Source organism: Sphaerisporangium cinnabarinum, from assembly GCF_055567015.1.
Map to the genome: position 1 here is coordinate 285,361 of NZ_JBVHRG010000001.1, position 112,002 is coordinate 397,362.

Annotated in this window: 106 protein-coding genes (2 of these 106 cut by a window edge); 51 read left to right on the forward strand and 55 right to left on the reverse strand. The window is 75.1% G+C overall.

Translation table 11 applies throughout. The annotated features are described in order from the left end of the window. Positions 1–986, reverse strand: the 5' portion of a protein-coding gene (locus ACZ4MO_RS01245) for an MFS transporter (protein WP_175008734.1). It extends 550 nt beyond the left edge of the window; only the first 986 of its 1,536 coding nucleotides appear in the window; the start codon lies at positions 984–986; its stop codon lies off the left edge, out of view. Continuing rightward, a complete protein-coding gene (locus ACZ4MO_RS01250) occupies positions 983–2,014 on the reverse strand; it encodes an alcohol dehydrogenase catalytic domain-containing protein (RefSeq protein ID WP_175008733.1) in 1,032 nt (343 codons plus the stop codon). The genes ACZ4MO_RS01245 and ACZ4MO_RS01250 overlap by 4 nt, the downstream gene beginning before the upstream one ends. Positions 2,015–2,273: 259 nt before the next feature. On the opposite strand from ACZ4MO_RS01250, the gene soxR reads away from it, so the two are divergent. Next, positions 2,274–2,744, forward strand: a complete 471-nt coding sequence (gene soxR / locus ACZ4MO_RS01255) for a redox-sensitive transcriptional activator SoxR (RefSeq protein ID WP_074804932.1) — start codon at positions 2,274–2,276, stop codon at positions 2,742–2,744. Positions 2,745–2,820: 76 nt separating this feature from the next. On the opposite strand, the gene ACZ4MO_RS01260 is transcribed toward soxR, so the two are convergent. The 7 genes from ACZ4MO_RS01260 to ACZ4MO_RS01290 all read right to left on the reverse strand — a co-directional run bounded on the left by ACZ4MO_RS01260 (position 2,821) and on the right by ACZ4MO_RS01290 (position 9,322). Further along, positions 2,821–3,543, reverse strand: a complete 723-nt coding sequence (locus ACZ4MO_RS01260) for a GNAT family N-acetyltransferase (protein WP_175008732.1) — start codon at positions 3,541–3,543, stop codon at positions 2,821–2,823. A 136-nt stretch (positions 3,544–3,679) separates the two neighbouring features. Next, entirely contained in the window at positions 3,680–4,735 is a 1,056-nt protein-coding gene (locus tag ACZ4MO_RS01265; protein ID WP_175008731.1) for a hypothetical protein, read from the reverse strand. Further along, positions 4,732–5,817, reverse strand: a complete 1,086-nt coding sequence (locus tag ACZ4MO_RS01270; RefSeq protein ID WP_114553465.1) for a vWA domain-containing protein — start codon at positions 5,815–5,817, stop codon at positions 4,732–4,734. Before ACZ4MO_RS01270 ends, ACZ4MO_RS01265 begins: the two co-directional genes overlap by 4 nt. Positions 5,818–5,824: 7 nt before the next feature. After that, a complete protein-coding gene (locus ACZ4MO_RS01275) occupies positions 5,825–6,919 on the reverse strand; it encodes a VWA domain-containing protein (RefSeq protein ID WP_175008730.1) in 1,095 nt (364 codons plus the stop codon). Further along, positions 6,913–7,416: a hypothetical protein gene (locus tag ACZ4MO_RS01280; protein WP_074804953.1), complete on the reverse strand. Its 504-nt coding sequence runs from the start codon at positions 7,414–7,416 to the stop codon at positions 6,913–6,915. Before ACZ4MO_RS01280 ends, ACZ4MO_RS01275 begins: the two co-directional genes overlap by 7 nt. Next, positions 7,403–8,290: a DUF58 domain-containing protein gene (locus tag ACZ4MO_RS01285; protein WP_175008729.1), complete on the reverse strand. Its 888-nt coding sequence runs from the start codon at positions 8,288–8,290 to the stop codon at positions 7,403–7,405. The genes ACZ4MO_RS01280 and ACZ4MO_RS01285 overlap by 14 nt, the downstream gene beginning before the upstream one ends. 33 nt (positions 8,291–8,323) lie before the next feature. Next, positions 8,324–9,322 carry an AAA family ATPase gene (locus ACZ4MO_RS01290; protein WP_074804959.1) on the reverse strand — a complete coding sequence of 333 codons (999 nt, stop codon included), beginning with the start codon at positions 9,320–9,322 and terminating at the stop codon, positions 8,324–8,326. Positions 9,323–9,526: 204 nt separating this feature from the next. On the opposite strand from ACZ4MO_RS01290, the gene ACZ4MO_RS01295 reads away from it, so the two are divergent. After that, positions 9,527–10,051, forward strand: a complete 525-nt coding sequence (locus ACZ4MO_RS01295; protein WP_114553469.1) for a TIGR03618 family F420-dependent PPOX class oxidoreductase — start codon at positions 9,527–9,529, stop codon at positions 10,049–10,051. A 41-nt stretch (positions 10,052–10,092) separates the two neighbouring features. Then, a complete protein-coding gene (locus ACZ4MO_RS01300) occupies positions 10,093–12,201 on the forward strand; it encodes a cytochrome c oxidase assembly protein (protein ID WP_175008728.1) in 2,109 nt (702 codons plus the stop codon). Between the two features lie 38 nt (positions 12,202–12,239). On the opposite strand, the gene ACZ4MO_RS01305 is transcribed toward ACZ4MO_RS01300, so the two are convergent. Beyond that, positions 12,240–13,253 (reverse strand): type IV toxin-antitoxin system AbiEi family antitoxin domain-containing protein, encoded by a 1,014-nt coding sequence (locus tag ACZ4MO_RS01305; protein WP_175008727.1) that lies wholly within the window; start codon positions 13,251–13,253, stop codon positions 12,240–12,242. Positions 13,254–13,549: 296 nt separating this feature from the next. Between ACZ4MO_RS01305 and ACZ4MO_RS01310 the strand changes: the two genes are divergently transcribed. Beyond that, a complete protein-coding gene (locus ACZ4MO_RS01310; RefSeq protein ID WP_255437157.1) occupies positions 13,550–15,919 on the forward strand; it encodes a S9 family peptidase in 2,370 nt (789 codons plus the stop codon). A gap of 83 nt (positions 15,920–16,002) precedes the next feature. On the opposite strand, the gene ACZ4MO_RS01315 is transcribed toward ACZ4MO_RS01310, so the two are convergent. Both ACZ4MO_RS01315 and ACZ4MO_RS01320 read right to left on the reverse strand, forming a co-directional pair. Continuing rightward, positions 16,003–16,209, reverse strand: coding sequence for a hypothetical protein (locus ACZ4MO_RS01315; protein WP_074804975.1), 207 nt, complete (start codon positions 16,207–16,209; stop codon positions 16,003–16,005). Between the two features lie 130 nt (positions 16,210–16,339). Continuing rightward, positions 16,340–17,077 (reverse strand): alpha/beta fold hydrolase, encoded by a 738-nt coding sequence (locus tag ACZ4MO_RS01320; RefSeq protein WP_175008726.1) that lies wholly within the window; start codon positions 17,075–17,077, stop codon positions 16,340–16,342. A 50-nt stretch (positions 17,078–17,127) separates the two neighbouring features. On the opposite strand from ACZ4MO_RS01320, the gene ACZ4MO_RS01325 reads away from it, so the two are divergent. After that, the gene (locus ACZ4MO_RS01325; protein ID WP_175008725.1) at positions 17,128–17,949 is read left to right on the forward strand and encodes a WYL domain-containing protein; all 822 of its coding nucleotides are present in this window, start codon (positions 17,128–17,130) and stop codon (positions 17,947–17,949) included. Positions 17,950–17,958: 9 nt separating this feature from the next. Here the strand turns inward: ACZ4MO_RS01325 and ACZ4MO_RS01330 are convergent, their stop codons facing one another. After that, positions 17,959–18,324, reverse strand: a complete 366-nt coding sequence (locus ACZ4MO_RS01330) for a VOC family protein (protein WP_074804981.1) — start codon at positions 18,322–18,324, stop codon at positions 17,959–17,961. Between the two features lie 43 nt (positions 18,325–18,367). Next, positions 18,368–19,069: a TetR family transcriptional regulator gene (locus ACZ4MO_RS01335; RefSeq protein WP_114553725.1), complete on the reverse strand. Its 702-nt coding sequence runs from the start codon at positions 19,067–19,069 to the stop codon at positions 18,368–18,370. 129 nt (positions 19,070–19,198) lie between these two features. On the opposite strand from ACZ4MO_RS01335, the gene ACZ4MO_RS01340 reads away from it, so the two are divergent. The 4 genes from ACZ4MO_RS01340 (at position 19,199) to ACZ4MO_RS01355 (ending at position 26,242) form a co-directional block, all read left to right on the forward strand. Continuing rightward, positions 19,199–22,258 carry an MMPL family transporter gene (locus ACZ4MO_RS01340; protein WP_175008724.1) on the forward strand — a complete coding sequence of 1,020 codons (3,060 nt, stop codon included), beginning with the start codon at positions 19,199–19,201 and terminating at the stop codon, positions 22,256–22,258. Next, positions 22,255–24,684, forward strand: coding sequence for a YhgE/Pip family protein (locus tag ACZ4MO_RS01345; protein WP_175008723.1), 2,430 nt, complete (start codon positions 22,255–22,257; stop codon positions 24,682–24,684). Before ACZ4MO_RS01340 ends, ACZ4MO_RS01345 begins: the two co-directional genes overlap by 4 nt. A gap of 104 nt (positions 24,685–24,788) precedes the next feature. Then, positions 24,789–25,859, forward strand: coding sequence for a chymotrypsin family serine protease (locus ACZ4MO_RS01350; protein ID WP_175008722.1), 1,071 nt, complete (start codon positions 24,789–24,791; stop codon positions 25,857–25,859). Positions 25,860–25,981: 122 nt separating this feature from the next. Further along, on the forward strand, positions 25,982–26,242 hold the full coding sequence (locus tag ACZ4MO_RS01355; RefSeq protein WP_228485195.1) for a hypothetical protein: 261 nt from the start codon (positions 25,982–25,984) through the stop codon (positions 26,240–26,242). Positions 26,243–26,288: 46 nt separating this feature from the next. Here the strand turns inward: ACZ4MO_RS01355 and ACZ4MO_RS01360 are convergent, their stop codons facing one another. From ACZ4MO_RS01360 to ACZ4MO_RS01370, 3 genes are read right to left on the reverse strand one after another with little or no spacing between them, the layout of a single operon-like run. After that, complete coding sequence (locus ACZ4MO_RS01360; RefSeq protein WP_175008721.1) at positions 26,289–28,547, reverse strand: heavy metal translocating P-type ATPase; 2,259 nt, start codon at positions 28,545–28,547, stop codon at positions 26,289–26,291. Between the two features lie 46 nt (positions 28,548–28,593). Then, positions 28,594–29,565, reverse strand: a complete 972-nt coding sequence (locus ACZ4MO_RS01365; protein WP_499278578.1) for a DUF8832 domain-containing protein — start codon at positions 29,563–29,565, stop codon at positions 28,594–28,596. Beyond that, positions 29,562–29,780: a cation transporter gene (locus ACZ4MO_RS01370; RefSeq protein WP_114552938.1), complete on the reverse strand. Its 219-nt coding sequence runs from the start codon at positions 29,778–29,780 to the stop codon at positions 29,562–29,564. The genes ACZ4MO_RS01365 and ACZ4MO_RS01370 overlap by 4 nt, the downstream gene beginning before the upstream one ends. Before the next feature lie 106 nt (positions 29,781–29,886). On the opposite strand from ACZ4MO_RS01370, the gene ACZ4MO_RS01375 reads away from it, so the two are divergent. Next, a complete protein-coding gene (locus tag ACZ4MO_RS01375; RefSeq protein ID WP_255437155.1) occupies positions 29,887–31,911 on the forward strand; it encodes an NHL domain-containing thioredoxin family protein in 2,025 nt (674 codons plus the stop codon). Here ACZ4MO_RS01375 and ACZ4MO_RS01380 read toward each other — a convergent pair. Beyond that, on the reverse strand, positions 31,889–32,311 hold the full coding sequence (locus tag ACZ4MO_RS01380) for a winged helix-turn-helix transcriptional regulator (RefSeq protein WP_114552940.1): 423 nt from the start codon (positions 32,309–32,311) through the stop codon (positions 31,889–31,891). The genes ACZ4MO_RS01375 and ACZ4MO_RS01380 overlap by 23 nt on opposite strands. A 73-nt stretch (positions 32,312–32,384) precedes the next feature. On the opposite strand from ACZ4MO_RS01380, the gene ACZ4MO_RS01385 reads away from it, so the two are divergent. Then, positions 32,385–32,780: a Rid family hydrolase gene (locus ACZ4MO_RS01385; protein WP_175008718.1), complete on the forward strand. Its 396-nt coding sequence runs from the start codon at positions 32,385–32,387 to the stop codon at positions 32,778–32,780. A 64-nt stretch (positions 32,781–32,844) separates the two neighbouring features. Here the strand turns inward: ACZ4MO_RS01385 and ACZ4MO_RS01390 are convergent, their stop codons facing one another. From ACZ4MO_RS01390 to ACZ4MO_RS01405, 4 genes are all read right to left on the reverse strand, one after another. Continuing rightward, positions 32,845–33,309 carry a PTS sugar transporter subunit IIA gene (locus ACZ4MO_RS01390; RefSeq protein ID WP_074805013.1) on the reverse strand — a complete coding sequence of 155 codons (465 nt, stop codon included), beginning with the start codon at positions 33,307–33,309 and terminating at the stop codon, positions 32,845–32,847. Next, positions 33,309–33,539 (reverse strand): PTS sugar transporter subunit IIB, encoded by a 231-nt coding sequence (locus ACZ4MO_RS01395; protein WP_034650918.1) that lies wholly within the window; start codon positions 33,537–33,539, stop codon positions 33,309–33,311. The genes ACZ4MO_RS01390 and ACZ4MO_RS01395 overlap by 1 nt, the downstream gene beginning before the upstream one ends. A gap of 126 nt (positions 33,540–33,665) precedes the next feature. Beyond that, positions 33,666–33,911, reverse strand: coding sequence for a PTS sugar transporter subunit IIB (locus tag ACZ4MO_RS01400; RefSeq protein WP_021482555.1), 246 nt, complete (start codon positions 33,909–33,911; stop codon positions 33,666–33,668). After that, positions 33,908–34,762, reverse strand: coding sequence for a UTRA domain-containing protein (locus ACZ4MO_RS01405; protein ID WP_114552943.1), 855 nt, complete (start codon positions 34,760–34,762; stop codon positions 33,908–33,910). The genes ACZ4MO_RS01400 and ACZ4MO_RS01405 overlap by 4 nt, the downstream gene beginning before the upstream one ends. Before the next feature lie 360 nt (positions 34,763–35,122). On the opposite strand from ACZ4MO_RS01405, the gene ACZ4MO_RS01410 reads away from it, so the two are divergent. Both ACZ4MO_RS01410 and ptsP read left to right on the forward strand, forming a co-directional pair. Beyond that, a complete protein-coding gene (locus ACZ4MO_RS01410) occupies positions 35,123–36,523 on the forward strand; it encodes a PTS transporter subunit EIIC (protein WP_144681554.1) in 1,401 nt (466 codons plus the stop codon). Continuing rightward, a complete protein-coding gene (gene ptsP / locus ACZ4MO_RS01415) occupies positions 36,520–38,253 on the forward strand; it encodes a phosphoenolpyruvate--protein phosphotransferase (RefSeq protein WP_255437154.1) in 1,734 nt (577 codons plus the stop codon). Before ACZ4MO_RS01410 ends, ptsP begins: the two co-directional genes overlap by 4 nt. A gap of 44 nt (positions 38,254–38,297) precedes the next feature. Here the strand turns inward: ptsP and ACZ4MO_RS01420 are convergent, their stop codons facing one another. Continuing rightward, positions 38,298–38,567 (reverse strand): HPr family phosphocarrier protein, encoded by a 270-nt coding sequence (locus ACZ4MO_RS01420; protein ID WP_114553893.1) that lies wholly within the window; start codon positions 38,565–38,567, stop codon positions 38,298–38,300. A 154-nt stretch (positions 38,568–38,721) separates the two neighbouring features. Between ACZ4MO_RS01420 and ACZ4MO_RS01425 the strand changes: the two genes are divergently transcribed. Further along, positions 38,722–39,675 (forward strand): TIM barrel protein, encoded by a 954-nt coding sequence (locus tag ACZ4MO_RS01425; protein ID WP_114553895.1) that lies wholly within the window; start codon positions 38,722–38,724, stop codon positions 39,673–39,675. 8 nt (positions 39,676–39,683) lie between these two features. Here the strand turns inward: ACZ4MO_RS01425 and ACZ4MO_RS01430 are convergent, their stop codons facing one another. Both ACZ4MO_RS01430 and ACZ4MO_RS01435 read right to left on the reverse strand, forming a co-directional pair. Further along, the gene (locus ACZ4MO_RS01430) at positions 39,684–41,048 is read right to left on the reverse strand and encodes a hypothetical protein (protein WP_175008717.1); all 1,365 of its coding nucleotides are present in this window, start codon (positions 41,046–41,048) and stop codon (positions 39,684–39,686) included. After that, positions 41,045–41,617, reverse strand: coding sequence for a SigE family RNA polymerase sigma factor (locus tag ACZ4MO_RS01435; RefSeq protein ID WP_175008716.1), 573 nt, complete (start codon positions 41,615–41,617; stop codon positions 41,045–41,047). The genes ACZ4MO_RS01430 and ACZ4MO_RS01435 overlap by 4 nt, the downstream gene beginning before the upstream one ends. 200 nt (positions 41,618–41,817) lie before the next feature. Here ACZ4MO_RS01435 and ACZ4MO_RS01440 point away from each other — a divergent pair, with 200 nt between their 5' ends. The 3 genes from ACZ4MO_RS01440 to ACZ4MO_RS01450 are packed head-to-tail and all read left to right on the forward strand — an operon-like array spanning position 41,818 to position 44,717. After that, positions 41,818–43,146, forward strand: a complete 1,329-nt coding sequence (locus ACZ4MO_RS01440; protein WP_255437153.1) for an MFS transporter — start codon at positions 41,818–41,820, stop codon at positions 43,144–43,146. 42 nt (positions 43,147–43,188) lie between these two features. Beyond that, positions 43,189–43,857, forward strand: a complete 669-nt coding sequence (locus ACZ4MO_RS01445) for a pentapeptide repeat-containing protein (RefSeq protein WP_175008715.1) — start codon at positions 43,189–43,191, stop codon at positions 43,855–43,857. Then, positions 43,854–44,717 (forward strand): PfkB family carbohydrate kinase, encoded by an 864-nt coding sequence (locus tag ACZ4MO_RS01450; protein WP_175008714.1) that lies wholly within the window; start codon positions 43,854–43,856, stop codon positions 44,715–44,717. Before ACZ4MO_RS01445 ends, ACZ4MO_RS01450 begins: the two co-directional genes overlap by 4 nt. A gap of 63 nt (positions 44,718–44,780) precedes the next feature. Here the strand turns inward: ACZ4MO_RS01450 and ACZ4MO_RS01455 are convergent, their stop codons facing one another. Together ACZ4MO_RS01455 and ACZ4MO_RS01460 are read right to left on the reverse strand one after the other, a co-directional pair. Continuing rightward, positions 44,781–45,527, reverse strand: a complete 747-nt coding sequence (locus tag ACZ4MO_RS01455; RefSeq protein WP_175008713.1) for a response regulator — start codon at positions 45,525–45,527, stop codon at positions 44,781–44,783. Continuing rightward, entirely contained in the window at positions 45,524–46,900 is a 1,377-nt protein-coding gene (locus ACZ4MO_RS01460; RefSeq protein WP_175008712.1) for a histidine kinase, read from the reverse strand. Before ACZ4MO_RS01460 ends, ACZ4MO_RS01455 begins: the two co-directional genes overlap by 4 nt. Positions 46,901–47,071: 171 nt before the next feature. On the opposite strand from ACZ4MO_RS01460, the gene ACZ4MO_RS01465 reads away from it, so the two are divergent. Then, positions 47,072–47,974: a GAP family protein gene (locus ACZ4MO_RS01465; protein ID WP_175008711.1), complete on the forward strand. Its 903-nt coding sequence runs from the start codon at positions 47,072–47,074 to the stop codon at positions 47,972–47,974. 98 nt (positions 47,975–48,072) lie between these two features. Here ACZ4MO_RS01465 and ACZ4MO_RS01470 read toward each other — a convergent pair whose 3' ends face one another. The 7 genes from ACZ4MO_RS01470 to ACZ4MO_RS01500 all read right to left on the reverse strand — a co-directional run bounded on the left by ACZ4MO_RS01470 (position 48,073) and on the right by ACZ4MO_RS01500 (position 57,023). Further along, positions 48,073–49,542 carry a flotillin family protein gene (locus ACZ4MO_RS01470; protein WP_021482496.1) on the reverse strand — a complete coding sequence of 490 codons (1,470 nt, stop codon included), beginning with the start codon at positions 49,540–49,542 and terminating at the stop codon, positions 48,073–48,075. Between the two features lie 167 nt (positions 49,543–49,709). Continuing rightward, positions 49,710–50,180: an NfeD C-terminal domain-containing protein gene (locus ACZ4MO_RS01475; RefSeq protein ID WP_021482495.1), complete on the reverse strand. Its 471-nt coding sequence runs from the start codon at positions 50,178–50,180 to the stop codon at positions 49,710–49,712. A 145-nt stretch (positions 50,181–50,325) separates the two neighbouring features. Further along, a complete protein-coding gene (locus ACZ4MO_RS01480; RefSeq protein ID WP_175008710.1) occupies positions 50,326–51,345 on the reverse strand; it encodes a phosphotransferase in 1,020 nt (339 codons plus the stop codon). 62 nt (positions 51,346–51,407) lie between these two features. Beyond that, entirely contained in the window at positions 51,408–53,033 is a 1,626-nt protein-coding gene (locus tag ACZ4MO_RS01485) for a RecQ family ATP-dependent DNA helicase (RefSeq protein ID WP_175008709.1), read from the reverse strand. Further along, positions 53,030–54,838: a pyruvate dehydrogenase gene (locus tag ACZ4MO_RS01490; protein ID WP_175008708.1), complete on the reverse strand. Its 1,809-nt coding sequence runs from the start codon at positions 54,836–54,838 to the stop codon at positions 53,030–53,032. The genes ACZ4MO_RS01485 and ACZ4MO_RS01490 overlap by 4 nt, the downstream gene beginning before the upstream one ends. A 136-nt stretch (positions 54,839–54,974) precedes the next feature. Beyond that, complete coding sequence (locus tag ACZ4MO_RS01495) at positions 54,975–55,967, reverse strand: NAD(P)/FAD-dependent oxidoreductase (protein WP_255437152.1); 993 nt, start codon at positions 55,965–55,967, stop codon at positions 54,975–54,977. Positions 55,968–56,051: 84 nt separating this feature from the next. Further along, the gene (locus tag ACZ4MO_RS01500) at positions 56,052–57,023 is read right to left on the reverse strand and encodes a methyltransferase (protein WP_175007433.1); all 972 of its coding nucleotides are present in this window, start codon (positions 57,021–57,023) and stop codon (positions 56,052–56,054) included. A gap of 47 nt (positions 57,024–57,070) precedes the next feature. Here ACZ4MO_RS01500 and ACZ4MO_RS01505 point away from each other — a divergent pair, with 47 nt between their 5' ends. The 3 genes from ACZ4MO_RS01505 (at position 57,071) to ACZ4MO_RS01515 (ending at position 58,439) form a co-directional block, all read left to right on the forward strand. Beyond that, positions 57,071–57,646: a helix-turn-helix domain-containing protein gene (locus ACZ4MO_RS01505; protein WP_043652975.1), complete on the forward strand. Its 576-nt coding sequence runs from the start codon at positions 57,071–57,073 to the stop codon at positions 57,644–57,646. A gap of 152 nt (positions 57,647–57,798) precedes the next feature. Continuing rightward, positions 57,799–58,125 (forward strand): hypothetical protein, encoded by a 327-nt coding sequence (locus tag ACZ4MO_RS01510; RefSeq protein WP_354050137.1) that lies wholly within the window; start codon positions 57,799–57,801, stop codon positions 58,123–58,125. Next, positions 58,122–58,439, forward strand: a complete 318-nt coding sequence (locus tag ACZ4MO_RS01515) for a type II toxin-antitoxin system PemK/MazF family toxin (RefSeq protein WP_114553117.1) — start codon at positions 58,122–58,124, stop codon at positions 58,437–58,439. The genes ACZ4MO_RS01510 and ACZ4MO_RS01515 overlap by 4 nt, the downstream gene beginning before the upstream one ends. A 64-nt stretch (positions 58,440–58,503) precedes the next feature. Here ACZ4MO_RS01515 and ACZ4MO_RS01520 read toward each other — a convergent pair whose 3' ends face one another. Continuing rightward, the gene (locus ACZ4MO_RS01520) at positions 58,504–59,844 is read right to left on the reverse strand and encodes an MFS transporter (protein ID WP_499278579.1); all 1,341 of its coding nucleotides are present in this window, start codon (positions 59,842–59,844) and stop codon (positions 58,504–58,506) included. 127 nt (positions 59,845–59,971) lie between these two features. Between ACZ4MO_RS01520 and ACZ4MO_RS01525 the strand changes: the two genes are divergently transcribed. Continuing rightward, positions 59,972–60,277 (forward strand): GNAT family N-acetyltransferase, encoded by a 306-nt coding sequence (locus tag ACZ4MO_RS01525; protein ID WP_074805061.1) that lies wholly within the window; start codon positions 59,972–59,974, stop codon positions 60,275–60,277. A 55-nt stretch (positions 60,278–60,332) separates the two neighbouring features. Here the strand turns inward: ACZ4MO_RS01525 and ACZ4MO_RS01530 are convergent, their stop codons facing one another. Beyond that, positions 60,333–61,064, reverse strand: a complete 732-nt coding sequence (locus tag ACZ4MO_RS01530; RefSeq protein ID WP_114553115.1) for a hypothetical protein — start codon at positions 61,062–61,064, stop codon at positions 60,333–60,335. 223 nt (positions 61,065–61,287) lie between these two features. Between ACZ4MO_RS01530 and ACZ4MO_RS01535 the strand changes: the two genes are divergently transcribed. Together ACZ4MO_RS01535 and ACZ4MO_RS01540 are read left to right on the forward strand one after the other, a co-directional pair. Continuing rightward, complete coding sequence (locus ACZ4MO_RS01535; RefSeq protein ID WP_186810309.1) at positions 61,288–63,156, forward strand: FAD-binding protein; 1,869 nt, start codon at positions 61,288–61,290, stop codon at positions 63,154–63,156. Continuing rightward, complete coding sequence (locus ACZ4MO_RS01540; protein ID WP_175007436.1) at positions 63,153–63,905, forward strand: 2Fe-2S iron-sulfur cluster-binding protein; 753 nt, start codon at positions 63,153–63,155, stop codon at positions 63,903–63,905. Before ACZ4MO_RS01535 ends, ACZ4MO_RS01540 begins: the two co-directional genes overlap by 4 nt. Positions 63,906–64,003: 98 nt before the next feature. Here the strand turns inward: ACZ4MO_RS01540 and pgm are convergent, their stop codons facing one another. Then, complete coding sequence (pgm, locus tag ACZ4MO_RS01545; protein WP_114553113.1) at positions 64,004–65,698, reverse strand: phosphoglucomutase (alpha-D-glucose-1,6-bisphosphate-dependent); 1,695 nt, start codon at positions 65,696–65,698, stop codon at positions 64,004–64,006. A 78-nt stretch (positions 65,699–65,776) separates the two neighbouring features. Continuing rightward, complete coding sequence (locus tag ACZ4MO_RS01550) at positions 65,777–66,763, reverse strand: TetR/AcrR family transcriptional regulator C-terminal domain-containing protein (protein WP_175007437.1); 987 nt, start codon at positions 66,761–66,763, stop codon at positions 65,777–65,779. A gap of 133 nt (positions 66,764–66,896) precedes the next feature. On the opposite strand from ACZ4MO_RS01550, the gene ACZ4MO_RS01555 reads away from it, so the two are divergent. After that, entirely contained in the window at positions 66,897–67,907 is a 1,011-nt protein-coding gene (locus ACZ4MO_RS01555; RefSeq protein ID WP_255436917.1) for an ABC transporter ATP-binding protein, read from the forward strand. After that, positions 67,904–68,767, forward strand: coding sequence for an ABC transporter permease (locus ACZ4MO_RS01560; protein ID WP_021483463.1), 864 nt, complete (start codon positions 67,904–67,906; stop codon positions 68,765–68,767). The genes ACZ4MO_RS01555 and ACZ4MO_RS01560 overlap by 4 nt, the downstream gene beginning before the upstream one ends. 97 nt (positions 68,768–68,864) lie before the next feature. On the opposite strand, the gene nrdG is transcribed toward ACZ4MO_RS01560, so the two are convergent. Then, positions 68,865–69,476 carry an anaerobic ribonucleoside-triphosphate reductase activating protein gene (nrdG, locus tag ACZ4MO_RS01565; RefSeq protein WP_255436918.1) on the reverse strand — a complete coding sequence of 204 codons (612 nt, stop codon included), beginning with the start codon at positions 69,474–69,476 and terminating at the stop codon, positions 68,865–68,867. 2 nt (positions 69,477–69,478) lie between these two features. Beyond that, entirely contained in the window at positions 69,479–71,677 is a 2,199-nt protein-coding gene (gene nrdD / locus ACZ4MO_RS01570; RefSeq protein WP_175007439.1) for an anaerobic ribonucleoside-triphosphate reductase, read from the reverse strand. 256 nt (positions 71,678–71,933) lie between these two features. On the opposite strand from nrdD, the gene ACZ4MO_RS01575 reads away from it, so the two are divergent. The 10 genes from ACZ4MO_RS01575 (at position 71,934) to ACZ4MO_RS01620 (ending at position 80,619) form a co-directional block, all read left to right on the forward strand. Beyond that, complete coding sequence (locus ACZ4MO_RS01575; RefSeq protein WP_175007440.1) at positions 71,934–72,707, forward strand: YwiC-like family protein; 774 nt, start codon at positions 71,934–71,936, stop codon at positions 72,705–72,707. 100 nt (positions 72,708–72,807) lie between these two features. Beyond that, positions 72,808–73,170: a MazG nucleotide pyrophosphohydrolase domain-containing protein gene (locus ACZ4MO_RS01580; RefSeq protein WP_114552999.1), complete on the forward strand. Its 363-nt coding sequence runs from the start codon at positions 72,808–72,810 to the stop codon at positions 73,168–73,170. A gap of 34 nt (positions 73,171–73,204) precedes the next feature. Then, complete coding sequence (locus tag ACZ4MO_RS01585; RefSeq protein ID WP_175007441.1) at positions 73,205–73,735, forward strand: mycothiol transferase; 531 nt, start codon at positions 73,205–73,207, stop codon at positions 73,733–73,735. 48 nt (positions 73,736–73,783) lie between these two features. Further along, positions 73,784–74,155, forward strand: coding sequence for a hypothetical protein (locus ACZ4MO_RS01590; RefSeq protein ID WP_114553001.1), 372 nt, complete (start codon positions 73,784–73,786; stop codon positions 74,153–74,155). A gap of 203 nt (positions 74,156–74,358) precedes the next feature. Beyond that, the gene (locus ACZ4MO_RS01595) at positions 74,359–74,517 is read left to right on the forward strand and encodes a hypothetical protein (protein ID WP_009861736.1); all 159 of its coding nucleotides are present in this window, start codon (positions 74,359–74,361) and stop codon (positions 74,515–74,517) included. Beyond that, complete coding sequence (locus ACZ4MO_RS01600) at positions 74,514–75,668, forward strand: glycosyltransferase (RefSeq protein ID WP_186810310.1); 1,155 nt, start codon at positions 74,514–74,516, stop codon at positions 75,666–75,668. Before ACZ4MO_RS01595 ends, ACZ4MO_RS01600 begins: the two co-directional genes overlap by 4 nt. Positions 75,669–75,733: 65 nt before the next feature. After that, positions 75,734–76,558 carry a TipAS antibiotic-recognition domain-containing protein gene (locus ACZ4MO_RS01605; RefSeq protein ID WP_175007762.1) on the forward strand — a complete coding sequence of 275 codons (825 nt, stop codon included), beginning with the start codon at positions 75,734–75,736 and terminating at the stop codon, positions 76,556–76,558. Positions 76,559–76,946: 388 nt separating this feature from the next. Continuing rightward, on the forward strand, positions 76,947–77,858 hold the full coding sequence (locus ACZ4MO_RS01610) for a DUF2599 domain-containing protein (protein ID WP_186810311.1): 912 nt from the start codon (positions 76,947–76,949) through the stop codon (positions 77,856–77,858). A 77-nt stretch (positions 77,859–77,935) separates the two neighbouring features. Beyond that, positions 77,936–78,259 (forward strand): hypothetical protein, encoded by a 324-nt coding sequence (locus ACZ4MO_RS01615; RefSeq protein WP_175007443.1) that lies wholly within the window; start codon positions 77,936–77,938, stop codon positions 78,257–78,259. 266 nt (positions 78,260–78,525) lie between these two features. Beyond that, complete coding sequence (locus ACZ4MO_RS01620) at positions 78,526–80,619, forward strand: elongation factor G (RefSeq protein WP_175007444.1); 2,094 nt, start codon at positions 78,526–78,528, stop codon at positions 80,617–80,619. Between the two features lie 116 nt (positions 80,620–80,735). On the opposite strand, the gene ACZ4MO_RS01625 is transcribed toward ACZ4MO_RS01620, so the two are convergent. The 5 genes from ACZ4MO_RS01625 to ACZ4MO_RS01645 all read right to left on the reverse strand — a co-directional run bounded on the left by ACZ4MO_RS01625 (position 80,736) and on the right by ACZ4MO_RS01645 (position 85,746). Beyond that, complete coding sequence (locus ACZ4MO_RS01625) at positions 80,736–81,608, reverse strand: heme ABC transporter ATP-binding protein (RefSeq protein WP_175007445.1); 873 nt, start codon at positions 81,606–81,608, stop codon at positions 80,736–80,738. Continuing rightward, positions 81,605–82,771, reverse strand: coding sequence for a FecCD family ABC transporter permease (locus ACZ4MO_RS01630; RefSeq protein WP_499278580.1), 1,167 nt, complete (start codon positions 82,769–82,771; stop codon positions 81,605–81,607). The genes ACZ4MO_RS01625 and ACZ4MO_RS01630 overlap by 4 nt, the downstream gene beginning before the upstream one ends. Then, positions 82,768–84,036, reverse strand: coding sequence for an ABC transporter substrate-binding protein (locus tag ACZ4MO_RS01635; RefSeq protein WP_175007446.1), 1,269 nt, complete (start codon positions 84,034–84,036; stop codon positions 82,768–82,770). The genes ACZ4MO_RS01630 and ACZ4MO_RS01635 overlap by 4 nt, the downstream gene beginning before the upstream one ends. 283 nt (positions 84,037–84,319) lie before the next feature. Then, positions 84,320–84,988: a biliverdin-producing heme oxygenase gene (locus ACZ4MO_RS01640; RefSeq protein WP_175007447.1), complete on the reverse strand. Its 669-nt coding sequence runs from the start codon at positions 84,986–84,988 to the stop codon at positions 84,320–84,322. A 143-nt stretch (positions 84,989–85,131) separates the two neighbouring features. Beyond that, on the reverse strand, positions 85,132–85,746 hold the full coding sequence (locus ACZ4MO_RS01645; protein ID WP_209828102.1) for a TetR/AcrR family transcriptional regulator: 615 nt from the start codon (positions 85,744–85,746) through the stop codon (positions 85,132–85,134). Positions 85,747–85,835: 89 nt separating this feature from the next. Between ACZ4MO_RS01645 and ACZ4MO_RS01650 the strand changes: the two genes are divergently transcribed. From ACZ4MO_RS01650 to ACZ4MO_RS01670, 5 genes are all read left to right on the forward strand, one after another. Next, entirely contained in the window at positions 85,836–86,411 is a 576-nt protein-coding gene (locus tag ACZ4MO_RS01650) for a DinB family protein (protein WP_074805117.1), read from the forward strand. Between the two features lie 83 nt (positions 86,412–86,494). Beyond that, entirely contained in the window at positions 86,495–87,508 is a 1,014-nt protein-coding gene (locus ACZ4MO_RS01655; protein ID WP_175007449.1) for a hypothetical protein, read from the forward strand. Between the two features lie 646 nt (positions 87,509–88,154). Then, complete coding sequence (locus tag ACZ4MO_RS01660; RefSeq protein ID WP_175007450.1) at positions 88,155–89,246, forward strand: pirin family protein; 1,092 nt, start codon at positions 88,155–88,157, stop codon at positions 89,244–89,246. A 23-nt stretch (positions 89,247–89,269) separates the two neighbouring features. Further along, complete coding sequence (locus ACZ4MO_RS01665; RefSeq protein ID WP_043656736.1) at positions 89,270–90,094, forward strand: DUF5926 family protein; 825 nt, start codon at positions 89,270–89,272, stop codon at positions 90,092–90,094. 206 nt (positions 90,095–90,300) lie between these two features. Continuing rightward, the gene (locus ACZ4MO_RS01670; protein ID WP_082774333.1) at positions 90,301–91,182 is read left to right on the forward strand and encodes a glycosyltransferase family 2 protein; all 882 of its coding nucleotides are present in this window, start codon (positions 90,301–90,303) and stop codon (positions 91,180–91,182) included. A gap of 70 nt (positions 91,183–91,252) precedes the next feature. On the opposite strand, the gene ACZ4MO_RS01675 is transcribed toward ACZ4MO_RS01670, so the two are convergent. The 7 genes from ACZ4MO_RS01675 to ACZ4MO_RS01705 are packed head-to-tail and all read right to left on the reverse strand — an operon-like array spanning position 91,253 to position 96,412. Continuing rightward, positions 91,253–91,819, reverse strand: a complete 567-nt coding sequence (locus ACZ4MO_RS01675; protein WP_175007451.1) for a GNAT family N-acetyltransferase — start codon at positions 91,817–91,819, stop codon at positions 91,253–91,255. Next, positions 91,816–92,157 carry a transcriptional regulator gene (locus tag ACZ4MO_RS01680; RefSeq protein ID WP_175007452.1) on the reverse strand — a complete coding sequence of 114 codons (342 nt, stop codon included), beginning with the start codon at positions 92,155–92,157 and terminating at the stop codon, positions 91,816–91,818. Before ACZ4MO_RS01680 ends, ACZ4MO_RS01675 begins: the two co-directional genes overlap by 4 nt. Further along, complete coding sequence (locus ACZ4MO_RS01685) at positions 92,154–92,579, reverse strand: hypothetical protein (protein ID WP_175007453.1); 426 nt, start codon at positions 92,577–92,579, stop codon at positions 92,154–92,156. Before ACZ4MO_RS01685 ends, ACZ4MO_RS01680 begins: the two co-directional genes overlap by 4 nt. Positions 92,580–92,597: 18 nt before the next feature. Further along, positions 92,598–94,040, reverse strand: a complete 1,443-nt coding sequence (locus ACZ4MO_RS01690) for a sugar porter family MFS transporter (RefSeq protein ID WP_175007454.1) — start codon at positions 94,038–94,040, stop codon at positions 92,598–92,600. Positions 94,041–94,080: 40 nt separating this feature from the next. Then, entirely contained in the window at positions 94,081–94,503 is a 423-nt protein-coding gene (locus ACZ4MO_RS01695; RefSeq protein WP_108049177.1) for a sensory rhodopsin transducer, read from the reverse strand. Further along, positions 94,500–95,273: an SDR family oxidoreductase gene (locus ACZ4MO_RS01700; protein WP_175007455.1), complete on the reverse strand. Its 774-nt coding sequence runs from the start codon at positions 95,271–95,273 to the stop codon at positions 94,500–94,502. Before ACZ4MO_RS01700 ends, ACZ4MO_RS01695 begins: the two co-directional genes overlap by 4 nt. After that, positions 95,270–96,412 carry an enolase C-terminal domain-like protein gene (locus ACZ4MO_RS01705; RefSeq protein WP_175007456.1) on the reverse strand — a complete coding sequence of 381 codons (1,143 nt, stop codon included), beginning with the start codon at positions 96,410–96,412 and terminating at the stop codon, positions 95,270–95,272. The genes ACZ4MO_RS01700 and ACZ4MO_RS01705 overlap by 4 nt, the downstream gene beginning before the upstream one ends. A 115-nt stretch (positions 96,413–96,527) precedes the next feature. Here ACZ4MO_RS01705 and ACZ4MO_RS01710 point away from each other — a divergent pair, with 115 nt between their 5' ends. From ACZ4MO_RS01710 to ACZ4MO_RS01720, 3 genes are all read left to right on the forward strand, one after another. Beyond that, a complete protein-coding gene (locus ACZ4MO_RS01710) occupies positions 96,528–97,169 on the forward strand; it encodes an FCD domain-containing protein (RefSeq protein WP_175007457.1) in 642 nt (213 codons plus the stop codon). Positions 97,170–97,288: 119 nt separating this feature from the next. Beyond that, positions 97,289–98,254, forward strand: coding sequence for a choloylglycine hydrolase (gene bsh, locus ACZ4MO_RS01715; protein ID WP_175007458.1), 966 nt, complete (start codon positions 97,289–97,291; stop codon positions 98,252–98,254). Positions 98,255–98,320: 66 nt separating this feature from the next. Beyond that, positions 98,321–99,076 (forward strand): methyltransferase, encoded by a 756-nt coding sequence (locus ACZ4MO_RS01720; protein WP_175007459.1) that lies wholly within the window; start codon positions 98,321–98,323, stop codon positions 99,074–99,076. 6 nt (positions 99,077–99,082) lie between these two features. Here the strand turns inward: ACZ4MO_RS01720 and ACZ4MO_RS01725 are convergent, their stop codons facing one another. Next, complete coding sequence (locus ACZ4MO_RS01725; protein ID WP_175007460.1) at positions 99,083–103,768, reverse strand: hypothetical protein; 4,686 nt, start codon at positions 103,766–103,768, stop codon at positions 99,083–99,085. Between the two features lie 171 nt (positions 103,769–103,939). On the opposite strand from ACZ4MO_RS01725, the gene ACZ4MO_RS01730 reads away from it, so the two are divergent. Beyond that, positions 103,940–104,464, forward strand: coding sequence for an FBP domain-containing protein (locus tag ACZ4MO_RS01730; protein WP_186810312.1), 525 nt, complete (start codon positions 103,940–103,942; stop codon positions 104,462–104,464). Further along, positions 104,464–105,030, forward strand: a complete 567-nt coding sequence (locus ACZ4MO_RS01735) for a TetR family transcriptional regulator (protein ID WP_222592326.1) — start codon at positions 104,464–104,466, stop codon at positions 105,028–105,030. Before ACZ4MO_RS01730 ends, ACZ4MO_RS01735 begins: the two co-directional genes overlap by 1 nt. 28 nt (positions 105,031–105,058) lie before the next feature. Here ACZ4MO_RS01735 and ACZ4MO_RS01740 read toward each other — a convergent pair whose 3' ends face one another. Further along, complete coding sequence (locus ACZ4MO_RS01740) at positions 105,059–106,192, reverse strand: diacylglycerol kinase family protein (RefSeq protein WP_175007462.1); 1,134 nt, start codon at positions 106,190–106,192, stop codon at positions 105,059–105,061. 137 nt (positions 106,193–106,329) lie between these two features. Between ACZ4MO_RS01740 and serS the strand changes: the two genes are divergently transcribed. The 3 genes from serS (at position 106,330) to ACZ4MO_RS01755 (ending at position 108,989) form a co-directional block, all read left to right on the forward strand. Then, entirely contained in the window at positions 106,330–107,613 is a 1,284-nt protein-coding gene (serS, locus tag ACZ4MO_RS01745) for a serine--tRNA ligase (protein ID WP_175007463.1), read from the forward strand. Then, entirely contained in the window at positions 107,610–108,440 is an 831-nt protein-coding gene (locus tag ACZ4MO_RS01750; RefSeq protein WP_255436924.1) for an HAD family hydrolase, read from the forward strand. Before serS ends, ACZ4MO_RS01750 begins: the two co-directional genes overlap by 4 nt. Positions 108,441–108,533: 93 nt before the next feature. Next, positions 108,534–108,989 (forward strand): GNAT family N-acetyltransferase, encoded by a 456-nt coding sequence (locus ACZ4MO_RS01755; protein WP_175007464.1) that lies wholly within the window; start codon positions 108,534–108,536, stop codon positions 108,987–108,989. Positions 108,990–109,067: 78 nt separating this feature from the next. Here the strand turns inward: ACZ4MO_RS01755 and map are convergent, their stop codons facing one another. Further along, positions 109,068–109,859 carry a type I methionyl aminopeptidase gene (gene map / locus ACZ4MO_RS01760; protein WP_175007465.1) on the reverse strand — a complete coding sequence of 264 codons (792 nt, stop codon included), beginning with the start codon at positions 109,857–109,859 and terminating at the stop codon, positions 109,068–109,070. Between the two features lie 171 nt (positions 109,860–110,030). Here map and ACZ4MO_RS01765 point away from each other — a divergent pair, with 171 nt between their 5' ends. Further along, positions 110,031–111,059, forward strand: coding sequence for a LacI family DNA-binding transcriptional regulator (locus ACZ4MO_RS01765; RefSeq protein WP_255436925.1), 1,029 nt, complete (start codon positions 110,031–110,033; stop codon positions 111,057–111,059). A 271-nt stretch (positions 111,060–111,330) separates the two neighbouring features. Further along, positions 111,331–112,002, forward strand: partial view of an ABC transporter substrate-binding protein gene (locus ACZ4MO_RS01770; RefSeq protein WP_085386685.1) — the start only. The gene runs 735 nt beyond the window's last position; the window shows 672 of its 1,407 coding nt (coding positions 1–672); its start codon is at positions 111,331–111,333; its stop codon lies beyond the right edge, outside the window.

Genomic DNA, 112,002 nt, shown 5'->3' on the forward strand with positions numbered 1-112,002 from the left:
CCGCGGATCGCGATGACGCTCGGCAGGCCGCGGGCCGCGCGGGTCGTGCCGCGGGGGAGCAGGCGCGGGACGGCGAGCGCGACGGCGGCGAGCGAGGCGACGAGCAGGGCCGCGAGCCCGACACCGCGCAGCTGGCCCGCGTAGTTGAGCGCCCCGATCCCGACGGCGGCGACGACCGCCCAGGTGAGCGACGCCTGGCGCGCGGTCCGGTCGAGCGGCGGCTCGGCGTCGTCGGGCCGGTCCGTGGGCGCCGAGGCGGGCTCGGGGGCCGAGCCGCGGGCGGCGCGCATGCCCGGGCGCATGAGGAACAGCGCGGGCACCGCGAGGACCGGGACGGCGAGGAACACCCAGCGCCACCCGACGTGCTCGACCACGAGCCCGGCGATGGCGGGCCCGACGATCGACGGGATCACCCAGGCCGCCGCGAACGCGGCGAAGACCTTCGGACGCCGGTCGGTGGGGAAGACGCGCGCGACGAGCACGTACAGCGCGACGATGTACAGGCCGGTCCCGACGCCCTGGAGCACGCGGCCCGCGACGAGCACGAGCATGTCCTGCGCCAGCCCGGCGACGAGCAGCCCGGCGAGGAAGAGCCCGATGCCGGTCCACAGCGGGGTGGTCGGCCCCGCGCGGTCGCTCCAGCGGCCGGACGCCACCATGCCGACGACGCTCGACGCGAGCGACGCGGCGAACGCGAGCGTGTACAGGGTGAGGCCGTCGAGCTCGACGGCGACCGTCGGCATGGCGGTCGCGACGGCGAGCGCCTCGAACGCACCGAGGAACACGAACGCGACCATGCCGAACAGCACCGTGCGCTGCGTCCCGGGCGAGAGCGCGCCCGCCTCGGCGGGGTCGGCCGCGGGCGCGCCGACGTCTGCCGTGCCGACGTCTCCCGTGCCGGCCTCGAACGTGCCGGCCTCGTCCGCGCCGGGCGCGGGGGAGCCGTACGCCGGTGCGTCGGCGTCGGTGCGGGGGTCCGCCGTCATACGAGAACGACCTTTCCGGTGGTGGCGCGCGCTTCGAGCTCGCGGTGGGCGCGCGCGGCCTCCGCGAGGGGGATCTGGTGCGTGACGACCCGCCACGTCCCGTCCGCCGCGAGCGCGAGCGCGCGCTCCTGCAGCGTGGACAGGTCTCCCCAGGGTCGGGCCCGGGGTCCCACGGCCCACCGTACGTCCGGCGTGCCGCCCGCGGCCCCCGATTTCTCGTCCGGGTGGTCGACGTCACCGGCCCGGTTCGGTGCCCCCGATGCCCAGCCGTAGAGGACGAGGCGACCGGTCGGTGCGACGAGGCTCGCGGCGTCGGTGCCCGCGTCGCCGCCGACGCCGTCGAGGAGCACGGTCGCGCCCTCCGGGGCGTGCTGCCCGACGGCGGCCCGCGCCTCGTCGAGCCAGGCGTCCGCCCGGTAGTCGACGGCGGCGAGTCGATCCTCCTGCGCCTCCCCGGCGAGCGACCGGACGAGCGCGACCTTCTCCGGCCCGCCGGCGAGCGCGACGACGCGCGCCCCCGCCGCGAGCGCGCTCTGGACGAGCAGCGTGCCGAGCCCGCCGGCCGCGGCCGTGACGACGACGGTGTCCGTCGCGGTCAGCTCCGCCAGGTCGAGGATGCCGACGGCGGTCCGCCCGGTGCCGATCATGGCGAGCGCGTCAGGCGCGGTGACGTGGTCGGGGATGCGGTGCAGCGCCTCGACGGGCACGACGGCGAGGCGCGCGTACCCGCCGCCGTCGCGCGTGGCGCCGAGGTGGGCCGCGACCCGTCGCCCGCGCCACGCGGCGTCGACGCCCGGCCCGACGACGTCCACCACCCCCGCGACCTCGCGCCCGGGGATCGTCGGGAGGGCGGGGAGCGGAAGGGGGCCGCCCGTGGCCTCGCCCCGGCGCAGGGTCGTGTCGAGCAGGTGGACGCCGTGCGCGCGCACGGCGACCCGCACCTGGCCGGGGCCGGGGACCGGGTCGGGGACCTGGTCCAGCACGAGGCTCTCGGGTGGTCCGAACGCGTGCAGGCGGATGGCGTCCACGGGTGCTCCTTCAGGGTCGGGGTCGTGCTGGGCGGTCGTGCTGGCCGGTCGTGCTGGGCGGTCGTGCCGGGCGACGCGGTCGGTCTCCGGGCGAACGGCTTCGCTGGTGCGGTCGCGCGGCGTCGCGGTCACGCGGCCCGAAGGTCGCGCCCTGCTAGTCTCGAACCTCAACATTTGTTCAGGTCAAGCGCCCGTGCCGACGGACGGACTGCCGTGTCCGCCGCGTCGCGGCGAGACCCGTCCGCGTGGAGGAACCGCCGTGCCCGACGCCGCCCCGTCCCCGAGCGACGAGCTCACCGTCGGCCAGCTCGCGGCGCGCAGCGGCGTCGCCGTGTCCGCGCTGCACTTCTACGAGCGCGAGGGGCTCATCACGAGCCGCCGGACGCCCGGCAACCAGCGGCGCTTCACGCGCGAGACGCTGCGGCGGGTCGCGTTCGTGCGCGCGTCGCAGCGCGTGGGCATCCCGCTCGCCCGGATCCGCGCCGCGCTCGCGACGCTCCCCGGGGACCGCACGCCGACGGCGAAGGACTGGCACCGGCTCTCGGCCGGGTGGCACGCCGACCTCGACGCGCGCATCGAGCAGCTCACGCGCCTGCGCGACCACCTCACGGATTGCATCGGCTGCGGGTGCCTGTCGCTGCGCCGATGCGTCCTCGTCAACCCGCACGACGCGCTCGCCGACGAGGGACCTGGCCCCCGCACGCTGCTCGTCGAGGGGATCGAGGACTAGCCAGGGGGCGCCGAGCGTCCGGCCCGCTGCCGGGCCGCGTGGCAGGACCGTGGCGCGGGGCCCGCCGACGAGGCCGTCAGTCCGGTGCGCGCAGCGACCCGAACGTCGGGCGGTGGCGCAGGGCGAACCCGAGCCGCTCGTAGACCCCGATCGCGCCGACGTTCTGCGCCGCGGCGTGGAGGAACGCGCGGTCGCCCCGCTCCTGCACGTGGAACGCGACGTCGCGCACGAGGCGTGAGGCGAGGCCGCGCCCGCGGTGGTCGGGGTCGGTCGTCACGGCGCTGATCTCGGTCCACCCGGCGGGCCAGAGGCGCTCGCCCGCCATGGCGACGAGGCGGCCGTCGCCGTCGCGGAACCCGACGTACCGGCCGAGCAGGTGGGTCCGTGCCTCGAAAGGACCTGGTCGGCTGCGCTCGACGAGCGCGAGCATCTCCGGGACGTCGTCCGCGCCGAGCACGACGGCCTCCGGGTCGGGCCGGGTGACGAGGCGCTCGGTCTCGACGAGCTGCACGCCCTCGACGCGGGCCTCGACCGTCCAGCCGTGCGGCGGCTCGACCCCGACCGGCGGCGCCGAGAAGTGCCCGCCCGGGCCGACGAGCGCGGCGATCGCGTCCCACACGCCCGGGTCGGTCCACGAGCGCACGCCCGTGATCGGCGAGACGTCGGCCGGGTAGCGCCGCGCCAGGTCGTCGCCCTCGGCGAGGTGCGCGTGCGCTCCGGTGAGCGCGCTCCACGACGGGTTGTCCAGGGCCGAGTCGTCGACGCCGGTAGTGCCGAGCCCCGTGCTCGTCGCGGTCATGCTGCTCCTCCTCGCCCCGTCGCCCGGGTGCCGTGCCGTCGTCGCGACCGCCCGGCCGTGCGTCTCCTCCCGGACGAACGCGCGGGGGCGCGCGCCTCTTCCCGGTGCGCTCACCCCTGCCTGGCACAGCCGGGGATCACCAGTTCTTGGTGCCGCCCCCGCTGCTGTCACCCGGGTCGGTGCCGGTGCCCGGCTCGTCCCCGTAGAGGTCGCGGTACTCCTGCTCCAGGCGCTCCTGCTCGTCGCGCGCCTCGGAGCCCTGCTGCTCGAGCTGCTCCTGGCGCTGCTGCTCCTCGCGCTCGGCCTGGCTCTGCTGGTCCTCGCCCTCGGAGCCCTCAGAGCCGTCGCCGCCCGAGGCGTCCGACTGCTCGTCGCCCTCGGACCCCTCGCCCTCGCCCTCCTGCGTGTCGCCGCCGCCCTGGTTCTCGGGCTGCGAGTCCTGCGCCTGCTGCTGCTTGTCCTGGAGGCGCTGCCGGGCGGCAGCGTCCTGCTCCTGCTGCTCAGGCGTCTGCTCGGACTCGCCGCAGTCGGGCCAGCCGCGGATCTGCTCGGCCGTCGCGTACTCCTGCTCGGCGTACTCGTACCAGTCCTGGACGTCCTGCCGGAGCTCGTCCGGGTCGGGCTCGGTGCCGTCGCCGTACGGGTCGAGCACGTCCTCGTCGTACGAGCGGCCGGCGTCGCGCGCGGCGATCGCCTCCTCGACGAGGGTGAGCTCCGCCGCCTTGCGGTCGGCGTAGGCCATGTCGCCGTCGCCCTGGATCTCGTACGTCAGCGACAGGTTGGTCTGGATCATGCACCGCTCCTCGGGAGACTCGTTCTCCGCGAGGTCGTAGGCGCGGTCGAGGGACCGGATCGCGTCGTACAGCGACCACGAGTCCTCGGTGCGCGCGAGCGCCGTCCCGTGGTTGTAGTGCGCCTTCCAGGGCTCGACGAGGTTGAGCGTCCGCTGGAGGCCGTACGCGCTCGCCGCGCCCTCGGTGTCGCCGGCGTCGTAGCGGTCCTTCGCGAGCGACGCGACCGGGGCGCGCAGGGCGAGCGTGACCCCCAGCACGAGGAGCACGAGCACGACGGGCAGCGTCCCGAGCAGCCACCACCGGCGCCGCCGCAGCCGTGCCGCGCGCAGCGCGGCCGCGCCCGTGGGCCGGGGCGCGCGGGCGCCGGGCGGGGGTGCCGGGGGAGGGGTCCAGGTCATCGACGCACCTCCGCGCGGTCGGGCGCCGTGGGGCGGACGAGCGAGCGGCTCGCCGAGCGCGACCAGAACCACGCCTCGACCCCGAGCAGCGCCACGAGCGCGAGGGCGAACGGCCAGACGACCGGCCGGTACGCCGTGACGTCACGACGGCCGTCCGCCGCGACCTGCTGCGGGTCCACGCCCGCGACGAGCGACGCCGTCTCCGACGGTTCCTGCCGGTGCACGTACGGCACGCCGAGCTGGTCGGCGAGCGCGGTGAGCGTCGCCTCGTCCAGCACGGACAGCGCCTCGACGGGCTCGCCGCCGTCGCTCGGCTTCGACCAGTCGACGAGGTACTCCGCGTCCTCGGGGTCCACGTCCGGGTCGTACTCCTTCATGCGGCCTCCCTCGGCCGTCCCGTAGCCGAGCACCGCGCCCCCGTCGACGAGCGGCGCGAGGTCGGCGAACGACCGGGGCTCGCCCTCCGCCGTCTGCTCGCCGTCGGTGAGGAAGAAGACGAGCCGCACGTTGGCCGGGTGCTGCTCCGCGGAGCCCTCCAGCGCCGACCGCAGCTCGTCGAGCGGCCGGTCCGTGAGGGACCCCTGCGAGTACCGCGTGATCTCGCGGTGGAACGTGTCGGCCCAGGACGTGATCGCGCGCGCGTCCGTCGTCAGCGGGAGCTGGCGCGACGCCTGCGAGTCGAACGAGATGATCGAGTACCGCGCCCCGGGGATCGCCTCGGTGAGGCTCGTGATGTCGTGCCGCACGCCGTCGAGGCGCTCCTGGCCGCCCTCGGGCCCGTAGTCCTCGGCCGCCATCGACCCCGTGCGGTCGACGACGAAGAACATGTCGACGTTCGCGACCGACGTGTCGCGGTCCGTCGACGCGACCGACGGCGCGATCCCGATGATCCCGAGCAGCACGACCGCGCCCGCCCGGCGCACCCAGGCCGCTCGCGGGGCGCCGGGGCGGGGGGCGCCGTCGGGCCCCGGGCGCCCGGCCGTGACCGCCTGCCACCCGGCGAGGCCGAGCAGCGGCAGCACGAGCAGCGCCAGCGCCCACAGGGGCACGAGCGGCTGGAACGTGAGTCCGGCGAGGTTCATCGGTGCGTCACTCCTTCACCCGCCACGCGACGACGAGCAGCAGCGCGACGCCGAGGACCGCGACGAGGAACCAGCCCGCGGGGCGGTCCGTGACGACCACCTCGGGGGACGCGTCGAGCTCGACGGCCTGCTGCGCGACGACGTCGTCGACCATGCCCTGCACCGCGGCCGGGTCGTCCGCGAGGAAGTACAGGCCGCCACCGGACTCGACGGTCTCGCGGTACTCGGTCTCCTCGGGCGTGCCCTCGTAGCGCTGGGAGCCGCCGAAGATGCCGTGCAGCGTGATGTCGCGCGACGCGACGAGGTCCGCCGCCTGCGGGAGCGTGTAGATCGGCTCGCCGGAGACGTAGTTGTCCGTCGCGAGGATGATCGAGCGTGAGCGCTCGGTGTCCTCCGCGTCGAACTGGAGCGCGCAGCTCGCGAGCCCGTCGCCGATGAGGCTCGCGCCCGAGAGGTTCGCCGTCGTGCCCGCCGTGAACTGCGCGTACTCGAGGATCTCGGCGTCGTCGGTGCCGCCCGTGTAGTCGAACGTCGCCGGGTCCTGGTCGAGCGCGGCGATCCCGCCCTGGAGCTCCTCCTGGACGAGCGTGTAGTCGTCCGTCAGCGGGAAGACCGTGCGCGACGACGAGTTGAAGATGGACAGCGCGATCCGCTCGCCCTCGAAGTTGTCCACGAGCTCCTGGAAGACCTTGAGCACCGCGCCGTCGTACTCGATCATCGAGCCCGACACGTCGAGGCACAGCACGATGTCCCGCGTGCCGAGGCGGTCGACGACGACGTCCGTCTCCACCGGGCGGGCGGCGACCGCTCCTGCGCCGACGACCGCCACGAGCAGCCCCGCCGCGGTGAGGCCCTGCAGCACGCGGTAGCGGCGCACCCACGCGGCGAACGCCGGGACGCGTGCGAGGTAGTCGGAGTTCGCGACCCAGAGCACGGCGTCGTCCGCGTCGCGCGACCGGCGGCGCCGCGCGAGCCACCACGCGACCGCCGCCGCCGCGAGCACCGCGACGACGAGCACGACCCACAGCCACGGCCACAGGATCGACGGACCCTGCGGCCCGGGGACGACGGCGGTGCTCGCCGCGACGGAGCGATTCACCATCCGCGCACCACCGCCCGGGCGCGGTCGATCGAGTCCTCGCCGTCCGTCGAGCGCGCCGCCGGGTCGTTGTCGTGGTCCGCGAACGACGGCCGGTAGTAGCGCGCGATGAGCTGCGTGAGCCGCCCGGCCTCGGCGAGCTGCTGGATCTCCGAGAGCGTCATGGACGACGCGTCCTGGCCGAGCCGGCCGGTCGCGAAGCCGCGCATCTCCGCCGAGAGGGCGAGGTGCAGGGTGCGCTCGTCGAGCTCGCCCGCGCGGAACCGCTCGGCGACGGCGTCGAGACGCCGCTCGTACTCCGCGCGCAGCGACGCGTACGGGTCGTGCGGCCCCGTGGGGAGCAGCGGGGCGGGCCGTGGGGCGTTCTTCTCCTCCGCGCTCGCGCGCGTCAGCCAGATCACGAGGAACACGACCGCGGCGGCCGCGAGGACCAGGACGATCCCCAGGACCGTCCACCACCCCGAGTAGCCGACGGGGTCGACGAGCTCATCGACGGGCACGCTTCTGCCTCCCCAGGAGCTCGACGAACCGCTGCAGCACGTCGTCGGACCCCTCGACGAGCACGCCCTCGACCTGCAGGGTGCGCAGCCTGTCGGCCACCTCGGCACGCCGCGCGGCCAGCGCCTCGGCGGCGGGCGCCGCGAGCGCGGCCCGGCCCCGCAGGAACGGCGGCAGGCGCAGCGTGCCGTCGACGTCGGCCACCTCCCCGACCCCGGCGCCCACCGGCGAGAGGTCCGCGACCTGCACGACCATCACCTCGTGGCGCACGCGCAGCGAGCGCAGGAGCTGCTCGTGCTCGGCGGCGGGGCGGGCCTCGTCGGTGACGACGACCACGAGCGAGCGGCGCCGGAACGCCGTCTGCGCGCGGTCGAGCGGTCGGGACAGGTCGCTCCCGGGGGCGTCCGGGCGCCACAGCCCTTCCACGGTGCGCAGCAGCACCTCGAGGTCGCGCGTGCTCGCGCGGGGCGGGAGCTGGACGAGGCGCTCGGCGTCACCCGCGACGAGCGCGACGCGGTCGCCCCGGTCGCGTGCGAGGTACGCGACGAGCGCGCAGCAGAAGCTGGCGATCTCCGCCTTCGTCTCGCCGCTCGGGGCCGTCGCGCCCATCGTGCGACCCGTGTCCACGACGAGCACGAGGTTGAGGTTCGACTCGCGCACGAACCGACGGATGATCGGCAGCCCGGCGCGGGCGGACGACTTCCAGTCGATGTCGCCGACGTCCTCGCCCGGCGCGTACAGGTGCAGGTCGTCGAAGTCCTGCCCGTGCCCCTTGAACACCGAGCGGTGCCGGCCCTCGAGCAGGCCGGACGCCCGGCGCGCGACCGGCAGGTCGAGCCGGGCCCGGACCTGGGCGAGACGGGAGACGTCGGGCACGTGGTGCTCTCTCGGGACGGTGGGGCGGGCCGGTCAGGGCGTGGGGACGGCGTCGAACACCGCGTCCACGAGCTGCTCCGGCGGCACGTTGTTGGCGAGCGCGTCGAACGTGCGCACGAGGCGGTGGCGCAGCACCGAGTACCGCACCGCCTTGATGTCGTCCGGGATCACGTACGCCCGGCCCGCGAGGATCGCGAGCGCCTGGCCCACGCGCATGAGCGCGATGCCGCCGCGCGGCGACGCGCCCACGCGCACGTGGCGGTCCAGGCCCGGCACCGGGCGCGGGCCCGAGAACCGCGTCGTGTTGATGAGGTCGACGACGTAGCGCTTGATCGAGTCGTCCACGTACACGTCGTCGACGAGGCCGCGCAGGAAGCGCACGTCGTCGAGCGAGATCGGCTGCGCCGTGAGGGGGCGCGTCATCTGCCCGGTCGCGATGCGCTGGAGGATCTCGAGCTCCTGCGGCGGCGTCGGGTACGTGAGCACCTCCTTCATGAGGAAGCGGTCCATCTGCGCCTCGGGGAGCACGTACGTGCCCTCCTCCTCGATGGGGTTCTGCGTCGCGAGCACCATGAACGGGTCCGGGAGCGCGTAGTTCTCGCCGCCGATCGACGTCTGCTTCTCCTGCATCGCCTCGAGCATCGCCGACTGCGTCTTGGCCGACGAGCGGTTGATCTCGTCGAGCAGGACGACGTTCGCGTGCACCGGGCCGAGCTGGGTCGTGAACTGGCCGGTCGCGTAGTTGAAGATCTGGGTACCGACGATGTCGTTCGGCATGAGGTCCGGCGTGCACTGGATGCGGTGGAACGAGCCGTCGACCGCCGCGGCGAGCGTCTGCGCCGCGGTCGTCTTGGCGAGGCCCGGGACCGACTCGAGCAGGATGTGCCCGCCCGCGAGCAGCGAGCTCACGAGCGCGGTGCGCAGGGCCTCCTGCCCCACGACGCGCTGGTCGAAGACCTGCCCGACGCGCTTGAGCAGGTGGCTCGCGCGGTCGAGGTCCTGCGTCGAGATGCTGCCGTGCCCTGCGGCCATCGGTCGTCCTCCGGGTGGTGCGGGTGGTGTGGTCCCGTGCGCGGCCGGAGGGCGGACGGAGCCTCGCGAGCCCCCGGCGAACCCGGCCCAGTATGCCAGCGCGGACCCCGCCGGACCGGGCGTCGTCCACAGGTTCGGGTGGGGAGAGGTCCCCACCCGCGGTGCGCCGGGAATGCCCCGGAGGGCCACGACGGTTGGCCCGGCATGAGCACCGACGCCCTCGACGCCTCCCGTGACATCGACCGCGACGTCCCCGACCGCGACGTCCCCGACCGCGCGCCCCGCGCCGCGCTCGGCGAGCCCGCGCTCCTCGACCTCGTCGCCGCGCGCCACCAGGGCGTCCTCGCGACCGTGAAGAAGGACGGCCGACCCCAGCTCTCCAACGTGCTCTACGCCTGGGACCCGGAGGAGGGCGTCGCGCGCGTCTCCGTCACCGCCGACCGCGCGAAGACCCGCAACGCCGCGCGCGACCCGCGCGTCTCGCTCCACGTGAGCGCCGAGGACTTCGCGGGCTACGCCGTCGTCGAGGGCGACGCCGGCCTGAGCGCCGTCGCGCTCGACCCCCACGACGCCGCCGCCGACGAGCTCGTCGCGACCTACCGCGCGGCGACCGGGGGCGAGCACCCGGACTGGGAGGAGTTCCGGCGCGCCATGGTCGCGGACCGTCGCCAGGTGCTGCGCGTGCGCGCCACGAAGGTCTACGGGATGGCCCGTCTGCCCCGGCCCTGAGCCGTGACCGGAGGGGCTCGCGCGGTCGATACCCTGGAGGGGTGACCACCACTGCCCTGCGCCGCGCGCCCTCGGACGCCCGACCCGCGAACCCGTGGTGGCTCGTCGTCGCCGGGCCGTTCGCCGTCGTCGTGGCGGTCGTCGCCGTGCTCGCCGCCGGCGCGTTCTCGGCCGCCTTCACCGTCCCCGCCGGCTTCCCGGACCCGGGCGCGCTCGCGCGCCTCGGCACCCCCGTCGTCACGGTGCTCACCGAGCTCGCCGTCGCGCTCGCGCTCGGCTCGCTCGTCCTCGCGGCGTGCGTGCTGCCTGCCGGGACGCCCGTGCGCAAGGCGCTCGGCGTGGCGGGGGCGGCGTCGGCCACGTGGGCGGTGCTCACCGTCCTGCAGGTCGTGCTGCGGTACTCCTCCATCTCGAGCACGCCGATCACGAACCCGACGTTCGGCGACCAGCTCGGCCTCTTCGTCTCGCAGGTCAGCCTCGGCCGGAACTACCTCGCGATCGTCGTCGTCGCCGCCCTCACGTCCGCCGTCGCGCTCGCCGTGCGCAGCGCGACCGGGGCGATGTGGACCGCGGCCCTCGCGCTGGTCGCCCTCGGGATGCAGGCCAACACCGGCCACGCGGCCGGCGCGGTGAGCCACGAGCTCGCCGTCTCCTCGATGTTCCTCCACCTGGCAGGCGCCGCGCTGTGGGTCGGCGGGCTCGGGACGCTCGCCGTCGTGCGCGTGCGCGGCGGGCTGGGTCGCGCGGACTTCGCGTCGTCCGTCGCGCGGTACTCCGCGATCGCGCTGTGGTGCTACGTCGCCGTCGCCGTCTCGGGCGTCGCGAACGCGAGCATCCGGGTCGACTCCCTCGCCGGGCTGACCACCGACTACGGCATCCTCCTGCTCACCAAGCTCGCGCTCCTGCTCGTCCTCGGCGCGGTCGGCTTCGCGCACCGCGAGCTCGTCGTGCGCCGCCTCGCGGGCCCGACGGCGGCCGCCCGCCCGGCCGGGGACCGCGCCTCGGCGAGCGGCGCCGGGACGGGCGGGGCGTCGTCGTCCACGAGCGCACGGGGCGCGGCCGCGGAGGGCACGCGCTGGCTGTTCTGGCGGCTCGTCGCGGTCGAGCTCGCGATCATGGGCGCCGTGTCCGGCGTCGCGGTCGCGCTCGGGTCCACCGCCCCGCCGGTGCCGCAGGAGGAGCCGCTCGACACCTCCGCCGCGTACCAGGTGACGGGGCACGCGCTCCCGCCCGAGCCGACGCTCGCGCGCTGGTTCACCGAGTGGCGCTGGGACCTGCTGCCCGCGTTCGCGTGCGTCGCGGCGATCGTCGTGTACCTGCGCTGGGCGCGCCGCCTCGCGCGGCGCGGCGACTCGTGGTCGGTGGGCCGCACCGTGTCCTGGTGCCTGGGGATCCTCATCCTGTTCTGGGTCACGTCCGGCGGCCCGGCGATGTACGGCCACGTGCTGTTCAGCGCGCACATGGTCCAGCACATGATCCTCGCGATGGTCGTGCCGATCTTCCTCGTGCTCGCCGCCCCCGTGACGCTCCTGGTGCGCGCGGTGCCGCCGCGCAAGGACGGGTCGCGGGGACCGCGCGAGTGGGTGCTCGCCCTCGTCACGTCGCGGGTGGGCCAGTTCTTCGCGAACCCGATCGTCGCGGCGGTGAACTTCGCCGGCTCGATGATCGTCTTCTACTACACGCCCGCGTTCGAGTACGCGCTCACGACCTACGTCGGTCACCTCGTCATGCTGGTGCACTTCACGCTCGCGGGGTACCTGTTCGCGAACGCGCTCGTCGGGATCGACCCCGGTCCGCACCGCCCGCCGTACCCGCAGCGCCTGCTCCTGCTGTTCGCGACCATGGCGTTCCACGCGTTCTTCGGCGTCGCGCTCACCTCGGGCGAGGAGCTGCTGGTCCCCGAGTGGTTCGGCCTCCTCGGCCGCGAGTGGGGCCCGAGCGCCATCGTCGACCAGCAGCGCGGCGGCGCGGTCGCGTGGGGCATCGGCGAGCTGCCGACGCTCGTCCTCGCGATCGTCGTCGCCGTCATGTGGACGCGCTCCGACGAGCGCGAGGCCAAGCGCCGCGACCGCCAGGCCGACCGCGACGGCGACGCCGAGCTCCAGGAGTACAACGACATGCTCGCCCAGATGTCGAAGCGGAACGACTGACCGTCGCCCCCGTTCCGCCGAACACGGGGTTGTTGTCGTCATCGGCCCGATAACGACAGCAGGCTCGTGCTCGACGGCGTGGAGCCTCGTGCTCGACCGAGATGGTGACGCAGGGTGGTCGTCATGCGGCCGGGGCGGCTCGTCCCCGGGACCGTGAGGTCACGACCCGTGAAACGCAGCAGCTCCACCCCGCCGTGGGTCACGAGGGCGTTCTGCCGCGCGCGGTCCCTCAAGAGCGCCTCGGGCGTGCTGTGGACGTCCCTGCCGTCCATCTCCGCGATCAGCCACCGCCCTCGCGGCAGCCGCCAGCCCAGATCTCCGCGGCCGACGAACCGGCCGTCGTCGACGACGTCGACCTGGAGGTCGTCCGGCCCGAGCCCTGCGTCGACGCACTCCAGGCGTGCGAAGGTCTCGAGCGGTGACTCGGCGCGGGCGTCGGACTCGGCCCACCAGGCGTGGGTGCGCGCCACGCCGCGCCGACCGCGCGCGAGGTCATGGGCGCGCGCCAGGCCGTCGGCGTCGAGCAGGCCGAGGTGCCTCGCGCTGTCCATCGTCGCGACCGCCCGCCGCCGCCCCGTCTCGGGAACCGCCTGGGCGAGAGCCCACGCCGGGCTCGCGACGGAGCGCCCCTCGATCCGCACCACGGTCATCCCGTCGTCGAACTGGCGCAGGCGGATCCCGTCCCGGGACAGCGCGCCGCGCGCGCCGGGCAACGTCACCTGCGGGACGACGTCGGGGCCGACCCCCTGGACGCCGAGCAGGACGAGCGCGCACGGCCCGACGGCGATCGCCTCCGGCCCGTAGGCGAGGAGAGCGAGCCAGGCGGCGCGTCGTCGACGGCGGTCGTGGGCCCGAGGGTCCGACGACGGCAGCGTCCCGGGTGCCGGCTCGAGCACGCCGCGCGTCGGGCGTCGCCACCGCCCGTGGTCGACGAGCCGTGACCGGCGGTTCGCATTCACCCCGCACGCGTCGCACTGCGCGGCGGACACCAGGCCGGCCTGGCGCTCGGCGAGGTCGAGGAGCTCGGACGGGACGGTGGTCAGCGTGCGCATCCGGGTATCCGACCAGGAGGGGGGTGCGCCGTGCACCGACGAGCCCGACGTCTGTGGACGGAGGGCGCGGCGCACTGGGCTGTGGACCCGGAACCTGCCCGGGCGGCCGTTCCGTCAGTCGCCGCCGCGTCGGCCAGCAACCCGGTCGCTGACCGACGCGCTCGTCCGCGCGCCGAGTCCGCGCCCGGTGCCGAGAACGATCTTGCCCCGGCACGACGACGACGTTCCTCCCGCTTTCGGCCGGATACCGCCAGTAACGTCGTGTTCGGCGGGAGGGGGCGTGATAGGACGTGTGGGTGAGCAATCTCGCTGGCACGCCCGGTATCCCTGACCCGACCACGAACCCGTTCCACGACCTCGACCGATATCTCGCGATCCCGCGCGTCGGGGGCCTCGCGCTCTCGCCCGACGGGACGCGACTCGTCACGACCGTCCAGACGCTCGACCCGCAGCGCACCGGGTACCGGGCGGCGCTGTGGGAGGTCGACCCGGCGGGCCAGGTGCCCGCGCGTCGGCTGACGCGCAGCACGAAGGGCGAGTCGAGCGCGACGTTCACCGGCGCGGGCGACGTGCTGTTCACGTCGGCCCGGCCCGACCCGGACGGCGGGTCCGACGACGACCCGACGTCGGCGCTGTGGCTGCTGCCGGCGTCGGGCGGGGAGGCGCGCGTGGTCGCCACGGCGCCCGCGGGCGTGAGCGGGCCGCTCGCGGCGACGGACGCGCCGGTCGTGTCGGTCGCGGCGTCGGTGCTGCCGAGCGCGCGCGACCTCGCGCACGACGCCGAGCTCCGGTCGGCGCGCAAGGACGCGAAGGTCGCGGCGATCCTGCACAGCGCCTACCCGGTGCGGCAGTGGGACCACGACCGCGGACCCGACGAGGTGCACCGGTTCGTCGGCGACCTCACGACGCTCGTCGACGCGCCCGCACAGCCGCTCCCGGCCCCGACCACCCCGACCGACGCGCCGGCGGGTTCGGGCAGCCCCGCACCCCTCGCTGCTGCGTCGCACGCCGCAGGCGCGCAGGACACCGCCGGGGAGCACGCCGCCGCCGAGCACGACGCGCGGCTGCTCGACCTGCGTGACGTGAGCCGCGGCGCAGGGCACGCCGGGACGCCGGGGCGCGCGCTGCACGAGCACTCGGCGGACCTGTCCGCCGACGGCACGACGCTCGTCACGACGTGGCAGGTCCCGGGCCCCGGCCCGCAGGTGCGCAGCACGCTCGTCGCGATCGACACGGCGACGGGCGCGCGCCGCACGCTCGTCGACGAGCCGCGTGCGGAGGCGCACTCGCCCAGGATCTCGCCCGACGGCGCGTGGGTCGCGTTCGTGCGCGAGACGATCTCGACGCCGCACCAGGCACCCGAGGAGAGCCTCGCCGTCGTGCCGTTGCACGCGCCGGACGGGCCCGCCGGGACCACGGAGGGCCACGACGACTCGGCGACGACGCGCGCCGAGAACCACGCGACGCCGCGCACGCTCGTGCCGCACTGGGACCGCTGGCCGACGTCGCTGCGCTGGCTGCCCGACGGCTCGGGCCTGCTCGTCACCGCGGACGACGACGGGCGCGGCCCGGTGTTCCTCGTCCCCTTCGACCCCGCGGGCAACGGCGTCGCCGAGCACGGCACGGCCGAGCGCGTGACGAGCGACGACGCGACGTTCACGGACGTGCAGGTCGCGCCCGACGGCAGGACGCTCTACGCGCTGCGGACGAGCTACCTGGAGCCGGCGCACCCGGTGCGCGTCGACCTCGGGGCGTTCCTCGACTCCGGCACGGCGGGCGGCCGTGCGCCGGTGCCCGCGACGCCGCTGCGCGGCCCGGTCGCGACGCCCGACCTGCCGGGCACGCTCGTCGACGTCGAGACGGCGGCGGCGGACGACGTGCGCGTGCGGGGCTGGCTCGCGCTGCCGCACGGTGCGTCCGCGGAGGATCCGGCGCCGTTGCTGCTGTGGATCCACGGCGGCCCGCTCGGCTCGTGGAACGCGTGGAGCTGGCGCTGGAACCCGTGGCTGATGGTCGCGCAGGGCTACGCGGTGCTGCTGCCGGACCCGGCGCTGTCGACCGGGTACGGGCAGGACTTCGTGCAGCGCGGCTGGGGCGCGTGGGGCAAGGCCCCGTACACGGACCTGCTCGCGATCACGGACGCCGTGGAGGCGCGCCCGGAGGTCGACGCGACCCGGGCGGCCGCGATGGGCGGGTCCTTCGGCGGGTACATGGCGAACTGGGTCGCGGGGCACACGGACCGCTTCCGCGCGATCGTCACGCACGCGAGCCTGTGGGCGCTCGACCAGTTCGGCCCGACGACGGACCACGCGTACTACTGGGCGCGCGAGATGACGGACGAGATGGCGCTGGAGAACAGCCCGCACCGCTTCGTCCAGGAGATCGTGACGCCGATGCTCGTCATCCACGGCGACAAGGACTACCGCGTGCCGATCGGCGAGGGCCTGCGGCTCTGGTACGAGCTGCTCGCGTCGTCCGGGCTGCCCGCGGGCCCGGACGGGGACACGGTGCACCGCTTCCTCTTCTACCCGGACGAGAACCACTGGATCCTCCAGCCCCAGCACGCGAAGGTCTGGTACCAGGTGGTCCTGGCCTTCCTCGCGGAGCACGTGCTGGGGGCCGCCCCGGGCGAGGGCGACGCCGCGCTGCCGACGACGCTCGGCTGACCGGGCCGCCGCCCGCGGGCGGCGGCCCGCAGGGCTCGTCCGTCGACCGCCGTCCGACGGTCGCAGCCGTCCGACGGCCGCCGTCAGGCGACGGTCGACGGGAGCCCTGCGGCCGCCGCGCGCCAGCGCCGCACGAGACGCCGGTCGGCGGCGCCGCGCGCGGCCGTCCACAAGCAGTGCTGGGTCGTCTCGCGGTGCTCGAGGAGCGCGTCGCGGTCGTTCTCGAGCGCCCAGAGCAGGGCGGTGCGCACCTCGGTGCGCGAGGGGGCGGAGGGCAGGGTGTCGTGCATGGTCCGTCTCGTCGTCCGTCGTTCTGCGGCGGCCGGTCGGCCGTCCACACGAGGAGACGGCAGAAGTCTCCGTCTGTGACGCGACTTCGGAGACTTTTTTCCGGAACGTGCACGATGTCTCACCCGGGGGTCAGGAGACGGCGTCGACGATCACGCCCGCGAGGTCCCGGGGACGAGAGAACATCGGCCAGTGACCGGTCGGGAGGTCGACGTACGTGACATCCCCGACCTCGCCCAGCTCGGTGTGCAGGGGCGGCCCCGGGTGCGCCATCTCGGCGAGGACGGCGGACGGGACGGACGAGCAGACGGCGGTCGCCGGCACCTCCAGGCGGCGGGGGTCGGACACGTGCACGACCCCCCGCGCGACGGGCCCCGGGGTGGGCACCGCCCGCTCGCGGAACCGCGCGAGCGCGGCCTCGTCCAGCCCGTCGACGCTCGACCCGGCCTCCCCGAGCCCCTCCCACGTCGGGAGCGGGACCTCCGCGACGTCGGCCGGGAGGTCCGGCGACAGCGCCGCGCCGTCCACGAGCGGGCCCGTGTCGACGTAGACGACGCGCTCGATGCGCGCGGGGTCCCGGTCGAGGGCCTCCTGCACGACCGGCCCGCCGCCGCTGTGCCCGACGAGCACGACGCGGCCGTCGAGCCCGTCGACGAGGCGGGTGACCGCGGCGACATGGTCCGCGCGCGTGACGTGCGCGCGGTCCGCGGCGGTCGCGCCGGGCTCCAGGCCCGGCAGGGTCACCGGGTGGGGGACGAGGCCGGCGGCCTCGAGGTGGGGGACGACGTCGTCCCAGGCCCAGGCGCCCAGCCAGAAACCGGGGACGAGGACGACGTGGAGGGGCTGCTCGGACGTTCCGTGGGTGCTCATGCAGCCACCCTCGCAGGGTGTCGGTGACACCTGTCTGTCACCATTCTGGGGTGAACAGGACGGAGCGCCTCTACGCGCTCGCGGAAGAGCTGCGCCGCGCGGGCCGGACCGGCACGACGGGCCCGCGCCTCGCCGCGGCGCTCGAGGTGAGCGAGCGGACGATCAAGCGCGACGTCGCCGCGCTCCAGCAGGCCGGGCTGACGATCTGGGCGCAGGCGGGGCCCGGGGGCGGGTACGTGCTGGACCCGAGCGCGTCCCTCCCGCCGGTGAACTTCACGCCCGGCCAGGCCGTCGCCGTGGCCGTCGCGCTCGCGACGCTCCCGCCCGGCAGCCCGTTCGCGGTGGACGCCCTGGCCGCCCGCGGCAAGATGTGGGACGCGCTCGGCGCGGGCGACCGCGCGCGGGCCGAGGCGCTCGCCGCGCGCGTGTGGGTCCGCCACGCCGCGCCGGACCCGGACCTGCCCGACGCCGTCCCGCCCGCGAGCCCGCCCGACGGCGCACCCCCAGGAGAGCCGCACGACGGCACGGCGGCGCCGGGCCGGGGCCACGTCGTCGGGCGGGCGCGGACGCACCTCGGGGTGCTGCGCGCGGTCGAGCAGTCGATCGCGGGCTCGCGCGTGCTGGCGATCCGGTACCGGGACGGCCGCGGCGCGACGTCGACACGTCGGGTGGAGCCCGTGCTCCTCGCCCACACGGGCGGCCGCTGGTACCTCGTCGCGTGGTGCCGCACGCGCGAGGCGGTCCGGTGGTTCCGGCTCTCGCGCGTCGAGCGGGCGGACCTCACGGCGGAGGCGTACGACCCGCGTCCCGTCGCGGACGTGGGGGAGCCGCCCCCGGGCTCTGCCGCGGTGTACCGCCCGGAGCCCGTGTGACGCGGAGGGTCAGTCGCCGCGCAGGACGCAGAACTCGTTGCCCTCGACGTCCGCCAGGACGACGAACGTCTCGTGCTCGCCCTGCCCGACGTCGACGCGGCGCGCGCCGAGCCCTTCGAGCCGCGCGACGTCGGCGGCCTGGGTCGACGACGAGAAGTCGAGGTGCAGGCGGTTCTTCACCGTCTTGCCCTCGGGGACGCGCTGGAAGACGAGGCTCGGCGGCCCGAGGATCGTCTCGCCGTCGCGCGGGAAGAGCACGGCCTCGCCGTGCGGCCCGGTCTCGCGCCCCGTCCACCCGAGCGCGGCCTGCCAGAAGTCCGCCACGACGGCGGGGTCGGCGCAGTCGACCACGGCGCCGCTGAAGGTGAGTGTCATGGCCCCAGTGTGACGCGCGCCACCCACAGCGCGAGGGCGGGCCTCAGGCCGGAGCGGGCACCGGCTCGACGAGCCGGCCCACGAGCGCCGGGAGCCAGTCGGCGGTCTGCGCTCGCTGCACGGCGTCGTCGCCCGCGGGGCTGAGGAACGCGTCGCGCGCCGCGCACGTGTACGCGCTGATGAGCACGCGCGTCGCGGCCGCCGGGTCGATCGCGAACCGCATGCCGACCTCCGTGAGGACGCGCGTGAGGATGTCCGCGAGCTCGGTGCGGAACGACTCCTCCTGGTCGGCGAACCGCGCGGCGACCTGCGGGTCGCGCAGCGCGAGCAGCTCGAGCTCCGCGCTCATGAGGCACCAGCGACGCTCGTCGCGCGGGTCGGCCATGACGGCCGCGACGATCGCCGCGATGGTGTCCGGCGCGATGACGCCGTCCCGGACCGGGTCGTCGGGCAGGTGCTCGACGGCGGCCTCGAGGCTCCGCATGCGCGTCCGGATCTCGCGCTCCGTGAGGGCGAGGAAGAGCGACTCCTTCGACTCGAAGTTCGAGTAGAACGCGCCGCGGGTGAAGCCCGCGGCCTCGCACACCGCCTCGATCGAGGTGCCGTTGATGCCGTGCTCGGCGAAGAGGCCGTAGGCGGCGTCGAGCAGGCGCTCGCGCGTGCGCTCGCGGCGCCGCGAGAGCGGCGCGTCGCTCTCCGCGCGGTCGACTCGGGTCGGGTCGAGGTCCGTCGTCACGCCGGACATGCTCCCACTGTCGGACGGTGCCGCCCGAACCGGGCGGCCTTGCGATGCACGAGTGTATCCGATACGTTCACGCATCGGATACAGCGGCGTATCCTCGAATCCGTCTGCACTCTCCCCGGGAGGCCGCTCGTGTCCTCAGCGCTGTACTCGCTCGGCCGTTGGGCGGTCGGGGCGCGCCGGCTCGTCCTCGTGGCCTGGATCGGCGTCCTCGTGCTGGCCGGAGGCCTCGCCGGGCTCGTCGGCCAGGGCCTCGACGACGAGGTGACCATCCCCGGCACCGAGTCGCAGGCCGCGCTCGACCGTCTCGCCGCCACGTTCCCGCAGGTCAGCGGCGCGTCGGCGCAGGTCGTGGTCGTCGCGCCCGACGGCTCGACCGTCGAGGACGACGCCGTCCGCGGCCCCGTGGAGGACGCCGTCACCGCGCTCGGCGACGTCGACGGCGTCGCCGCCGTCACCTCCCCCTACGACGACACCATGCCCGCGTCGGTCAGCGACGACGACGTCGCGACCCTCATGACCGTCCAGCTCGACGAGGGCCAGAGCGAGGTCACCGACGCCACGAAGGACGCGCTCGGCGACGTCGTCGACGACCTCGCCGCGGCCCTGCCCGACGGCGCGCAGGCCGCGCTCGGCGGCCAGCTCTTCAGCACCGAGTTCCCGACGCTCACCGTCACCGAGGCGCTCGGCCTCCTCGTCGCGCTCGTCGTGCTCGTGCTCACGTTCGGCTCGTTCGTCGCCGCCGGGCTGCCGCTCCTCAACGCCGTCGTCGGGGTCGGCGTGACCATGGGCCTGCTGTTCGCCGCGACCGCCGTCGCCCAGATCAACTCCACGACCCCGATGCTCGCCGTCATGCTCGGCCTCGCCGTCGGCATCGACTACGCGCTGTTCATCGTGTCCCGGCAGCGCGACGAGCTCGCGACCGGCCTCAGCGTCGAGGAGGCCACGGCGCGGGCCGTCGCGACCGCCGGCTCGGCCGTCATCTTCGCGGGCCTCACCGTCATGATCGCGCTCGTCGGCCTCGGCGTCGCCGGCATCCCGTTCCTCACCGTCATGGGCGTCGCCGCCGCCGTCGGCGTCGGGCTCGCCGTCCTCGTCTCGATCACGCTGCTGCCCGCGATGCTGGGGTTCGCGGGCGAGCGGCTCCGCCCCAAGGCGCCGCGCCGTCGCGGGCGTGGGCGACGGCGTGCGGCCGCGGGAGCGGACGGCGGAAGGTCGACCGGGGCGACCGGGGCGACCGGGGCGACCGGGGCGACCGGGGCGACCGGGGCGACCGGGTCGCGCGGGCGACGGACCGGACGAGCGGTGGGTGCGGTCTCGGATGCGACAGGGCGTCGAGCCGCACTCGTGAACCCCCGCCCGGACGACCCGGGTGACGGCGCGACAGCCCCGAGCACCGAGGGCGCCCCCGCCGCGGACCCGACCCGGGACCACTCCGACCCGACCACGACCGAGCACCGCAACCGCTTCTTCGCGGGCTGGGTGCGGGCCGTCACGCGGATCCCGCTGCTGACCATCGGCCTCGTCGTCGCGGCGATCGTGCTGCTCACGCTGCCGGCGCGAGACCTGCAGCTCGCGCTGCCCGACGCGGGGACGCTGCCTGAGGACAACCAGGCGCGCGTCACGTACGACCTCGTGTCGGAGCACTTCGGCCCGGGCTTCAACGGGCCGCTCATCGTCACGGGCACGATCGTCACGTCGACGGACCCCGTAGGGCTCATGAACGACCTCGGCGACGAGATCGCGGGCCTCCCGGGCGTGGCGGACGTGCCGCTCGCGACGCCGAACCTCACCGCGGACACGGGCATCGTGCAGGTCGTGCCGACCGGCGCGCCGGACTCGGAGGAGACGAAGGACCTCGTCACGGAGATCCGCGCGCAGCACGACCACTTCCTCGACGAGTACGGCGTCGACCTCGCGGTCACGGGCTTCACGGCGGTGGGGATCGACGTCTCGGCGAAGCTCGGGGCGGCGCTGCTGCCGTTCGCGTTCGTCGTCGTGGGCCTGTCGCTCGTGCTGCTGACGATGGTGTTCCGGTCGGTCGCGGTGCCGATCAAGGCGACGCTCGGCTACCTGTTCTCGGTCGGCGCGGCGTTCGGCGTCGTGACGCTCGTGTTCGAGCACGGGTTCCTCGCGGACGCGCTGCACGTGACGCGCCTCGGGCCCGTCATCTCGTTCATGCCGATCGTGCTCATGGGCGTGCTGTTCGGTCTCGCGATGGACTACGAGGTGTTCCTCGTGGCGCGCATCCGCGAGGACTACGTCCACTCGGGCCAGGCGCGGCGGTCGATCTTCACGGGGTTCCAGGCGTCCGCGAAGGTCGTCACCGCGGCCGCGGTCATCATGTTCGCCGTGTTCGTGGCCTTCGTGCCGGAGGGCGACATGAGCCTCAAACCCATCGCGCTCGGTCTCGCGGTCGGCGTGCTCGTCGACGCGTTCGTCGTGCGTATGACGCTCGTCCCGGCCGTGCTCGCGCTGCTGGGCGACAAGGCGTGGTGGATGCCGCGCTGGCTCGACCGGGTGCTGCCGTCGTTCGACGTCGAGGGCGAGGGCCTGTCGAAGGAGCTCGCGCTCGCGGACTGGCCGGAGCCGGGCAGCACGGACGCTGTCGTCGCGCACGACCTCGTCGTCGCGGGCGCGCGCGGCCCGCTGGCCGAGCCGGTCACGGTCCGGGTGCCCGACGGCGGGTCGCTCGTCGTGCACGGGGAGTCGCCCGCGGCGGTGTCCGGGGTCGTCCTGGCGCTCGCGGGGCGCCTGCGCCCGACGAGCGGGGCCCTCAAGGTCACGGGACTGGTGCTGCCGGAGCGTGCGCTGACCGTGCGGCGCCGGGTAGCGCTCGTGGACCTCGCGGCGGACGTCGCCGCGCTCCCGGGCGACGCCCCGGCGCCCGCGGCGCACCGCGTGCCGGCCGCGGCGAGCGTCGCCGAGGTCCTGCGCGAGCGGCCCCGGCTCCTGGCCGTCGTCGGGACCGACGCCGTCACGTCGCCCGCCGAGCGGGCCGCGCTGGCCGAGGTGCTCGCCGACGCGGCGGGTCGCGGCACGGCGGTGGTGCTGGGCGCCGTGGGGCCCGCACCGACGGATCTCGCCCCGCCCGGGACGCCCGTGCTCGACCTGCACGACCCGCACCTCCCCGACCGCACCGTCCCCGCCGCGCCCGTCGTCGGCCCGCGCACCGAGGAGGTGCCCGCATGAGCGTCTTCCCGCCCGAGCCGGTCCCGACCGACCCGACCGCCGACCCGACGGCCCTCCCGGCACCGGCCGGCGGGGCGCGCCCCCGCCGCGTCGGGGCCCGGCGCGCGTGGACCGTGGCCGCCGCCGTCGCGCTGCCCCTCGCCGTCCTCGGCCTGCTCCTGTGGGCGCTGTGGAACCCGCAGGAACGCCTCGACACGGTCAAGGCCGCGGTCGTGAACCTCGACGAGCCCGTCGAGGTGGACGGCCAGACCGTCCCGCTCGGCCGGCAGCTCACCGCCGGGCTCGTCAGCGGCGGTGCCGCCTCGACCGACACCGGCGCGGTCGCCGTGCAGCCCGACCCGGGGACGACGAACTACGACTGGGTCATCACCGACGCGGACGACGCCGCGGCCGGGCTCGCCGACGGCACGTACGCGGCCGTCGTGACGATCCCGGAGAACTTCTCCGCGGCGGCCACGTCGTTCGGCGGCGACCCGTCGGCCGCGACGCAGGCCACGCTGTCCGTCGAGACGACGCCCGGCGGGCGGGTCGTCGACGAGGCGCTCGCGCGCATCGTCACCACGACGGCGACGTCCGTGCTCGGCACGACGCTCACCGAGAACTACGTGGACGGCGTCCTCACCGGCTTCACGACGCTCCACGACCAGCTCGGCGAGGCCGCGGACGGCGCGGACCAGCTCGCCGACGGCGCCGCCCAGGCGAGCGACGGGGCGGCGCAGCTCGCGTCCGGCGCGGGCGAGGTCGCCACCGGGGCGGGCGCGCTCGCGTCCGGGGTGGGGGAGCTCGGCACGGGCGCGGACGGCCTCGCCGCCGGGGTCGGGGAGCTCGGCAGCGGCGCGGACCAGCTCGCGTCGGGCGCGCAGGGCGTCGCGAGCGGCGCCCAGGGCCTCGCCGCGGGGTCGCGGCAGGTGGCCGACGGCGTCGACCAGAGCGCCGCGGGCGCGGGGCAGCTGGCCTCCGGGGCGCAGAGCCTCGCGGGCGGCGTGGGCGAGCTGTCCACCGGGGCGTCGGACCTCGCGGACGGGCTCGGCGCGCTCGACGCCTCGATCGCGGACGTGCGGCTGCCCGACGGCACGTCGACCGGCCGGTCGCTCCCGGAGACCGCGACCGCGCTCGCGACGGGATCGCGCGACGTGGCCGACGGCCTCGCCCAGGTCGTCGCCGGTCTCGAGCAGCAGCGGGTCGCCGCGGGATGCGTCGACGGGTCGACGGACCCCACGTGCCAGGCGCTCGACCAGCAGCTCGCCGCGCTGCGTCCGCTCGCCGCAGGCGCGACGGGCGTCGCCGCGGGGAACGCGGCCCTGGCGGGCTCGCCGTCGGGGCAGGGCGGCGCCCCGACCGGCCTGTATGCGCTCGCGGCGGGCGTCGACCAGCTCGCCGCAGGAGCCGACGACCTCGCCACGGGCGCGGCGCAGGCGTCGACCGGTGCCGCCGGCGTGGCCCAGGGCGCGGCGGCGCTCTCCGCCGGGCTCGGGCAGCTCGCGCCCGGGGCGGACCAGGTCGCGGGCGGCGCCGCGCAGCTCTCCGGTGGTGCGGGCCAGCTCTCGACCGGAGCCGACGGCCTCGCCGCCGGGGTCGGGACGCTCGGGACCGGCGCGAACCGGCTCGCCGACGGCGTCGGCGCGCTCGGGACCGGCGCGGACCAGCTCGCGACCGGCACCCAGGAGCTGGCGACGGGCGCGGGCGACCTCGCGGGCGGCGTCGGGCAGCTCGCGGGCGGCACGTCGGACCTCGCCGACGGCCTGGGCGAGGCGACCGGGCAGATCCCCTCCTACACCGACGCGGAGCGCGAGAACCTCGCGACCGTCGTCGCGGACCCCGTGGCAGCGCCCGGCGTCGACGACCTCGGGACCGGCTCGACCGGCCCGCTGTTCGCGGTGCTCGCGCTGTGGCTCGGCGCGCTCGCGATCTTCGTCGCGTTCCCGCCGGTCCCGGCGCGGCTCCTCGGGTCGACGCGCGGCCCCGGCCGGCTCGCGCTGGCCGCGCTCGCGCTCCCCGCGGGGATCGCCGCGGCGACCGGGCTCGTGGTCGGCGGCGTCCTCGCCGCGGTCGAGGGGGCGAGCGTGGGCGGCTGGGTCGGCCTGCTCGCGACCGGGGCGCTCGCGTCGGTCGTGTTCGTCGCGCTCAACCAGGCGCTCGCGGCGCTCCTCGGGAACGTCGGGCGCGCGATCGGTCTGCTCGTCGCGGTGCTGCTCGTCGCGACCGGCATCGTCGCGACCGTCCCGGCCGCCCTCACGAGCCTGCGCGACGCGCTGCCCGTGGGCTCGGCGCTGCGGCTGCTCACGTCGATCGTCGACCCCGGTGCGGCCGGGGGAGCGGGCGACGCCGTCGCGCTGGTCCTGTGGGGTCTCGTGTCCGTCGCGGTGACGACGCTCGTCGTCGCGCGCCGTCGGTCCGTCCGGGTGGAGCAGCTGCTCCGCGCCTGACGCGTGCGGCGTGCCGCGGTGCGCGTGTGGGCGGCTGCCGCCAGACTCTCTCGGCAGGACGCGGGCGGCGGGAGCCGTCCGTCGGGCGAGGGGAGGGTGCACCGATGGACCAGCAGAAGGCACGGGAGATCAAGTCGCAGCTCGCGGACTACGCGCGCGAGCTCGCCGAGCGGTCCGGCGCGGTGATCGAGGCGCGGGACGTGCCCGACGCCGCGGAGGCCGTGCGCGCCCCCACGCTCGCGATCGGGCTCGCCCCGCACGACGACGGCGGGTACGCGATCGCGGTCCGGTACCGCCTCGGCGTGCCCACCGCGCGCAGCATCGCGCGCAAGGTCGCCTCGGAGGCGGGCGACACGGTGGACGTGCGGCGCACGGGACGCATCCGTCCGCTCGCCGCCGCGCCGGCCGCCGGGCGTGCCCGGGACGACGGCCCGGGCGTGCGCCCGCCCGTCGTCACCGCGTACGCGACCGGCGAGACGGGCCGCGTCCGGCCGCTGCGGCCCGGGGTCTCCGTCGCGCATGTGGACGTCACCGCGGGGACGCTCGGGGCGTTCGTGCGCGTCGCGCCGCCGGCGGTCGACGGCGCCGACGAGGCGTCGGTCTACGCGCTGTCCAACTGGCACGTGCTCGTCGGCTCGCCGTCCGCGGGGGTGGGGAACGTCGTCGTGCAGCCCGGCCCGGCCGACGGCGGGCGCGCGCCCGACGACCGCGTGGGCACCCTCGCCGGGCTGGTCCCGCTGGAGGCCGGGGTCACGCAGACCGTGGACGCCGCGGTGGCCCTGCTCGACGACCCGGAGGTCGACCCCGAGTACCCGGTCGGGCGCATCACGACGACGGCGGTCGCGCTGGGCGGTGAGGTCGTGGGCAAGTCCGGCCGGACCACGGGCGTCACCGCGGGCCGGGTCACGGCGATCGAGCTCGACGACGTCGTCGTGGGGTACGGCGACGGGCTCGGCGCGCTGCGGTTCGACGACCAGATCGAGGTCGAGTCCACGGGCGACGGGCCCTTCTCGCGCGGCGGCGACTCCGGGTCGCTCGTGTACCGCGAGGACGGCGTGGCGCTGGGGCTGCTGTTCGCGGGGTCGGAGACCGGCGGCGCGAACGGCACGGGGCTCACGTACTGCAACCCGATCGGGACGGTCCTCGAGCGGCTGGGGGCGACGCTGCTCGGCTGACCCGGCGCGACTCGGCCCGGGCGGCCCGGAGGGGTCTGCTCACTCGACCCCTCGGGGGCGGGACGCTCGGCCCTGCCCCCCGGCCGTCGTCGGGCGCACAATGGGTGCGGGAGGTGGTTGCCGTGGCGACCCTCGAACGAGCCCGGGAGGCCAAGGCCGCGCTGCGCGACGAGCTCGCGGGCCTCGACGGCGTGACCGGTGTCGGCATCGCGCGCGCCGACCTGACCGGTGCGCCGGTGCGCGGCGCCGGGACGTCCGGCGTGGGCGACGACTGGCTGCTGCGCGTCAACGTGACGTCCGACGACGTCGCGGTCCCCGAGACGGTGGACGGCGTCGACGTCGAGGTGCGCGTCGTCGGCGACGTGACGGCGTCGCGCGCCTGAGCCTCCACCGCTCGACGCGTCCGGGTGCGAGGGACCGCTCCGGCGGTCAGCCCGTCGCGCGGCTGGAGAACGACCGCAGGCGCAGGCTGTTGCCCACCACGAAGACGCTCGAGAACGCCATGGCGGCACCGGCGAGCATCGGGTTGAGCAGGCCGAGGGCCGCCAGGGGGATCGCGGCGACGTTGTAGGCGAAGGCCCAGAAGAGGTTCACCTTGATCGTCCCGAGCGTCCGCCGCGCGAGGCGGATCGCGTCGGCCGCGGAGCGGAGGTCGCCGCGCACGAGCGTGATGTCGGCGGCCTCGATCGCGACGTCCGTGCCCGTCCCCATGGCGAGGCCCAGGTCTGCCTGCGCCAGGGCGGCGGCGTCGTTCACGCCGTCGCCGACCATCGCGACGACCTTGCCCTCGCCCTGGAGCCGGCTGACGACGTCGACCTTGTCGCTCGGCATGACCTCCGCGATGACCTCGTCGATGCCGACCTCGGCCGCGATCCGTCGGGCGACGGTCGCGTTGTCCCCGGTGAGGAGCACCGGGGTGAGGCCGAGGGCGCGGAGCTGGCGGATCGCCTCGGCGCTCGTGGGCTTGACCGCGTCGGCCACCACGAGGATGCCGCGAGCCTGCCCGTCCCAGCCGACGACGACGGCCGTGCCGCCCTGCTCCTCGGCGCGGGCCTTGGCGTCGGCGAGCTCGCGCGGGAGGTGCTGCGCCCACCCGGCGAGGAGCGTCTCTCTGCCGACGAGCACGGCTCGCCCGTCCACGACGCCCTGCACGCCCTTGCCCTCGACGTTGGTGAACTCCGTGGGCACGGGGAGCGGGCCCACCTCCTGCGCCGCACCGCGGGCGATCGCCCGGGCGACGGGGTGCTCGGAGGCGTCCTCCAGCGCGCCCGCGAGGCGCAGGAGCTCCGCGCGGTCCGTGCCCGTCCCGGTGACGACGTCGGCGAGCGTCATGACGCCCGTCGTCACGGTGCCGGTCTTGTCGAGCACCACGGTGTCCACGGAGCGCGTGGACTCCAGGACCTCCGGTCCCTTGATGAGCACCCCCATCTGCGCGCCGCGTCCCGTCCCGACGAGCAGCGCCGTCGGGGTGGCCAGGCCGAGCGCGCACGGGCACGCGATGATGAGGACCGCGACGGCGGCCGTGAACGCCGCCGAGGCGGGGGCGCCCGCCCCGAGCCACGCGCCCAGGGCGCCGACGGCGATCGCGATGGCGATGGGGACGAAGATCGCGGACACCCGGTCGGCGAGGCGCTGGACCTGCGCCTTGCCGGACTGCGCGTCCTCGACGAGGCGCGCCATCTGCGCGAGCTGGGTGTCGCCGCCGACGCGCGTCGCGCGCACGACGAGCCGCCCGCCGGCGTTGACGGTCGCCCCGGTGACGGCGTCGCCCTCACCGACCTCGACGGGCACGGACTCGCCCGTGAGCATCGAGGCGTCGACGGCGGAGGTGCCGGCGACGACCGTGCCGTCCGTCGCGATCTTCTCCCCGGGCCGCACGACGAACTCGTCGCCCACCGTGAGCTCGGTGATCGGGATGCGGGTCTCCGCGCCGTCGCGCAGCACGGCGACGTCCTTCGCGCCGAGCTCGAGCAGGGCCCGCAGCGCGGCGCCCGCCTGCCGCTTGGACCGCTTCTCGAAGTAACGGCCCGCGAGGATGAACGTCGTGACGCCGGCGGCGACCTCGAGGTAGATGTTCGCCGCGCCGTCGGTCCGGGCGACCGACAGCGTGAACGGGTGCGTCATGCCCGGCTGCCCGGCCGTGCCGAGGAAGAGCGCGTACAGCGACCAGAGGAACGCGGCGGTCGTCCCGACGGAGATCAGGGTGTCCATGGTGGCCGCGCCGTGGCGCAGGTTGGTCCACGCGGCGCGGTGGAACGGCCACGCGGCCCACACCACGACGGGCGCGGCGAGCACGAGGCTGGCCCACTGCCAGTACGTGAACTGCAGCGCGGGGACCATCGCCATCGCGATGACCGGGACCGACAGCACGACGGCGCCGATCAGCCGGTGCCGCAGCGCGGTGAGCTCGGGGTCGTCCGCGTCCGTGTCCGCCTCGGAGGCGGGGACCTCGGCGCGCGGGACCTGCGCCGTGTACCCGGTCTTCTCGACCTCCGCGATGAGCGTGGCCGCGTCGACGCCGTCCGGGACGGTGACCTTCGCCTTCTCCGTCGCGTAGTTCACGGTCGCGGTGACGCCCTCGAGCTTGTTGAGCTTCCTCTCGATCCGCATCGCGCACGAGGCGCAGGTCATCCCTCCGATCTCGAGCTCGACGAACGTCCCCGGCGACGGGGCGGCCGATGCCGTCATGAGGTGCTCCTTCCGGCCGGGCAGCGCGCTGCCCGGTGCAGGGTGGTCAGTGGTCGTCGTGCGGGGCGGGGTCGTCGCCCGCCGGGGCGTCGTCCGGGGCGTCGTCGGGGGTCGACGTGGCGCCGATGGCCTCGACGGTGAAGGCCGCGGTGCGCACCTGGCCCTCGACCTGGAAGTCGAGGTACAGGAGGTACCGGCCCGCGGTCGGTGCCTCGACGGCGAACGCCACGGTCGGGCCCGAGACCTCGCCCGGCGCTGCCTCGGCGCCCTCGGGGTGGGCGTGCAGGTAGGCGAGGTCGCCGTCGCGAAGGGCGACGAGGTGGCCGAACGCGCCGAGGTAAGGCTCGAGCGTCGTCACCGGCTCGCCGTCCCGCGTGACCTCGAGCGCCAGCCTCGAGACCGTACCGGCCTCGAGGCTCCCCTCGAGCGCGACGTCGTACCCGTCCACCGAGGCGGTGGTCGTGGGGGCGTCGGCCCGCACGGGCACGACCTCGCCCGCGACCTCGACGGTGCGGCTCAGGGTGAGCGGGTCGCCCCCGGTCGGGACGGCGTCGGCGTACACGCGGTAGGTGCCCGCGGAGTCCCACGTCCAGGGCACGGACCAGCGGCCGGCCTCGTCCATCTCGGGGTGGGCGTGGCGGTAGTGCGCCCCGTCGGAGCGCACGACGACGAGGTGCAGGCGCTGCTCGTGCGCGACGGCGAAGTCGGTCACCGGCTCGCCCGCGGGGTCGGTCAGGGTGAAGGCGAGCTCGCCGGGCGTGCCCGGCGTCTGCGGGGCCTCGATCTCGCCGAGCGTGTAGCCGCCCTGCTCCAGGGACGGTCCGCCGACCATGCCCGCTCCTCTCGTGGTCTCCGGCGGGGGGTCGTCGCTCGTGGCGGCGTGCTGCTCCGGCGCGTGCGCGGCGGGCTTCCCCGAGAGGGCGCCCTCGGGGACGACGGCGCCCGCCACCGCGGCCGAGGCCACGAACACGACCCCGAGCCCGGCGACGTAGAGCCCGATCCGGGCGGGCGCCCTCATCGCACCCGCTCCGCGGTGTAGCCGGCCTCGTCGATGGCGGCGAGGACCGCGGCGTCGTCGACGGGCTGCTCGGCCGTGACGACGAGCCGACCGGTGGTCGAGCTGACGTCGATCACGGTGACGCCGGGCACCTGCTCGACCTCGTCGCGCACCGACATCTCGCAATGGCCGCAGGTCATGCCGGTCACCTGGTACTCGATCTCGACGATGCTCATCGCGCTCCTCCTCGGCCAGATACCCCGGCGGGGTATCGAACGATGGCGAATATACCCACCAGGGGTATGTGGGTCAAGGGTCGGAGGTCGCGCGACAATGGGGAGCGTGACCACCGAGCGACTTCCCCGTGTCCGCGCGTCCGAGCTCGTCGGGCGCGGCTGGCTCAACACCGGGGGTCGCGACCTGACCCTCGCCGACCTGCGCGGCAAGATCGTGCTGGTCGACTTCTGGACCTTCTGCTGCGTCAACTGCCTGCACGTCCTCGACGAGCTGCGCGAGCTCGAGGAGCGGCACCGTGACGTGCTGGTCGTCGTCGGCGTGCACTCGCCGAAGTTCGAGCACGAGGCGGACCCGGCGGCGCTCGCGGCCGCGGTCGAGCGGTACGAGGTCCACCACCCCGTGCTCGACGACCCGGAGCTCGTCACGTGGTCCGCGTACGCGGCGCGCGCCTGGCCGACGCTCGTGGTCGTCGATCCCGAGGGCTACGTCGTCGCGCAGATGGCGGGGGAGGGGCACGCGTCCGCGATCGCCGCCCTCGTCGAGGAGCTCGTCGCGGAGCACGACGCGAAGGGCACGCTGCACCGGGGCGACGGCCCGTACGTGGCGCCCGCGCCGTCGTCGGGCACGCTGCGCTTCCCCGCGAAGGCGGTCGAGCTGCCCGGCGGCAACCTGCTCGTCGCGGACGCCGGGCACCACGCGCTCGCCGAGCTCCTGCCCGACGGCGAGACCCTCGTCCGGCGCATCGGGTCCGGCGAGCGCGGGCTCGCCGACGGCGGCCCCGACGACGCGCGGTTCGCCGAGCCCAACGGGCTGTGCCTCGTCCCGGTCGAGCTCCGACCGTGGCTCGGGTACGACGTCGTCGTCGCGGACACGGCCAACCACGTCCTGCGCGGGGTGCGCCTCGCGGACGGCCACGTGACGACCGTCGCGGGGACGGGCGAGCAGTTCATGGTCGGCGGGGTCGAGAACGTCGTGCTGCGGGAGGGGAGGGGTGCCGACGTCACGGGCCACGGTCCCGCCGAGGCGGGCGGTCAGTACGCGCCGCTCGACGTCCGCCTCTCGTCGCCCTGGGACGTGGCCTGGTCGCGGGACCTCGCGGCGTTCGTCGTCGCCATGGCCGGAAATCACACGCTGTGGGCGTTCGACGGCGAGCAGGGCTCGATGACGCACCTCGCCGGGACCATGAACGAGGGTCTGGAGGACGGGCCCGGTGCGTCGGCCTGGTTCGCGCAGCCGTCCGGGCTGGCCGTCGACCAGGACGGGGCCGTCTGGGTCGCCGACGCCGAGACGTCGGCGCTGCGTCGTGCGACCCGGAGGCAGGGTGGGGGTGTCGAGGTGCGGACCGCCGTCGGGCAGGGGCTGTTCGACTTCGGCCACCGCGACGGCCCGGCCGAGCAGGCGCTGATGCAGCACCCGCTCGGCGTCGCGACGCTGCCCGACGGGAGCGTCGTCGTCGCGGACACGTACGACGGGGCGCTGCGCCGGTTCGCCCCGGCTCCCGGTGACGCCGGGAGCGTCGGCGACGACACCTCCGGAACCCGCCTCGCCGGCGAGGTCACGACCCTGGCGACAGGCCTCGCGGAGCCGAGCGGCGTCGTCGTGCAGGTGGGCGAGGGGCCGGGCGGCGAGCCGCAGGTCCACCTGCTCGTCGTGGAGTCCGCGGCGCACCGCCTCACGCGCGTCGCGCTCCCTGCGTCGCTCGCGGGCGAGGTGCTCGACGGCGGCGCGCACCGCACGCAGCGTCCCGTGACCGACATCGGGGCCGGGCCGCTGTGGCTCGACGTGCCGTTCGTCCCGGCGCCGGGGCAGAAGCTCGACGACCGGTTCGGCCCGTCGACGGAGCTGCGCGTGAGCGCGACGCCGCCCGAGCTGCTGCTGTCCGGGGAGGGTGTCGGCGTCGAGCTCGGCCGCGACCTGGTCATCAACCCCGAGGTCGGCGAGGGCGTGCTGCACGTGACGGCCCGGGCGGCGTCGTGCGACGTCGTCCCGCTCGGCCCCGGCGGCGAGCCCGACCCGGACGTGTTCCCCGCGTGCCACCTCGCGCAGCAGGACTGGGGCGTGCCGGTCCGCGTGGTGGACCGTGGTGAGCCGGGCGACGTCCCGTCCCTCACGCTCCCGCTGCGCGGCTGACGGGGTCGTCCGGCGCGCCCTCGTCGAGCTCGTCGTCGAACCGGCGCTGCGCCGCCTCGACCTCGCGCCGGTGCGCGTCGACCCAGGCGAGCAGCGCGTCGACGGGCTCGCGGAGCGTCTTGCCGAGCGGGGTGATGCGGTACTCGACCGCGACGGGCCGGGTGCGGACCACGCGACGGTCGACGATGCCGTGGCGCTCGAGGCGCCGCAGCGTCGCCACGAGCGACTTCTGCGTCACGGCAGGGATCGCGCGCCGGAGCTCGTTGAACCGTGCGGGGCCGTCGCAGAGGGTCTCGAGGACGTGGACGGACCACGTGTCGAGCACCTGGTTCAGCAGGCGCCGGTGGTCGTCGCCGATCTCCAGGCGGTGCGACGCGGGTGGTGGGGCGGTATCGGGCACGACACCTCGTCTCGTTGAAGTGCGTTCGGGCGATCAAGTATCCATGGGATACCCGACCGAGAGGAAGGTCCCCATGGCCGTCCAGCACCTCACCCCCGAGGGCATGCTCCAGCCCGCCCCCTACCACCACGTCGCGGTCGCGACGGGGAGCCGCCAGGTGCACGTCGCCGGCCAGGTCGGCGGCGACCCCGACCGCGACGACCTCGCGCGCCAGGTCGCCGCGGCCCTCCGCAGCACCGCCCGAGGGCTCGCGGCCGCGGGTGCCACGTTCGACGACGTCGTGCGACTCACGTTCTTCGTCGTCGGGTGGGAGCCGACCGCGATGGCGGACTTCCTGGCCGGCATCGAGAGCGTCTCGGACGAGCTCGCGATGCCGCGGCCGCTCCCGCCCGCTTCTCTGATCGGTGTCCAGGCGCTCTTCGCGCCGGGGGTGCTCGTCGAGGTCGAGGCGACCGCCGTGCTCGACTGACACGCGGCGTCCCGCCCGGCCCCGCCCGGCCCCGCCGGGTCGCGCCGGCGGGGCGGGCCGGGCGTCAGCCCCAGGTGAGCAGCTCCTCGCCGTGGGCGGCCCACGCACCGACCTCGGCGAGCGAGGTCACGTCGTCGGGCGCCGCCTCGAGCGCGACGACCGGGCACACCGCCGACCGGCCGCCGGCGCGCACGGCCTTCGGGTCCCAGGTGACGAGCACCGTGCCGCGCTGGACGTGGTCGCCCTGCGCGACGTGCGTCGTGAAGCCCTCGCCGCCGAGCTGGACCGTGTTGATGCCGAGGTGGACGAGGACCGCGCGGCCGTCGTCGTGCTGGACGACGAACGCGTGCGGGTGCAGCTTGACGACCGTGCCCGTGATGGGCGCGACGGCCTCGCCGCCCTGCGCGTCGTCGGGCTCGACGGCGAGCCCGGGGCCGACGAGACCGGCGGAGAAGACGGGGTCGTCGACGTCGCTCACGTCCACGACGGTGCCCGTGACGGGGACGAGCACCGTGAGCGGCGCCGCCATCAGCGGAGGTCCTCGATGTCGGAGACGATGTTGTCGGCCTCGGGGCCGACGATGACCTGGATCGCGGCGCCCGACCGCACGACGGCGATCGCCCCGGCCGCGGTCAGCGTGGCGTCGTCGACGAGCGCCGGGTCCTCGACCTCGACGCGCAGGCGCGTGATGCACGCCTCCAGGTCGAGGACGTTCGCGTCGCCGCCGAGGCCTCGGAGGATCTGCTCTGCCTTGCTCACGGGTGCTCCTCGGGGTCGGGGTCCGGCCGGGGCCGGGTCGGGGGGACCGGCCGGCAGCCGTGCCGGTCGGGGTGCGCGGGTGCGCAGGGTAGGGCGGTGGCCCGGGTCGCGCCCGGGTCGGGTTCCTCACATGAGGTCGGCGAGGTCGGACGCGATGGTGTCGACCTGCGGGCCGACGACCACCTGCACGACGCGCCCGTTCACCATGACGCCGAACGCGCCGGCGCGGCGCAGGAGGGCGGCGTCGACGAGCGCGGGGTCCTTGACGAGCGACCGGAGCCGCGTCGTGCACGGGTCGATCTCCTCGATGTTCCCCACCCCGCCGAGGCCGGCGAGGATCGTCGCGGCGCGTTCCGCGTCGGACTGTGTCATCGGTCGTTCCCTTCGGTCGCCCGTGCCGGCACCGGCACGGGGGCGAGCTGGTCGGTCGGCGCGTCGTCGGTGACGGCGCCCCCGTCCGCGGGGGTGTCGTCCCCGGTGGTGCTGCGCGGCACGAGCGTCGGGCGCGCCTCGCGCAGCGGGACGAAGACGCTGTACCGGTCGCCGCGGTAGCTGGAGCGGGAGTACATGAGGGGCGAGTCGCCCGCGAACGTGCGTCGCACGGTGCGCATGACGGCTCGTGACGCGCGGAGCTCGAGGAGCTTCTGCTCCTGGACCGTCGCGTCGGACGCGGTGATCGTGTCCTCGCCCCACGTCGGCGCGAGCCCGCGCTCGCGCAGGGCGCCGTACAGGCTCTCGGGCACGCCGTCGTCGAGCAGGTCGGGGGCGAGGTCCACGGGGATCCACGCCTCCTCGACGCTCATGGGTGACCCGTCGGCGGTGCGCAGGCGCACGACGTGGTGCATCGGGTCGCCCGTCGCGCGTCCGAGCGACTCGGCGACGGACGCGGGCGCGGGGGCCGTCCCCGCCTCCAGCACCTCGGTGCCCGGCTCCATGCCGCGCCGTCGTGCCTCCTCGCCGAACGTCGTGAGCCGCATCTCGAAGTCGGCGCGCGGCGGCGCGACGAAGGTGCCGCGGCCCTGGGCCCGCTCGAGCACGCCCTCGGTGACGAGCGCGTCGACGGCCTGGCGCACGGTCATGCGCGAGACGCCGAACTTCTCGGTGAGGCTGCGCTCCGACGGCACCGCGTCGCCGACGGAGAGCTCGCTCGCCACGAGGTCGGCGAGGTAGGCGCGCACCGTGAGGTACTTGTGCTCGCTCGCCTGCGATCGTGACCTGCTCATCGTCGTGCCGCGTCCTCGTCCTCGTGCCGTCCCTGGTCCCGGTCGTCGCCGACCGCCCTGCTCCGGTGCCGCGTTCTCCACGGCTGCATTGTCGTCGTCCGGTCGTCGTGCGACCTGCGACGACGCGCCCCGCGGGGCCCGCCGTGTGTCCCGGGTCACCCTCGGGGGTTGACACATCATGAGGTCTAGACCACTCTTCCTGCAAGTGGTCCAGACAACCTGGACCGACAGCCCGGGCACGACGACCCCAGGTCTTCTCGCCGTGCCCCGGGACCGGCAACGACGCCGCTCGACGTCGCGCCACAGCCGCCGCTCGACGCACCTCGCCTGCGCCCCAGGCCTGCCCAGGAGGAGAAGGACATGACGACCGTCGCCGAACCGACGCGGACCAAGAGGGGGGTGCCCGGCTTCGCGCAGCTCCAGCGCGTCGGGCGCTCGCTCATGCTGCCCATCGCGTCGCTCCCCGCTGCCGCGCTGCTGCTGCGTCTCGGTCAGCCGGACATGCTCGGCGCCCAGGGCGCCGCCGGGACCTTCGCGTGGATGCAGCCCGTCGCGGACGTCCTCGGCGCCGCGGGGAACGCGCTGTTCAGCAACCTGCCGATCATCTTCGCCCTCGGCGTCGCGGTCGGGTACGCCAAGAAGGCCGACGGGACGACGGGCCTCGCGGCACTCATCGGCTATCTCGTCTTCAAGGGTGTCAGCGACTCGCTGTCGCCGTACGTGCTCGGCAAGGCCGCCGAGGGCGAGACCCAGGCGCTCATCAACTACGGCGTGCTCGGGGGCATCGTCATCGGTCTGACGGCCGCGCTCCTGTACCAGAAGTACTACCGGATCAAGCTGCCCCCGTACCTCGCGTTCTTCGGCGGGCGGCGGTTCGTGCCGATCGTCACGGCGGGCGTCTCGGTGCTCATCGCCGTGGTGGGCGCGCTGATCTACCCCGCGTTCGACTGGCTCATCAACGAGCAGATCGGCGGGTTCGTCACCGGCTCGACGATCCTCGGGGCGTTCGTCTTCGGCACGCTCAACCGCCTCCTCGTGCCCATCGGCCTGCACCACCTGCTCAACTCGCTGCCGTGGTTCCAGTTCGGCGAGTACACCGCCGCCGACGGCACGGTCGCGCAGGGCGACATCTTCCGGTTCCTCGCGGGAGACCCCACCGCGGGCACCTTCCTCACCGGGTTCTTCCCCATCATGATGTTCGCGCTCCCGGCCGCCGCGCTCGCGATCGTCCACACCGCCAAGCCGGCGCAGCGCAAGGTCGTCGCGGGCATCATGGGCTCGGCCGCGCTCGTCTCGTTCGTCACGGGCGTCACCGAGCCGCTCGAGTTCGCGTTCGTGTTCGTCGCCTACCCGCTGTACGTCATCCACGCGGTCCTCACCGGCACGTCGCTCGCGCTCGTCAACGCGCTCGGCATCCGCGACGGGTTCGGGTTCTCCGCGGGTGCGATCGACTACCTGCTGAACTTCCGGATCGCCGAGATGCCGCTGCTCCTCATCCCCATCGGGCTCGGGTACGCGGTGCTCTACTACGTCCTCTTCCGCTTCGTCATCACCCGCTGGAACCTGCGGACCCCGGGCCGTGAGGACGACGACGCGGAGGGCGCCGTCCAGGCGACCGGGGCCGTCGACACCACCGACGACGCCCGGCCCGAGGCCTCGGCGACCGAGGCCACGGCCGCGCGACGCGCAACCGTCGACGACACCGCTCCGGCGGGCACCCCGAGCCGGACGGGTGCGTCCGGCGGCGGGAGCACGGCGTGACGCTCGCCGACGACGCGACGCGCGCCCCCGCGCGGGACCTCGACCCGGGGCTGGCCGGCGTGCCGGTCAGCCCCGGGCGGGGGGCGGGACCGGTGGCGCGGATGCCCGGCTCCGTCGCGGAGCCGGACCCGGCGCCGCTGCCCGCCGACGCGTCGGACGCCGACGTCGACCTCGCGGTGACGCAGGTCCTCGCGGCGGTGACGACGGTCCAGGAGGACCTCACGGCCCGCGCTGCGCGGGCCGAGGGCGCCGCGGCGGAGGTCCTGGGCGTGACCGCCGCGATGGCGGCCGACCCCGCCCTGGCGCGCGACGCCGTCGGGCGGGTGCGCGAGCTGCGGGCCACCCCGGCCCGGGCCGTGTGGGACGCGGCGGGGGTCGTCGTCGGGCGGCTCGAGGCGCTGGGCGGTCTCCTCGCCGAGCGGGCGCGCGACGTGCGGGACGTGCGCGACCGGATCGTCGCGACGCTGCTCGGCCTCCCCGTGCCCGGCGTGCCCGACCCGGGCCACCCGTTCGTCCTCGTGGCCGACGACCTCGCGCCCGCGGACACGGCGCAGCTCGACCCCGGGCGCGTGCTCGCGGTCGTCACGCGCGGCGGCGGGCCGACGTCGCACACCGCGATCCTCGCGCGCGCCCTGGGCATCCCGGCCGTCGTGGCGGTCGAGGGCGCGCTCGCGCTGCGCGACGGCGAGACCGTGCTCGTCGACGGCGGCCTCGGCACGGTGGAGCGCGACCCGTCGGACCACGACGTGGCGGCGGTCGTCGCGGCCCGGGGCGCGCGCCGCGCCCGGCGGCGCCTCGACGGTCCCGGGCGGACGGCGGACGGCCGCCGCGTGGAGCTGCTCGCCAACGTCGCGGACGGCGCGGACGCGCGCGCCGCCGCGGAGGCGGGTGCGGAAGGCGTGGGGCTGTTCCGCACCGAGGTCTGCTTCCTCGGCCGGACGGTCGAGCCGACGGTCGACGAGCAGGTCGCGGCCTACCGCGAGGTGCTCGCCGCGTTCGCGGGCCGCAAGGTCGTCGTGCGCACGCTCGACGCGGGCGCCGACAAGCCGCTCCCGTTCGTCACGCCCGACGCCGAGCCGAACCCGGCGCTCGGGGTGCGCGGCCTGCGCACCGCGCGCCGCCACCCCGAGGTGCTCGACCGCCAGCTCACGGCGGTCGCGCGCGCTGCGGAGGCGGAGTCGGCGGACGTGTGGGTCATGGCGCCGATGATCGCGACGCCGGACGAGGCGGAGTCGTTCATCGCGCTGTGCGCGGACCACGGCCTCGCGACGGCGGGCGTGATGATCGAGGTGCCGGCCGCGGCCCTCGGCGCGCGCTGGGTGCTGGCCAAGGCCGCGTTCGCGAGCATCGGCACGAACGACCTCACGCAGTACACGATGGCGGCCGACCGCGAGGTCTCCGACCTCGCGCGCCTGTCCACCGCGTGGCAGCCGACGGTCCTCGCGCTCGTCGGGGCGACGGGCTCCGGGGCGGCGCTCAACGGGCGACCGCTCGGCGTGTGCGGGGAGGCCGCGGCGGACCCGGTGCTCGCCCCGGTGCTCGTCGGGCTCGGGGTGACCTCGCTGTCCATGACGCCGCGCGCGCTCCCGGACGTCGCCGCGGTGCTGGCCGCGACGACGTCGGACCAGTGCGAGGAGCTCGCGTTCCTCGCGCTCCAGCAGCCCACGCCCGACGCCGCGCGCGCGGCCGTGCGCGCCCGGCTCCCCGTGCTCGACGAGCTGGGTCTGTGACGGGCGCCGTGCCCGGCCCCGCCACCGCGGGGCCGGGCACGGCGTCAGGCGACCTCGGTCTGCTCCAGGAAGGCGACGAGCGCGTCGATCGACGCGCTCGCCTCGTGGCCGTCGGCGTCGGTCGACAGCACGACCTCGTCCCCGGCCGACACACCGAGCGTCATGACGCCGAGGATGCTCGCCGCCTCGACGGCGTCGCCGCCGGGCTTGGCGATGCGCACGGGCGCGGGCTGGGCGGCGGCGGTCTTGACGAAGAGCGCGGCCGGGCGGGCGTGCAGGCCCTCGGTGATCGCGACGACGACGGCACGGTCCATGGTGTTCCTCCGGCAGACAAGTGGTCTGGACCAGTGCATCCTAGGCGATCCGGCCGGGAAAGGGGAGGGTCGGAAGCCCTCCGCGCGCCGCGAGGTCGTCGGCGTCGACCGCCCGCTGGTGTGGGCCACAGCGGACGGGTCTAGGGTGACCGGCATGTCAGACGCGACGACGCCGCGGGAGGTCCCACCGTCACCGGGGGAGCCGCCGCGCATCCACGTCACGCTGTCCACGGCGAGCGTCTACCCGCGCAAGGCCCAGTACGCCTTCGAGGCGGCGGCCGACCTCGGGTACGACGGCGTCGAGGTCATGGTGTGGTCCGACGAGACGACGCAGGACGCCGCGGCGCTGCGCCGGCTCTCCGCCGAGCACGACGTGCCGATCCGCAGCATCCACGCGCCCACGCTCCTCGTGAGCCAGCGCGTGTGGGGACGGTCGCCCGGCCCCAAGCTGCGGCGCAGCGTCGAGCTGGCGCAGGAGGTCGGGGCGAGCACCGTCGTCGTGCACCCGCCGTTCCGCTGGCAGTACCGGTACGCGCGCGAGTTCGAGGACCTCGTCGGCGAGCTCGACGAGACCGAGGGCGTCACGATCGCCGTCGAGAACATGTACCCGTGGCGCAGCCGCAAACGGGAGATGCAGGCGTACCTCCCCGGCTGGGACCCGTCCGAGCACGGCTACGAGCACGTGACGCTCGACCTGTCGCACGCCGCCGTCGCGCAGCAGGACGCGCTCGCGCTGCTCGACGTGTTCGACGGCCGCCTCGCGCACGTGCACCTCGCGGACGGGTCGTCGTCCATCACGGACGAGCACCTCGTCCCGGGCCGGGGCGACCAGCCGTGCGACAAGGTCCTCACCGAGCTCGTGCAGCGCGGCTGGACGGGGGACGTCGTCGTCGAGATCTCGACGCGGCGGGCCCGCACCGCGGCCGAGCGGCGCGAGGACCTCGCGGCCTCCCTGTTCTTCGCGCGCACCTACCTCACGCCGGGGCCCCACCCCGGGTACTCGCCGCCGCCCGGGCCCCCGCACCGCCACGTCGACGCGTGGGGCGAGGCGGAGGCACGCGAGATCGCGGCGGCGGAGGACGCCGCGGGCAGCGCCGGCACCGGCTGACGGGCGGGTCAGAACCGTAGCGAGCCGAGGATCCCGCGCAGCGTCTCGAGCCCCGCGTCGTCACCGGGCAGCGAGACCATCAGCATGAGGTTCTCGCCGCCGTCCGCGCCGTGGACCCGGACGTCCGCGCTGAGCGCCGAGATCCCGTCGTCCGCCCAGAACGGCCCCTGGGACAGGAGCACCTCGGCGAAGTCGGCGCCCGGGACCTCGATCCGCTGCCCGTGCCACTCCTCGCCGGAGTAGTCGAACGCGCGGCCCCCGGAGCCGCCTCGCTGCACGAACATGGTCCAGTGCACGTCGGGGGACGTGCCGTCCTGAACGGGGCCGGGGTTCGTGGCGAACGGGCCCGTCCACTCCACGCCGGGGCCGTAGTTGCCCTCGACCTCGGCGACGGTCCAGGCCGGCGGCACGGCGTAGGAGAGGGTGCCTGTCGTGGCCGTCTGCCACCCGGCGGGCGTGCCCGTGGTGAGCGCGCCGATCTCCGGGTACGTGTACGTCGGGCTGAACCACTCCGGCTCGCCCTCGGGCTCGAACCACAGGTTGCCGAGGAAGTCGCGGGCGAGAGCATCACCCACGGTGTCGTCGGTGAAGTCCAGGCGGACCGTCCAGCCCGTGTCCCCGTACCGGACCCGGGCCTCCCAGCGGACGAGGTGCGGCTCGTCGGACGGGCTCCGCGTCACCACGACGAAGTCCGCGCCGGGGACCTCGACCGTCCAGGCTCCGGAGTCCCGGGCGGGGACGACCCACGACGCGGCCCCGGGGTCGACGTCGATGCGCACCGTGGCCCCGGAGTCGATCATGGGCGGCGGGACCGCGTCCGCGGGGATCTCCGACCCCGGAGGCGCCCAGTGCTCCGGGGCTCTCCAGAGGACCGACGCGGGCTCCCCGAACGCCTCGCCCTCGACCTCCCACCCCCCGGGTGGCAGCGTGTACGTGAGCCCGCCCTGCACGGAGTAGTCCCCATGGTGGGTGCCGACGACGCCGTGCTCGACACCCGGGAGCTCCGGCAGCTCGCCGTCGCCCACCGGCAGGTAGCGTGCGGGCTCCTGCGGCGGCGCCGCGGGGGCGGGGGCCGCCCCCTCCGACGTCGGCGCAGTGGTCCGCGCGGGGGCCGCCGCGAGGGCGGGCGACGGCGCCGTCCCGCGCGAGAGCGCCCCGGGCAGGAGTGCCGCGACCGCGACCAGCGCCGCCACGGCGACGGCCGACCCGCTCGCGGCGACCACGCGCCGTCGTACCCGCACGCGCCGGACCGCGCGGTGCGCCAGGGCGTCCGGGTCCAGCGTGTGCGGCACCTCGACGGCGGTCTGCGCGGCGCGCACCCGTGCCACGAGGTCCTCGTCCTCCGGGGTCCTGCGTTCCGGCGTCGTGCTCATCGCTCGGTCTCCGTCCCGTGCTCGGGTGCGATCAAGGTGCGCAGGCGGGCCAGGGCCCGGGAGCCGGTCGACTTCACGGTGCCGACCGCGATCCCGAGCTCCGCGGCGGTCTCGGCCTCGGACCGGTCGAGGACGTAGCGCAGCAGGACGACCCGCCGCTGCTTGACGGGGAGGGCGAGCAGGGCCCGCACCACCCGGTCCCGGTCCTCCACCTCGGACGGGTCGCCCGTCGCCCGGACGTCGAGACCGACGAGCGTGTCGTGCTCGACGGAGACCTCCCTGCGGGTGCGGCGCCACGAGTCGATGCGAGCCGTCACCACGACGCGGCGCGCGTAGGCGAACGGCTGCCCGTCGCCCACGCGCGACCACGCGCGGAACGTGCGCTCCAGCGCGAGCTGCACCAGGTCGTGCGCGCGGTGGGCGTCCCCGCACAGCAGGTACGCGTACCGGTACAGGTCGGCGGAGCTCGCCCGGGCGAACTCGGTGAAGCGCTCCTCGGCGGTCAGGCCGACGCGCACGACCTGCACCTCGTGCGCGCCGCCCCACCGCTCGGTCGCGACGTCCGTCATGGCCGACCGCCCCTCTGCTGCGGTCGGCACCCCGGCCGACGTCGGTTCCTCACGACTGCCAGACGCAGCGGAGGGCGTCACGGGTTCCACCTTTCTCCGGGAGCTCGCAGGGATCGCCCAGGATGCCACTGGCGACGCCCGGGTCGGTCCCGCGACCCGGCGGAACGCGCGGCCGGACGGCTGACGTAGGCTCGGCGGTCGTGGCTCGAGTCAACGGTCTTCTCGCGGACACGACCCCGCTGCGCATCTCCCCGCCGTTCCGCCGCCTCTGGTGGGGGCTCGGCATCTCCAACCTCGGCTCGCAGCTCACGGTCGTCGCCGTCGGCCTGCAGGTCTACGCGCTCACGGGCTCGTCGCTCGCGGTCGGAGTGCTCGGCCTCTGCGCGCTCGTGCCGCTCGTGGTGCTCGGGCTCTACGGCGGTGCGCTCGTCGACGCGTACGACCGCCGCAAGGTCGCGCTCGCGGCCTCGACGGCGCTGTGGGTGGTGACCGCGCTCATCGCCGTCCAGGCGTGGCTGCACCTGAACTCGGTCGGGGTGCTCTACGCGCTCGTCGCGGCGCAGTCCGCCGCCTTCGCGATCAACAACCCGGCGCGCTCCGCGATCATCCCGCGCCTCGTGGAGCCCCGGCTCCTGCCCGCCGCGAACGCCCTCCAGACGATCGCGTGGAACGTCGCGCTCACCGTCGGCCCGCTGGGCGGCGCGTTCCTCGTCGCCCTGTGGGGCTACCAGGTCGCGTACACGATCGACGCCGTCCTGTTCACGGCCGCGCTGTGGGCGGTGTGGCGGCTCCCCGACATCCCGCCGCTGCCCGCCGCCCCCGGCGCCCCGGCCGCGGTCGTCGCACCCGCGGGGCGCCGGCGCCGCGTCGTGGGGTGGCGGTCCGTCGTCGACGGCCTGCGGTACCTCGCGACCCAGCCCAACGTCCGCACGACGTTCCTCGTCGACCTCGCCGCGATGGTGCTCGCCTCGCCGCGCGTGCTCCTGCCCGCCGCCGGGGTCGTGTTCCTCGGGGGCGGCGAGGCGACGACGGGCGTCCTCACCGCGGCGTTCGCCGTCGGGGCCGTGCTCGCGGGCGTGTTCTCCGGCGGCCTGTCGCGCGTGCGGTGGCAGGGCCGCGTCATCGTGTGGGCGATCACGGCCTACGGGCTGTCGATCGTGCTGTTCGGCGTCGTGCTCCTCGGCGTGGGCGCGACGACCCCGACGACCGTCCTCGTGGGCGGCGTCGCCGCGGCGAGCGTCGCGCTGGCGCTCGCGGGCGCGTCCGACGCCGTGAGCGCGGTGTTCCGCCAGACGATCCTCCAGACCGCGACGCCCGACGACATGCGCGGCCGGCTCCAGGGCGTGTTCATCGTCGTCGTCGCGGGCGGGCCGCGCCTCGGCGAGCTCGTCCTCGGGGCGCAGGCGACCTGGGTGGGGGAGGCGTGGGCCGCCGTCGCGGGGGGCGTGGCGTGCGTCGTCGTGCTGTGGCTCGTCGTGCGGGCCCAGCGCCGCTTCTGGCGTTACGACGCCCTCCACCCGGAGCCCTGAGCGGCCCGTCGTCGCGTGGGCGGCGCGGCCTAGGCTCGGGGCGTGCCTCCGAAGAAGTCGACGACCGACCCGCCTGCGATCGACCCGGTCGCCCTGGACGACCTGCGGACCGGCGACGCCGACGACCTCGAGGCGGAGGCCGACCTCGAGGGGTTCGAGATCACCGACCTCCGCCTCGACCGGCTCGACCTGCACGGGGCGAGCGTGTTCTCGTCGCGGCTCGACCAGGTGCGCGCCGACGAGGCCGACCTCGGGGCGGTGACGCTCACGGAGGTCGTGCTGGGGCGCCTCGACGTCCCGGTGGTGCGCGGGACGCGCGGCCGGTGGCGCGAGGTCGAGGTGCGGGGCGCGCGCCTCGGGTCCGCCGAGCTCTACGAGTCGTCGTGGGCGGGGGTGCGGTTCGTGGGCTGCAAGCTCGGGTTCGTCAACCTCCGGGGCGCGTCGCTGCGCGACGTGATGTTCACCGACTGCACGATCGACGAGCTCGACCTCGTCGCGTCCGACGCGCTGCGCGTCGCGTTCGAGGGCACGCGCGTGCGCCGGCTCGACGTGCAGGGCGCCACGCTCGCCCACGTGGACCTGCGCGGCGCGGAGATCGACGAGCTCGGCGGCATCGAGTCGTTGCGCGGCTCGACCATCGACTCGATGCAGCTCGCCCGCCTCGCCGCGACGTTCGCCCACAGCCTCGGCATCACGGTGACGGACCGATGACGCCCCCGCAGGCCGAGGTCCTCGTCACGGGGCCGGCGTCGTGGAACCTCCTCGTCCAGCTCGACGAGCTGCCCGCTCCCACGCCCCACACGGCGTTCGCCAGGTCCCATCGGCACACGGTCGGCGGGACGTCCGCGGGCAAGGCGCTCAACCTCGCGCGCCTCGGCCGGTCGGTGCTCCTGCGCACCGTGCTCGGGGCGGACGACGACGGCGCGCGCGTCCGGTCCGTGCTCGAGGGCGCAGGGGTGCGGGTGCTCGCGGAGCCGTCGCCCGACGGCCGCACCGAGAGCCACCTCAACCTCATGGACGACGACGGCGGCCGCGTCTCGGTCTATCTGCGCGCCCCCGCCGAGGTCCCGGCGCGGGGAGCGGGGTGGGACGCCACGGTCGCGGCGCTCGACGCGGCGCGGGCCGTCGTCGTCGACCTCGCGGTGCCCGCGCTCCCGGTGCTCGACCTCGCCCTGGCCCACGGCCGCGACGTCTGGGTCGACCTGCACGACTACGACGGCGAGTCCGCGTTCCACCGGCCCTGGGTCGACGCCGGGACGCACGTGTTCCTCAGCGGGGACCGGCTCGAGGACTGGCGCGGCTTCATGACCGCCCGGGTCGAGGCGGGTGCGCGTCTCGTGGTCTGCACGCACGGGTCGCGGGGCGCCGTCGCGCTCACCCCGGACGGTGGCTTCGTCGAGGTCCCGGCACAGCCCGTGCCGCACGTCGTCGACACGAACGGCGCCGGCGACGGCTTCTTCGCGGGCTTCCTCGACGCGCACCTGCGCGGCGCGGGCGTCGAGGAGGCGATGCGGGCGGGCGCCCGGCACGCCGCCCTCGTCGTGCAGAGCCCGGACCTCGCCCCGGCCTGACCGGCCTCGCTCCCCACCCCCGTGCTCGGCGGCCACGATCGCGTGGTCGGTGGCCGGGTGGGGTCAGGCCAGGCCGGCGTCGCGCGCGACGATCGCCGCCTGCATCCGGGTCGCGACGCCCAGCTTCGCGAGCACGCGCGAGACGTGCGTCTTGGCCGTGGCCTCGGTGATGTAGAGGTCGGTCGCGATGCCCTGGTTGGACAGGCCGCGGCCGAGCGCCGCGAGCACGTCGACCTCGCGCGGCGTGAGGTCGGCGAGCCGCGGGTCTGCCCGGTCGTCGGCGACGACGCCCCCGCCGCCCGACGCCGCGGGGTTCCCGGGACCGTCCGTGCCGCCCGGGCGCGATCCCGCGTGGAGCGGGGGGCCGGCGTCGGGCACGGGGCCGCGCGCGAACGCGGCGAGGAGCCGGCGGGTGACCTCGGGCGCGAGGACGCCGTCTCCGTCGGCGACGCGACGCACGGCGTCGAGGAGCGCGGCGGGCTCGGCCGTCTTGAGGAGGAACCCCGCGGCCCCGGCGCGCAGCGCCCCGTCCACGTACTCGTCGAGGTCGAACGTCGTGAGCACGAGCACCTCGGCGAGGTGCTCGCCGGTGATGACGCGCGTCGCCTCGATGCCGTCGACGCCCGGCATGCGCAGGTCCATGAGCACGACGTCGGGGCGCAGGGCCCGGGCGTTCGTGACGGCGGCGGTGCCGTCCGCGGCCTCGCCGACCACCTCGACGTCCGGCGCGGCGTCGAGCAGGAGGCGCAGGCCCGCCCGGATCGCGGCGTGGTCGTCGGCGAGCAGCACCCGGACCGGTCGTCGCGTCACGCGTCCTGCCTCTCGCTCGGGAGCCCGGCCACCGGGATCTCGGCGCGCACGGACCACCCGCCCCCGGGCAGCGGGCCGGCGCTGCACGTCCCGCCGAGACCGTCGGCGCGCTCGCGCATCGTGAGCAGACCGGTGCCGGCGCTCAGCGGCGCCTCGACCGTCCCGGAGCCGGGGGCGCCGTCGTCGCGCACCTCCAGCACGACCGCCGCCTCGTGCCGGGAGAGCTCGACGGCGACCGGGGCGCCGGGCGCGTGCTTGAGCGCGTTCGTCAGGGACTCCTGCGCGATGCGGAACAGCGCCTGGTCCGCCGCCGCGGGCAGGGGCGACGCCGCGACGCCGTCCGGGTCGTGGAGCGTGACGGCGGTCGTCGCGCGCGCGGCGTCGAGGAGCGTGTCGAGGCCGGCGAGGCGGCCGGGGGCGGCGACGGCGTCCGTCGCGTCGTCCCCCTCGCGTCGTCCCTCGGTGCGCAGCAGCAGGATCATGGAGCGCATCTCGTCGAGCGACGCCACGGCGCTCGCGCGCACCTGCTCGAGCGCGGCGCGGTCCTTCGTGGCGTCGGGCGGGAGGGCGAGCGCGGCGCCGGAGTGGATGGCGATGGTCGACAGGTGCGACGCGATGACGTCGTGCAGGTCGCGCGCCATCGCGGCGCGCTCGGCCCGGACGGCCTCGTGCCGGTCGAGCTGGGCGATGCGTTCGAGGTCGCTCGCGCGCTGGCGCTCCAGGCCGGCCGTGCGGGCGGCGGCCTCGGCCTCGCGCGCGGCGAGGTCGGCGCGCTCGCCCGCGACCTCGGCGAGCTCGCTCGTGGTGCGCACGTTGGTGGCCCACCACATCGGCACGAGGAGCAGGGCGCTGAGCTGGAGCCCCATGTACACGAACTCCCGCACGTCGCGCGCGGCCTCGCCCGCCCCGACGGCGCCCACCGCCACCACGGTCGCCGCGACGCCCCAGAGCCAGGCGCGCGCCCGTGGCCGCGACCAGAGGGCCGCGGCGTAGAGCAGGTCCCACAGGACGAGCATGAGCGCGAGGCTCCCGCCCCACCGCAGGTCGACGGCGGTGACGACCACCCCGCCGAGGAGAGCGAGGATCGGGTGCGCGCGCTTGGCGAGGATGAGGAGGCACCCGACGGCGAGCAGCGCCACGCGCCACCAGGCGTGCGCGGGCTCGACGACGAACGACGCGCGGACGATCCCGACGAGCCCGACCTCGAGCAGGACCCAGCCGAGGACGAACGTCGTGACGGCCGAGAACAGGTCGTTCCGGCGGTCCTCGATGCGCCACACGCCGTGCAGGGAACCGGCAGCCGCCCGCCAGCGTCCGCCCCGCCCGGGCGCGGCCGCGCGCGCGTCCTGCGTCCCGCCGTCGTGCGTGCTCACGCCTCCATCCCAGCACAGCGCGCCCGGCGACGGATCGTTCGAACGGTGTACGACGCCCCGTCCCGGCCCCGGCACGGGGCGCTCGCGCGCGCCACAAGGGCCCTCTTCCGGGCGCGCGGGTCGGTCGTTCGCCGGACGACACGCCCGCGCGTCGGGCGGGACGCTCGGGTCATGGACCTCCCTCTCGACCTCGACGCCGTCGGCGGTCCGGGCCTCGGCCTGGCCGCGATGGCCGGCGTGCTCGTCGTGCTGGCGCTCATCGACTCCACGAGCTTCGGCACGCTCCTCATCCCCGTGTGGCTCCTGCTCGCGCCCGGACGGCTGCGCGCGGGACGCGTGCTCGTGTACCTCGGCACGGTGGCGGGGTTCTATCTCGCCGTCGGGATCGTCGTGCTGCTCGGCGCGGGCGCGTTCCTCGACCGGTTCGGCGACGCGCTCGACACACGGGCCGCCGCGATCGTGCAGCTCCTCCTGGGGATCGGGCTGTTCGCGCTGAGCTTCCGGTTCGACAGCAAGCGCGCGGCGCGCAAGGCCGCGCAGTCCGACGCCGCCCCGTCCGTCGCGGGTCGGGCCGACGCCGGGGGAGCCGGCCCCTGGACCGGCGTCGCTGCCGGTGCCGAGACCGCGGGGCCGGGCGCGCCGTCGTCGCCCCCGCGCCCGGGCCGGATCTCGCGGTGGCGCGAGCGCGCGCTGGGGATCGAGGCGGACACCGCCGGGACCGGCGCGGTCCGGACACGCTCGTCGGTCCTGCCGCTCATGGGGCTGGCCCTCGGGGCCGTCGCGATCGAGGTGGGGACGATGCTGCCCTACCTCGCCGCCATCGGGATCGTCACCACGTCGGACGTCGGCTGGCCCGGGAGCGGTGCGATCCTCGCCGCGTACTGCGTCGTCATGGTCGCGCCCGCGCTCCTGCTGCTGCTCGGCCGGCTCGTCGCGGCGCGCGCGGTCGACCCGGTGCTGCGTCGGCTCGACCGCTGGCTCACGAAGAACGCGACGGACATGACGGGCTGGGTGCTCGGGGCGCTGGGCGTGCTGCTCGCGCTCAACGCGTTCGGTCGCCTCGGCTGGGCCTGACCGTCCGCTCCCAGGTCTGCCGTCCTGCTCGCCGACCATGCGGCCGTGGCCCGCCCGGAGGTCCGGACGGGCCACGGCCGCATGCTCGGCAGGGTGGGTCAGTGCGACGTGCCGTTGGTCGGCGCGTCGCCCGAGCCCGCGAGCTGCGTGCCCGCGAGGTTGGCGATGAGCTGGTTGATGTCCACGCCCGTGAGCTGCTTGATGACGCCCTGGCCCTCGCCCAGGACCGATGCGACGTTCTTCGTCAGCGCGGACGCGCCGTCGGTCGAGACGACGGTCATGCCCTGGATGTTGCCGATCGGCTCGGCCGCGGCCCGCACGATCTCGGGCAGGCGCTCGATGAGCTCCTGGACGAGCGCCGCCTCGCCGTACTTCTGCAGCGCGTCGGCCTTGGCGTCGGTCGCCGCCGCCTCGGCGCGACCCTCGGCCTCGATCGCGGCGGCGCGGGCCTCACCCTCGGCCCGGATACCGGCCGCGAGGGCGACCTGGCGGTCACGCTCGGCCTCACCGGCACGACGCACGGCCTGCGCGGACGCCTCGGCGTCCTGGATGGCCGCGGTCTTGTTCGCCTCGGCGATGACGGTGCGCTTGTACGCGTCGGCCTCGGTCGCGGCGTTCGCCGCGTCACGACGCGCGTTGGCCTCCTGGACCTCCGCGTACGCCTTGGCCTCGGCGGGCTTGCGGACCTCGATGTCGAGGCGCTCCTGCGTCACGCGCGCCTGCTCGGCGAGGGCCTCGCGCTCCTGCTGCGCGACGAGGCGGTCCTGCTCGGCACGCGCGAGCTGGCCGGAGGCCTCGGCCTCGGCGTTCGCGCGGTCGGTGTCGGCCTTGATCGCGGCGCGCTTGAGGTCGAGGGCCTTCTGGCGCTCGGCGATCTGCTCGGCCGCCTCGATGACGGCGAACTCCGACGCGCGCTGGGCCTCGGCCTCGGAGACCTCGGCGACCTGGCGGGCGCGGGCCGACTCGGCGCGGCCCAGGTTCGCGAGGTAGTCCGAGCCCGGCGTCGAGATGTCGGAGATGTTGAGCAGGTCGACCTGGAGGCCCTGCTCCGAGAGGTCGGCCTTCGTGGACTCGACGACGCGGTCGGACAGGCCCTTGCGGTCGGAGATGATCTGCTCGATCGTCATGTCGCCGACGATGGAGCGCAGCGAGCCCTCGAGGGACTCCTTGATGATCTCGGTGAGCGTGCCCTGCTGGGAGAGGAAGCGCTGGGCCGCGCGGCGCACGCCCTCCTCGTCGCCCCGCACCTTGAAGTTGATCGACGCCTTGATGGCGATCTTGATGCGGTTCTTGTCCACGCCCTCGACCGTGATGCCGATCTGGCGCTGCTCGAGCGAGATGGAGAAGCCCTGCTGGAGGATCGGCCAGACGAACGTGCGGCCGCCGACGACGACCTTCTGCCCGCTGCCCCCGGCCTCCTTGCGGCCCGCGCCGCGGCCGACGATGACCAGGGCCTCGTTCGGCGGGACGCGGCGGATGCGCTTGCTGATGAAGATGACCACCGCGAAGAACGCGATGACCAGGGCGACGATCGCCAGGGTCGTGATGAGGTTCGTGTCGTCGAACATGGTCCGCGCCGGGGCGCGTCTCCTTCCGTGGGTGCGGGCAGGTCAGGACGTGCGGCAGTCGTGCGGCGGACCGGTCGGGGCGTGCCCGGCCGGCCGGCCGGTGGTGCGTGCGGGTGCGCGGCACCCACGGGACGACGCGCGGGGCGCCGTGGTCGGTCCGTCGGACCTCAGTCGTTGGGGTAGTGCCGCTGGACGCGCACGCGGCTCCCGGACTGCTCGAGCACGACGACGCGCGCGCCCTCCGGGATGGGTTCGTCGGACCACGCGAGGCGGCGCTCGAGCTCGTGCGCCGCGTCGAGCGAGACCTCGCCGCGCGCAGGGTCGATCGCGGTCGTCGCGGTGCCCTGGACGCCCACGAGGGACACGGGGACGCCGTCCTCCGACGCGCGCAGGTTCTTGACCAGCAGCTGGACGAGCACCATGACGACGAGCGCCACGACGAGGGACCCGACGTACGCGAGCCACGTCGGCAGGTCGTTGGACGCCACGATCACGCCGACCGCGCCGAACACCACGCCACCGACACCGAGCGTCGTCCCGGACACCGCGCCGTCACCCAGGTCGACGATCTCGCCGACGAGCAGCGAGAGGAGCAGGAGGGCGAGTCCGGCGATGCCGATGACGATGAACGCGATCATGCGAGGTCCCCTCGGACGGGTGGCCACGGCGCGCGAGTGGCGTGTGGAGTTGTCGTGAACGTACGCACACCTTACCGTGACCCGACCATGCCGTGGGGCGATCCGGGGGTACGTCACATGGGGAGCACTCCCCACGCGGGAGTCCTCAGGCGCCCAGCTCGTCCAGCATCCGCAGCAGGTTGGCGCGGGCCGTGCCGGCGTACCCCTCGACCCAGTCGCCCTCGTAGCCCCGCGGCACCACCTCGACCGCGAGGAGGCACGACAGGTAGGTGCGGTACAGGCGCAGGCGCGTCCACGCCGCGGGGTCGCCGCTGCCGGGCGTGCCGTCGCCCAGCCCCAGGTCGCCGCCCTCGGCGGCGTAGCCCGCGAGGAGGTCCGCGTCGACGGGCCCGGCACCGAGCTGGTCGGCCCCTGCGAGTTCGAACAGCGGGTCGCCCCAGAGCGACCGCTCGGCGTCGAGCACGCCGACGATCCGCGGGGCGTCCGGCGCGAGCAGCACGTTGCCCGGCCACAGGTCCGCGTGCACGAGCCGGGGGACCTCGACGCGGGCGAGGACGTCGCGGTGCCGCGCGACGGCGTCGCGCACCCGGTCCGCCGGGAGGTCGACGCCCCAGGCGAGCGCGTCGTCGAGCACGGCGTCGACCATGCGCGCGACCGCGTCGGGCCAGCTCGCCGCCGCGAGGTCCGACGCGGGCGCCGGGTAGCCGAACCGGTCGCCCGCGATCCGGTGCAACCGCGCCATGAACGACCCGAGCCCGCGGCGGACGGCGGCGGACTCCGCCGCGTCGGCCTCGCGCGCGCTCCACAGGGTCCCGTCGAGGAACGTCACGACGAGCGCGTCGCCGTCCACGTGCTCGCGCGTCAGGTCGGCGTGCAGCACCTGCGGGACGGGCAGGCCCGCAGCGTGGGCGGCCCGGTAGGCCGCCGCCTCGGTGCCGGGGATGCCGTGCTCGTAGCGCAGGAGGCGCGACGTGTCGGCGCCCGTGACCTTGACGACGACGCGGCCCGGGACGTCGTCGGGCACCGCGCCCGGCCGCGGGGCGAGGTCGACCGCGAAGACGCTCGCGAACATCCCGCCGCTCAGCGGCTCGGACCGCAGCGCCTCGCCGAGGGGCGCCACGAGCGCCGCGAGCTGGTCGTCCGTGACCGTCGTCCTGGTGAGCACGCGGCGATGCTACCGGCCGGGCTGGCGGAGCCGGACGCGCGCCCGCGCCGGCCACCGGCGGGTCAGGACGCCGTGAGCAGGCCCTGGTCCGTCACCGCGTCGAGGCTCAGGGTCCGGTACCCGTGCGTCTCAAAGAGCACGGTCACGCGGTCGTCCCCCTCGTAGCCCATGACGGTCCCCTCGCCGAACTCCGGGTGTCGCACCGTCGTGCCCGTCGACCACGGCGCGGACGCGTCGTCGGCGGCCCTCTCCTCCGCGGTCCCGGCCCAGCAGGTGTCGCAGCGCCCGCACGGCTCGGGCAGCTCCTCGCCGAGGTAGGCGAGCAGGAACTGGCGCCGGCACTGCGGGGTCTCGGCGTACGCGCGCATCATCTGCAGGCGCGAGTCGTCGACCCGGCGCCGGGCCTCCGCGAGCTCGTGCGCGACGTCGGCCACCGCGGCCGGGCGGGCGTCCTCGCCGGCGAGCGCCCGCGCGTCCTCCACGAGCGCGCGCAGCCGCGCCAGGCGCCGGGGCAGCCGCGCCCGCCCGCCGGGCGCCGAGGACGCCTGGTCGTCCGGACCGCCCCGGCCCAGGGCGCGCGCGACCTCGCGGAGGTCGTCGCGGTCGGGCACGCCGACCGCGAAGTAGCGCTGGAGGCCCAGGTCCTCGGGCCGGTAGAACAGCACCGCGACGGCGGGCTCGCCGTCGCGGCCCGCGCGGCCGACCTCCTGGTAGTAGGAGTCCGGAGAGCCCGGGACGTCGGCGTGCACGACGAACCGCACGTCCGGCTTGTCGATGCCCATGCCGAACGCGGAGGTCGCGACGACGACGTCCACCTCGTCCTCCGTGAACCGCCGCTGGGCCTCGTCGCGCTCGGCCCGCCGCAGCCCGCCGTGGTAGGCCGCGGTGCGCAGCCCCGCCTCCGCGAGCGCGTCGGCGACCTCGGTCGTGCGGCGCCGCGTGCCCACGTAGACGATGCCGACGCCGTGCTCGGCCTCCGCGCGCACCCGCTCGACGACCGCGCGGTCCTTGTCCGCCGCCTCGACGGTGCGCACGACCTCCAGCGCGATCCCGGGGCGGGCGAACCCGCGGACGATCACCGCGGCGTCGCGCAGGTGCAGGCGCTCGGCGACGTCCTCGCGCACGGGCGGGGACGCTGTCGCGGTGAGCGCGAGCACGGGCGGTCGCGGGTCGAGCGTGTCGAGACGCTCGCCGACGCGCAGGTACTCGGGCCGGAAGTCGTGCCCCCAGGTCGAGACGCAGTGCGCCTCGTCGACCGCGACGAGGCTCGGCCGGGCCGCACGGACGGCGTCGAGCACCTCGTCGTTGGCGAGCTGCTCGGGCGAGAGGAAGAGGAACTCGAGCTCGCCCGCCGCGGCGGCCTCGAGCGCGGCGCGGCGCTCGGCCGCGGGCACGGCCGAGCTCACGGCGGCGGCGCGCGCGTCGTCGTCGCCCAGCTCGAGCAGGGAGCGCACCTGGTCCTGCTGGAGCGCGATGAGCGGCGAGACGACGAGCGTCGGTCCGGGCAGCTCGAGGCCGGGGAGCTGGTAGACCGCGGACTTGCCCGCCCCGGTGGGCAGCACGAGCAGGACGTCGCGTCCGTCGAGGAGCGCGGCGATCGCCTCGCGCTGCCCGGGGCGCAGGTCGCGGTAGCCGAAGACCTCGCGGGCGGTGTCGCGGACGTCGGCGAGGGTGGGCTCGTCGGTCACGGGCGGGGCACGTTGCGCAGGTTGGCGCGCGCCATCGAGACGACCTCGCCCATGCCGCCGCCGAGGACCTCCTTGCTCATCGCGACCGCGAACCCGCGGACCTGGCCCGCGGTGATGTTCGGCGGGATGGAGAGCGCGCGGGGGTCGGTGACGACGTCGACGAGCGCCGGCCCGGGCCGGTTCAGCGCCTCCTGGAGGGCTCGGCGCAGGTCCTTCGGCTTCTCGACGCGCACGGCCGGGATGCCGATCGCGTTCGCGACCGCGGCGTAGTCCACGTGCGGCGACTCGGTGCCGAACATCGGCAGCCCGTCGACGAGCATCTCGAGGCGCACCATGCCGAGGCTCGCGTTGTCGAAGAGGACGACCTTGACGGGCAGGTCGTAGTGCTTGAGCGTGACGAGCTCGCCGAGCAGCATCGAGAGGCCGCCGTCGCCGGCCATGGCGACGACCTGGCGTTCGCGGCCCCCTGCACGCCCGGCGGCCGCGGCGCCGATGGCGTGGGGGAGCGCGTTGGCCATCGAGCCGTGGATGAACGACCCGATGACGCGGCGCTTCCCGTTGGGTGTGATGTACCGCGCGGCCCAGACGTTGCACATGCCGGTGTCGACGGTGAAGACCGCGTCGTCGGCGGCGACCTGGTCGAGCGTGTCGGCGACGAACTCGGGGTGGATCGGCGTCGTGCGCTCGACCTTCTTCGTGTACGCCCCGACGACGCCGGTCATCGCCTTCTCGTGCTTGGCGACCATCGAGTCGAGGAACTTGCGCGACCGCGCCTTCTTCACGAGCGGCAGGAGCGCGCGCACCGTCTCGCCGACGTCGCCCACGACGGCGAGGTCGAGGCGCGTGCGCCGCCCGAGGTGGGTCGGGTCGACGTCGACCTGGGCCGTGCGGACCGACTCCGGGAGGAACTGGTCGTACGGGAAGTCGGTGCCGAGCAGCACGAGGAGGTCGCAGTCGTGCATGGCGTCGAACGCGGCGCCGTAGCCGAGGAGGCCGGACATGCCGACGTCGAACGGGTTGTCGTACTGGATGAACTCCTTGCCGCGCAGCGAGTGGCCCACGGGCGCGGCGATCTTGTCGGCGAGCGCCAGGACGTCGTCGTGCGCGCCGCGCACGCCCGCCCCGGCGAAGATCGTGACCTTCTTCGCGGCGTCGATCGCGTCCGCGAGCTGTTGGACGGCGGTCGCGTCGGGGACGACGCGCGGGGGAGCGGGCCGGCACGCGACGTCGGGCACGGCGGCGGGGGCGTCGAGGTCGGCGACGTCGCCCGGGAGCGTGAGGACGGAGACGCCGCGCGCGCCGTAGGCGTGGTGGATCGCGGAGTTGATGACGCGCGGCGCCTGCTCGGCGCTCGAGATCATCTCGGAGTAGACGGAGCACTCCGTGAACAGGCGGTCGGGGTGGGTCTCCTGGAAGAACCCGGTGCCGATCTGCTTGCTCGGGATGTGGCTCGCGATGGCGAGCACGGGCACGCGCGACCGGTTGGCGTCGTACAGGCCGTTGATGAGGTGGAGGTTCCCCGGCCCGCACGACCCGGCGCACACCGCGAGGCTGCCCGTGACCTCGGCCTCCGCGGCCGCGGCGAACGCGGCGGCCTCCTCGTGGCGCACGTGGATCCACTCGATCCCCTTGCCCGCGTTCTCGCCCGCGTTGGACCGGTGCACGGCGTCGACCACGGGGTTGAGGCTGTCGCCGACGATGCCGTAGATCCGGCGCACCCCCGCCTCGATGAGCTGCGCGACGAGCAGGTCGGCGACCGTGCGGTTGCGCTTGTCCTGCGGGGAGCGACCGATTCCGAACGGCATGACGTACCTCCACGGTGGGCTGGGGTCGCCTCCATCGTGCGACGGGCCGCCCGGCCGCGCAGCGCGAGCGGGCGTCTCGTGCGTCACGCTGCGGTCGGGCGACCCTGGTGCTCCCCTCGGCGGCCGAGGCCGGGCCTCAGACGGCAGGCTCGGCGTGCGCCGCGAACGGCGTCCGCCGACGCGCGACGGCCGCCGCCGCGTCGGCCTGCGCGAGCTCGCCGTGGACCCCGGCGCCGGCCATGACCCCGGCTGCGGCCGACGCCCCGACCTGCGCCATGAGGTCGCTCGAGTTGCCCGCGGCCCACACGCCCGGCACGGCGGTCGCGCCGCGCGGGTCGGCGGGCACGAACCGGCCCGCCGGGTGCTCCTCGAGCGACCCGCCGAGCTGCTCGAACAGCTCGCCGCGCGCGACGAACCGTGGCCCGACGACGACCGCGTCCACCGGGAACGACGTCCCGTCCGCGAGCACGACCGACCGGACGGCCCGGCCGTCGACGTCGAGCCGCTCGACCTCGCCCTCGACCACGCGCACGCCGAGCGCCGAGAGCTGCTCCCACGTGGCGTCGTCGGGCTCGGGGGCGGTGTGCTGGAACAGCGTGACGTGCGGGGTGAGCTGGCGGAACAGCAGCACCTGGTGCGCGGCGGCGGGCCCGGTGGCGAGGACCCCGATCCGCTGCCCCCGCACCTCCCACCCGTGGCAGAACGGGCAGTGCAGCACGGTCGAGCCCCAGCCCTCGCGCACGCCCGGCACGTCGGGCAGCTCGTCGACGAGGCCGGTCGCGAGCAGCACGCGGCGGGCCCGGACCGTCCCGCCGTCGTCCAGGGTGAGCGTGAAGCCGGTCTCGACGTCGCCGTCGGCGCGGGCGACGCGCGCGTCGCGGACCTCGGCGCCGTAGCCCTCGGCCTCGGCGCGGCCCGTGGCCAGCAGCTCGCGCGGCGGCACGCCCTCGCGCCCGAGCAGGTTGTGCGCGCCCTCCGCGGGCGCGTTGCGGGGCTCGCCGGCGTCGAGCACGACGACGGACCGCAGCGACCGCGCGAGCGTCACCGCGGCGCTCAGCCCGGCGGGGCCGCCGCCGACGACCGCGACGTCGTAGGGCAGCTTCATCTCGGTGATGGTCGTGGTGTCCATGGTTCTCCTCTGCAGGGTGACGGGACTCGCTGAGTGCGGGAGCTAGTCGCGGGGATCGGCCCGGACGGCGACTGTTCGACACACTCAGCGGGGGCGGCGGGCGGCCCAGACGACGCGCCCGCCCCGGGCGCGGACGGTGTGGTCGGTCGTGCCGGGAGCGGTCGCCGCGAGCACGGCGTCGAGCGCAGCGAGGTCGGCGGGCTCGAGCTCGTCCGCCAGGTGCTCGTGCTGGCGCCTGGCGGTGGCGTGCGCCCAGCGGGACGTGTCCGGCCCCGGCGGCACGACGGCGGTCGGCTCGCGTCGGTCCACCACCTCCAGCCCGGCGGCGGTCAGGTACGGGGTCCAGTCGGGGTAGCGGTTCCAGCCGGCGTGCGCCATGGCGCGCTCGAGGCGCGCGGCGAGGTCGGCGTGGGCTGCGCCGTCGGGCAGGACGGGCGACGTCGCGGTCATCTCCACGACGACGAGCAGGCCGCCCGGGGCGAGCGCGTCGTGGACGTCGTGCAGGACGCGCGCCGGGTCGGCGACGTGGTGCAGCGAGGCAGACGCCCACACGACGTCCGCGACGCCGACCGGCGGCCACCCGGCGTCGAGGTCGGCCTCGACGGTGCGCACGCGCTCCGCGAGGCCGGTCCCCGCGAGCCGGGCCCGGAGGCGGTCGAGCATCGCGGCGTCCGCGTCGACCGCCACGACCTCGGCGTCCGGGAACGCCCGCGCGAGCGCGCGGGTCCCGGTGCCGGTCCCGGCACCGAGGTCGAGGACGGTGCACGTCGGGTCCGGGGCGTGCTCGACGGCGACCGCGACGGCCTCGTCGAGGAGGTCCCCGAAGACGAGCGCGTCGAGCTCGAGCAGCTCGGCCATCCCGGCGCCGTCGTGCGGGCCGTGGCTGTGCTCGTGCCCGGGTGCGGCGCCGTGGGGGTGGCTGTGCCCGGGTGCGTGGCCGTGCCCGGGTGCGTGGCCGTGCCCGGGTGCGTGAGCGGCACGGTGCGTCGAGCCGGGACCCGCGACGGCGGGGTCGTCGGGACCGGGCGCAGGTCGGGGACGGGCGGGGAGGTCCATGGCTCCACCGTAGGACGATCATGCGTGCTGAGCATAGGATCTTGCTCATGACGCAAGAACCGGATCTCGACGCCGTCGTGCGGCAGCGCATCCGCGGGCTGCGGCTCGCGCGCGGCTGGACGCTCGACGCGCTCGCCGCGCGCTGCTTCCTCAGCCCGTCCACGCTCAGCCGCATCGAGACCGGGCACCGGCGCATCGCGCTCGACCAGCTCGTGCCGATCGCCCGTGCGCTGGGCACGACGCTCGACCAGCTCGTCGAGCCCGTCGACGACGAGGACGTCGTGATCCGGCCCGAGCCGCAGCGCCGCCCGGGGGAGACCACGTGGCTGCTGTCGCGCGAGCGGACCGGGACCATGGTCGCGAAGATGCGCCTGACGCCCGAGCGCGCCGTCGGGCCGGAGCACCAGCGCGTCCACCCGGGGCACGAGTGGTTCACCGTCCTGTCCGGGACGGCCGTCGTCTACCTCGCGGACCGACGGATCCTCGTCCACGAGGGACAGGCGGCGGAGTTCTCGACGATGGTGCCGCACTCGTTCGGCGCGCACGACGGCCCGGTCGAGATCCTCACGATCTTCGACCAGGAGGGCGAGCGCGCCCACCTCTCGGGCGCCGACCCAGCCTGACGGGCGGCGGGCTTGCGGCGTCGTGGATCGCGCCGACCCGGCGCGGAGTGCTCGTCGAGCCGAGGGGCGGCGCTGGCGGCAGGGTGTGCGGGCGTCATCCGCGCCAGACCAATGTCTGACAAATGTGGGACACCCGGCGTAGTGTCGCGATCATGGCGACGAGAACCCGCAGCACCGCGCACGAGAGAACGACCCCCCGAGGCTCGACCTCCCGGGGCGGGAAGAACGTGCCTGCCGGAGGGACCCCGCGGGGCGGGAAGGGCGAGGGCGCCTCGGCGAAGCGCGACTCCGTCACGTTCCGACCCACCCCCGAGGAGCGCCGGATCCTCGACCGCCTCCGCGACGAAGGCGTCACCGCCAGCGATGCCGTTCGCCGTGGCCTGCACCTGGTCGCGCACGAGAAGTGGGTCGACCAGGCCCGCATCGATGCCGAGAACCTCGCGCACGAGAACCTCGACGACGAGCCGGACGCCTGGTGATCCGCGGCGCCGTCTACCGCGTCGACCTCGGCGATCCCCGCGGCCACGAGCAGGGCGGTCGGCGGTACGGGGTGGTCTTGTCCCCGACGAACATGCCGTGGTCCGTCGCGACGATCGTGCCGACCTCGACGAGCGCGCAGCGTGCGATCTTCCGGCCCGTCCTCGAGATCGCCGGCCAGGAGACCGTGCTCCTCGTCGACCAGCTCCGTGTGATCGACACCGACTACGTCGTCGGGGAGCCGGTCGACTTCCTTCTTCGAGACGACCTGGACGCGCTCGAGCGGGCCGTGCAGAGCTACCTCGGCATCATCTGAGGCCGAACCGTCCCGTCCGTCGTCTCGGGACCTCGACGTCGACCGTCTCGCGGCGTACCCCGCATCAGTGGGTCGGCGTGCTGTCCGTGACGTCCTCGCGGTCGGCGCTGCGTCGCAGCGACCGCAGGGCCACGAGCACCAGCACGACGGCGAGCGCGGCCGCCGCGACGACGACCTCGAACCCGGCGTGCGCGCCGCCCGCGTCGATGCGCGACCCGGCGACGGACGACCCGATCGACACCCCGACACCGAGCGACGTCCCGACCCACGCGAGGCCCTCGGTGAGCTGGGTCGGCGCCACGAGGTTCTGCACGAGGTTGTTGCCGTTGATGAGCGTCGGCGCGATGGCGAACCCGGTCACGAACATGACCGCCGCGAGCACGGGGATCGACGTGACGAAGAAGAACAGCGAGACGCCCGCGGCGAGCGCGACGATCCCGATGACGAACCGGCGCCACAGCGGGGACACCCAGTGGCGGGCGCCGTAGACGAGGCCGGAGATGAGCGAGCCCAGGGCGAACACGGCGAGGATGATGCCGGCGGCGCCCTTCTGGCCCTCCTCCTCCGCGAACGCGATGGTCGAGACGTCGGTCGCGCCGAACACGATGCCCATGGCCACGAAGATCACGGCGAGCACGATCATCCCCGTCGACCGCATGGCCGAGCGCTGCTTCACGCCGGCCTCGGGCACGACGACGGGCGGCTCGGTCGCGCGCTGGGACAGGAACCACAGCCCGCCCACGACCGCCGCGACCAGCGGGACGACGAGCCCTGCCGACGGCGACACGCTCGTCGCGAGCACGGTCGCGAGCACGGGCCCCACGACGAACACGAGCTCGTCGAGCGCGGACTCGAGCGAGTACGCGGTGTGCAGGCGCCGCGCGTCGGGCACGATGTGCGTCCAGCGCGCGCGGACCATCGAGCCGTACGACCCCTGGGTCGCGCCGGAGACCGCGGCGAACACGTAGAGCGTCCACTCGGGCGCGCGGAGCACGGCGCAGAGGATGAGCCCGCCGAGCCCGAGCGTCGCGGCGGCGAGCAGCGGCAGCATGACGACGCGCTGCCCCGTGCGGTCCACGAGGCGCGCGATCTGGGGCGACACGACCGCCTGCGCCACGACGAGCGCGGCCGCGACACGTCCCGCGAGCGCGTACTCGCCGTAGATGCCCTGGATCATGAGGATCGTGCCGATGCCGACCATCGACATCGGCAGGCGCGCGACGAGCGCCGCCGCGGAGAACCGCCACGCGCCGGGCAGCGTGAGCACGGCGCGGTAGGGGTTGCGGGAGGCCCGGACGTCGGCCTCGGGCGGCGTGCCCGACGTCGTCCCCTCGGTCGTCAGGTCGTCCCGCCGGTGCTCGGGGTTCTCGGGGTCGTCAGCGCGCGACGGGGAATCCTGGACCACCGTCCCAGTGTCGCACCCGGAAGCCGTCCGGCCGGTAGCGAATTCGTGTCGCGACGCCCGACGTGACGGCCGTCTCAGGGGTCGTCGAGCGGTTGTCCCCGGGCACCGGGCCGACGACGATGGCGGCATGACCGACAGCGCCGCACCCCGCACGCCCACCGTCACCGTCACCGACGAGGGCGACCGCTTCGAGGCCCGCACCGACGACGGCGTCGTCGCCGGCTTCGCCGCCTACGTGCGGGAGCCGGGCGCGGTGATCTTCACGCACACCGAGGTCGACCCCGCGTTCGAGGGGCGCGGCGTCGGGTCGGCGCTCGCCGCGGGCGCGCTCGACAGCGTGCGGGAGTCGGGCGAGCGCGTCGTCGCGCTGTGCCCGTTCATCCGCGCGTACGTCGAGCGGCACCCTGAGTACGAGGACCTGACCCGCCGCTGAGCGCACGAGAGCCCCGGCCCGTCAGGACCGGGGCTCTCGCGCGGCGCGGGCGGCGTCAGGAGATGGTGCCGGTGCCCTCGCCCTCGATGCGCTCGTCGTGCAGGAGCTCGCCCTCCGCGTCCACGGGCGTGATCACGGCGTCGAACGTGATCGGCGAGCCGGGCTGGTAGCGGAAGTTCGTCGCGTACGAGTACGACTGGCCCGTCGCGAACGGGTACACCGACGGCTCGCGGTACGCCTGGTTGTGCATCGCGTCGTCGTGCACGCCCTGCGCCTCGTACAGCGCGTCGTCGACGATGGTGTCCATGCCCTGCATGTACGGCCAGTCGTCGTAGCGCTCGTCGATGCTCACGAGGCTCGAGCCGAGGTCGATCGGGTCGCCCTCGTTCGTGATGACGTAGTTGATGAAGACGATGTCGTCGCCCGCCGCGATGAGCGGCTGGTTGGTGTCCGGGTCGACGAACAGGCCGTCCTTCGAGGCCTGCGTGACGCCCACCTGGTAGACGTCGACGCGCACGTCGCCGACCGTGAAGGTCGAGATCTGCTCGCCCGGCGTCGCGACGGGGTTGGCCCAGTCGGGCAGCTCGCCGTCCGCCTCGGTCCCCTCCGCCGCGGCGTCGTCGGCCTCCTCGGCGTCCTCGGCCGGCGCGGACTCCTCCGTCGTCGTCTCCTCGGGGGCGGACGTCTTCGGGGCGTCCCCGCCGTCGACGGCGACGGTGCACGCGGTGAGGCCGAGCGCGAGCGCGGCGGCGACGGTCAGGCGGGCGGCAGTACGGGCGGGACGCATGAGTGCTCCGGTGGTTCGGGGAGGGGTTCCGCACGGACCTTACCCACAGAGGGGGCTCGCGCTCGATGGGGAGCGGTGCCCATCAGGGCCTCGGACCGGGACCTTCGCCTGTTGCGCCGCTCCCGCGGCGCGGGGACCCTTCCCCTATGCCTCGGCACGCTCTCCCCCCGCTCTGCGCCGCACCGGACCTGCCCGCCCGCCCTCTCGCTACCGGAGGACGCCCGTGACCGCGCTGCGCGTCGAGCACGCCGACGTGGTCGTCGTCGGGGGCGGCGCCGCCGGGCTGAGCGCGGCGCTCGCCGTCGCCGAGGTCGCGGCCCGTGACGACGGCCGCACCCCCGTGGTCGCGCTCGTCTCGAAGGTCTACCCGATGCGCTCGCACACCGTCGCCGCCGAGGGCGGGGCGGCGGGCGTCGTGGGCGACGACGACTCGCTCGAGCAGCACGTGGCCGACACCCTCGCGGGCGGCGCCGGGCTGGGCGAGGAGGACGCCGTCCGGTTCGTCGTCGAGCGCGCGGCCGGGGAGCTCTACCGGCTCGAGCGGTGGGGGCTGCCGTGGTCGCGCACGGACGACGGCGACGTCGCCGTCCGCCGGTTCGGCGGCATGAGCCGCGCCCGCACCTGGTTCGCCGCCGACAAGACCGGCTTCCACCTCCTGCACACCCTGTTCCAGACGTCGCTTCGACACTCCGGTCCCGACGGTCCCGTCCGCCGGTACGACGAGCACCACGTGCTCGACCTCGTGGTCGACGACCCGGGCGGGCCGGACGCCCAGGTGCGCGGCGTCGTCGTGCACGACCAGCACCGCGGCGAGCCGCTGCTCCTGGAGGCGCCCGCCGTGGTCCTCGCGACGGGCGGTTCGGCGCGCGCGTGGGGGACCAGCACGAACGCGGGCATCTGCACGGGCGACGGCACCGCGATGGCGCTCCGCGCGGGAGTGCCCCTGCGCGACCTGGAGTTCCTCCAGTTCCACCCGACCGGCCTCCCGGGCAGCGGCATCCTGCTCACCGAGGCCGCGCGCGGCGAGGGCGGGGTGCTGCTCGACGCCGACGGCCGCCGCTACCTCGCCGACTACGGGCTCGGGCCCGAGACGCCCGTCGGGGCGCCCGTGCCGCGCACCATGGAGCTCGGGCCGCGCGACCGCCTGTCGCAGGCGTTCTGGCACGCCGACCGCGACGGCCGCACCATCCCCACGCCCGACGGCGGCGTCGTCCTGCTCGACCTGCGGCACCTGGGCAAGGACCGTCTCGCCGAGCGGCTGCCGCTCGTGACCGGCCTCGCCAAGCAGTTCGCGGGCGTCGACCCGGCGACCGAGCCCGTGCCCGTGCGCCCGACGGCGCACTACACGATGGGCGGCATCCGCACGGACGCGCGCGGCACGACCGGCGTCGCCGGGCTGTTCGCCGCGGGGGAGTGCGCGTCCACCGGCCTGCACGGCGCCAACCGGCTCGGGTCCAACTCGCTCGTGGAGACGCTCGTCGTCGGGCGCGCGGCGGGCGAGGCGGCGCTCGCGTGGTCGCGGGAGATGGGCCCGCCCGGGGCCGACGGCGGGTCCTCGGCGATCCGGACGGGTCCCGCGGTCGTGGACCGGGCCGCCGAGATCGCCGACGGCTACCTCGCGATGCGCGGCCGGGGGACCGAGCCGCCCGCCGCGATCCGGGCCGAGCTCGGGCGCGTGCTCGACGCCGACGCCGGGATCTACCGCGACGCCGACGGCCTGCGGCGGGCGCGCGCCGCCGTCGAGGACCTGCGCGCCCGGTACGACGACGTCCGCGTCGCCGACACGAGCGCCGTGCTCAACACCGACTGGGCGACGACGGTCGAGCTCGGCGCGACGCTGCTCGTCGCGCACGCGACCGTCGCCGCCGCGCTCGCGCGCGAGGAGTCGCGCGGCGCCCACCAGCGGCTGGACTTCCCGGCGTCGGACGCCGCGGCGCGGCACTCCGAGGTCCGCCTCGGCACGGGCGGCACGATCGAGGTGACCCACGTCCCGGTGGGCTCCGGGACTCCCGCCGAGCACGAGGTTGCTGTCGGGAAGAGCCCGGAGACGACGACAACGTCGTTCTCGGCGGAGGAGGGAGAGGGCGCGTGAGCGAGCAGACGGTGCGGCTGGAGGTCGCGCGCACGTCGCCCGACGGCGCGGCGACCGGCAGGCGGGACGTGTTCGACGTCCCCTACGACGCCCGCACGTCCGTGCTCGACGCGCTCCAGTGGGTCAAGGACCACGCCGACCCCACGCTGACGTTCCGGTGGTCGTGCAAGATGGCGGTCTGCGGGAGCTGCGGCGTCATGGTCAACGGTCGCCCGGTGCTCGGGTGCGAGACGTTCGTGCGCGGCTACCGCACGTCCGGCCTCGTCGTCGAGCCGCTCGCGCACGCCGAGGTGCTCCGCGACCTCGTCGTCGACACCGACACCTTCCTCGGCAAGCTCGCCACCGTGCAGCCCTGGCTCGTGCCCGACGGCGCCACGCGCCTCCCGCTCGTCGACCCGGCGTCGGGCCACCGGCAGACGCCGGGCGAGCTCGCCGCGTTCAAGGGCTTCGCCGAGTGCATCGACTGCATGCTCTGCTACGCGGCGTGCCCGCAGCTCGACGTCGCGCCCGACTTCCTCGGCCCGGCCGTCGTCGCAACGGCGCGCCGCTGGGACGAGGACTCGCGGGACGCGGGCGAGCTCGACCGCGCCGACGTCCTCGACACCGAGTTCGGCGTCTGGCCGTGCATCCAGGTCGGGGCCTGCACGCAGGTCTGCCCCAAGGGCGTCGACCCGGCCCGCGCGCTCCGCGACGCCCAGCGCGTCGCGACGGACACGTGGGACGCGCGCGAGCGCCGTCGGGCGACCTAGCCCGTCTCGCGAGGTAGGGCCCCGGTCCGCCGAGGGAGAGCCCTGGTCCCGCGAGGTAGAGGTGTGGTCGTGACCACGCCTCTCCCTCGGCGGGGGCGTCAGCTCCCGAGGGCCGCGGAGACGACGTCCTTCGCCTCGGCTTGGACCTGGGTCAGGTGCTCGGCGGAGACGAACGACTCGGCGTAGATCTTGTAGACGTTCTCCGTGCCCGACGGCCGGGCCGCGAACCACGCGTTCTCGGTCGTCACCTTGAGCCCGCCGATCGGGGCGTCGTTCCCCGGGGCGTTCGTGAGCTTCGCGGTGATCGGCTCGCCGGCGAGCTCGGTCGCGGTGACCTGCTCGGGCGAGAGCTTGCCGAGCGTCGCCTTCTCCTCGAGCGTCGCGGGCGCGTCGACGCGCGCGTACCAGGACTCGCCGTAGCGCTCGACGAGGTCGCGGTGGTGCTCGGACGGCGTGCGGCCCGTGGTCGCGATGATCTCCGACGCGAGCAGCGCGAGGAGCAGCCCGTCCTTGTCCGTCGACCAGACGCGGCCGTCCTTGCGCAGGAACGACGCCCCCGCGGACTCCTCGCCGCCGAACCCGACGGAGCCGTCGAGCAGGCCGGGCACGAACCACTTGAACCCGACGGGGACCTCGACGAGCCGACGGCCGAGCCCGCCCGCGACCCGGTCGATGAGCGCGGACGACACGAGCGTCTTGCCGATCGCGGCGTCGTCGCGCCAGCCCTCGCGCGCGCCGCCGTAGAGGTACTGGATCGCGACGGCGAGGTAGTGGTTGGGGTTCATGAGCCCGGCGTCGGGCGTGACGATCCCGTGGCGGTCGGAGTCGGCGTCGTTCCCGGTGGCGACGTCGAACGGCGCGCCGCCCTCGGCGTTCCCGGACTCCCCGGTCATGCCGGAGACGAGGGACGCCATCGCGTACGGGGACGAGCAGTCCATGCGGATCTTGCCGTCCCAGTCGAGGGTCATGAACGCCCAGCGGGGGTCGACCTGCGGGTTCACGACCGTGAGGTCGAGCCCGTACCGCTCGCCGATCTCGCCCCAGTACTCGACCGACGCGCCGCCCAGCGGGTCGGCGCCGATCCGGACGCCGGAGTCGCGGATGACGTCGAGGTCGAGGACGTTCGCCAGGTCGTCGACGTACGTGGTGAGGAAGTCGTGCTTGTGCACGTGCTCGGACGTGAGCGCCTGGGTCAGCGGCACGCGCGGGACGCTGCCGACGCCGGTGCGCAGGATCTCGTTCGCGCGGTCCGCGATCCAGCCGGTCGCCGCGGACCCGGCGGGGCCGCCGTGCGGCGGGTTGTACTTGAAGCCGCCGTCGCGCGGGGGGTTGTGCGACGGCGTGACGACGATCCCGTCCGCGAGGCCGGGGCCGGTGGTGCGGACGCCGTCGACCGTCGTGGCCTCGTTGTGCAGGAGGATCGACTGCGAGACGGCGGGGGTCGGGGTGAACGAGTCGCGCGCGTCGACGTACGTCTGGACGCCCGCGGCGACGAGGACCTCGAGCGCGGTCTGCCACGCCGGGAGCGACAGCGCGTGGGTGTCGCGCCCGATGAACAGCGGCCCGTCCGTGCCCTGCGAGCGCCGGTACTCGACGATCGCGGCCGTGATCGCGATGATGTGCGCCTCGTTGAACGCGTGGTCGAGGCTCGACCCCCGGTGGCCCGACGTGCCGAACACGACCTTCTGGGCCGGGTCGTCGACGTCGGGCGCGAGGTCGTAGTAGGCGCCGACCACGGCGTCGACGTCGATGAGGTCGCTGGGCTGGGCGGGCGTGCCGGCGCGGGGATCCATGGGTCGATCCTGCCAGGGGTGGCGCCCGCACGTCAGCCGGGACGGGCGTCGTGCCGCGGGACCTTCGGCACGACCTCCCTAGCCGGCGGGGTCGGGGTCCTCCGGCGCGGCGGCGGGGTCGTCGGACCGGTCGGCGCTCGCGCTGTCGATGGCCAGCTCGACGGCGTCGAGCAGGCGGTCGAGGCTCGCGTCGAAGGGTCCCTGCGGCGCGTCGAAGCCGCCCGCGACGTAGACGCGCGTCATGACGGGGTAGCGCTCGACGTCGAACCAGTCCTCCCAGAAGCTGCCGAGGGTCGTCCAGTACTCGTCGTTGCCCACGCCGGTCGCGTCGCGCTCGGTCCGTTCGGCGATCGTGGCGCGCGCGAGGCCCTGGACGTAGTTGTCGACGAGGCCGAGGGTGTCGACGACCTGGAGCTCGGAGAGGCCGGTGTCGACGATGGTCCGCAGCCCGGCCTCCTGGGCGTCGAGAACGTGGGGCGCGAGCGGGGCGCGCCACATGTTGGTCTGGAGGATCCACGGGTGGCGCAGGTAGAGGTTCCACAGCTCGTGCGCGTACTGCGCGAGCGCGGGCCGCCAGGGTGCCCCGGCGGCGGGCAGGTCGAGCTCGGCGTACGCGCGGTCGATCATGAGGTCCACGAGCTCGGTGCGCCCGGGCACGTAGGTGTAGAGCGACATCGCCCCGACACCGAGCTCGGTCGCGACGCGGCGCATGGACAGCGCGTCGAGCCCGCCCTCCTGCGCGACGGCTATCCCCGCCCGCACGACGTCGTCGAGCGTGAGGCGCGGCTTGCGGCCGCGCGTCGCGGGCGCGGGCGGGTCCCAGAGGAGCGCGAGACGGCGCGTGATCTCGGGGGTGCGGACGATCTCGGTGAACTGGGCGCGCGCGTGCTCGGCCGCCTGCACCGCGGAGGCGACCCCGGCGTCCGCGGCGGCCGCGACGCCGCGCGTCCGCACGGCGTCGTCGTCGCCCGCGGCGTCCTCGGGGTCCGGGGTCGCGGGCGGGGTCGGCGCGGTGGCCGACGGCGCACGGTCGGCCGCGCGGGCGTCGGTCGGGTCGGTCGTCACGTGCGTATCCTCCCCGACTTCCCCCGGGATCTCGCCTCCGGTGCGGTCGTGCGACGAAGGCTTGCCTTTTCCCGTACACCGTATGCTAGCGTGGTCGCTCCATTTCAGTACGGCGTACGAGAGGGTGGCTCCGGTGATCCGAGCCCGCGGCCTGACCAAGACCTTCCACCGCAAGAAAGAGACCGTCGAGGCCGTCAAGGGCATCGACGTCGACGTCCGGGAGGGCGAGCTCGTCGCCTTCCTCGGCCCGAACGGGGCCGGCAAGTCCACGACCCTGAGGATGCTGACGAGCCTCCTCGCACCGACCGCCGGGACCGCGGAGGTCGCCGGGTACGACGTCGCGCGCGACCCGTCCCGGGTCCGCTCGCGCATCGGCTTCATCGGCCAGGGGAACGGCGGCGGGTTCTCCTACCGCGTGCTCGACGAGCTCCACAACCAGGGCCGTTTCTACGGGCTGCCGCCCACCGAGTACTCGCGGCGCGCCGCCGAGCTCCTCGACGCCCTCGACCTCGGCGGGCTCGAGAAGCGCACCGTGCAGTCGCTGTCCGGCGGCCAGCGGCGCCGGCTCGACGTCGCGCTCGGGCTGATGAACCACCCGCCGCTGCTCTTCCTCGACGAGCCGACGACGGGCCTCGACCCCCACGCCCGCGCGAACCTCTGGGAGCACATCGCGGCGATGCGCGAGCGCTACGGCATGACGATCGTGCTCACGACCCACTACCTCGACGAGGCCGACAGCATGGCCGAGCGCGTCGTCGTCATCGACCACGGCGAGATCATCGCCGACGCCACGCCGGACTCCCTCAAGCGCGACCACGCGGACGACGTCATCACGCTCGTCGTGGTCCCGGCGCCCGGTGGCGCCGCCCCGGGAGAGGTGTCAACGGGAGCGGTGCCCGACGTCGTCGGGCGGGTCCGCGCGTCCCTCGCCGAGGACGCGGGCCGGGTCGAGACCACGACCGGCACGGACGGCGTGGTGACGGCCCGCATCTCGACGACGCACGGCGCCGACCGTCTCCCGGCGGCCATCGAGGCGCTGCGCGTCGCGGGGCTGGCCGTGCGCTCGGCGGAGCTGAAGCAGGCGAGCCTCGACGACGTCTTCCTCAACCTCACCGGCCGCAGCCTGCGAGAGGAGGCCGCATGAGCACGCGGACCGACCTGGCGGGCGCGCGCGTCGGAGCCCCGGCCGCCGGCGCCGACACGGCGATGCGGACCGGCGTCGCGAAGTTCCTCGGCGACACGTGGGCCGTCTTCACGCGCGAGATCCTGCTCGTGCTGCGCGACCCGTTCACGCTGATCTTCTCGCTGCTGCAGCCGCTGATCTTCCTCGGTCTCTTCGGCCCGCTCCTCACGGGCGCGGTCGGCGGGTTCGGCGGCGGCGCGCCCGGGGGCGGCGGGTCGACGGCCGAGACGCTGCAGTGGTTCGTCCCCGGCGTGATCGTCATGATCTCGCTGTTCGGCACGTCCATGAGCGGGTCGAACCTGCTCTACGAGATGATGACCGGCTCCTACGAGCGCGTGCTCGCGACGCCGCTCGACCGCTCCGCGATCCTCGTCGGGCGCTCGCTCAAGGAGTTCGCGCCGCTCGTCGTGCAGGGGCTGCTCATCGCGCTCGTGTGCGTCCCGTTCGGCTTCACGCTGTACCCGCTGCACCTGCTCGTCGGGCTTCTGCTGCTCGGGCTGTTCGGCATCGGCGTGGGCGCGCTGTCGATCGCGCTCGCGCTCGCCGCGAAGAACCGCGAGTGGCTGTTCTGGGGCGTGCAGCAGTCGCTGCTGTTCCCGCTGCTCATCCTCTCCGGCATGATGCTGCCGCTCGAGGCCGGGCCGGCGTGGATGCGGACCGCGGCGCTCTTCAACCCGCTCACCTACATCGTCGACGCCGAGCGCGCCCTGCTCGCCGGGTCGTTCGCGGACCCCGACGTGCTGTGGGGCTTCGTCGCGGCGGCGGTGACGTGCGCCGTCGGGCTGTGGGTCGGTATCCGCCGCACCCGCAAGACCGTCTGACACACCCCACCGCCGAGGTAGAGCTCTGGTAGGCCGAGGTAGAGGCCGGGGCCCATGACCAGGCCTCTACCTCGGCCTACCAGATCTCTACCTCGGTCTACCAGACCTCTACCTCGGCTTGCCGGGGCTCTGCCGGGGACCGGGGCCCTGCCGCTCCGGGTCGTTGCCACGGGACGGCGCGGCCGGTCGTGAGGGACGCCCGCGCGTCGAGCACGCGCTGGTTGGTGCTGCCGCGGAACGCGAGCGTGAGGTCGCGGCGCGCGAGCTCGAACCGGCCGTCGACCAGCACGTCGACCTCGGCGAGCAGCGCGCGCTGGTCGGCGGCTCCCGCGTGCAGCTCCTCCAGGGTGTAGCCCGTCCAGCACCACACGTCCTTGCGGCCGCCGTGCTCGGCGCGCAGGCGACGCACGAGGCGCAGGCACACGCCCGTGTTGAGGAACGGCTCCCCGCCGAGCAGGGACAGGCCCTGCACGGCGGGGTGCGCGAGGTCGGCGAGGACGCGGTCCTCCAGGGCGTCGTCGTACGGGCGCCCGTAGCGGAAGCTCCACGCGGCCTCGTTGAAGCAGCCCTCGCACGCGAAGAGGCACCCGCTCACGTAGAGGGAGCAGCGCACGCCCTCGCCGTCGACCATGACGAACGGCTTGTAGTCCGCGACGTACCCCCGGCTGACGCGGTCCGAGCGCCAGCCGGGGCCGGGGGTGCGGGCCACGGTCACGCCGACGCCGGGTCCGGCAGGTGCTTCACGCGCGCGGAGATCTCCGCGTGGCGGCCGTGCACCATGGGGCGCTGCTGCGGGTTGCCGAGGTATCCGCACGTGCGCTTCACGACGTCGCACGTGCGCGGGTCGGCGTTGCCGCACGACGGGCACGCGAAGCCGCGCGCGGTCGGGTCGAAGTCGCCCGTGAACCCGCACGCGTAGCAGCGGTCGATGGGCGTGTTCGTGCCGAGGTAGCCCACGCGGTCGTACGCGTAGTCCCACACGGCCTCCAGCGCCCTCGGGTTCTGCTGTAGCACGGGGTACTCGCAGTAGTGGATGAACCCGCCCGACGTGTACCGCGCGTACTCGGCCTCGAAGTCGAGCTTCTCGAACGGCGTCGGGCTCTTGCGGACGTCGTAGTGGAAGCTGTTCGTGTAGTAGTCCTTGTCGGTGATGTCGGGCACCGCGCCGAACCGCTCCCGGTCGAGGCGGCAGAACCGGTCGGTGAGGCTCTCGCTCGGCGTGCCGTAGACGCTGATCCGGTAGCCGAGCCGCGCCGTCCACCCGGCGGCGTGCGCGTGCAGGGACCGCAGCACGTCGAGCGTCAGCTCCTTGGCCCGCGGGTCGTGCTCCCAGGCGCCGCCGAAGAACGCGGCGGCGACCTCGTAGAGCCCGATGTACCCGAGCGACACCGTGGCGCGGCCGTCGCGGAAGAGGCGGTCGACGTCGTCGCCCGGGGCGAGGCGCTCCCCGAACGCCCCGTGGACGTAGAGGATCGGCGCGTTGCCCGGCGTCGCCTCCTTGCAGCGCTCGATGCGGAAGACGAGCGCGTCGTGCACGGTCTCCAGGCGCTCGTCGAGCAGGCGCCAGAACGCGTCGAGGTCGCCGTCCGCCTCGAGCGCGATGCGCGGGAGGTTGAGCGTCACGACGCCGAGGTTCATGCGGCCCTCGGAGACGTCCTCGCCGTGCTCGTCCTGCCAGCCCTGGAGGAACGACCGGCAGCCCATGGGGACCTTGAACGAGCCCGTGAGGTCGACGATCTTGTCGTACGACAGCACGTCCGGGTACATGCGCTTCGTCGCGCACTCGACCGCGAGCTGCTTGAGGTCGTGGTTGGGGTCGCCGGGGTCGAGGTTGAGCCCGCGGCGCAGCGTGAAGATGAGCTTGGGGAAGATCGCCGTGCGGCCCTCGCTGCCGAGCCCGCGGATGCGGATCTGGAGGATCGCGCGCTGGATCTCGCGCTCCAGCCAGCCCGTGCCGAGCCCGAACCCGACCGACGTGAACGGCGTCTGCCCGTTCGACGTGAACAGGGTGTTGATCTCGTACTCCAGCGACTGCATCGCGTCGTAGATGTCCTTGCGCGTCTTCTCGCGCGCGTACTCCTCGTGCGCGGACTCGTCGGCGACCCAGCGGCGCGCGTCCGCGAGGTGCTTCTCCAGGTTGCGCTCGGCGTACGGGGCGAGGAGCTCGTCGATGCGGTTGACCGAGCACCCGCCGTACTGGCTGGAGGACACGTTCGCGATGATCTGGCTGATCTGCGCCGTCGCGGTCTGGATCGAGCGGGGCGGCTCCACCTGCGCGTTCCCGATCCGGAAGCCGCTCGACAGCATCGACCGGAAGTCGATGAGGCAGCAGTTCGTCATGGGCGCGTAGGGGTGGTAGTCGAGGTCGTGGTAGTGCAGGTCGCCCTTCTGGTGCGCGTTCGCGACGTGCGGCGGGAGCATCCGCAGCCCGATCGCCTTGCCCACCGTCCCGGCCGTGAGGTCGCGCTGGGTGTTGAAGACCTCGCTGTCCTTGTTCGCGTTCTCGTTGACGACCGTGGAGTCCTTGTCCAGCAGCCGCACGATCGAGTGGTTGAGGTCCGTCGCCCGGCTGCGCGCGAAGTCGCGCTGCACGCGGTAGTCGATGTAGGCGCGTGCGACGTCGTACTCGTGCGACTCCAGGAGCACGTGCTCGACGACGCCCTGGATCTCGTAGATCTTCACGGTCGCGTCGAACCGCGCGGCGATCTCCGCGTCGACCCGGTCGACGACCTCCGCCACGCGGTGCCGGTGCGTCGCCGTGAGGTCGCCGTGCACCTCCGTGAACGCCTTCGTCACGGCGGCGCGGATGCGGGCGTCGTCGAACGGCCGTCGCCGGCCGTCGCGCTTGAGGACCTCCAACGTGGCGGTCGTGCGGTGCGGTGCTGCCTGGTCGAGCTCGATGGCGGTCATCGCTCGTCCCCTCTGCCCACCGGGTTCTCGCCGAGGCGCAGGGGTTGCGCGACGGACCGTACCCCAACATGTGGGGTGTGAATCACGGCTGCGCCACCATATCTAGTCCGGGGACCGCGCGTGACGCCGGCCGGCGGCGCGCCGCGCGACGCCGTCGAAGGTCAGGACGAAGGTCCCGGGGGACCGGGACGTGCGGCCGCGCGGACGGGGGACTCCGCGCGGCCGGAACGGGCCGACGCGGCGCTAGCCTCGTGGCGTGGCCCGACGTCCGCCCGGCTGGGTGCCGAACCAGCACGGTGCGTGGCCCATGCTCCTGCTGCCGTTCGTGGTCGGCACGGTGCGCGGCGTGCAGGACGCCGGGTTCCGCCCGGTGGCCCTCGCGCTCGGTGCGCTCTGGCTCGTCGGGTACCTCGCCTACTTCGCGGCCGGGCTGTGGCTGAAGTCGCGCCGCCGACCGCGCTACCGGCGCCCGATGCTCACCTACGGCGCGCTCGCCGCGGTGCTCGGCGCGGTCGTGCTCGCGCTCGACCCGGCGCTCGCGGCCTGGGCGCCCGCGTTCGTGCCGTTCCTCGCGCTCGGGCTGTGGGCCTCTGCGCAGCGCACCGAGCGGTCCGTCGCCGCGGGCGGAGCCATGACGGTCGCGGCGTCGCTCATGACGGCCGTCGCGTACACCGCGTGCCGGCCCGCGGGCGCGTCCGTGCTCGCCGTCCCGGCCGTCGTCTGGCTGGTCGCCGCGCTGCTCCTCGCGTACCTGTTCGGCACGGTGCTCTACGTCAAGACGATGATCCGCGAGCGCGGCGTGCGGTCGTACGTCGTCGCCTCGGTCGCGTACCACGCGGTGGTGGCCGTCGCGGCGGGCGTCGTCGCCGTCGTGCACGACCCCACGTGGTGGTGGGCGACGGCGTTCCTCGCCGCCGCGACCGTGCGGGCGGCGGTGCTGCCGGGACGGCCGATGAGCCCGAAGGCCGTCGGGATCGGGGAGATCGTCGCGACGGTGCTGCTGCTCGTCGTCGCGCTCGTCGTGCGGTAGGCCGGGGTTCGGTACGTCGCGCGCGGGTCGGCACCTCGTGCTGCCGAACGCGGGCCGTGGGTGCCGAACGGTCGGAGGCGTCAGATGGTTCACTGGCGCGATGGACGACGACGCGCCCCTCACCCTGCCCGCGCTCGGCGAGCGCGTCGAGGCGGTGTCGGCGCTGTACGCGCGCAAGTTCGGCGTCGACCGCGACCCGGACTGGTTCATGCTCAAGCTCACCGAGGAGGTCGGCGAGCTCACCCAGGCGTTCCTCGTCGCGACGGGGCGCACCCGCCCCCGCGGGGCTCCGGAGGGTTCGGCGCCCGACGGCGAGATGGTGCCCGACGGCGCGGCGTCGCCGCTCGCGGACGAGGTCGCCGACGTGCTGGCGCACCTGCTCCTGCTCGCGCGGTCCCAGGGCGTCGACGTCGAGGCGGCGGTGCGGCGCAAGTGGCTCGCGTGGGAGGCCGAGCTGCCCTGAGCGGGCGCCCGGGCGCGGTCGCTAGGGTGGCGCCGTGACCGACCACCGCACCGACCCGCCCGTCGCCGCCGACGAGGTGACCACGCTGCGCGGCTTCCTCGACTTCCACCGCGACACGCTGCGCTGGAAGACGGCCGGGCTCGACGCCGCAGAGCTCGCGCACCGGCTGCGGCCGTCGTCGATGACGCTGGGTGGGCTGCTCAAGCACCTCGCGTTCGTCGAGTCGCAGTGGTTCTCGCAGGTGCTCCTCGGCGAGGCGCTCATCCCCCCGTTCGACACGGCGGACTGGGCCGACGACCGCGACTGGGACTGGACCTCCGCCGCGGGCGACTCGCCGGAGGAGCTGCGCATGCTGTTCGACCGGGCGGTCGCGGCGTCGGACGCCGTGCTCGACGCGGCGCTCGGGGACGGGGGCCTCGACCGGCTGAGCGCGCGCGCCGACCGGCACACGGGCGAGCGCTGGACGCTGCGCTGGATCCTCGTGCACCTGGTCGAGGAGTACGCGCGGCACAACGGCCACGCCGACCTGCTGCGCGAGGCGATCGACGGGACCGTGGGGGAGTAGCGCCGCAGACGGTTGCCGACGGCGTCGCCGCCCGGGACGATGGCGGACGTGACCGCCCCCGAGCAGCCCGCGCCCCGTCCGTATCGTCCGCGCGTCGCCGCCGTCGTCCTGGTGGCGCTCGTCGTGCTGGGGACGGGTCTGCTGCTCGCCGCGCTCTGGGTCGCGAGCCGCCCGACGTCGTTCGGCTGGTTCGCGTACGCGCCGCTGTCCGACACCACGTTCGTGCCCGTGGGTGCGTACCCGCCGGGTGCCGCGGCGCTCCTTGCGGGAGCCGGAGCCCTGCTGGTGGGCGGGGCGGTCGGGTTCGTCCTCGGACGGCGCCGCGCCGCCCCGGCGCAGCAGACCTCCGCGCCCTCGCCGGCACCGTCCGACGGCCCCGGCTCCGCCCCGTCCGACGGCGGGAAGGCACCGACCACCTGACGCGCCACCACTGACGCCCGGTCGCCGCACGCCGCGGGGGCCGGGCGTCGTCGTGTACCCACCGGCCGACGGCGGAGCACTCGTCCACGGTCCCCGCGTGCTCACCCGACGTCCCGGGCGGTGCTCCACCGCGCCCGGGGCCCGGATGGGTACCGGCCCCTGCGCCGGACGGTGGAACCACCGACGACGACAGGAGGTGGATCGTGTACCAGCTCGGTACGACTCAGGCAGGGACCGTGCTCGCGACGACGGGAGCGATCGCGGGCTTCTACGTGGTGGGAGCCTGGACGCTCGTCGTGGCGGGGCTCGCGCTCGTCATGACGGCGCGCGTCCTGCGCAAGCGGCTCGCGGAGCACCGATGAGCGCGGCGACGCTCCCACGGGTGGTGGTCGTCGTCCCGGCACACGACGAGGCCGCGGCCCTGCCGACGACGCTCGCGTCGGTCCGGGCGCAGACGCGCCCGGCCGACCGGGTCGTCGTCGTGTCCGACCGCAGCACCGACGGGACCGTCGAGGTGGCGCGTCGCCTGGGTGCGGACGTCGTCGAGACGGTGGGCAACACCGGCCGCAAGGCCGGGGCGCTGAACCAGGCGCTGCGCGGGGTGGAGGCCGAGAACGTCCTCGTGCTCGACGCGGACACGACCATCGCCCCGACGTTCGTCGAGGACGGCCTCGCCCTGCTCGACGGGCGCCCGGAGCTGGGTGCCGTCGGCGGCGTCTTCCGCGGCACACCGCCGCGCTCGGTGCTCGAGCAGCTGCAGTCCGACGAGTACGAGCGGTACGGCGTGCAGATCGACGTGACCGGGCGGACGGCCGTCCTCACCGGCACGGCCGCGCTCGTGCGGACCGAGGCGCTGCGGGCGGTCGCCGCCGCGCGCGGGGACCGGCTCCCGGGGCGGCGCGGCGACGTGTACGACGTCGGCGCCATCACCGAGGACTCCGAGCTCACCCTCGCGCTGCGCACGCTCGGGTACGAGCTCGCGTCGCCGGTGCGGATGTCCTGCACGACGGAGCTCATGCCGACGTGCCGCGACCTGCACCGCCAGCGCGTGCGCTGGTACAAGGGGATGCTCGACAACTTGCGCGCGTACGGGTTCACGCGGGTCACCGCCCGATACGTCGGGCAGCAGGCGATGCTCGTGCTGAGCACGCTGATGCTCGCGAGCCTCCTCGTCCTCACGGCGCTGACCGTCGTCGCGGGCACGTTCCGGGTGGTCCCGGTGTGGCTCGCCGTCGGCGGCGTCCTGGTGCTCGAACGCCTGGTCACGGTGTGGCGGAACGGGCCGAAGGGCCGGCTGCTCGCCGTGCTCGTGCTGCCCGAGCTGCTCTACGACCTGTTCCTCCAGGTGGCGTTCGTCCGGGCGTGCTTCCTCGCCGCGACGTCGCGCGACGCCGGGTGGAACCACGTGGCGCACACCAGCATCTCCAGCAGCGCGGCCGAGAACGCCCCCGAGACCGTCCCCGCGAGCGCCACCGGGAGCGCCCAGAGCTCGAAGCAGTTGACCTTGACGTGACGTCAACTTCTACCGTGGTTCCGGTGCCGCACGAGAGCACCACCGACGCACGGGAGGAGCAGGAGATGAGGACGACGGGCGCCCGCACGGCCGACTGGTCCATCCAGGAGGTCGCGCGCCTGGCCGGGACGACGAGCCGCACGCTGCGTCACTACGACGCGGTCGGGCTCCTGCCCCCGAGCCGGGTCGCGGCGAACGGCTACCGCCACTACGACGCCGACGCGCTCGTCCGGCTCCAGCGGATCCTGCTCCTGCGCGACCTCGGTCTCGGCCTCCCCGCGATCCGTGAGGCGCTCGACGGCCCGCCCGCCCGGCAGGGTGACGGGCCGCCGTCGGGCACCGCGCGGCGGGAGGCCCAGGTGCGGGCGCTGCGCGGCCACCTCGAGTGGCTGCGGGCGGAGCGGCAGCGGCTGGCGCGGCAGATCGCGTCGGTCGAACGGACGATCACCACGATGGAAGGAGGTGGCGAGCTCATGGCGGACGACATGTTCGACGGGTTCGACCACACGCAGCACCGCGACGAGGTCGAGGCCCGCTGGGGGAAGGACGCGTACGCCCGGAGCGACACCTGGTGGCGCGGGATGTCCGACGACGAGCGCGCCGCCTGGCAGGACCGCACGCGTGCGCTCGGCGCGGACTGGACCGCGGCGGCCGCCCGGGGCGTCGACCCGACGTCCGACGAGGCGCAGGGGCTCGCGCGCCGCCACGTCGCGTGGCTCGGCGGCATCCCCGGCACGCCGGGCGCCGGGGCGGCACCGGTCAAGGAGTACGTCGTCGGCCTCGGCGAGATGTACGTCGCGGACGAGCGGTTCGCGAGGAGCTACGGCGGCGTCGAGGGCGCGACGCTCGTGCGCGACGCCCTGCGCGTCTACGCGGACGCCCACCTGTAGCCCCGGGCCCGGGCCGGGACCTCCGGCCCGGGCGCGACCCGTGCGACGTCATGAGCCGAGCACGAAGAACCCGGCTTCGACACGAACCGCCAGAGGCGTGCCTCGATACGCTGCGCCCAGTTCCCGGGCACGTCCCGGTGACTCAGCCCGTATCGCGGCGCGCCGTCGGTACCGAGCTCCGCGCCGTGTAGGTTCTGGTGTCGTCACCCAGGGGGGTGCGTAGAGCTCTGGAGGAGCGCGCAATGGGACAGTTTCACCGATCCGTTCTTCAGGCGCGACCGCGGGCGCGTTGTGTCTTGCGCTCGTTGGCGGAGTCACGGCGGCTGCAGTTGCCGAAGAGCCTGAGCTCGCGCCCGTCGTCGCTGCGTACAGCGACGAGGCAGCGGACGTGCTGGCGGTGCTGGCATCTGCCGGCACGGCAGATGGCGTCGTCCTGACGGACGTCGCTACCGCGCCATCACAGGGGCACGGCGATCTCGCGCTGGACGTCTCCACCGAGGTCGCTGACGTCACCGTGCCGGTGGACCCCGAAGGCGCCGTGGACCTGACGTCGCAGAGCGGTGAGAGCCTGTCCCTCCGGCTCCCGCACGCCGCCAGTGCACAGGATGCTCAGCCGATCGCTGACGGCATCGTCGCGTACCAGAACGACAACGAGACGTTGACCGTGCCCGTCGTCAAGGGTGACGGATCGGTCCAGGTCACCACGATTATCGAGTCAACGCAGAGTCCTGAGCGGTTCCCCTATGAGGTGAGCCTGCCGGACGGCGCCCAAGCCGAGGTCGTAGAAGGTGGCGGCGTTCAGTTCACTTCCTCGACCGGGGAGTTCCTCGGTGGCTTCACCCCACCGTGGGCGACCGACGCAGAGGGGGCGTCGCTGCCGACGTGGTATGAGATCGATGGCTCGACGATCACCCAGGTCGTGGACCATCAGGATTCCGGCGCGGCGTACCCCGTTGTCGCAGACCCTTGGCTCGGTGCCGACCTGTTCGGCTATACCGGCTACAACCGCAAGGGCACGTGGGGTGGACAGGTCGTCATCTCCGCAAAGCTCTCCGGCTGGGGCTGGTACTGGTACACCACCGGCTCTGGGCAGGCGATCTTGCACTCGGCCGGTTGGTCCGAGCTCCTGAAGAAGCGGCCCCAGGCTGACGACGAGGCGACGCTGAAGCAGCAGTATCAGTGCCACGTCGTCTTCGGGTACGCGGTCTGGCTGGCCGGTCTGCACTGGGACCTGGAGAAGGCTCGTGTCAACAAGTCCAACTGGCTCGCGTCCGCCGCCAGCCCCAAGTGCAACTGGTAGACCCGGTGACACGAGGGCGTTGGATCGCACTAGGTGCGCTGATCGCGGTCCTTGCTGGGGCAGCTGTCGCGTTCGGCATGGCCATCTGGGACACCAGGGACGAGATCCCCCAGTCGACGTTTCTCCCCCACGAGGAGGGGGACCCGTTCCTCCTGCCAGGCGCCCGCGACGCGACCAGCGACACCTGCACGGACGACGTCCCCTGTCGCTGGGCTGTCGAGGCAGACACGGCGACCGTCATGATGTTCGACAGTCAGGACGACGCTGAAGCAGCGTCCAACCAGCTTCCGGACGCTCGCCGGTCCAACTGGATCGTCGTACGGTTCGAACCCGGCATGCTCACCCGCGCTGAGCAGCAAGAGTTCATGTCCTACGTCGAAGGCTTCTACACCTCCGGCTAGGTGCGCTTTCCAGGGAGGTCATCTCGTCCTGATGCCGTGACGACGTGGGCGCGTCACCGGACGAAGGCCGCCGGTGGTGAGCTAGAGCTGTCCAGGAACCGCTTCGCTCCCGCCGCAGACGTCGAAGAATGCCGCCCCCACCGCCCGCACGCCAGCTCGCCCGGCATCCAGCCCGGTCGCTCGGCTGGTCAACCTCGTCTGGAACATCGCGGCTAGCCTGGAACCCCGGCGGGACACGGCGCCCCGCCGCCCGCCAGGAGGCAGCCATGGCCACGACGTCGACGTCCACCGGCCCGGCCACGACCCGCAACGTCGCCCTCGTCGGGCACAGCGGGTCGGGCAAGACCACGCTCGCCGAGGCGTTCCTCCACCGGGCGGGCGTCGTCCCGCGCCCGGGCTCCGTCGCGGAGGGCACGACCGTGTGCGACCACGAGCCCGAGGAGGTCGCGCGCGGCATCTCCGTGAGCCTCGGCGTCGCGCACCTCGACTGGCGCGCGCCCGACGGCACGACCTACCAGGTCACGCTGCTCGACACGCCCGGCTCGCCCGACTTCGCGGGGTCCGTGGACGCGGCGCTCGCGGTGGCGGACCTCGCCGTCGTGGTGGTGAGCGCCGTCGACGGGGTGCAGTCGGGCACGGAGGAGGTCTGGCGGCGGTGCGACGAGGCGGGGATCCCCCGCCTCGTCGTCGTCTCCCAGGAGGACCGCGCGCGGGCCAGCTTTCGCACCGTCCTCGCCGCGCTCCGGGCCGTGTTCGACGCGCCGTTCGCGCCGCTCGAGCTCCCGCTCGGGGAGGAGCAGACGCTGCACGGCGTGGCCGACGTCCTCACCGAGCGCGCCCGCGAGTACGGCGGCGGGCAGGGGGCCTGGCAGGGGCACGACGAGGAGGTCCCCGCCGACGTCCGCGACGAGGAGCACGCGCTGCACGACGAGGTCGTCGAGGAGATCGTCACGCACGACGACGACCAGCTCGAGGCCTACCTCGGCGGCGACGAACCGGGCCCGGCCGACCTGGAGCGCACGCTCGCGCACGAGGTGCTGGCGGGCGAGGCCGTGCCGGTGCTGCTCGCGTCCGCCGTCACCGGCGTCGGGGTGGACCGGGTCCTCGACCTCGTGTGCGAGCTCGGGCCGTCCCCCGCGGACCGCCCGGCCGTCGTCGTGCTGCCCGACGACGCGGGGTCGGGCGAGGTCGTGACGTCCGAGGTCGCGGCCGACCCCGCGGGCGACGCGCTCGTCCACGTCTTCCGGACGGTCGTCGACCCGTTCGTCGGGCAGGTGTCCGTGTTCAAGGTGCTCTCCGGGACCGTCGCGACAGGGGACCGGCTCGTGAGCACCGCCACCGGTGCCGACGACCGCGTCCACGGGCTCTTCCGGCTGCGCGGTCGCGAGCACCTGGCCGTGGACCGTGTCGTCGCGGGCGACGTCGCCGCCGTCGCGAAGGTCTCCGCCGCGTCGACCGGCACGCTCCTCGCGGGCCGCCGGATGCCCGTCACGGCGCGCGACCTGCCACCGCGGCCCCCGGTGTACACGCTCGCGCTGCGGCCCGTGTCGCAGTCCGACGACGACAAGCTGTCCGCCGCGCTCGCGCGGCTGCGCGCCGAGGACGCGACGCTGCACGTCGACCTCGCCGGCTCGCAGGCGGTCCTCGGCGGCCTCGGGGACGCGCACCTCGCGGTGGCGGTCGAACGGCTCGAACGGTCCTTCGGCGTCCGTGTCACGACCGAGCCCGTCCAGGTCGCGTACCGCGAGACGATCGCGCGCGCCGTCGAGGCGGAAGGCCGCGTGAAGAAGCAGTCCGGCGGGCACGGGCAGTTCGCCGTCGTGCAGCTGCGCGTCTCCCCGCTCGCGCGCGGCGAGGGGTTCGCGTTCGTCAGCTCCGTCGTCGGCGGGTCGGTGCCGCGCCAGTACCTGCCCGCGGTCGAGCGCGGCGCGCGCGAGGCGATGGAGGCCGGCGGGCCGCACGGCTTCCCCGTCGTCGACCTGCGCGTCGAGGTCCTCGACGGCAAGGCGCACTCCGTCGACTCGTCCGACATGGCGTTCCGCACCGCGGGCGGCGTGGGGGTGCGCGAGGCGCTCGCCACGGCGGGGACGGTCGTGCTCGAGCCCGTCTCCGCGGTGACCGTGACCGTCCCTCCCGACGCGCAGGGCGACGTCATGGGCGACCTCTCCGCGCGCCGTGGCCACATCACCGCGACCGACTCCCTGCCCGACGGCCGCGTGCGCGTCGACGCGCTCGTGCCCGAGGCCGAGCTGACCCGCTACGTGCTCGACCTGCGCTCGATCACCGGCGGGCGCGGGTCGTTCACGGCCGTGCCCGACCGCTACGAGGTGCTCCCCGGCGGCGTCGGGGCGAGTCGCTAGGCCGGACCCTCTCGCCGGGCGGTGCTCCACGGTCTTCGACCCCGCGCAGAGAAGATCCCCCGGGTTGCGCATCGTGGAGAGGCGTGGGGGATGTCGTGCTCCCGACCCTGTCGTCCTCAGCGGCGCGGCACGACGATCGGCGCGCCGCCGCCCGGGTGGTCGACGACCTCGACGGGGTAGTCGTAGACGTCGCTCAGCAGCTCGGCGGTGAGGACGTCGCGCGGCCCGCCGTCGGCGACGACGCGCCCGCCCGCGAGGACGGTGACCTGGTCGGCGTACGCGGCCGCGAGCGAGAGGTCGTGCACGACGACGACCACCGCACCGCCCGCGGCGGCGTGCGCCCGGGCGAGCTGGAGCACGAGCTCCTGGTGCTTGAGGTCGAGCGCGGCGGTCGGCTCGTCGAGCATGAGGAGCGCGGTGCGCTGCGCGAGTACGCGCGCGAGCGCGACGCGGGCCTTCTCGCCGCCGGACAGCGAGGTGAAGTGCCGGTCGGCGAGGTGCTCGACGTCGGTCGCGGCGAGCGCCTCGGCGACCGCGGCGTCGTCCTCGTCCTCGGACGGCGTGCCGCGCCACGGCGAGCGGCCCATGCGCACGACGTCCACGGCGGTGAACGGGAAGCTCAGCGACACCTGCTGGAGCATGACCGACCGGCGCAGGGCGAGCTCGGTCGGGGTCCACGCGGCGAGCGGACGCCCGTCCACGGTGACGTCGCCGGCCTCGGGCCGCAGGTCGCCGGTGAGCACGCCGAGCAGCGACGACTTCCCGGCACCGTTCGGGCCGAGCAGCGCGCGGACCTCGCCCGCACGCACGTCGACCGACACGTCGCGCAGGATCGGCGCCTCGCCCAGGGTGAGGGACACGCCGTGCGCGGCGGTGACCACGTCGCCGGGCGCGGCACGCCCCGGGAGGCGGGACCGCCGTCGGGCACCGGTGACGGCGGTGCGCAGGGAGCCGAGGAACGACGAGCCCTCGTGGCGCAGGTCGCTCATGCCCAGCCTCCCTGGCGCGAGCGCGTGCGGCGCAGCAGGTAGAAGAAGAACGGCCCGCCGACGAGCGACGTGATCATGCCGAGCGGCAGCTCGACGTTCGCGACGGCGCTGCGCGCGAGGAGGTCGGCGGCGAGCAGCACGACGGCACCGCCCAGCACGGACGCGGGGATGAGCGTGCGGTGGCTCGGCCCGCAGACCATGCGCACGAGGTGCGGCACGACGAGACCGACGAACGCGATGATCCCCGTGAACGCGACCCCGGCGGAGACGAGCAGCGCGACGAGGACGATGACGAGCTGGCGCAGCCGCTCGACGTCGACCCCGAGGTGCTGGGCGGCGCGCTCGCCGAGCGCGAGCAGGTCCATCCTGCGGCGCACGAGCATCGCACCGGTGACGCCGACGACGGAGATCGGCAGGACGACCGCGACGGACTGCCACGTCGCGCCGCCGAGCGACCCGAGCTGCCAGAAGACGATCTGCTCGCGCGCGGCCGGGTCGGCGACGAACGTGAAGAACGCGAGCATCCCGCCCGCGAACGCGTTGACCGCGATGCCCGTGAGGACGAGCGTCACGACCTCGGTGCGACCGCCGGCGCGCGCGAGCGCGTAGACGACGAACGTCGTGACGAGACCACCGACGAACGCCGCGGCGGCGACCCAGGTGCCGGGCACGAGCGCGCCCGCGGTGACGATGACCGCGCACGCGCCGACGGCCGCACCCGAGGACACCCCGATGACGCCCGGCTCGGCGAGCGGGTTGCCGAACACGCCCTGCATGAGGGCGCCCGAGCACGCGAGCGCCGCGCCCACGACGATCGCCAGGACGACGCGCGGGAACCGCACGACCCACAGCGCGTTCTCGCCCTGCGGGTGCGACGGCATGGGTCCCCAGTCGAGCCCGACGTGGTGCGCGAGCGAGCCGAGCACCTCCGCGGGCGACACGGGCACCTGGCCCGTCATGCCGGACACGACGGTGAGCACCGCGAGCGCCACGCCCAGCCCGACCATCAGCCACCGGGCCGCGCGGCGGCGCTGCTGCCCGACGGCGGGCCCCACCCGGGCGGGCCGGCCGCCGGGGCGCCGGGCGCCGTCGGGCACGGTCGCGCCCTCGGGACCGGGCGCGTCCTCGGGCGTGCCGAGGGGGCGGGTGGCGGGCGCGCTCACGACGCCGGGAGCTCCGGCGCGGGCACGCCGTAGAAGGCCTCGACGAGCGACGCGATCGTGGACCCGGTGCGGGGGCCGAACGTGAGCAGGCGCGAGCCGTCCATGTCGACGACGCGGCGTGCCTCGCCCGCGGGCGTCTGCGCGAGGCCGGGGATCGCCATCATGGCGTCGAGGCCGCCCATCGACTCGAGCCCGTCGGTCATGACGAGGTAGGCGTCGGGCGCGGCGCTGATGATCGCCTCGCTCGTGACCGGCGCGTACTGCTGCGTGAGGCCGATCGCGGTCCCGGCGTCCTCGCCGCCGATCTCGCGGATCAGGTCGTCGGCTCCGGAGCCTGGCCCGAAGAGCATCTTGATGTTCGACCCGCGCAGGTAGAGGAACGCGACGCGCGGCGTCCCGGTGTCCTGCGGCACCGCGGCCAGGGCCGCGCAGATCTGCCGGTCCGTGCGCTCGACGAGCGCCTCGCCCTGCTCGGGCACGCCCAGCGCGGTCGCGACCGCGCGGATCCGGTCGTCGACGCCGTCGAGCGTGCGGGCCTCGTCGAAGTACACGACGGGGATGCCCGAGCTCTCGAGCTGGCCGCGCACGTCGTCGGTGAGGATCGTCGCGTCGGTGAGGATCACGGACGGGTCGAGCCCGAGGATCGCCTCGACGTCGAGCGCGTGGCCGGCGCCCGTGACGACGGGGACGTCCGCGGCCTCGGGGAAGCCCGTCGGCAGGTCGCGGCCCACGACGTTCGCGCCCAGCCCGAGGCTGTACACGATCTCGCCGAGCGTCCCGTACAGGTCGACGGGGATGATGCGGCTCACGTCGGTGATCTCGACCGGCCGCCCGTCGACCGACTCGACCGTCACCGGGAGCTGCGGGGCGGGCGCCTCGGCGACCGGGTGGATCGCGTCGTCGGTGAACGTCGCGCTCGTGGGACCGGTGGGGAACGACGCGGGGTCGACGTCGGAGCCGCCGCCCGCGGCCCGCGACTCCGCGAGCGTCGTGCAGGCGGGCGCGGCGGTGCCCGGGGTCTCGGCCGGGGTCGCCTCGACGGGCGCGGCGTCCTGGCTCGCCTCGGCCGACGGCGTCGCGGGCGGCTCGTAGGGGAGCGGCGAGCACGCGGCGACCAGGCCCAGCAGGACGACGGCGCCCGCCCCTGCCAGCGCGGTCACGGTCCGGCGTGCGCGGCGGGGCGCGGCACCCGCCGCACCCGTGGGCGACGTCGGGCGGCTCGACGACGAGCCGGGGTGCGGCGCAGGGCGGGCAGCGTGGGGCATGGGGAGTTCTCCAGGGAGCGGTCCGCGGGAGGCGCGACCGGCCACGGCCGCCACCTCGCTCAGGTAAGACGAGCCTAACCTGACCAGCAGGCGGTTCTCGACCCTCGACGAGGTAACACACCTCACGCCGCGCGCGGTCGCCCGCTGCCCGCCCGGAGCCTGCCCACCCGCCACCTGCCCACCCGCCACCCGGCGAGCATGGGGTTCTGGCCCGTCGGCGGGGTCAGACGAGCCGCCACCGCATGGTCGACGGAGCCGGGGTGGTGCGCGCCCGATCCAGGGGCTACGGGTGGGCCGCGCCGAGGTCGGCGAAGAGGTCGCTGTTGAGGCGGAAGGCGTGCTTGGCCTCGGCGACGGTCTCGTCGAGCTGCTCCGGTGTGAGGACCAGGGCGTCGAGGCGCTCGCGGTAGACGTCCTTGAACGGCTTGGACTTCGGGATCTCGACGAACGTGTAGAAGGCGAGGCCGTCGCCCGACAGCCCGTAGTGGCGCTCCAGCATCCGCTTGATGATCTGCCCGCCCGAGAGGTCGCCGAGGTAGCGCGTGTAGGCGTGCGCGGCGTACGCCGGCAGCGACCCGCCGACCGTGCGCAGGCGGGCGACGTAGCGCTCGGTCGCGGGGTGGATCGTCACGCGCTCGGCCCAGTCGGCGCCCACGAGGAACGTGAGGTCCTTCTCGATCTCGGGGGTGCGCGTGAGCTCGTCGAACACGAGGCTCGCGCCCTGGGCGTCGGCGCGCATCGCGGCGCTCGCGTCCTCGAGCGCGCCGTAGATGGCCCACTGCTGGGCGGCGAGGTCGGCGTACGCGGCGACGTCGAGGCGGCCGGACATGAGCCGCTCGACGAACCCGGAGCCCTCGGCCTGCTCGTGCTCGGGGCGCGTGCCCTCGCGCAGCCGCTGCGACAGCGGGACGGACTCGTCGGCGCGGTGGAGGTCGTGGGTGAGGGCAGTCACGGGATGGCTCCTGCGGGTGCGTCGGGGCGGGACAGCACGTCCTGACGCCGTGTCATGACGATGCGTCAGGAACTGTAGCCCACGGAGGTGAGGCTTGCCTATCCTCTGTCCGTCATCCGACCCCGGAGGGCGCGCTCCAGGCGTCAGCCCGCGAGCGCGGGCGAGGTCGCGTCAGCTCCGACGGCGCGCAGCACGAACGCCTCGGTCGCCTCGATCGCCTGCTCGCGCGCGACGGGGTCGTCGGGCACGAGGCGTCCGGACAGGCACGCGTTGACGAGCTGGACCGTCGTGTCGATGTCCTGCGCGGGGAACTCGCCCGCCTCGATCCCCGACCGGACGATGCGGCGCAGGATCGCCTCGACGAGCTCCGCGTGCTCGCGCAGCCGCTGCCGCGTGGTCCGCGAGAGCACGGTGCGCAGGTCCGGCCCCGGGGCCAGGTGGAAGATGCGCTTGAGCTGCGCCTGCTGGCGGATGTAGGTGCGCAGCTGCTCGACCGGGTCGGCCACGTGCTCCAGCGCGCGCTCGAGCGTCCCGACGTACTGCTCCGTCTCGTGGGTGATGAACCCCAGGAGCAGGGCCTCCTTGTCGGGGAAGTGGTTGTAGACCGCGGTGCGGCCGACCCCGGCGGCGGCGGCGATGTCCGCGAGCGAGATGGCGTCGAAGCCCCGGTCCATCATGAGGGTCGAGAGCGCCGCGAAGAGCTTCTGCCGGGTCTGGGCGCGGTGCTCGTGGAGGGACCCTCCGATGATCTTGGGCATGCTGACATCATAGGCAGGTCGTGTCAGAACGCTAATCCCCGACGATCCGGGCCCCGGGAGGGTGCTGCGCCGTCTGGCACACTGCCGCCATGGACACGACCGCGTCGCCCGAGGGCGTCCCCGCCGCCGCCCCGGACCCGGAGTTTCCGCCCGTCCCCGCGGACACCAAGGACTGGACGTGGGTCATGGAGCGCCCGTGCCCCGAGTGCGGGTTCGTCGCCGCCGAGGTCACGCCCGACCGCGTGGGCGCCGCGGTCCGCGACGCCGTCCCGCGCTACGTCGCGGCCCTGGCCCGCGCGGACGCGCGGACCCGCCCCGACCCGACGACCTGGTCCGTGCTCGAGTACGCCGCGCACGTCCGCGACGTCTTCTCCGTGTTCGACGTGCGCGTGCAGTCCATGGTCGAGGGGGACGACCCGCGGTTCGCCAACTGGGACCAGGACGCGACGGCGGTCGCGGAGGACTACGCGCACCAGGACCCGGCCGTCGTCGCGCGCGAGCTCCGGATCGCGGGCGAGCGCGTCGCGGGCCGCTTCGACGCCCTCGTCCCCGACCAGTGGGAGCGTCCCGGGCGGCGCTCGAACGGGTCGGTCTTCACGGTCCGGACGCTCGGGCAGTACTTCGTGCACGACGTCGTCCACCACCTCCACGACGTCGGCGCCTGACGCGCGCGGGTCCCGGCGAACGGACCCACGCTCGTGACACCGCCGTAACACCGCCGCCTCCCGGGCGCTCTACGTTCCGGTTCATGGACGCCCCCGTCGTCGGCCTGGTGCCGGACGCGCACGCCGGTGCGCACCTGCTCGCGACGCCCCGCTCGCGCGGCGCGGCCCGCACGCCCGTGGACGCGCTCGCGCGCGCCTGGTTCGCCGGCGCGGCCTGGACGACCCCGCCGGGCGGCGGGGGCGCGGCGCGGCCCATGGCCGGCGCGCGGTTCCGGGGCGTCGTGCCCGACGGCGTCGTCGCACCGGGCGAGCTGCGCCTCGCCGAGGGGGCGCGCGTCGTCGGGCCCTTCGCGCTCACCCCGCCGCAGACGCACGCGCTCGGCCTCGCGGGCGGGAGCGCCGAGGCGTACGCGTTGCACGTCGACCACCCCGACGCGCGGCTCGCGCCCGCGGCGGTCGCCGCGACCGACGACCGCGACGGGCTGGTGCGCGCGTTCCCGGCGGGGCTGCCGCAGGGGCTCGAGCTCCGCGTGCTGGGCTGGGCCGTCGCCGCGGCCCGGCGCGTCGGCGGCGCGGTCGTCGCGGACGGCCGGGCCGTGCTCACGCCCGACCCGGCGTCGGGCGTCGACCTCACGCTCCACAGCGCCCACGTGCTCGGGCCGGACGACGCGCTCGGCGTCCTGCGCACGACGGTCCCCGGCGCGAGGGTCGTCGCCGTGCGGGCGGGCGCGGACGGCCTCGCGGAGTACGTGCTGTCGGGAGAGACCCCGTACGACGGCGGGGTGCGGCTCGAGGCCCGACGCGTCGCGCAGGTCCCGCTCGCCCTCGACGGGCTCGACTGGCGCGAGCACGGGCCGCACGCCTACCGCCTCACGTGGGTGCCGACCGAGCCGGACGAGCTCGCGGTCGAGCGGCCCTCGGGGCTGCACGTCCTCGCGCGCTCGCGCGCCCGGGTGCTGCTCGCCCGGCTCGCGGCGATGCTCCAGGGTCGCCTCGCGGGGACGCTCGTCGACGACGGCGGGTTCGTCGTGCGCGACCTCGACCTCGACGAGCGGCTCTCCCCGGCGGCGGCACCCACGGCGCGGTTCTGGGTCTGAGCGCGTGCGCACGGGGCGCGCCGAGGGGCCGGCCGGGCCGGGTCCGCGCCGAAATCTGTCCACAGAATTCATCCACAGGCCTGTGGGCAGCGTGGGAACGGCGCGGGGCGTCCTGTGGACGAACCTGTGGTCATCCGGGCGGCCCAAATGACAACGGTGGGAACTCTTGCAGACCCCCGGGCCGAGGACTACAAACGTCCGTAACGGCCCGGACGGGCGCACACGGACGACGGGGTTCCGGCACGCATCATGCAGGGGTCTGACGGCCCCGCCAGGACCGCACGACGTCCCGCCGCGCACGCGAGGGCACGGCCGACCGGAGAACGGTGGACGACCCGCCACCCCCTGCTGCGGGGCTGCGCGCGACGGCGCAGGTTCCTACCGGACCCGGAAGGCCGACCGCGATCGGCGTCACCGCACCTGCCCGGGCACCCGGGCCGGACGCGAGGGCGCCGGGCCGCCACGTCGCGAGCGGCGCCCCGACGGGCCACCCGGCCCGACCGCCCCGGGGTCGCGCGGACACGGCGAGGCCCCTCGGAATCCTGCTCCGAGGGGCCTCGTCCCCATTCTCCCGCGGGCGCGGCCCGACGCGAAGACCGTCCACAGGCGCAGGAAGGCTCCGCCCCGCACGCCTACGCTCGTGCCCATGAGCAACCTCGAGACCCGGCCGGAGGAGCGCGTCTGCTCGGCCGGCGCGCCCCACGACGACGGTGCACGCGCCGCGGTCGAGATCCTCGAGCACCGGGACGTCCCGCTCGGGGGCACCCGGGCGATGCGGGTGCGGCGCACGATCCCGCAGCGCGCCCGGTCGCTCGTGGGCGCGTGGTGCTTCCTCGACCACTACGGCCCCGACCCGCTGCCCGCCATCGGCGACGGCACCGACGGCATGCAGGTGCCGCCGCACCCCCACACCGGGCTCCAGACCGTCACGTGGCTGTTCGCCGGCGAGATCCTGCACCGCGACGCCGTCGGGTCGCTCCAGACGGTGCGGCCCGGCGAGCTCAACCTCATGACCGCGGGTCGCGGCATCTCCCACTCGGAGGAGTCGCCGCGCGGCGAGCGGCCCCCGGTCCTGCACGGCGTCCAGCTGTGGGTCGCGCTGCCGGGCGACCGCCTCGCGGACCCGCCCGCGTTCGAGCACCACGCCGACCTCCCCGTCGCCACGGTCGACGGCGCGCGGGTGCAGGTCTTCCTCGGCGCGCTCCGCGTGGGCGGCGCCGCGCTGCGCTCGCCCGCCACGACCTTCACGCCGATCGTCGGGGCGCAGCTCGACCTCGCGCCCGGCGCGCGCGTCACGCTCGACGTGGACCCGGCGTTCGAGCACGGCCTCCTCGTCGACGACGGCGTGGTGCGGCTCGAGGGCTCGCCCGTCCCGCCGTCGTCGCTCGGGTACGTCGAGCCCGGCCGCACGACGCTCGTCGTCGAGGCGGGACCGGACGCCCCCGCCCGTGCGGTGCTCGTGGGAGGCGAGCCGTTCGGCGAGGACATCGTCATGTGGTGGAACTTCGTCGGCCGCTCGCACGACGACGTCGCGCGCGCCCGCGCGGACTGGCAGGCCCAGCTCGTCGTCACGGGGGACCAGGGCCCGAACCGCGGCGGCACCCGGTACGCGGACGGCGCGCGCGACCGCCGCTACGGCGAGGTCGTCGGGTACGACGGCGGCCCCCTGCCCGCGCCCGCGCTGCCCGACGTCCGACTGCGCCCGCGCACCCGGCCCGCCGCTCCGCCGCGCCGGTAGGTCGCGCCAGTAGACTGCCGCGCATGGCCAAGAACACCACGCCCGACTTCGTGCTGCGCCCGTTCGAGGGGCTCCCCGGCGAGACCGACTGGGTCGCGATGCGCGAGGTCGTCCCCTCGGCCACCGCGACCGCGCGCACGACCGCCGAGCACGGGGCGCGCGACGTCCTCGTCGTGACGGTCCTGCCCGCCGGCTGGGCCGCGCTGCACCGCCAGGACGGCACGATCCTCCTCGCCGTCCAGACCCTCGCCGGCTCCGGCGACACGAGCCGCGACCTCGCCGCCGCGCTCCTGGAGGCGATCGACGCCGAGCCCGGCACGTCCATCGAGACGAGCGCCCTGCCCGACGCCGGCCCGCGCCTCCAGGACGTGCTCGACCTCTCCGTCCCGTTCGACGTCACCGTGCACGAGGACTTCGCCTTCTGGCTGGACCCGTCGGCGGAGATCACGCCCGACCTGCGCGCCTCGCTCGACCAGGCGGCCGAGTCGATGGTGCCCACCGTCAAGCTCGACGCTGTCGAGTCCGCGTACTGGTGCCGCATGTCGCGCGAGTTCCTGCGCTGGGCCCGCCCCGAGCCGGAGGACGCCCTCATCGACGCGATCTCGCGCCTGCACGCGAAGCGCGAGTCCGGCCTCGCGGGCGGCAAGTTCGTCGGCGCGTTCCGGTCGAGCGGCCTGCTCGTCCCCGTGTGGGAGCTGCCGCGCGGCACGGAGGCGGACGAGCTCGAGGGCCCGGTCGCGGAGCTCGACGCCCGCCTCACCGAGGCGCTCGCGGTCACGGAGCCGCTCGACGCGAACGAGCGCCGTGCGCGCGCGGGCATCGTGTCCCGGCAGGTCACGCTCCGCTGACCCGGAGCACCCCGCGCGAGCGCACGACGCGGGAGCGCGACCACCCCGAGAGCCCGCCGACGCCCCTGTCGGCGGGCTCTCGCGTCGAGTAGGATCCGGGAGACCTGGGAACGCAGCCCGGTCGTCCTGCGGAGATCCCGAGCGGATCCGCTGGTGGAACGACGACACATCTGCGGCCAACTCTTTGCACTACTAGGCTGGACGGCGTGAACGCGGACCATCGGTCGACCGATACGGGGAAGAACACGGGGAGTGCCCCCACGAGCACGGCGAGCACGCCGCCGACGTACCTGTCGGCGTCCGGGACCCGGGCGCGCACGCCGCGCCCGGTGGCCGGCGACGGGCGCACGGGCCGCGCCGTCCGCCAGCGCGTCGCGGTGATCATCCCCGCGAAGGACGAGTCGCGTCGCATCGCCGCCACCGTGCGCGCCGCGAAGGCCATCCCGCACGTCGACCTCGTGCTCGTCGTCGACGACGGCAGCGAGGACGACACCCAGCACGTCGCGCGCGAGGCGGGGGCCGTCGTCGTGCGGCACTCCCACAACCGCGGGAAGGCCGCGGCCATGGAGACGGGAGCCGCGGTCGTCGCGATGCGCGACGCGGCCGACCGCCCGCCGCGCCTCCTGCTCTTCATCGACGGCGACCTCGGCGAGACCGCCGTGAACACCGCGCCGCTCGTCGCGCCCGTCCTCGACGGGTACGCCGACGTGGCCATCGCGCTGCTCCCGCCCCAGCCGGGTGCCGGGGGCCGGGGGATCGTCGTGGGCGCCGCGCGCCGCGCGATCCAGTCCCTCACGGGGTGGACCCCGACCCAGCCCCTCTCCGGGATGCGGTGCCTCACGCGCGAGGCGTTCGAGGCCGCGACCCCGCTCGCGCGCGGCTGGGGCGTGGAGACGGGCATGACGATCGACCTGCTCCGCAAGGGGTACGTGGCGGTCGAGGTGCCGTGCGACCTGCGCCACCGCGCGTCGTCGAACGACCTCAAGGGCCAGCTCCACCGCGCCGCCCAGTACCGGGACGTGCTGCTCGCGGTGAACGCGCGCAAGATGCGCTCCGCCGTCGACCGGGTGCGCGCGGGCGACCACTAGCCACGCGGGGCCGCCGCACCGGGCGACCCGGCACGGCAGGTCGCTCGGCGCGGCGGCTCGGCGTCGGGGCTCAGTGCCTCGGCGTGCGGACCATGCCGTGCACGACGGGGCCGTCGTGCACCTGCGTGGTCGCGGTGCGCACGAAGCCCAGCCGCTCGTAGAAGGTGACGTTGCGCGCGTCGGAGGTCTCGAGCGCGACGGGCGCGTCCCCGAGTGCGGGGTCGCGCAGCGCCGCCCGGCACACCGCGGTGCCGAGCCCGGTGCCCTGGAGCGACGGCAGGACCCCTACCGTCGCGAGCACCCAGGCGTCCGGGCGGGGCGGCGGGAGCTCCGCGGTGGCCACGGCCTGCAGGCGTGCGCCGTGCAGCGCGGCGACCCGTTCCTGGACGTCGTCGGGGGGTGCGGGGGCGTCGGGCGGCATGAGCGCGACGACGGCGTCCACCGGCTCGTGGACGACGACGATCCCGTGCGCGACGGCGTGCTCGAGGTAGATCTCCTGGAGCGCGGCGAGGCGCTCCGGGTAGCCGTCCTCCGGGACTGCCCAGCGGGTCCAGGGATAGTCGTGGAACGCGTCGGCGAGGGTGCGGGCCGCGGCGGGGACGTCGGCGGCGGTGGCTCGACGGAACGTGGGCGTCATGGTGCGGTGCCTCTCGGGGTCGGGTCGGGTCGCGGCTCGATCGCGCCGGTGCGGGCGATCTGCTCGAGGGTGCGCACGTGCTGCCGGAACGCGTCGAGCCCGCGGTCGCTGATGCGGACCCACGTGCGCGTCCGGCGCCCGGCGGCCTCCTTGCGGATCTCCACCAGACCCGCGTCGGAGAGGGCGGTGAGGGTCTGGGAGAGGGACGAGTCGCTCAGCTCGACCAGGTCGGCCAGGAAACGGAAGTCCGCGCTCTCGACGTTCGCCAGGGCGGCGAGGATCGAGAAGCGCACGGGCGAGTGGATGAGCGCGTCCAGGCCCTTGCGCGGGTGGCTCACCGGCGTGCGCTCGCGAACGCGCACGCCGCGAACGGGGAGGCGGCGACGACGCCGGCGAGGACCCACCAGGCCGACGACGCCGCGCCGACGAGCTGGAGCGCCGGGTCGAGCATCGCGAAGTACAGCACCGCCCAGGTGATCAGGGCGATGCCCATGTCGCGCACCCAGTGCCGCGGCGCCGCCCGGTGGTGCCGCGCGACGGCGGACCACAGCAGGGCGAGGACGACCACGAGCACCGTGGTGGCGGGCCACCACGGTGCGTCGAGGACGTCGATCGCGATCGTGTACGCGAGGGCGGTGACAGCGTGCCCGACGCTGAGCCAGGGGTACCAGCGGGTCGCGCGGTGGGCCTGGGCGGCGACCTCCTCCGCCTGGCCGAGCTGACGACGGGCCTGCTCCGGGGTGATGGAGTTCTGGATCATGCAATCACTTTAACACTCCTAAAGTGAGCGATGTCCACCCGACGCCGTCTCTTCCCGCATCTCCTCGAGCGGGCGGTTCGCCGTCTCGGGCAGCGCGCGGAGCACGAGCACGAACGACGCGGCCGCGAACACCGCGTAGAGGGCGTAGCTGCCGGGGAGCGACAGGTCCCGGAGCGAGGGGAACGTGAGGTTGACGGCGATGCCCGCCGCCCAGTTCGCGGCGGCGGCGAGCGAGGCGGCGCGGGCGCGCATCAGGTTGGGGAACATCTCTCCGACGAGGATCCACACCACGGGACCCCACGAGACGGCGAAGGCCACGACGAAGACGTTCGCCGCGACCAGGGTCACGACGCCCCACGCGTCGACGAACACGACGCCGTCCGCGGTCTGCCGCGCCTGGGCGAACCCGGTCGCCATGACGGCCAGGGCGACCGTCATGCCCACCGAGCCCACGAGCAGCAGGCGACGCCGCCCCACGCGGTCGACGAGGAAGATCGCGACGACGGTCGCCGCGACGTTGACGAGCGACGTCAGGGCCGAGAGCCAGAAGGCCTGCTGCTCGCCGAAGCCCACCTGCGCCCAGAGCGACGTCGAGTAGTAGAAGATGACGTCGATCCCCACGAGCGCCTGGAGCGCGGCGAGCGCGATCCCCAGCCAGACGATGGGCTTGAGGCGGCCCGGCCCGGAGAACAGGTGGGACCACGCCGGCCGCGCCTCGTGGAGCGTCCCCTCGATGGTCGCGACGGCCAGGAGCGCGTCGCCCTCCGGGACGCGGTGGAGGCGCCGCAGCGTGCGGGCGGCGCCGTCGCGGTCGCCGCGCATCACGAGGTACCGCGGCGACTCGGGCAGCAGGACCGCCGCGACCACGTACGCCACCGACGGCACGACCGCGACGAGGAACATCCACCGCCAGGCGGGCAGGCCGAGGGCCAGCTCCGCCTCGGCCCCGCCCGCGGCGCGGACGAGGAACGCGTTCGAGACGAGCGCGGCGAAGATGCCCAGGACGATCGACATCTGCTGCGCCGTCGCGAGCCGCCCGCGCAGGCGGGCGGGTGCGATCTCGGCGATGTAGAGCGGCGCGACGACGGACGCCATGCCCACCCCGACGCCCCCCAGGAAGCGCCACAGCGCGAGGGTCGGGCCGTCGTGCGCGACGGCGCACAGCACCGACGTGGCGACGAACAGGGTCCCGGCGACCATCATGAGGCGCCGTCGTCCGAAGCGGTCCGCGATGGTGCCCGCGGAGAAGGCGCCCACCGCCGCGCCGAGGAGCGCGCTCGCGACGATCACGCCCACGAGCGCGCTCCCGACGCCGAGCTCGGCCTTGAGGGCGTCGACGGCGCCGTTGACCACGGCCGTGTCGAAGCCGAACATGAACCCGCCCAGCGCCGCCCCGACGGTCGACGCGACGACGAGCGGGGTGAGGGCGCCGTGGCCGAGGCGGCCCGTCGCGGCGTTCACGGCGTGCCCCGGCGGAAGGTCGTCGGGGTGGAGGTCTGCGTCATCGGAGGTCCTCTCGGAAGGTGTCGACGGGATGGGCGATCGTGCTGAACAGGGCGTTGGCGGCCTGCCGCGAGTCGAGCCGCGTGTGCTGGACGACGACGGGCGCCGACGCGACGACGACGGCCGAGTAGTCGGTGCCGCGGGGCACGGGCTCGGGGTCGTCGAGGTCGTTGAGCGTCACGTGGCGCACCCGCTCGGCGGGCACCACCACGACGTACGGGCCGGCCGGCGGGCGGTCGGTGAAGTAGAGCCGGATCTCGACGCGCGCGTCGTCGGGACCGGCGTTGAGCAGGCACAGGCTCTCGTGGCTCGCGAGGGTCGGGTCCTCGCCCGTGCCGTACGGCGGGATCCAGCCGTCGCCGATCGCCCAGCACGTCGCCCCGACCCGGGGGCGACGTGCCGGGGCGTCCGGCGCGCTCATACGCTGATCGACGACTTGGCGAGGACGCCGCCGTCGCACCCGACGAGCGACCCGGTCGTGTACGACGAGCGGTCCGACAGCAGCCAGAGCACGGGCTCGGCGATCTCCTCGGGCTGCGCGAGCCGGCCCAGCGGGACCTCGCGCTCGATCTGCGCGCGCGTCGCGGCGACCTCGTCGGCGGGCACGTTGGCCCACATGAGGGGGGTCTCCGTCGGGCCGGGGACGATCGCGTTCACCCGGACCCCGTGGCGCGCGTAGTCGACCGCGAGGGTGCGGACCATGGACGAGATCGCCCCCTTCGAGGCGCCGTACGCCGTCGCGCCCCCGGCCGCGAAGCCGACCGTCGCGGCGGGCGAGCCGCACAGCACGACGCTCCCGCCGCCGTCGGCGACCATCGTGCGCAGCACCTCGCGCACGACGAGGAACGTGCCCGTCACGTTGACGTCGAGCACGCGGCGCCACGTGGCCGGGTCCAGCTCGTGCGCCGCCCCGCCCACGTCGATCCCGGCGCCCGCGAAGAGCCCGCGCAGCGGCGGCCCGGCGTCCACGACCGCCCCGACCGCCGACGCGACCGCGGCAGCGTCGGTCACGTCGAGCACGTGCGCGCGCCCGTCCCCGCCCGCCTCCCGGGCGAGGTCCACGGTGCCCGCGGCGCCGTCGGGGTCGAGGTCGAGCACGTGCACGAACCAGCCTTCCCGGGCGGCGCCCACGGCGACCGCCCGACCGATCCCCGACGCCGCGCCCGTCACGACGAGCGACCGGGGGCTCACGCCGCGCTCCCGAGCAGCGCGTCGACGTCGCAGTAGCGCGCGAGGCGCTCGCGGTCGAGCGTGACACCGAGGCCGGGGCCGTCCGGGATCGGGAGCATCCCGTCCGCGTCGAGCGTCCAGCGGTCCGTCGTCAGGTCGTCGATGTAGGGCGAGCCGGTGACGTACTCGACGAGGTCCGTGTCCGGCAGCGCGGAGGCGAGCTGGAGGTCGGTGGCGAGCCCGACGGCGGTGTTCCACCCGTGCGGCACGAGCTTGACGCCGTGGTCGTGCGCGGACCACGCGATGCGCCGCAGCTCGCTCGTCCCGCCGACCTTCGTGACGTCGGGCTGCACGATGTCGAGCGCGCCGCCCTCGATCCACGGCTGGAACGCCTGGCGGCGCGTGAGCACCTCGCCACCGGAGATCGGCACGGGCGAGCGCCGGCGCAGGTGGGTGTAGTCCTCGATCGCGTCCGGTGGCAGCGGCTCCTCGAACCACGCGACGCCGTAGGCGTCGAGCATCCGGGCGGTCCGCAGGGCCCACTTGTAGCCCTGGCTCCACGCGCTGTCGCTGCCGCCGGCGTCGACCATGAGCATCGCGTCGGGGCCGACGGCGTCGCGCGCCGCGGCGACGATGCGCTCGTCGAGCCGCTCGTCGACCCGGCCGAAGGGGCCCCAGCCGATCTTGAACGCGGTCCATCCCTCGGCGCGCAGCGCGGCGAGGTGGTCGCGCAGCGCGTCGGGCTGGTCCATGAGCAGCGAGGCGTACGGGCGCACCCGGTCGCGGTACCGCCCGCCGAGGAGGCGCCCGACGGGCTGACCCGTCGCCTGGCCGAGGAGGTCCCACAGCGCGGTGTCGACGCCGCTGATCGCGTGCGTGATCGACCCGCCGCGCCCCATCCAGAACGTCGTGCGGTGCAGCCGTTCGCTCGTGCGCTCCGGCTCCAGCGCGTTCGCGCCCACGAGCAGGGGCCGCAGGACGTCGAGCGCGCCGCGCACGAGGTCCTCGGTCGTGAACACGCTGCCGACGCCGACGAGCCCCTCGTCGGTGTGGACGGCGACGAGGGTGTGCACGACGTCGTCCTGGCGCAGCTCCTCCTGCCAGCCGCCCTCGGGGGTGGCGCCGCGCAGGCCGGCGGCGGTGATGGCGGTGATCCTCATGGGTGTCCTCTCGTCGGTCTGTCGTGGTCCGCGACTCTAGGGCGCATGATGGTAGATGGTCAACCATCGGCCACCCACTAGGGTGGGAGCCCTCCCGAGTGAGAGGGTCTCCGTCGTGCCCGTCCTGCCCGCATCGCCGCCCGAGTCCCGGCGCGACTGGGTCCTGCGCCACCTGCGCGAACGCATCGCCTCCGGCGACCTCGCCGCCGGCGACCGCCTCGTCGAGCGTGACCTCTCCGCCTCCTACGGCATCAGCCGCGGCCCGGTGCGGGAGGCGATCATGGTGCTCGAGCAGGAAGGGCTCGTCGTCTCCCACCCGTACCGCGGCGCCGTCGTGGTGGACGTCTCCCAGGAGGAGATCGCCGAGATCCTCGTCCCGGTGCGGACCGTCATCGAGAAGGTGGCGTTCCGCGCGGCGGCGCGCGCGCAGGACCCCGCGCTCCTGGACGCGCTCGACCGCACGGTGGCCGCGATGGAGCGCGCGGCGGACCCGCTCGACGCCCGGCGGCTCGCCGACCTCGACCTCGAGTTCCACGAGGCGGTGATCGCCGCCGCGAGCCACACGCAGTCGCTGCAGATCTGGCGGCTCATCCAGCCGCGCGTCCGGGCGTACTTCGTCCGGGACGCGCCGCACCACGAGGACGCGCACGCCGTCGTCGAGCAGCACCGCGAGCTGCTCGCCGCGCTCCGCTCGGGCGACCCCGCCCGTGCGGAGCGCGCGATCGAGGCGCACGTCTCGGTGTATCTCCAGCCCTGACCGGTCGGCCCCGCCGGTGGCCCCGGAGCCCGCACGGACGCACCATGGGAGGGCGGGCACGACGGCGTGCCCGGGCGGCTCGCCGCGCGAGCCGGACCGACGACGACGGGGGCAGCGCCATGTGCACAGGGATCAGGTTCACGGACGACGACGGCAACCTCTACCTCGCCCGCAACCTCGACTGGACGACGGGCTACGGGCAGCAGGTGCTGCTGACCCCGACGGGCTACACGCCCCGGTCGCCGTTCGGCGCGGTGCGCGGGATCGAGCACGCGGTCCTCGGCATGGGGATCGTCGAGGAGGACACCCCGCTGTACTTCGACTGCGGCAACGACGCGGGGCTCGCCGTCGCGGGCCTCAACTTCCCCGGGTACGCGGAGTACGCCTCCGGCCCGGTCGACGGCGCGGTCAACGTGGCCGCGTTCGAGCTCCCGCTGTGGGTGTGCGCGCAGTTCGCGACGGTCGACGAGGTCGAGGCCGCGCTGCGCGACGTCGCGATCGTGGACCGTCCGATCAACGACAAGTACCCGAGCTCGCTGCTCCACTGGTTCATCGGCGACGCGCGTCGCGCGATCGTGGTCGAGTACACCAGCGCGGGCATGCAGGTATTCGACGACGACGTCGACGTCCTCACGAACCAGCCCGGGTTCACCTGGCACCACGAGAACCTGCGCAACTACCTCAACGTCTCGCCGGACTTCCCCGAGGACACCGTCGTGGGCCGGGCCCACCTCGCCCCGTTCGGCTCGGGCTCGCACATGCGCGGGGTCCCTGGCGACTACTACTCGCCGTCCCGCTTCGTCCGCGCGGCCTACGTGAACTCCCACTACCCGACGAAGGGCACCGAGGAGGAGAACGTGAGCCGCGCCTTCCACACGCTGCAGCAGGTCGCGATGGTCGACGGCTGCGCGGCGATGGGGTCCGGCGAGTTCGAGAAGACCGTCTACACGGGCCTGTTCTCCGCGCGCACGCAGACCTACTACTGGAACACGTACGAGGACCCTGCGGTCCGGAGCGTCGCGATGGCCGACCTCGCGGCGAGCGGCAGCGGGCTCGTGCTCACCGAGGGCGCGCCTGCCGTGTGAGCCACCCGGTGGCGCGGGCCGGAGGGCGGCACGGGCGCGGCGCGGTGCGGCCTGTAGCGTCGCGGGATGGAACGGTCCGAGATCTTCGACATCGCCCATCTGCGCCATCCGATCGGGGCGCCCGTGGCGCCCGAGCGGCTGCGAGAGCTGGTCGGCTGGTTGAGCCCGGCCGACGGCGCCCGCGCCGCCGACCTCGGGTGCGGCGAGGGCGAGTGGCTGCAGGAGCTGCTGCTCGCCCACCCCGGGACCACCGGTGTCGGGATCGACCACATGCTCCCGGCCTCAGCGGCCCGGCGCACCCGCGAACGAGGGCTGAGCGATCGGGTGCGGTGGATCGAGGCGGACGCCGCCACCTGGGACGACGGGACGTTCGACGTCGTGCTGTGCGTCGGCGCGAGCCACGCCTTCGGCGGGCTGGAGGCCACGCTGGGCGCCGTCCGGCAGTGCCTGCGCCCCGGCGGCCAGGCACTGGTCGGGGACAGCATCTGGGAGGGCACCCCGTCGGAATCGGCGCTCGCGGCGCTCGACGTCCCCGCCGACGCCTATCCCGATCTCGCCGGCTTCGTGCGGACCGTCCGTGCGCACGGGTTCGAGCCGTCGTTCGGGCACGTCAGCACCCTGGCCGAGTGGGACGACTACCAGCTCAGCTGGACGGGCTCGCTCGTCGACTGGGCCGTCCGGGAGGCCCCGACGGCCGAGGACCGTGACCAGGCGCTCGCCGCCGCACGGGAGAATCGTGACGCCTGGCTGGACGGCGCCCGACGCGAGCTGGGGTTCGCGACCTTCGTCCTGCACGACGTCGCGGCCGACGCGCGGGACTGACCTGGGTCAGGACGGGGTGCTCCCGACCCGCGCCGCGGGGCCCTCCGCGCCGGAGCGGTCGTCCGGGTCGTCGTCCGCGCTCTCGCCCGTGCCGTCGCCGTCGTCGGCCGCGTGGAGCGCGGCGACGGTGAGCAACGGGACGGCCGGGATGAGCGCGATGAGCGCGATCCGCACGCCGAAGTCGTTGACGAGCGAGCCCGCGACGGCCACGATCCACAGCGCCAGCAGGGTCGGGCGCACGAGCGGCCACGCGGCCTCCGTGCGCGCGAACCACCGCGGCGTGAAGCGCCGGGGCCAGAAGAGCAGCAGCGCGGCCGCGACGAGCACGGCGATCGTCAGCCACACCGGCACCCCGCCCAGCACGGACCGCGCCGCGTAGCCCGCCTTGCGGAGCAGCGTCTCCCACGCCGACCCGTCGACGACCTGCCCGACGAACCGGCCCAGGTGCGAGCGCTCGTCGGCCGGACGCAGCCAGTCGAGCACGCCGACGGCGGCGACGAGCGCGACGCCCGCCGCCGCGACGAGCAGGAAGCGCCGCCACGTGACCCGCGCGCCCGAGGCGGCGAGGCCCAGCACGGCGAACGCCGGCACGACGACGAGACCGCCGCCGAGGTCGGCGCCGAGCGTCGGCCACACGTCCACGACCATCGTCACGAGACCGATGACGCCCACCGTCGCGGCGGCGGCGTACCGGTGGCCGCGTGCGACGAGCCACTGCGCGAGCGCCGCGGCGACGACGAGCGCCGCGACCGCGTACACGGAGAACGTCGGGTTCCCGAACCCGTAGAACCTGGCGCCGAACGTGGGCGCCGAACCGAGCGGGCTCGCCCGGTTGAGCGGGGTGCCGACGAGCGCGTCCAGCGTGAGCACGGCGAACGTGAGCCCGGCGACGATGCCGGGGCCGAGCCAGACCGGCCGGCGTGGGGCGAGGGCGCCCAGGCCGGCGACGGCCGCCGTCGCGAGGACCGTGGACACGACGATCGCGAGCGTCTGGTTCCCGAACCGCCACCAGCCCGTGAGCGACACGAGGAAGGCGGCGGTGGGCATCGCGGCGACGACGAGCGCGGACCCGCGGGCCCAGTGCGCCGCCCGGGCCCACCGCGCGCGCGCGCGGTCGCCGGTCGCGCGCGCGGCACGCGGCGCGAGCAGGAGGCACAGCCCGGCGATCACGAGCCCCGCGTAGAGCGGCACGTCGACGAACGCGGTGTAGACGGCGCGGCGCACGTGGTCGCGCGTCGTGAGGTCGGCGAGGGCGTCGGCGGTCGACGTCGCGTCGGCCGGGCGCGGCGAGCCCCAGGCCACCGGCGTGTCCTGGATCCGTGCCGGCGTCGCGGCGCCCGCGGCGTCGAGCACCGTCGCCGGGACGTCGAGCACGCGCGCGACGCCGTCGGTCCGGGTGGCGGCGCTCGTCAGGTAGCGGGACTGGTCGGGACCGTCGGACGACGGGCGCACGAGCGTCGTGCCGAGCGCGGGACGGGTGCCGGGCGCGCCGGCGACGTCCACGACGAGCACGGTCGTGCCGCTCGGGGCCGCGTCGAGCACGGCGCCGACGGTCGCGTCGACCGCGGTGAGGCGGTCGGCGCGCAGGGTGCTGCGCAGCGTGGCGCGCTCGTCCGCCGGGAGGTCGGGGTCGACGACCGGCGGGGTCGCGTCGCCCGCGTCGACGACGGTCACGGGGCACGCGAACGCGTCGGAGCCGGGTGCGGTCGCGTCCGCGAGGTCGCGGTAGCGCGCGACCTGGCCCGCGGAGTCCGCGAGGGCGACCGCAGCGCCCGGGCCCACCGCCGTCGCGCACACCGCGCCGTCGGTGCCGGCCGTGGCGAGCGCGTCGCCGAGGACGCCGAGGCGCGCCTGGTAGCCCGAGCCGCGCTGGAGGGCGACCAGGTCGTCCCACCCCTCGACCTGCGCCCCGTCCGCGCCGGCGGGGGCGGGCTGCGGCGTCGGGCACGCCCATGCGCCGTCGGGCGCGCGCTCGGTCGCGACCTCGGCGAGCTGCCCGGCGGAGAGCGCGAGCCAGCCGCCGACGGTGCAGCGGCTCGCCGCCCCCGTGGGCTGGGAGACGCCGCCGGCGCCCGCGCCGTCGGTGAGCAGGGCGTGGAGCGTCGGGGTGGCCGACGACGTGACGTCGCCCCACGTGACGCCCGTGGTGCCGACGACGACGATCGGCCGGTCCGTCGCGATCGCGTCGGAGCGGGTCACCGACGCCTCGCCGCCCGCCGGGGCGGCGCTGGCCGCCGGCCGGAGCCCCGAGGAGGCGAGCACCGTCGAGGCGAGCAGGAGGACGAGCAGGAGCCCGCCCCCCACGGTCGCGAGCATGGTCGGCATGCGCCGGATCCCCGGCTCGGGCACGGCCCGCACGGTCTGCGAGGGCGCGGGGCGCGCGAGGAAGCCGGGGACGATCATCGCGGTCGCGACGACCACGACCATGACCGCGATGATGACGCCCGAGTCGTTGAGGACGGAGCCGACGCCCGCGACGACGACGAGCGCCACGACCAGCGGGCGCAGCATCGGCCAGGTCTCGTAGGCGCGTGCGACCTCCGGCAGGCGGAACCGCTCGGGGCGCAGCACGGCGACGGCGAGGAGCACCACGAGGACCGCCGCGACCGCACCCAGCGGGTTCGCGAGGGTGGCCCACGCGCCGAGCGCCTTGCGGCCGATGACGTCGAGCGCGGCCCCGTCCACGACGGTCTGGACGAACCCGCCGAGGTGGGACCTCCCGCCCGGCAGCAGCCAGTCCACGACCGCGACGACCACGACCACGAGCACCGTCGCGAGCGCGACGACGAGCGCGCGCAGCCACGTGATGCGCACCCGGCCCACGAGCAGCGCGAGGACGGCGAACGCGGGGACGAGCGCGAGGATGCCGCCGAAGTCGGCACCGAACGCGGGCCAGCCGTCGATGACGACCGTGACCGCCCCGACGGCGACGACGGTCCAGGCCGCGAGGCGGCGTCGTCCGCGGGCGGTCGCGGCCGACGCGAGGCCGCCCGCGAGGACGAGGCCGGCGACGGCGTACACGGCGAAGGTGACGTTGTTGAAGCCGTAGAAGCGCGTGAAGCCCACGACGGCCGACGTCCCGAGCAACGATGCCTGCTGGAGCGTCGTGCCGGTCGCGCCGTCGACGGTGAGCACGAGCCACGTGACCCCGGCGAGAGCCGACGGGAGCGCCCACGGGCGCCGCGGCAGGAGGCGCGAGACGACCCACGCGACGAGGGCGACGACGACCGCGCTCACCGCGAGCGCGAGCGTGAGCGCCGGCGCGGGCGCGCTCCACACCCACCAGCGCGACAGGCTGGCGAGCGACGCCGCGACCGGGGCCGCCGCGACCACCATGAGCACGGCGGAGAGCACGCGCAGGCCGCGCGGCCCCGGACCGGGCTCGCGCCCGTGGCGGACGGCGGCGCGGCGGGCCCACAGGACGCCGCCGAGCGCGAGGACCAGGGCGCCGACGAGGAGCCCGACGAGCACGGGGTAGAGGGTGGGGATGGTGCTGGTGAGGACGTTGAGGTACTGCCGGTTCTCGACCGTCCGGGCGACGTCCATGCGCCGCACCTCGCCCTGCTCCAGGGCGGCGCCCTCGAGCCCCTCCGTGCTGCCGCCCGCCGACTCCACGACGGTCGCCGTCAGGTCGGTGAGCTGGACGATGCCGTCCTTCTGCGTGCTCGGCGAGTGGAGCCACCGGCTCGTCGGCTGCCCCTTGCGCCAGTCGACGACGACCTGGAGCCCGGTCTCGCCGACCGGCCCCGCCGACACGCCGGCCACCAGGACGCGCGTGCCCCGGTCGACCTCGTCCATGACCCGGGCGAGCGCCTCGTCGAGCTCGTCGAGGCTCTCGCCGCGACCGGTGGCCGAGTCGACGATCTCGCCCTGGTCGACGACCGTCACGTCGCACGCGTCGAGGCCGTCGTCGGGGAGCGCGGCGAGCGAGGGCGAGTACCGCTCGACGCGGCCGACGGCGTCCGCGAGCATCACGGCGGCACCCGGCCCGACGGCGGTCGTGCAGACGCCCGTCTCGGCGAGCCGGGCCGCGGCCGTCCCGGGGTCGTGCCGCGCCGCCTGCGCGGGGGTCTCCTCCGCGGCCGGCGCCGTGAGCACGGTCCAGCCGGGGACGTCGGCGGGGCGCGCGTCGGGCGTGGTCGCCCCCGTCGGCGTGACGTCGGGCACGGGCAGGGGGAGGCAGCCGCTCGCGGGCTCCTCGGCGTCGGCGGGGAGCGGCTCCGCGGGCGGCTCCTCCGCCTGCGCCGACACCATGCGCCCCGCCGAGAGCGTGAGCCACGCGTCGGTCGTGCACGCCGTGCGCCCGAGGTTGAGCGACGCGACGGACCCCGTGCGGATCATCGACCACAGCGTCGGCGTCGCGGTGGGGGAGACGTCGCTCCAGTACAGGCCCGCCACCGCGACCAGCACGACGGGCCGCGGGTCGTGCGCGGGCGCGGCGGCGAGCGGGCCGGCCGCGACGGTGGCCTCGGTGGTCGCCGAGCCGCCCGACGCGACGGCCGGAGCGCCTGCGGTGGTCGCCGCTGCCGCCGATCGGGCCGCGGTGGTCGCCGCCGCCGGGCCGGCCGTGGCGAGGAGCGTCAGCAGCAGGGCGACGGTCGTGGCGAGCGCTGTCGTCCGCGGCCCGAGGCCCCGGTCCCGGCGGGCGGGCTGAGTGCGGGCAGGGGGGAGCGCGGCGGCCGGGAACGTCACCGGACCAGCCTACGGGGGTGCGTCACGCCGCCCCCGACCGTGGCGGCGGCGTCGTCGCAGGTCCGCGCGCGACGCTCACGCGGCCTCCACGCCGGCTGCGCGCAATCTGCTGGACGCACCTATTTGGGACCGTGTACAACTTGTATCCATGTACAACTTTCAGGACCCACCGTGCGCGCTCTGACCCGCGCCGAGGCGCGGGCCGCGATCGTCAACGTCGACCCGGCGGAGGGGAAGGTCCGCCTGCCCGGCCACTTCGACGAGCTGCGCTGGGAGGAGCTCGACTACCTCGGATGGCGGGACCCGCGCGCGCCCTCGCGCGCGTTCCTCGTCGCGGACGTCGACGGGCAGGCGGTCGGGGCGCTCCTGCGCCAGAGCCCGAGCCATGCCGAGGTCGGTTCGCGCGCCGTGATGTGCGCGCTGTGCCGGTTCTCGCGGCGGTTCAACGAGGTCGCGCTCTTCGCGGCACACCGACCGTCGCGGGACCCGAGGAAGCGGCTCAGCAGCGTGGGCCTCCTGCTGTGCACCGACCTCGACTGCCACCGCAACGTCCGGACCGTCCGGTCGGGCGGTCCGCTCGACCCCCCGCCCGGTGAGGTCGTGCGAGCTCGTCGGGAGGGCCTGCGGGCGCGTACCGTCGCGTTCCTGCACACCCTGACAGACGGCGCCCCCGCGGCGCGGACGAGGAGTCGTTGATGGCTTACCTGCCGCGCGCCGAGCGTCGGGACTCCATCGTCGCCGCAGCCGCGGCCGTCGTGCGCCGCGACGGTCTCGGTGCCGTCACCGCGCGCGTCGTCGCCGACGAGCTCGGCGGGTCCCCCGGCCAGATCCACCACCACTTCGCGTCGACGGACGAGCTCGTCGCCGAGGCGTGGCGGCGGTACGCGGACGTCGAGATCGTCCGGTTCGAGGACGCGGCCCGTGGTCGCACCGCCCGCGCCGCGCTCGAGCTCTTCTTCGAGGACCTGCTCGGGCCCGCGGGTGACGGGCAGGCGCTCGCCCGGTGGGCGGAGGCGGGGGCGCACGCGCAGCTGCGCCCTGTCGTCGCGCGGGCCTACGTGAAGACGCTCGGGCTCCTGACCGACGTCCTGGCGGACGCCCTCGGCGACCGGGGTGACGCGCGACGCCGGGAGGCGGCGGGGCGCCTGCTCATGGTCGGCGTCGGGCTCGCCGGCCTCACCCGCGTCGGCGGGGAGCAGGTCGTCCCCCCGACGACGGTCATGCGGTCGGCGATCGACGCGGAGGCGCCCCCCGCGGCCTGACCGTGCCACGCGGGCTCGACGCCGTGCGTCACGCCGTGCGCACCACCAGGGCGCCAGGGTCGACGCGGGTCTCGATCTCGACCGCGAGGCCCAGCACGTCGCCGTCGACCTGCGCCTGCTCGCCCTCCTCGACGCGCACCCGGACGCGACGGGCCCGTGCGTGGTCGATGCGTCCGATCTTGGCGGGCAGGTCGTTCCGGACGCCGAGCCCCTGCATGACGACCTCGCCGAAGAGCTGCGCCCAGCCCACCACGCCGCCGCGCGTGTCGACCGCGGCGACGTCGAGCACGCCGTCGTCGATCACGGCGTCGGGCAGGAGCGTGATGCCCCCGGGAAGCCGACCGCAGTTGCCGATCATGAGGGAGCGCAGCCGCGCGTCGACGGGCGGGGAGTCGTCGAGCTGGATACGGGCGCGCATGCGCCGACCGTGCAGGTGGCGGATCCCGGCGACGAAGTACGCGACCCACCCGACCTTCGCCTTGAGCTCGTCGTCGGCGTCGGCGACCATCGCGGCGTCGAACCCGAGGCCGGCGATGACGAGGAAGATGTGCTCCTTGCCGGGCGCCCGGGCGGGGTCGAGGGTCGTGCCCTCCACGTCCCCGGGGCCAGCGGGGTCCGCGTACCGCAGGACCGTGACCCAGCCGACGTCGATCGGGCGGTCCGACCCCGCGATCACGACGGCGAGCGCCGCGCGGGCGTCACCCACGGGCAGGTCGAGGTTGCGCGCGAGGAGGTTGCCGGTGCCGACGGGCACGAGGCCCATCGTGCGGCCGCTGCCGACCATGCCCTCCGCGACCGCGCGGACCGTGCCGTCCCCGCCCACGGCGACGACGACGTCCGCCCCCTGGGCGAGCGCGGCGCGCGTCTGCCCGACGCCCGGGTCGGCGATCGTCGTCTCGAACCACAGCGGGTCGGGGAGCGCGGCGTCGGCGAAGGCGCGGCGCACCACGGCCTCCAGCCCGACGACGTCGGGCTTCGAGGGGTTCGCCACGAACGCGACGAGCTCGCGGGGGTCGTCGTCGGCGGGCGTCTCCTCGACGGGGAGGTCCGCGCCGTGCGCACGCCGCAGGCGCGACTGCTGGGCGCGCAGCCCCAGCGAGACGACGAGGGCCACGACGGCGACGGCGAGCGCCGCGATCGCGACCCAGAGGGTCCAGGCCATGGCGACACCGTAGCGGGGTCGTGGCTGTGGAGGACCACGACCGCCGCGTCGCCGGGTTCGTGAGGCTGCCGGCGTGATCGACCTGTGCCTGTGGAGGACCACGACCGCCGCGTCGCCGGGTTCGTTAGGCTGCTGGCGTGATCGACCTCCGCCTCCTGCGCGACAACCCCGACATCGTCCGTGCCAGCCAGGTCACCCGTGGTGACGACCCCGCGCTGGTGGACGCCGCCCTCGACGCCGACGCGCGCCACCGCGCCGCGCTGAGCGAGTTCGAGAGCCTGCGTGCCGAGCAGAAGTCCCTCGGCAAGCTGGTCGCCCAGGCGCAGGGGGAGGAGAAGCAGGAGCTGCTCGCGCGCACCAAGCAGCTCGCCGCCGACGTCAAGGCGCGGCAGGCCGACGCGGACGCCGCGTCGGAGGAGCTGCGCGGGCTGCTGTTCCGCATCTCGAACGTCGTCGAGGGGGCGCCTCCCGGGGGCGAGGACGACTACGTCGTGCTGCGCGAGGAGGGCACCATCCGCGACTTCGCCGCCGAGGGGTTCGCGCCGCGCGACCACCTGGAGCTGGGCGAGGGCCTGCGCGCGATCGACACCGAGCGCGGTGCGAAGGTCTCGGGCGCCCGGTTCTACTACCTCACAGGCGTGGGCGCGCGCCTCGAGCTCGCGCTGCTCAACGCGGCGATGGACACGGCGATCGCCGCGGGCTTCACGCCCGTCATCACGCCGACCCTCGTGCGGCCCGAGGTCATGCAGGGCACCGGGTTCCTGGGCGCGCACGCGGACGAGATCTACCGCCTCGAGAAGGACGACCTCTACCTCGTCGGCACGAGCGAGGTCGCGCTCGCGGGCTACCACGCGAACGAGATCGTCGACCTGTCGGACGGCCCGCTGCGCTACGCCGGGTGGAGCGCGTGCTACCGGCGCGAGGCCGGCTCGCACGGCAAGGACGTGCGCGGCATCATCCGCGTGCACCAGTTCCACAAGGTCGAGATGTTCTCCTACTGCGACCCGGCCGACGCCGCCGCGGAGCACCAGCGCCTGCTCGGCTGGGAGGAGCAGATGCTGCGCCTCGTCGACCTGCCGTACCGCGTCATCGACACCGCGGCGGGCGACCTGGGGTCGAGCGCCGCGCGCAAGTTCGACTGCGAGGCGTGGCTCCCCACGCAGCAGCGCTACCTGGAGCTCACGTCGACGTCGAACTGCACGACGTTCCAGGCGCGCCGCCTCAACGTGCGCGAGCGGGTCGAGACCGACGGCAAGACGGAGACGCGGACCGTCGCCACGCTGAACGGCACCCTCGGCACGACGCGCTGGATCGTCGCGATCCTCGAGAACCACCAGCAGCCCGACGGGTCGGTCCGCGTGCCCGAGGGCCTGCGGCCGTACCTCGGGGGCATCGAGGTCCTCGAGCCGGTGGTGGCGTGACGGACCCGCGGGAGACGGCCGGTGCGGCCGAGCCGCTGCTCGTCGCGCTCGACATCGACGGCACGCTCATGTCCTACGACCAGGAGCTGTCGGAGGACGTGCGCGACGCCGTCGCCGACCTGCGGGCGGCGGGGCACCACGTGGTGCTCGCGTCGGGCCGGTCGCTCATCGCGATGACGCCCGTCGCGGAGATCCTCGGGATCGACCGCGGCTGGGTCGTCGCGTCGAACGGCGCCGTGACCGCGCGGCTCGACCCCGACGAGCCCGACGGGTACGTGCTCGAGGACGTCGTGACGTTCGACCCGGGCCCGGCCCTGCGGCTCCTGCGTGAGCACCTGCCCGACGCGCGGTACGCCGTCGAGGACATCGGTGTCGGGTTCCGCATGAACGAGCTGTTCCCCGACGGCGAGCTCGACGGCGTGCACCGCGTCGTCGCGTTCGACGAGCTGTGGTCCGGCGAGGTGACGCGCGTCGTCGTGCGGGCGCCGGGGTCGACGAGCGAGCAGTTCCACGAGCTCGTCGAACGGCTCGGCCTCGACGACGTCACGTACGCCGTCGGGTGGACGGCGTGGATGGACATCGCGCCGCTGGGGGTCACCAAGGCGACCGGCCTGGAGCTCGTGCGCCGGACCCTGCACGTCCAGCCGCACCGGACCGTCGCGGTCGGCGACGGGCGCAACGACGTCGAGATGCTCCGGTGGGCGGCGCGCGGCGTCGCGATGGGCCACGCGGACGACGTCGTGCAGGCCGCGGCCGACGAGGTGACCGCCCCCATCGAGGACGACGGCGCGGCGCGCGTCCTCCAGAGCCTCCTGCCCGCGCGGTAGCACCCTGGCCGCCGAGGCTGGGCCCGCCTACCGCGAGGTAGGGGCGTGGTGCCGCGCGGTAGAGCCCGGGTGCGCCGAGGTAGAGGCGTGGTCATGACCGGGCCTCCGCGTCGGCCCGAGGGCGTGACGGTCCGGGGCGCGCTGCCCGACGACGCGACCGCGGTCTGGCGGCTCGTCGTCGCCTTCGCGACGTCGTCCGTCCCCGCGCGTGCGTCTTTCGACGCGTCGTTCGTGTCGCTCCTCGAGGACGACGCCGCGCTGCTGCTCGTCGCCGAGGCGAGGGACGACGTCGTCGGCTACCTCGTGGCGCACCGCCACGCGACGCTCTTCGCCAACGCCCCCGTGGTGTGGGTCGAGGAGGTGATGGTCGACGACGCCGCGCGCCGTCGCGGGACCGGGCGCCTCCTCATGGGCGTGGCCGAGGAGTGGGCCGCCGCGGCCGGGGCGGCCTACGTCGCGCTCGCGACCCGGCGCGCCGCGCCGTTCTACGAGGCGCTGGGCTACGACGAGTCGGCGACGTTCTTCCGGAAGACCCTTCCGCCGAGGTAGAGGCATGGTCATGACCACGCCTCTACCTCGGGGTGCTCGGGCCCTACCTCGCGGGGTGGGTCTGCCGCGAGGAGGCGGTCAGTCGCGGGGCTCGCGGGCGGTGAGCACGACGGGGCCGTCCTCGGTGATCGCGATGGTGTGCTCGCTGTGCGCACCGCGCGACCCGTCGGCGGAGCGGAGGGTCCAGCCGTCGGGGTCGGTGTAGATCTCGTCGGTGGTCTCGAGGAACCAGGGCTCGATCGCGATGACCAGGCCCGGCTTGAGCGGGAACCCGCGCTTGCGACGGCCGTCGTTGGGGACGTGGGGCTCGCCGTGCATGGTGCGGCCCACGCCGTGCCCGCCGAAGTCGGTGTTCACGGAATAGCCCGCGGCGTGCGCGACGTCGGCGATGGCGGCCGAGATGTCGCCGACCTTCTTGCCCGGCTGCGCGGCGGCGATGCCCGCCTCGAGCGCGCGCTCCGTCGTCTGGATGAGCCGGGCGTCCGCCTCGCCGAGCGCGCCCGCTCGTGGCGTGCCGACGACGAACGACAGCGCCGAGTCCGAGACCCACCCGTCGACGGACGCGGCGAAGTCGATGCTCAGCAGGTCGCCGTCGCGCAGCGCGTAGTCGTGGGGGAGGCCGTGCAGGACGGCGTCGTTCACGGACGTGCAGATCACCTTGCCGAACGGGCTGGCGCCGAACGACGGGTGGTAGTCGATGTAGCAGGACTCGGCCCCGCGGTCGCGGATCATCTGGTGCGCGATCTCGTCGAGCTCGAGCAGGTTCGTCCCGACCTTCGTGGCGGCCCGCACCGTGGTGAGGACGTCGGCGACGAACCGTCCGGCGGGCCGCATCTGCTCGATCTCCCGCGGGGTCCTCAGCTCGATCATCGTGGTCCTTCCGGTTCGCAGGTCGTGGTGCCCGACGACGGCACGGCGGGCTCGTGCATGCCGAGCGGTGCCGAGGGTGGGCCCGACCACGATATCGGTCCCGGCGGGAGCAAGCGCTTGCATCGATCTGCTCACGATGCGGCACGGCGCCTCGCCAGGGTCCGTCCCGGCGTGGCAGCATCACCCGTCGTGGCAGGTATCGACGACGTCGCCCAGGCCGCCGGGGTGTCCACGGCGACCGTCTCGCGCGCCCTGCGCGGCCTGCCGAACGTCTCCGAGGCGACGCGCCTGCGGGTGCTCGCGGAGGCGGCGCGGCTCGGGTACGTGCCCACGCCGTCGGCGTCGTCCCTGGCGACGGGGCGGACCCGCACGATCGGCGTGCTGACCCCGTGGGTGAACCGGTGGTTCTTCGCCAACGTCATCGAGGGCGCCGAGCGCGCCCTGCGCGATCTCGGCTACGACGTGCTGCTCTACACGTTCGACGTCCGCCGCACGTCGTCGCGCCGCCGGGTCGACCCGAGCGTGCTGCGCCACCGCGTGGACGGGACGCTCGTCGTCGGGCTGCCGCTGGACGACGACGAGGTGCGCTCGCTCGTCGGGCTCGCGCGGCCGCTGGCGTTCGTGGGGTCGGGGCCGGCCGAGCAGGTGACGGTCCGGCTCGACGACGTCGCGACGGGGCGGGCGGCGACGCGCCACCTGCTCGACCTCGGGCACCGGGTGATCGGGCACGTGACCGGGGTCCCGGACCTGGTGTCGTCGTGGTCCCCGCCCGTGGAGCGCGCGCGAGGGTACGTGCGGGCGCTCGAGGAGGCGGGCGTCGTCGTGCAGCCGGACCTCGAGGTGAACGGCGACTTCGACGTCGCGGGCGGCCGCGAGTCGACCGCGGAGCTGCTGCGCCGTCGCCCGGACGTGACCGCGGTGTTCGCGGCGTCGGACGAGATGGCGATGGGCGCGATCCTCGCGGCGCGCGACCTGGGGCGGCGGGTGCCGGAGGACCTGTCGGTCGTGGGCGTGGACGGCCACGACCTCGGCGAGCTGGTCGGCCTGACCACGATCGCGCAGGACGCCTACCAGCAGGGTTTCGACGCCGCACTCCTGCTGCTCGACATGATCAACGGTGCCCCGGTGCCCGAGAGCCTGACGTATCCGACGGAGCTCGTCCGGCGCGGTTCGACGGCGCCGCTCGCCCCGAGCGCGTAGGCCCGGCCGCGTCCCCGGCCCGCGCCGGGACGCCTCGGCACGAGCACGGCGTGGGAGCGCGACCAGCCGCACGCGGCCGAGAGAGCGCGTACCCGGCCCGCGTGACGGAATCGTTACGCAAACTCACCTCTGCTGTGCTTGCACCCGCGGCATGCAACCGCTTGCATGGTGGGAGGGCGAGAGCGCACCCGCGCTCGCGACGTCGCGATGCGCCCGGTCCTCACCGGACCGGGGTGACGACGTCCGGACCCACGACGAGGTGGAGGCTGAGATGACCAGGACCACGAGGACCAGCGCGGCGCGTCGCCGCACGCTGGCGGTCGCCGCCGGCGGCGCGAGCCTCGCGCTCGTGCTCGGGGCGTGCAGCAGCGGGGGCGGCGGCGGGGGCGACGAGGAGTCGCCCAGCGCGGAGGTGGACTGCGCCGACTTCGAGCAGTACGGCGACCTGTCCGGCAAGACCGTCTCGGTCTACTCGACGATCGTCGACACCGAGGCCGAGCAGCAGCAGGCGTCGTACGAGCCGTTCGAGGAGTGCACGGGCGCCACGATCGACTACGAGGGCTCCAAGGAGTTCGAGGCCCAGCTCCCCGTCCGCATCCAGTCCGGCAGCGCGCCGGACATCGCGTACCTGCCGCAGCCCGGCCTCCTGCGCCGCATCGTCGCGGACTTCCCCGACGCGATCCAGCCGGTCGGCGACCAGGCCGCGGCCAACGTCGACCAGTACTACACCGAGTCCTGGAAGGAGTACGGCACCGTCGACGGCACGCTGTACGCGACGCCGCTCGGCGCGAACGTGAAGTCGTTCGTCTGGTACTCGCCGTCCATGTTCGAGGAGGCGGGCTACGAGGTCCCGACGACGTGGGACGAGCTCATGGAGCTCTCCGACCAGATCGTCGCCGACAACCCCGAGGGTGACGTCAAGCCCTGGTGCGCCGGCATCGCG

What these genes read in the sequence shown, in the direction of transcription:
- ACZ4MO_RS01260 (WP_175008732.1), bottom strand. Translation starts at nt 3,543, where the DNA reads ATGACCGCGACGAGCACGGGGCTCGGCACTACCGGCGTCGACGACTCG.
- ACZ4MO_RS01265 (WP_175008731.1), bottom strand. Translation starts at nt 4,735, where the DNA reads ATGACCTGGACCCCTCCCCCGGCACCCCCGCCCGGCGCCCGCGCGCCC.
- ACZ4MO_RS01270 (WP_114553465.1), bottom strand. Translation starts at nt 5,817, where the DNA reads ATGAACCTCGCCGGACTCACGTTCCAGCCGCTCGTGCCCCTGTGGGCG.
- ACZ4MO_RS01275 (WP_175008730.1), bottom strand. Translation starts at nt 6,919, where the DNA reads ATGGTGAATCGCTCCGTCGCGGCGAGCACCGCCGTCGTCCCCGGGCCG.
- ACZ4MO_RS01290 (WP_074804959.1), bottom strand. Translation starts at nt 9,322, where the DNA reads ATGGCCGCAGGGCACGGCAGCATCTCGACGCAGGACCTCGACCGCGCG.
- ACZ4MO_RS01295 (WP_114553469.1), top strand. Translation starts at nt 9,527, where the DNA reads ATGAGCACCGACGCCCTCGACGCCTCCCGTGACATCGACCGCGACGTC.
- ACZ4MO_RS01305 (WP_175008727.1), bottom strand. Translation starts at nt 13,253, where the DNA reads ATGCGCACGCTGACCACCGTCCCGTCCGAGCTCCTCGACCTCGCCGAG.
- ACZ4MO_RS01315 (WP_074804975.1), bottom strand. Translation starts at nt 16,209, where the DNA reads ATGCACGACACCCTGCCCTCCGCCCCCTCGCGCACCGAGGTGCGCACC.
- ACZ4MO_RS01320 (WP_175008726.1), bottom strand. Translation starts at nt 17,077, where the DNA reads ATGAGCACCCACGGAACGTCCGAGCAGCCCCTCCACGTCGTCCTCGTC.
- ACZ4MO_RS01330 (WP_074804981.1), bottom strand. Translation starts at nt 18,324, where the DNA reads ATGACACTCACCTTCAGCGGCGCCGTGGTCGACTGCGCCGACCCCGCC.
- ACZ4MO_RS01335 (WP_114553725.1), bottom strand. Translation starts at nt 19,069, where the DNA reads ATGTCCGGCGTGACGACGGACCTCGACCCGACCCGAGTCGACCGCGCG.
- ACZ4MO_RS01345 (WP_175008723.1), top strand. Translation starts at nt 22,255, where the DNA reads ATGAGCGTCTTCCCGCCCGAGCCGGTCCCGACCGACCCGACCGCCGAC.
- ACZ4MO_RS01350 (WP_175008722.1), top strand. Translation starts at nt 24,789, where the DNA reads ATGGACCAGCAGAAGGCACGGGAGATCAAGTCGCAGCTCGCGGACTAC.
- ACZ4MO_RS01360 (WP_175008721.1), bottom strand. Translation starts at nt 28,547, where the DNA reads ATGACGGCATCGGCCGCCCCGTCGCCGGGGACGTTCGTCGAGCTCGAG.
- ACZ4MO_RS01365 (WP_499278578.1), bottom strand. Translation starts at nt 29,565, where the DNA reads ATGAGGGCGCCCGCCCGGATCGGGCTCTACGTCGCCGGGCTCGGGGTC.
- ACZ4MO_RS01370 (WP_114552938.1), bottom strand. Translation starts at nt 29,780, where the DNA reads ATGAGCATCGTCGAGATCGAGTACCAGGTGACCGGCATGACCTGCGGC.
- ACZ4MO_RS01385 (WP_175008718.1), top strand. Translation starts at nt 32,385, where the DNA reads ATGGCCGTCCAGCACCTCACCCCCGAGGGCATGCTCCAGCCCGCCCCC.
- ACZ4MO_RS01390 (WP_074805013.1), bottom strand. Translation starts at nt 33,309, where the DNA reads ATGGCGGCGCCGCTCACGGTGCTCGTCCCCGTCACGGGCACCGTCGTG.
- ACZ4MO_RS01400 (WP_021482555.1), bottom strand. Translation starts at nt 33,911, where the DNA reads ATGACACAGTCCGACGCGGAACGCGCCGCGACGATCCTCGCCGGCCTC.
- ACZ4MO_RS01405 (WP_114552943.1), bottom strand. Translation starts at nt 34,762, where the DNA reads ATGAGCAGGTCACGATCGCAGGCGAGCGAGCACAAGTACCTCACGGTG.
- ACZ4MO_RS01410 (WP_144681554.1), top strand. Translation starts at nt 35,123, where the DNA reads ATGACGACCGTCGCCGAACCGACGCGGACCAAGAGGGGGGTGCCCGGC.
- ACZ4MO_RS01420 (WP_114553893.1), bottom strand. Translation starts at nt 38,567, where the DNA reads ATGGACCGTGCCGTCGTCGTCGCGATCACCGAGGGCCTGCACGCCCGC.
- ACZ4MO_RS01425 (WP_114553895.1), top strand. Translation starts at nt 38,722, where the DNA reads ATGTCAGACGCGACGACGCCGCGGGAGGTCCCACCGTCACCGGGGGAG.
- ACZ4MO_RS01430 (WP_175008717.1), bottom strand. Translation starts at nt 41,048, where the DNA reads ATGAGCACGACGCCGGAACGCAGGACCCCGGAGGACGAGGACCTCGTG.
- ACZ4MO_RS01435 (WP_175008716.1), bottom strand. Translation starts at nt 41,617, where the DNA reads ATGACGGACGTCGCGACCGAGCGGTGGGGCGGCGCGCACGAGGTGCAG.
- ACZ4MO_RS01450 (WP_175008714.1), top strand. Translation starts at nt 43,854, where the DNA reads ATGACGCCCCCGCAGGCCGAGGTCCTCGTCACGGGGCCGGCGTCGTGG.
- ACZ4MO_RS01465 (WP_175008711.1), top strand. Translation starts at nt 47,072, where the DNA reads ATGGACCTCCCTCTCGACCTCGACGCCGTCGGCGGTCCGGGCCTCGGC.
- ACZ4MO_RS01470 (WP_021482496.1), bottom strand. Translation starts at nt 49,542, where the DNA reads ATGTTCGACGACACGAACCTCATCACGACCCTGGCGATCGTCGCCCTG.
- ACZ4MO_RS01475 (WP_021482495.1), bottom strand. Translation starts at nt 50,180, where the DNA reads ATGATCGCGTTCATCGTCATCGGCATCGCCGGACTCGCCCTCCTGCTC.
- ACZ4MO_RS01490 (WP_175008708.1), bottom strand. Translation starts at nt 54,838, where the DNA reads ATGCCGTTCGGAATCGGTCGCTCCCCGCAGGACAAGCGCAACCGCACG.
- ACZ4MO_RS01495 (WP_255437152.1), bottom strand. Translation starts at nt 55,967, where the DNA reads ATGGACACCACGACCATCACCGAGATGAAGCTGCCCTACGACGTCGCG.
- ACZ4MO_RS01500 (WP_175007433.1), bottom strand. Translation starts at nt 57,023, where the DNA reads ATGGACCTCCCCGCCCGTCCCCGACCTGCGCCCGGTCCCGACGACCCC.
- ACZ4MO_RS01505 (WP_043652975.1), top strand. Translation starts at nt 57,071, where the DNA reads ATGACGCAAGAACCGGATCTCGACGCCGTCGTGCGGCAGCGCATCCGC.
- ACZ4MO_RS01510 (WP_354050137.1), top strand. Translation starts at nt 57,799, where the DNA reads ATGGCGACGAGAACCCGCAGCACCGCGCACGAGAGAACGACCCCCCGA.
- ACZ4MO_RS01525 (WP_074805061.1), top strand. Translation starts at nt 59,972, where the DNA reads ATGACCGACAGCGCCGCACCCCGCACGCCCACCGTCACCGTCACCGAC.
- ACZ4MO_RS01530 (WP_114553115.1), bottom strand. Translation starts at nt 61,064, where the DNA reads ATGCGTCCCGCCCGTACTGCCGCCCGCCTGACCGTCGCCGCCGCGCTC.
- pgm (WP_114553113.1), bottom strand. Translation starts at nt 65,698, where the DNA reads ATGGATCCCCGCGCCGGCACGCCCGCCCAGCCCAGCGACCTCATCGAC.
- ACZ4MO_RS01560 (WP_021483463.1), top strand. Translation starts at nt 67,904, where the DNA reads ATGAGCACGCGGACCGACCTGGCGGGCGCGCGCGTCGGAGCCCCGGCC.
- nrdD (WP_175007439.1), bottom strand. Translation starts at nt 71,677, where the DNA reads ATGACCGCCATCGAGCTCGACCAGGCAGCACCGCACCGCACGACCGCC.
- ACZ4MO_RS01580 (WP_114552999.1), top strand. Translation starts at nt 72,808, where the DNA reads ATGGACGACGACGCGCCCCTCACCCTGCCCGCGCTCGGCGAGCGCGTC.
- ACZ4MO_RS01600 (WP_186810310.1), top strand. Translation starts at nt 74,514, where the DNA reads ATGAGCGCGGCGACGCTCCCACGGGTGGTGGTCGTCGTCCCGGCACAC.
- ACZ4MO_RS01605 (WP_175007762.1), top strand. Translation starts at nt 75,734, where the DNA reads ATGAGGACGACGGGCGCCCGCACGGCCGACTGGTCCATCCAGGAGGTC.
- ACZ4MO_RS01615 (WP_175007443.1), top strand. Translation starts at nt 77,936, where the DNA reads ATGGCCATCTGGGACACCAGGGACGAGATCCCCCAGTCGACGTTTCTC.
- ACZ4MO_RS01620 (WP_175007444.1), top strand. Translation starts at nt 78,526, where the DNA reads ATGGCCACGACGTCGACGTCCACCGGCCCGGCCACGACCCGCAACGTC.
- ACZ4MO_RS01625 (WP_175007445.1), bottom strand. Translation starts at nt 81,608, where the DNA reads ATGAGCGACCTGCGCCACGAGGGCTCGTCGTTCCTCGGCTCCCTGCGC.
- ACZ4MO_RS01635 (WP_175007446.1), bottom strand. Translation starts at nt 84,036, where the DNA reads ATGCCCCACGCTGCCCGCCCTGCGCCGCACCCCGGCTCGTCGTCGAGC.
- ACZ4MO_RS01645 (WP_209828102.1), bottom strand. Translation starts at nt 85,746, where the DNA reads ATGCCCAAGATCATCGGAGGGTCCCTCCACGAGCACCGCGCCCAGACC.
- ACZ4MO_RS01650 (WP_074805117.1), top strand. Translation starts at nt 85,836, where the DNA reads ATGGACACGACCGCGTCGCCCGAGGGCGTCCCCGCCGCCGCCCCGGAC.
- ACZ4MO_RS01655 (WP_175007449.1), top strand. Translation starts at nt 86,495, where the DNA reads ATGGACGCCCCCGTCGTCGGCCTGGTGCCGGACGCGCACGCCGGTGCG.
- ACZ4MO_RS01660 (WP_175007450.1), top strand. Translation starts at nt 88,155, where the DNA reads ATGAGCAACCTCGAGACCCGGCCGGAGGAGCGCGTCTGCTCGGCCGGC.
- ACZ4MO_RS01665 (WP_043656736.1), top strand. Translation starts at nt 89,270, where the DNA reads ATGGCCAAGAACACCACGCCCGACTTCGTGCTGCGCCCGTTCGAGGGG.
- ACZ4MO_RS01675 (WP_175007451.1), bottom strand. Translation starts at nt 91,819, where the DNA reads ATGACGCCCACGTTCCGTCGAGCCACCGCCGCCGACGTCCCCGCCGCG.
- ACZ4MO_RS01685 (WP_175007453.1), bottom strand. Translation starts at nt 92,579, where the DNA reads ATGATCCAGAACTCCATCACCCCGGAGCAGGCCCGTCGTCAGCTCGGC.
- ACZ4MO_RS01695 (WP_108049177.1), bottom strand. Translation starts at nt 94,503, where the DNA reads ATGAGCGCGCCGGACGCCCCGGCACGTCGCCCCCGGGTCGGGGCGACG.
- ACZ4MO_RS01705 (WP_175007456.1), bottom strand. Translation starts at nt 96,412, where the DNA reads ATGAGGATCACCGCCATCACCGCCGCCGGCCTGCGCGGCGCCACCCCC.
- bsh (WP_175007458.1), top strand. Translation starts at nt 97,289, where the DNA reads ATGTGCACAGGGATCAGGTTCACGGACGACGACGGCAACCTCTACCTC.
- ACZ4MO_RS01720 (WP_175007459.1), top strand. Translation starts at nt 98,321, where the DNA reads ATGGAACGGTCCGAGATCTTCGACATCGCCCATCTGCGCCATCCGATC.
- ACZ4MO_RS01735 (WP_222592326.1), top strand. Translation starts at nt 104,464, where the DNA reads ATGGCTTACCTGCCGCGCGCCGAGCGTCGGGACTCCATCGTCGCCGCA.
- ACZ4MO_RS01740 (WP_175007462.1), bottom strand. Translation starts at nt 106,192, where the DNA reads ATGGCCTGGACCCTCTGGGTCGCGATCGCGGCGCTCGCCGTCGCCGTC.
- ACZ4MO_RS01755 (WP_175007464.1), top strand. Translation starts at nt 108,534, where the DNA reads ATGACCGGGCCTCCGCGTCGGCCCGAGGGCGTGACGGTCCGGGGCGCG.
- map (WP_175007465.1), bottom strand. Translation starts at nt 109,859, where the DNA reads ATGATCGAGCTGAGGACCCCGCGGGAGATCGAGCAGATGCGGCCCGCC.